The following is a 115,343-nucleotide window of genomic DNA, read 5'->3' as shown; positions in this document are numbered from 1 at the left end:
CGATCTCGACGAAAAAGAGATTCTCAGCTGGGACATGTTCGGCCGATCGGCGCGTGAGATGGCGCAGACCATCGCGGATTCCGACTACGATCCCGAGATCGTCATCGCCGTGGCACGCGGTGGGCTGTTGCCCGCCGGAGCACTCGCCTACGCGCTCGGACTCAAGCTCTCCGACGCCATCAACGTCGAGTTCTACACCGACGTCCACGAGACCCTGCCCGACCCCATCCTGCTCGCCCCGATGCTCGACGTCGAAGCGATCAAGGGCAAGAAGCTGCTCGTCGTCGATGACGTCGCCGACTCCGGCCGCACCCTGGCCCTCGTCCTCGAACTGCTGCGCAAACACGGCGCGGAAGCCCAGTCGGCCGTCATCTACGCGAAGTCCGCATCGATCATCGATCCTGACTTCGTGTGGAAGCGCACCGATCAGTGGATCGTCTTCCCATGGTCGGCCGAGCCTCCGGTCGAACCCAGCAAGTAAGCTGACCAAATGGAGGAGACACGGGACATCGCCGCCCCGTGCGGACGCGTGCGCGTCTACGTCAGCGATGACGTGATCCGCGCACGAGGTATTCGCTATGCCCGTGCAGGTCGTTTCCTCCCTCCCGTCGATGAACCTCCGGTGGACTTCATCGACGGCGGTCAACCGGGTCCGGCAAGCCCGCAGCTGCGCCGCGACCCGAATGCCGGAATGACCTTCGACCAGCTCGGCGGGCTGCCCATCAGCGAAGACTGTCTGCGCGTGAGCGTGACCATGCCGAAGGACACCACGACTGAGGCAGGGCTTCCCGTCCTCGTCTGGATCCACGGCGGAGCCTACGTCGCCGGGGCCGGGGACGCGGAGATCTACGATCCGCATGCCCTGGCCGCCGAGCAGAACATCATCGTCGTCTCGGTGACCTACCGGCTCGGCGTCCTCGGATACCTCGGTACCGGGCGCGACGAACACCTCAACCTCGGTGTGCTCGATCAGATCTCCGCCTTGCGCTGGGTGCAGACGAACATCTCCGCCTTCGGCGGCAACCCGGACAATGTCACGATCGCCGGGCAAAGCGCCGGGGCAGACGCCTGCGCCCACCTCATGATCGCCGAAGGCACCGCAGGGCTCTTCCATCGTGTGCTCATGGCCTCAGCTCCCTTGGGACTGGCCGGCGGCACCGACGCCATGAACTGGGCGATGGGGAAAGTCGCCCAGAAGATCGACCCTGAAGCAGGCGTCGACGACATCCTCCGAGCACAGGAGGAAGTGCACAAGGCCGCCCTCGTCGGAGGATTGCATGCCGGAATGTGCTTCGGAGTCCGCTACGGCCAGTACCCGCTGCCATCACGAGCGAAGGCAGCCGAAGCCTGGGCTGCGGTCGCCCCGAAATTCGATGTGCTCATGACCCGCACGGAACGCGAGATGGCGTTCTTCGCCGGTTTCGTTCCCGCACTGCGTCGCCTCCACGACCGCACCCTGACCTCTCCGATGCTCGAATCCCTCATCTCCGGCATCACCTCAGCGGTCTACACCCGGGCCGGTCGCGAATTCTACGACCGCCACCGGATGTCCGGCGGTCAAGGCGCACGCCTGCTCATCGTCTCCCGCGGCGACGGCAGCTTCTTCGACGCCGCGCACTCGGGAGACCTGCCGCTGATCTTCCCCGGCGAGATCTGGCACGATTCCTTCCTCGACTACGGTGCGACCACCGATATCGCCGGTCCCGAGCTGCGCCGGGTCTGGGGAGAGTTCGCCTCCTCGGGCACTTTGCCGCGGGTGCGGGTGCCCGGACTCATCGACATCATGGGCTGAACAGATTCGACTGCGCGATCCTCGTCTGCGAACCCAGTGCTGTCGCCTTTTCACAACTGCCGTGTCACCGGCGTGCACTACCGTTGGACTATGGACGCACATCAGATCTCGGCAGCCCGTCTGATCTCGCAGGGGCTCGTCGGACCTCCACCCGAGTCACCGACAGGAACCGACCTCTCAAACGCCGGCGCAGTCGTCGAACATCTCGGCTGCGTCCAAGCTCAAGCCCTCGGCGGAGCACTGGTCTCCATCGCCCTGCGCCTAGGACCGGATGTCACTGACGGTATGGCCGCGGTCCGCGCCGCCATCGATGCCGGAGAGATCGTGCGTTCCTGGACCCAGCGCGGCACCATCCATCTGACCACGGCCAAGGACATCGGGTGGATCCTCGGCCTCACCGGGGCACGGACCATGAAAGCCACGGCCAAGAGGCGTGAGCATTTCGGCATCACCGACGCCATGCTCGACACTGCAGCCGAACTCGCCACAGCAGCCATCCGGGAGCGGGGACCGCTGGCACGAGAAGAGCTGCTCGAGGCGTTCGCTCCCATCGGCGCCGGAGACGAATACGGCCACGCCCGATACCTCATCACGTCCCTGGCGCTGCAGAACATCATCGTCCAAGCCCCCATGATCGAGGGCAAAGATGACATGAAATATGTGCTCACCGCAGATTGGGTGCCCACACCGACGACGCTGGACGACGAGGCGGCCGACCGCGAATGGATGAGACGCTTCGTCACCAGCCACGGACCGGTCACGGTCGATGACGCGGCACGGTGGACTGGACTGCCGAAGACGAGGATGAGAAAGGCTATCCAGGCCGGGATCGATGCCGGAGAGATCGTGAGCACCGACATCGACGGCACCGACTACGTTCACGCCCCGGATTTGGAGGACCGACTGGGCGAATGGGAGGCAGCGGCGCAGGAGACCATGCTGCTGCCGGGATTCGACGAGATCATCCTCGGGTACAAGGACCGCAGCGCCACACTCGACCCTGCGAATGAGAAACTCGTTGTGCCCGGAGGCAACGGAATGTTCAAGAACACACTGGTGGCCGGTACTCGGGCACGCGCCACGTGGAAGCGATCACCCCGCAAAACCGGTCCGCGAGTCCTCGTCGACACCTTCCCAGGGGAGAAAGTTGACCTGGCCGCCGTCGAATCGGTGAGTGCAACCCACCCGGCCTTCGTCTGAGCACGCAGAGACCACCGACGATGGACGATCGCCACATGCCACTCGAACAGGTGTCCGGCCGGGTGGATGAGGACGACCCACCAGCATCGCCCGCAGGCCGAATTGCCGTTGGGATCATCCTCAACCCCAAACATTCGGCGACCCTACGGGCGTATGCCGAGCTCGTGCCGCAGCTGCGCAAAGCCGGCGCGCACTACCGAAGCATGACCACCAGCGTCGAACGTTCCGGTCGGTGGCAAGCCGAACAGCTCGTCAGGTGGGGAGCAGATACCGTCATCGTCCTCGGTGGGGACGGCACCATCCGAGCGACAGCCCGGGTGCTCGCCGAGGCGGACATCCTGACCTTCCTCGTCCCGACCGGGACCGCGAACGTGCTCAGCCGCCATATCGGCCTACGATCCTCCCGGCACGCCATCGACCAATGCGTGCGCACGATCGCCTCGACCATCCGCGGCGCTCCGCCGACCCATCGCAGCGTCCCGATCAATACTGCGGAGTTTCAGACCGCGGACGGGATTCGACATCGCGCCGACTTCATCAGCCTCGCAGGAATCGGGGGAGACGCCCGGGCCGTCGCCCACCACCACGCCGCGCCCGGACTGCTCGGCTACGCCTGGGGAGCCGAGCGGGCCCTCTTCGCCGCGGACTTCACCGCAAGTACAGACTTCGCCGCGAGAACAGGGGAGACCTCAAGCACCGGGGGAACCGCCTCGGCGCCGGTGTGGTCGGTGATGGCATCGAAAGTGGCTCGTCCTGCAGGGCCCATCGCCGTGTTCCCCCAGGCGCACATCGATGCTCAGACCTTCTCCATGCTCACCGTCGGTCCATTCCCGCACTCGCCCATGGCGGCGTGCCGAGCGTGGGCAGGAATCGCCGCGGCATGCCTGCAGGGCAGACCAGACGCCCACCCGTTCATGAACTATCGCGTTACGACCGAGGTGACGGTCTCCGTCGAATCACCGGTACCGGCACAACTCGACGGAGACCTCATCGGCGACTGCCTGGAACTGCGGGTGAGCGCCGGTGAGACGACACTGAGGGTATCAGCGCCGGCGTCGTGAGGTGCCGAAGATTCCGCGTGCGATCTCGCGTGCCGCGGTCCTTGTGAACTGTTTGAACGCCGAGGACTTCACGACCTGGGAAAACAGGTTCTCGTCGTCCTTCTTCGCCGGCTTCTTCCCGGAGCCAGCGGACTCCTCCGGGAAATCGATCTTGTCCGCTGAGGCGTCGCGACCCTGACTCTCGGCGGGCGCATCGGCAGGTGCTGACTTCTGTTCCTCGGCGTGAGCTTCTGACCCGCCTTCGAGGCGCTTGGCGAGGATCTCGCGGGCAGATTCGTTGTCGATCGCGGTGCCGTACTTCTCATGCTGGGGCGAAGCCGCCACAGCCGCTTTGATCTCGTCCTCGCTCATCGGCCCCATCTTCGACTCCGGGGCTCGCATCCGCGTCGGCGCCACCGGGGTCGGAGCACCATCGGGGTCCATGACGGTGACCACGGCTTCGCCGATGCCGAGCGAGGTGAGCAGCTCTTCGAGGTCGTAGTCGGACTTCGGGAAGGTCTGCACGGTTGCCTTGAGCGCCTTCGCGTCGTTGGGCGTGTGTGCCCGCAGCTGGTGCTGAATGCGCGAACCCAACTGTGCGAGCACATCCTCGGGAACATCCTTCGGCGTCTGAGTGACAAAGAAGATGCCGACACCCTTCGAACGGATGAGCCGCACGGTCTGCGTCACCGACTGGAGGAAGGCCTTCGACGCGCCGGCGAAGAGCAGGTGGGCTTCGTCGAAGAAGAACACAAGCGAGGGCTTGTCCGGGTCGCCGACCTCAGGCAGGTCCTGGAACAGGTCGGCCAGCAGCCACATGAGGAACGTGGAGAACAGGGCCGGCGACTGACTGAGTTTCTGCAGTTCGAGCACCGAGACGATTCCGGCACCGTTGTCATCGGTGCGCAGCAGATCAGCGGTGTCGAACTCCGGCTCGCCGAAGAAAACGTCGCCCCCCTGGGCGGCGAGTTCGGAGATCTTGCGCAGGATGACGCCGACGGTGGCCTTCGATGCTCCGCCGATGCCTTCGAGATCGGCTTTTCCCTCGTCGGAGGTGAGGAAGGTGAGCACGGCCTTGAGATCGGAGAGGTCGAGCAGCGCCAGCCCTGCCTGATCGGCATAGTGGAAGACCAGAGAGAGGACGGATTCCTGAGTGTCGTTGAGTTCGAGCACCTTTGCCAGCAGGATCGGCCCGAACGAGGTCACGGTCGCTCGCAGGGGAGTGCCGAGTCCTGAATCGCCGAGGGTGTAGAACTCGGTCGGATTGGACCGCGACTGCCAGTCTTGACCGGCGGCATCGAGGCGCTTGCGCAGTTTGTCGGATTCGACTCCGGCAGCGCCGATGCCCGAGAGATCGCCCTTGATGTCAGAGGCGAACACCGGCACTCCGGCCCGTGACAGCTGCTCGGCGAGCACCTGCAGGGTCACGGTCTTACCGGTTCCCGTGGCCCCGGCGACGAGGCCGTGCCGATTGAGCATGGACAACGGGATGGAGATCGGAGTCTCCTTCGACGGTTCTTCTCCGTCCAGGGCGACCCCAAGATCGAGTGTCTCGCCGTCGAAGGTGTATCCGTCTTTGAGTGTCTGCAATGCCTGCTCAGTCATGAGTCAATCTTTACACAGCGGCACCGAGGTGGTGGAGGAATTCTGCATGGATTCGTCCGTCGGTGCCCAATTCCGGGTGGAAGCTGGCGCCCCAGACCGAACCCTGCCGGACGAGGACGGGCGTGTCGTCGTGACGGGCGAGCACTTCGGTGTCGGGTCCGAGATCGAGGATCTGCGGAGCCCGAATGAATGTGCCCTCGACCGGTTCGCCCAGTCCGCGTACGGTCAGCGGGGTGGTGAAGGACTCGCGCTGTCGACCGTAGGCATTGCGGGCCACGGTGACATCGAGCCCGCCGAGGCGGTCGTACCCACCCAGCGAATTGTCGCTGAGCCGGTCGGCCAGGAGGATGAGCCCGGCACAGGTGCCGAAGACCGGCAGTCCGCCGGCCATGCGTTCGCGCAGAGTCGCGAAGAGATCCGTGCCGGCGGCGATGCGCACCATGGCCGTGGACTCACCGCCGGGCAGAATGAGCGCATCGAGGTCCGTAAGGTGTTCGGACTTGGTGACCTTGAGGGTGTCGACCCCCAGGGAGCCGAGCATGAGCAGGTGCTCACGGAAGGCTCCCTGGAGGGAGAGGACGCCGACTCTCACCAGCCGCGCTCGGCCAGGCGGTGCGGTGCAGGGACGTCGGCGACGTTGATGCCGACCATCGCATCGCCGAGTCCGCGGGATGCCTCGGCCACGGCCTGCGGGTCATCGAAGTGGGTGGTCGCCTCGACGATGGCCCTCGCGCGTGCCTCCGGATTGCCCGACTTGAAGATGCCGGAGCCGACGAAGACGCCGTCGGCACCGAGCTGCATCATCATCGCTGCGTCTGCCGGGGTGGCGATGCCGCCGGCGACGAAGGTCACGACGGGCAGACGGCCGAGGCTGGCGACCTGCTTGACCAGGTGGTACGGGGCGGCGATCTCCTTGGCCGCGACGTAGAGCTCATCTTCGCTCTTCGCTCCCAGCGCACGGATCTCTGAGTTGATGGTGCGCAGGTGGCGCATCGCCTCGGAGACGTCACCGGTTCCTGCTTCGCCTTTCGAGCGGATCATCGACGCACCCTCCTGGATACGGCGCAGAGCCTCACCGAGGTTGGTTGCACCACAGACGAACGGCACCTTGAAGACGGACTTGTCGATGTGGTTGACGTAGTCGGCGGGGGAGAGGATCTCTGATTCGTCGATGTAGTCGACACCGAGGGTTTCGAGGATCTGAGCCTCGACGAAATGTCCGATGCGGGCCTTGGCCATCACCGGGATGGACACGGCGCTGATGATCGAGTCGATGAGGTCGGGGTCGCTCATCCGGGCGACTCCACCCTGTGCGCGGATGTCGGCGGGGACGCGTTCGAGGGCCATGACGGCGGAAGCACCGGCCGCCTCGGCGATGCGTGCCTGCTCTTCGTTGACGACATCCATGATGACGCCGCCCTTGAGCATCTGAGCCAGTCCGGTGTTGAGCAGGGTCTGTGTTTCGGTCATTGTGGTGTAGATCCATTCACTGTCGCGGAGTCGATCCGGGTCGACACAGGGCGCAGGACGGAGCGTTCTCTGTCTGCTGCCAGTGGGTCGGAGGGATCGTGGTTCTTCGGGTGTGAACGGCCGTTCTCGACCAGCCTAAACCGATGAGTGGCTCAACGAGAGAGCCAGGAACGTGGAAGAATTTTAGGCCAGAATCACATCGTCGCACTATTATCGACTCATGGTCACGAAGTCACAGGACGGCACTCGGGCCGAAGGCATTGCTCTGCCGGTGAACGTCGACAAGAAACTGCCGACTCCGCTGCCTGATCAGCTCACTCAGGAGCTGCGGCGCCTGATCTCGGACGGGACTCTGCGCCCGGGGGATGCGGTGCCCTCGAGCCGTCGGCTGGCCAAGCATCTCGGAATCTCTCGCGGCAGTGTGGAGACAGCGTATGCGCAGCTCGCTGTGGAGGGGTTCCTCCTCGCCGCCGAACGATCGGCCACGCGGATCAATCCCGACCTGCCCGCCGCCTCGACGACGGTGGGTCCAAAGCATCGAGTTCCGGACTCGCCGAGGCGGCGTCTGCGCAACTATGTCGACCTGCGTCCGGGGTTCGGCGGGGACGATCCTCTGCGCGAACCGGCCTTTCGGCGGGCCTGGAGGGAATCACTCGACCTCGACCCGGGTCCGATCGATCCCTTGGGCCAGCCCCGAGCCCGGTGGGCGATCGCCGACTATCTGCGGCTGACTCGTGGGATGGCCGTCGACCCCGACGAGATCATCCTCACCAGCGGGTCTCGCGATGGTCTGCGACTGCTGCTGAGCCTCGGCGTCTCCGGAGCCATCGCCGTGGAGAATCCCGGTTTCCCGGGTCTGCGCCAGGCGATGACCGACCAGCAGCTTGTGCCTCTGGACATGGTCGGCTCCTCGCCGGCGCGGGCCGATGTGGCTGCGGCCGTCGTGACACCGAATCACCAGTTCCCGCACGGAACACCGATGCCGGTCGATCAGCGTGCCCGCTTGCTGGACTGGGCGGCTCGAGGAAACGTTCTCATCGTCGAGGACGACTACGACAGTGAGGCCCGCTTCACTCGCACAGTGCTGCCGACCCTCTTCGACCTCGCAACATCGACCGACAGCAGCGCGCAAGTCGTCCACATCGGCACCTTCTCTGCCCTGCTGACCTCGGCCGTATCGACCGGATACGTCATCGCTCGTGGACCGATCTCGGAGGAGCTCATGAGCCTGCGCGCGGCTCTCGGGCCGGCGTATTCGCCGATTCTGCAGATGGCCATCGCCTCCTACCTCGGCTCCGGTGGGCTGCGTCGTCGCATCTCCCGGGGACGGCGGCGACTCCGGGCCGCCGAGGAAGTCGTGTCCGAGATCGGTCCGATCCCCGGGCTGGTCCACGAGGGACGCACACTCGTCATCGAAACGTCTCAGGCGCAGGCCTCAAGCCTGTTGAGGGATCTGGCCGAGCGCGGCATCCTCGTCGCCTCTTTGGCTCGCGGCTGGGCCGGTGGCGACGAGGTTCGACACGGTCTGGTCATCGCCCATTCGAACGTCGAGGCCCCTGTGCTGCGAGAGGCACTGGGTGAGGTGAAGACCCTGTTGAGTAGGATTCAGTCATGAGGAATTCCGGATTTGCAGTCGACGGCATCATCAAGCTGCTGCTGGCCGTGCTCGGCTTCATCTTCATCGGCGGGCTCGAGGACTTCTTCCTCGCCCCACGCTGGTTGGTCATCACTGCGCTGGTGCTGCTCTTCCTCAGCGCCGCTACCCAGATCTCCTATGCCGTGACCAAGGGGGAGAAGCGCTACCTGAAGTTCCCGATGGTCTTCGACGCACTCCTCATCGTCGCGGTCGTCGTCGGCCTCATCCTCGCCGCTGCGAGCAACCCGGCTGGCGCCTGGATCCTCTTCGGGCTGGTCGGTGTGGGCTCGTTGGGCATCGCCGTGGTCTTCACGACCGGCGAGAACGGCCCGTCGTTCAGTGAAGACGAGCCGCAGAACCCCTGACCGTTCGCAGAGCCGCAGAATCCCTGACCCTTCGAGGCCTCCTCACGGAGGCTGCCCTGACTGCTGACCTTTCGTCGTTCAAGGCGAACAGCGGATATGTGGTCGTGCGCGGTCACATATCCGCTGCAGCGCTTGAACGACACAAAACTGGCTGCGCGAAGGGTCAACAAACGCGGCAGCGCTTGAACGAGGAGGGGTCAGCAGACCGGTGCTCAGCGGTTGAAGGCGATGGCAGCGATATGGCCGTCGGGAATACCGGTCTTGAGGTCGTGGATGTCGACATCGGGATGCGGTGAGTTCGGTTCCGGCCCGGCGCCGATGTAGTCGAGACCGGGATCGCGAGCCAGGCCCGTGCTCAACGCCTTGAGAAAAGCTTCGGTGCGCGCCCATACGCGGACGAATCCGGCAGCGAAGTCGTCATCGGGAAGCTCCTCGAGCTCTGCCCGTTCCCTTTCATGGAGCAGCCGCATCGCCTCGAGGGCGACATCTCGTTCGGGGATCGCTTCGATGTCGAGTCCGACCGGGTCGTCGGAGACGGCGACGAGGACGAGGCGACGTGACCTCGACACGGAGAATTCGCTCTCGTCGTGACGTGGTTTGCCCGCCGAATCGAGGCGGATCTCGATCGCAGCGGGATCCTGACCCAGATGCGCCCCGAGCACATGGCGGAGGACGACACGGCCGGCAGACCAGGTGGCGGCCGCCTCGGCGTCGAACTCCTTCGCATAGTTGCGTTCCTGCTCGGTGAGCACGGAATCGTCATCACGCGCCCACGCCGCCTCGGCCGAGGTATCGGCGAGGACCAGGGTGACGGGAAGTTCAGTGGGCAGTTCGATGAAGCTGGGGTGGTGCGCCATCGATCAGCGGCCCAGGGCCTTGTTGATCTTCTTCAGCTTGCGGTCGAGCACGAAGATCCGCACCGAACCGATGATTCCGGCAATGAGGATGCCGCCGATCGCGGCGAAGAGCATCGCCACACCCAGAGGCAGTTCGAACTGCCAGCCGAAGTACTTGAACTCGGCCGGGACATTGTTCTGCAGAATGAAGATGAGCAGCAGGACGACGATGACGGCGCCGAGGATGAGGGAGACCCACATTCCCGCCGACATTCCGGATCCGGCCTTCGTCGACGGCAGTTCACCTGTGTGTCCCGCCGGAGGCTGCGTCTGCTCATGCCTCTCCTGCGGGGACATCTCCCGGGTCTTGTCCACCGCAGCGGTCTCGCCCGTCGCGGGAGTATCGCTGCCGAGGACTGAATCGGTTTCGGCCAGGAGCTCTTCGGGCGTCTGCGAATCGCCACGCGGGTCTTGAGTGCTCATGCGCCCATCATAACTGCTGATGGGGCGCATGAGGCGGGTTTGCAGAAAGAGTCCCGGCAACGGCTGCCGGGACTCTTTCCTCAGTGTTGTCGATCAGTTGATCAGACGGTCTTGCTCAGCGAGGAGATGATCTCATTGAGCGTGGCCGAAGGGCGCATGACGGCTTCGGTCTTCGCGTCGTTCGGGTAGTAGTAGCCACCCAGGTCGACCGGGCTGCCCTGAACCTCGAGGAGCTCGGCCACGATGGCGTCCTCCTTCTCAGCCAGTGCCTTCGCCACGGGGGAGATGGCCTCGGCCAGAGCTTCGTCCGCGGTCTGCTCGGCCAGCTGCTGCGCCCAGTAGAGGGTGAGGTAGAAGTGGCTGCCGCGGTTGTCGATCTCGCCGACCTTGCGCGACGGCGACTTGTTCTCTTCGAGGAACTTGCCGGTCGCGGCGTCGAGGGTGTCGGCCAGCACGCCGGCCCGCTCGTTTCCGTGGACGTTGAACTCGTGACGGAAGGACTCTGCCAGGGCGAGGAACTCACCGAGGGAGTCCCAGCGCAGGTGGTTCTCCTCGACGAGCTGCTCGACGTGCTTCGGAGCCGAGCCGCCGGCACCGGTCTCGAACAGTCCGCCGCCCGCGATGAGGGGAACGACGGAGAGCATCTTTGCCGAGGTGCCGAGCTCGAGGATCGGGAACAGGTCGGTGTTGTAGTCGCGGAGGACGTTGCCGGTCACCGAGATGGTGTCCTTGCCCTCACGGATGCGGTCGATGGAGAACTGAGTGGCCTCCACCGGGTTCATGATGCGGATGTCCAGGCCCTCGGTGTCGTGGTCCTTGAGGTATTCCTCGACCTTCGACACGATGTTGCGGTCATGGGCGCGGGTCTCGTCGAGCCAGAACACGGCCGGAGTCTCGGACAGGCGGGCACGGGTGACGGCGAGCTTGACCCAGTCGCGGACGGGGATGTCCTTCGTCTGGCAGGCACGCCAGATGTCACCGGCAGCGACCTCGTGGCTCATGAGCACATCGCCGGCCGAGCTGACGACCTCGACGGTTCCGGCCTCCGGGATCTCGAAGGTCTTGTCGTGGCTGCCGTACTCTTCGGCCTTCTGCGCCATGAGACCGACGTTGGGCACGGTGCCCATGGTCCGCGGGTCGAAGGCGCCCTTGGCCTGGCAGTCCTCGATGACGGTCTGGTAGACGCCGGCGTAGGAGGAATCGGGGATGACGGCCAGGGTGTCCTGGGTCTGGTCATCCTTGTTCCACATCTTGCCGCCGACGCGGATCATCGCCGGCATCGAGGCATCGACGATGACGTCGGAGGGCACGTGGAGGTTCGTGATGCCCTTGTGCGAGTTGACCATGGCCAGGTCGGGCCCGTCGGCCAGCCCCTTCTCGATTCCGGCCTTGACTCCCGCGGCTGCGTCGGCAGGCAGGGTGTCGAGCCCGGCCAGGATGGCGGCCAGTCCGTTGTCGGAGGTCAGTCCCGCCTCGGCGAGGACGTCACCGTACTCGGCGAAGACGTCGGGGAAGAAGGCTTCGATGACCTTGCCGAAGAGGATGGGGTCGGAGACCTTCATCATCGTGGCCTTGAGGTGGACGGAGAAGAGGACGCCGTCGGCCTTGGCCGCGGCGATCTGGTCCTTGACGAATTCGTCGAGGGCGGCGGCGTTCATCTTCGTCGAATCGACGATCTCACCGGCCAGAACGGGCAGGGACTCCTTGAGGACCTTCGTCTCTCCCGTGGCGGTGCGCAGGCGAATCGACAAGGTGTCATCGGCCTCGATGATCACGGACTTCTCGTTGTCGCGGAAGTCGCCTGCGCCCATGGTGGCGACGCGGGTCTTCGAGTCCTTGGACCATTCGCCCATCGAGTGCGGGTGAGCCTTGGCGAAGTTCTTCACGGCCTGCGGAGCGCGACGGTCGGAGTTGCCCTCACGCAGCACCGGATTGACGGCCGAACCCTTGACCTTGTCATAGCGTGCCCGAACATCCTTCTCCTCATCGGTCGAAGGCTCTTCCGGGTAGGCGGGCAGGTCGTAGCCCTGAGACTGCAGTTCGGCGATCGTCGCCTTCAGCTGCGGAACGGAAGCGGAGATGTTGGGCAGCTTGATGATGTTGGCATCGGGGGTCTTGGCGAGATCGCCCAGCTCCGCGAGTGCGTCGCCGACCTGCTGGTCCTCGGGCAGACGGTCGCTGAACTGGGCCAGCACGCGTGCGGCGAGAGAGATGTCTCGAGTCTCAACCTCGACACCGGCCGACGTGGCGAAGGCTTCGATGATCGGCTTGAGCGAATACGTCGCCAGAAGCGGCGCTTCATCCGTGCGCGTGTAAATGATTTTAGCCATAGTTAAGGACCACTCCGCATCTTCTTGGGGTTTATCGCCCTCCATCCTACCTTCTGGGCCATTTCGGTAGGCGGCCCCGTCCGATGATGGTGCTCACATCTCCAGGTGGCACCCGGTAGTCTTCTGTGTCGGCACGGACAACAGAAAGAGGACGACAGTGGCCAAACTCTACTTCCGGTACGGGGCGATGAATTCCGGCAAGTCGACCGCTCTTCTGCAGGCGGCCTTCAACTACGAGGAACGCGGCCAGCGCGTTTTGCTGGCCAAGCCGCTGATCGACACCAAAGGCGCCTCGCAGATCGTGTCCCGATTGGGCGTCACCCGCGAGGTCGACTTCGTCATCCCCGCCGACGGCGACGTGGAGCGGATCTACGCCGAACATGCCGACTACGTCGACCACGATGCCCTCATCGAATCCATCGACGCCCCGAAGATCCCCGTCGCGTGCCTGCTCATCGACGAAGCGCAGTTCCTCAGCCCCGTCCAAGTGGATTCGCTCATGCGCATCGCCACCACTGCCTCGGTGCCGGTGATGTGTTACGGAATCCGCACGGACTTCCAGACGAAGGCATTCCCCGGTTCGGCGCGGCTGCTCGAGATCGCCCACACCCTCGAGGAACTGAAGACGATCTGCCGCTGCGGTCGCAAAGCCATGTTCAACGGCCGCCTCGTCGACGGAGCGTTCATCTTCGACGGCGATCAGGTCGCCATCGACGGCAATTCCGTGACCTACGAGTCGCTGTGCCCGAGCTGTTATCTCGAGTACTCCGGCGGTAGGCTGTCAACGACAGACTCCTGACCGATCCCGACACAGCTTCCCCGTCGAATCCAACTCATCGACGACCGTCGTATCCAGTCGAAATCCGTTCGCACTTTCAGTTCTCAAGGAGCCTCCATGCGCATCGCCGTCCGTGCCTTCAACGACAATCCCGGTTCCCCCGTCCTCGTCTTCGGCAACGCACTGGGCACCCGGATGCCTTTGTGGACGTCCGTGGCCGCGCGTCTGGCCGATGATTTCCAGATCTACCTCACCGACCTGCCCGGACACACCCTCCCCGCCGGTGATTTCCTCGCCGAGGCGTCCGCCCCGGTGACGATCGAAGCGCTGGCTTCCGGTGTCGTCGAGTCCCTCGCCGAGCTCGGGGTGGAATCCTTCGCCTACTGCGGAGTCTCGATCTCCGGAGCGATCGGCCTGACCTTGGCCCTCAACCATCCCGAAAGACTCACCGGACTCGTCGCCTGTGCGACGGCCGAGAAGTTCGGCACCTCGGAATCCTGGGACGAGCGCATCGGCGAAGTCCGCTCCGACGGCACAGGGAGCCTCGTCGATGACACCGCCGATCGCTGGTTCGCCGCCGGATTCCTCGGCGAGGACATCGCCACCGGTCACCTCATCCTGTCCGACCTCGCACTGGTCGATGACGAAGCTTATGTGGCGGCCGCCTCGGCGCTGAAGATCTACGACGTGAGCGGGAAGCTCGGCTCGATCACCACCCCGACGCTCGTCATGGCCGGCGCCCAGGACCCCGGCTGCACCCCCGAGGCGATGTCGTCCCTGGCCGAGCAGATAAAGGACGCACGCTTCGTCACGATCCCGGACTCCGCCCACCTGCCGATGGCCGAACACCCCGAGATCGTCGTCGACCACATCCAGGAGTTCTGCGGCCAGCTGTAGGAGCCACTGCGGCGAAGGGCCGCGAAGCACCCATGCGCTCACGGAGCGCGGGCGATTCTCTCGGTAGAGAGACCACATCTGGAGTATGCTGAGCGATAGCACAGGCACACCTGCTCAATGAGGAGTGAGAATGTCCCCGCGCCCGAACTCCGCCGAGTTCACATCCACCGAGATCGATATGCGCTCTCCCGGGGAACGAGAACCCGGCATCAGCCGCACCACCCTGCGAATCCGGTGGACCGGATTCCTGCTCGGCCTCATCTTCTCGACCCTGATCTATGCGATCATGCCCGCCGGTGTCGAGCACGCTGCCAAACTGACCGCGGCGGTCGCGGTGCTCATGGCAGCCTGGTGGATGACGGAAGCGCTGCCGATCGCGGCGACGTCCCTCGTCCCGCTCGTGGCGTTCCCCGTGCTCGGCACGGACGTCGAGATGGACACCGTCGGCGCCTCCTACGGAAACCCGATCATCTTCCTCTTCCTCGGCGGCTTCCTCATCGCACTGGCCATGCAGCGATGGAATCTGCACCGTCGCATCGCACTCGTGACGCTGAGCATCATGGGCGACAAGCCGGGACCGATGATCGCCGGCTTCATGATCGCCACCGGGTTCATCTCGATGTGGGTCTCGAACACCGCGACCGCGGTGATGATGCTGCCGATCGGAATGTCGGTGCTCATGATCGTGTCGAAGGTCATGGGCACAGCCCTGAACGGGGCGGCGGGCGCCGCAGACCAGGACGGGGCTGTAACCGAAGACGTCGACGGTGCAGCCGAGAGCTCGAGCGACGGCGGCGATGACACCGGGATCGGCGCGGTTGTGAAATCCAATTTCGGCACCGCTCTCATGCTCGGAATCGCCTACTCCGCGTCGATCGGCTCGTTGGGCACGATCATCGGCACGCCTCCCAACCTCTTCCTCGTCGGCTACCTCAAAGACAACCACGACATCTCCATCGGCTTCGGTCAGTGGATGCTAGTCGGTGTTCCGCTGTCAGTGGTGATGATGGCCATCGCCTGGTTCCTGCTGGTCAAGGTGATGTTCAAACCGGAGATCGACAAGATCCCCGGCGGACGTGAACTCATCCGCGAAGAACTGGCCAAACTCGGTCCCATGTCCACCGGGGAGAAGCTTGTGCTCGCGATGTTCGTCCTCGCCGCCGTCAGCTGGATCTCGTTGCCGCTGATCTTCGAAGAACCGCCGATCAGTGACGAAGGCATCGCCATGGTCGTCGGTCTTCTGCTCTTCCTCATTCCGGGCGGGGCCAACCGCGGCGTCCGCCTCCTCGACTGGGAGACCGCAGAGAAGCTGCCCTGGGGAGTCCTCCTGCTCTTCGGCGGCGGGCTGGCTCTCTCCGCTCAGTTCTCTGAGTCGGGTCTGACCGAATGGATCGGCACGACCACGAGCGGCCTCGGAGTTCTGCCGACGGTCCTCGTCGTCGCCATCTTCGCTGCCATCATCCTTTTTCTCACGGAACTGACGTCGAACACTGCGACGGCGGCGACGTTCGTTCCCGTCGTCGGAGGAGTGGCCATGGGACTCGACCTCGACCCGCTGCTGCTGACGATTCCCGTCGCCTTGGCCGCGACGTGTGCCTTCATGCTGCCGGTCGCCACCCCGCCGAACGCGGTCGCCTTCGGTTCCGGCTATGTCACCGTGGCGCAGATGGTCAAGGGCGGGCTGTGGCTCAATGTCATCGGCATCGTGCTCGTCACTGCCACGGTATATCTGCTCGCCGTTCCGGTATTCGGTATCACTGTCTGAGCTCGGGCGGAACTGGCAGACTGATGCCATGACTAAGCTGTTCGAACCGCTGACCCTGCGCGGAACCGAGATTCCCAATCGCATCTGGCTCGCCCCGATGTGCCAGTACTCCTGCGAAGCCGAAGACGGCATGCCCGGCCCTTGGCATCTCGTCCATCTCGGTGCCCGGGCGCAGGGCGGATTCGGGCTCATCCTCACCGAAGCCTCCGCAGTCGTCCCCGAAGGTCGAATCTCACCACAGGACGCCGGAATCTGGAATGACGACCAGGCAGAGTCATGGTCGGCCGTCGTTGACTTCGTCCACTCCCAGGGCAGCATCATCGGCATTCAGCTCGCCCATGCCGGCCGCAAGGCCAGCACCTATCGTCCTTTCACCGGTGAGCCGAAGGGCAGCGTCCCCGAGTCCGAGGGCGGATGGTCGACACTCAGCGCCAGCCCCATCGCCTATCCGGAGCTGGCCGAGCCCGTGGAGATGACGAAGGACGACATCGCCGAGGTGGTCGCCGCCTTCGCTGCCGCGGCCCGTCGTTCGATCGACGCCGGGTTCGACCTCGTCGAACTCCACGCAGCCCACGGTTACCTTCTCCATTCGTTCCTGTCACCACTGTCGAACCAGCGCAGCGACGAATACGGCGGCGATCTCGCCGGCCGGTCCCGACTGCTCCATGAGGTGTATGCGGCCGTGCGCGCCGAAGTAGGTGACAAGGTGCCCGTCTTCGTGCGCATCTCGGCAAGCGAATGGACAGACGGCGGATTCGACATCGCCGAAGCCGCAGAGGTCAGCCGTGCGCTGTCGGAGGTCGGAGTCGACCTCATCGACGTCTCTTCGGGCGGCAACTATCCGGTGCGGATCCCCATCGGCCCCGGCTACCAGGTGTCCCTGGCCGCAGCGATCCGCGCCGAAGGAGCTTTGGCCGGAGCCGTCGGACTCATCACGGATCCGAAGCAGGCCGAGACCATCCTCAGCACGGGACAGGCCGATGCGATCTTCATGGCCCGAGCAGCCCTGCGTGAACCTTCCTGGCCGCAGCGGGCCGCCCATGTCCTCGGGGTCGAACCCGGACCCTACCCTCCGCAGTACACGCGCGGAGCCTGGTGACCTGTCCCTGAACCGCACGCAGCATCAGCACAGATTGAGGAGTTTGGAAATGCACACGATCGAAACCGAGCACGTCATCATCCGCTCTATCGCGGTCTCCGAGATGGCGAACAACGTCTATCTGCTCACTGCCAAAGAGACCGGTTCCCAGGTGCTCATCGACGCCGCCGACGACGCCGAGGCGATCACCGAACTCATCGACTCGGGTGCCCAGGACACCGAGGCCGACTCGAAGCTCAGGGCGATCATCACCACCCACCAGCACTGGGATCATATTCGGGCACTGCCGGCCACCTCGGCGAACTATCCGGAGGCGATGACGATCGCCGGTGCCGCGGACGCGGCCGCCATCACCGAGGCGGAAGGAGTGGAGATCGCGCATTCTGTCGACCACCTCGACGTCGGGGACTTCGGCGGATTCGTTCTCCAGGCAATCGCTCTGCGCGGGCACACTCCCGGTTCGATCGCGCTGCTCCTGCGCGACGGGGGCCAGACGATCCTGTTCTCCGGTGACTCGCTGTTTCCGGGCGGGCCGGGCAAGACCTGGTCGGCGGAGGACTTCACTTCTCTCATGGACGACCTCGAGGAGCGGGTCTTCGGCGAACTTCCGGACGAGACTCTCGTTCTGCCCGGACACGGGGACTCGACGACCCTGGGCGAGGAACGTCCGAAACTGGGGGAATGGCGCGAACGCGGCTGGTGACCGCAGTTCGGCCGTCAGCGCGGCAGTGCTGCGAAGCCGAAGAGCGCCCAGACGATGGCGAGGAGACCCATGGCGATGATGCCGATGTTCCATCTCGTCTCGATGACACGCTGCCCACCGGGGTTGGCGAGTTCTGCGTCGCTGAGCGACGAATAGCGCTCGAGCACGGTGTCGACGGCCGGGCTCGGATTCTCGACGAGCCGGCGCATACCGTGCTCGTCTTTCTCCCACTTCTTGCCCTTGCCGGCCAGCGGCCATGAGGCGAACTTCTTCTCGTGGGTGCGCACACTCAGACCGAAATGGGTCTCGAAGCCGTCGACGAGGTTCCACGGGATCGTCACGGTCTTAAGTGGATTGACCAGCACAAGCTGCTGTCTGTGCAGTTCGACGCGGGGGAACCGGTAGAAGACGAAGACCAGGGTGCCGACGGCCAGAGGGATGCCTGCGGCGGCCAGACCGCGCAGCGTGAAATCGCCGAAGAGGATTGAGAGCACGCCCAAGGCGCAGAGCCCTCCGACGATGAAGAAGAGGGCCGTCGAGCTCGTCGTCCGTACGACGGTCGGCTCGGTCTCATTGCGATCTATCTCACTGTCAGTCACCTCATCATCCTATCCATTGAGACTGGGCAAAACTTGTCCGTTCCCTTGGTTTCGAAACGGTAACGATTCAGAATTTTGCTCATTATGTGGACTCGATCACAGTCTCCGGTGAATTAACTTTGATGCATTCCATGTGAAAAACATGAACGCGGTCACATGCGCTTCGGTCTCTGCCGAACCGTCTCACGTGACCGGAATGCACTCCGGTTTTGGGGTGCAAGTACGAGGGTGACTCGCCCTAGAACAACAAGGAGAGAATGTGAACAAGCGCTTCCTCGCGGCCGGTGCCTCTGTGGCTGCCGCTGCAATGGTGCTCACCGCCTGCACACCCCCTGGCGGAGGCGATGATGACGAAGCATCGAAAGACACCGCCATCAACATCGGTTGGAACGAATCCTTCCGGTCGATGAACACGCTGACGGCCAACGGCAATGCAACCTCGAACTCCATTCTCACCTACATGATGAATGACAACTTCGGGTACTACGACGGTGACCTCGAAGTTCAGGACGGAGCCCTCGGCAAGGTCGAGCAGGTCTCGGAAGATCCGCTCAAGGTCAAGTACACATTCACCGATGATGCCAAGTGGTCCGACGGCACCCCCGTCGATGCCGCTGACCTGGCGCTGACCTGGGCCGGCACTTCGGCGAACTTCAACACCGTCGAAGCCAACAACAACGACGACGGAACGGTGAAGAAGAACGACGCGAAGACCGTCTACTTCGATTCCTCGACCGCCGGTTCGGCTCTGATCAAGAAGTTCCCGGAGATCTCGGATGACGGCAAGGAGATCACCCTCGAATACTCCAAGCCCTACGCTGACTGGCAGACCGAGTTCGGCACCGGTCCCGACGGCGTCGGCGTGCCCGCCCATATCGTGGCGAAGAAGGCACTCGGGGTCGACGATGCCGAAGAGGGTAAGCAGGCGATCCTCGATGCAATCAAGGACAAGGACACCGAGAAGCTCTCGAAGATCTCGAACACCTGGAACACCGGGTTCGATTTCACCTCGATGCCGAAGGACGAGGACCTGCTGGTCCACAACGGTCCCTACAAGATGACGAAGTTCGAAGAGGGGCAGTACGTCACCCTCGAACTTGACGATAACTACACGGGTCCGGTGAAGCCGAAGGTCAAGACCGTCACGGTCCGCTACAACGGCGATCCGATGGCGATGATCCAGGCGATCGAGAACGGCGAGGTCGACATGACTCAGCCGCAGGCGACTGCCGATGTGCTCTCGGCTGCGGAGGACCTCGACGGCGTCAACGTCGATGCGGCCGACGGTGCCACCTATGAGCACGTCGACTTCACTTTCGACAACAAGGGGCCTTTCGACCCCGAGGCGAATGGCGGTGACGAGGAGAAGGCGAAGAAGGTCCGCCAGGCCTTCCTCAAGACTCTCCCTCGGGAAGACATCGTCGAGAAGATCATCAAGCCTCTCAACGACAAGGCCGTCACTCGCGACTCATACTCGCAGGTCCCCGGTTCGCCGATGTACGACGCGATCACGAAGGAGAACGGTGTTGCCGATGCAACCAAGGTCGACATCGACGGAGCGAAGAAGCTGCTCAAGGATGCCGGAGCCGACGCTCCGACGGTCCGCGTTATGTACGACAACACGAACTCGCGTCGTCAGCAGGAGTTCCAGCTGATCAAGGAATCGGCGGAGAAGGCCGGGTTCAAGATCAAGGACGTCGGTGACGTCAATTGGGGCACGCGCCTCGGTGACGGCACCTATGACGTCTCGCTGTTCGGCTGGCAATCCGAGGGCACCGGAGTGACGGAGAACGATGCGAACTTCCGCACCGGCGCTCAGAACAACTACGGCGGCTACTCGAGCGAGAAGACGAACAAGATCCTTGACAAGCTGCTCGTGTCCGAGGAGGACCAGCAGCAGGATCTGCTCATCGACCTGGAGAAGCAGCTGAGCGAGGACGCCTTCGGTGCGCCGATCTTCCAGTTCCCCGAACTGACGATCTACCGTGACAGCGTCAAGAACGTGAAGTCGACGTCTGTATCGCCGACGATGTTCTGGAACTACTGGGAGTGGGAAGTCAACTGATCTGCGTTTGACGCGATCGGTTCTTCTCCACCCAAGCCTTCTGTGGGGATCACTGTGTGATCCCCACAGCGGCGTTTTCGGAAGATTGAAACGGAACTCTCATCATGATCAGATTCATCCTCCGACGATTGCTGTCGACGGCGCTCGTGCTCCTTATCGTCACCTTCGTCCTCTACCTGCTCCTCAATGTCGCGCTCGACTTCTTCTGGGACCTGCGCGCGAGCACCTCACCGAACATCGAGGCTCTCTACGAGTCGCGTCGACGTCTCCTCGACCTCGACACTCCCGCCGTCGTCCGCTACTTCAAGTGGCTGGCAGGCGTCGGCGGCTGCGCCATCGGCCAATGTGACTTCGGCATCGCCTGGAAATCCGGCCAAGAAGTCACCGACCAGCTGCAGGGCGCAATCGTCAATACGATCAAGCTCATCACCGCCTCGACGATCGTGGCCATCATCCTCGGCATCGCCGTCGGCATGATCTCGGCAATCCGCCAGTACTCGGGCTTCGACTACTTCATCACCTTCGTCTCGTTCCTCCTCTACTCGCTGCCCGTCTTCTGGGTGGCGGTGCTGCTCAAGCAGTACGGAGCGATCGACATCAACAACTTCATCAACGACCCGACCTTGGAATCCTGGTGGCCGATCATCATCGGCTGTGTGGCCATGGGGCTGTTCTGGATGGGTGCGCTCGGCGGCAGCGCGAAGCGTCGCGCGATCACCTTCGTCGCCGCAGCGGTCATCACCTTCGGCACGATCTACTACATCCTCGCCAGCGGCTGGATGCAGCACCCGACTATCGGCCTCCTCGGCGTGGTCGTCATCGGCGCCGGTGCGGCCATCGTCATGACGTTCCTGTCGACGGGGCTGAAGAACCGCCGCGTGCTCTATGCCACGCTCACCACAGTCGTCGTCGGCGCGCTGCTCTACTGGCCGCTCATGAACCTCTTCTACTACGTCGACATGAACTGGCTGTGGATGTTCGGGCTCTTCATCGTGGCGATCGCCGTCGCGATCGGCATCGGTCTGGCTTTCCGCGGCCCGGATCCCTGGGACACCGCACGCACAACGAGCTTCACCGCCATCATCGTGGCCGTGCTCATCTTCGCCGACAAAGTGCTTCAGGGCTGGCAGGAGTATTCCGACGACCCGGCCATCAACAATCGTCCGATCGCGACGATCGGTGCATCGGCGCCGAATATCGACGGCGACTTCTGGATCACGAACCTCGACTCGTTCACTCACCTGCTGCTGCCGTCGATCGCCCTCGTCCTCATCTCCTTCGCCTCGTACACCCGCTATACCCGCGGCTCGATGCTCGAGGTGCTGGGCCAGGACTACATCCGCACGGCACGAGCCAAAGGCCTCAACGAACGTACGGTGATCATGCGGCACGCTATGCGCAATGCGCTGCTGCCATTGGCCTCGGTCGTTCCCGTCGACATCATCACAATGATCGGCGGTGCCGTCATCACGGAGACGATCTTCGGCTGGAACGGCATGGGCAAGCTCTTCATCGACTCGCTGAGACAGGCAGAGCTCGACCCGGTCATGGCCTATATCCTCATCACCGGCCTGCTCGCCATCATCGCCAACCTGGTCGCGGACTTCCTCTACGCCGTCCTCGACCCGAGAATCCGAGTGAACGCATGAGTACCAACAACGACAAACAGAACGCTCTCGCCCTCGACGAAGTCGGGGACAATGCGATCGAGTCGAAGGAAACCGAAGGTCTCTCCCAGGGCAAGATCGTCCTGCGCAAGTTCCTTCGCCACAAAGGCGCGATGATCTCGATCGTCGTCCTCGTGCTGGTGGCGATCTTCGCCTTCAGCGCGCAGGGATTTGCGGGAATTCCCGGCTGGTGGAAGTTCAGCCATACGGCGTCCGGGCCCGTGGTCAACCCCGGCGGAGCCCCGACCTGGTCGTTCGCGAACTTCTTCTCTCTCGGAGATCACCCGTTCGGTCAGGATGAGATCGGTCGTGACAACTTCGCCCGAGTGATGAAAGGGACGCAGATCTCGCTGGTCGTCATGTTCATCATCGGCATCGTCTGCCTGATCATCGGCACGGTCATCGGCGCCGTCGCGGGCTACTACCGCGGTTGGGTCGATTCGGTGCTCATGCGCATCACCGACGGATTCGTCATCCTGCCGGTCATCGTGGTCGGATCGATCCTCGGTGTGCTCGTCGGCGGAGCGAACGGCCCGCTGCTCGGTGTGGCGCTTGGCTGCATCCTCTGGGTGGGTCTTGCCCGTCTCGTCCGCGGTGACTTCATGTCGCTGCGCGAACGGGAGTTCGTCGATTCGGCCCGCGTGGCCGGCGCCAGCGACTTCCGGATCATGTTCAAGCACATGCTGCCCAATGCCATGGGCGTCATCATCGTCAACACGACGCTGATCATGAGTCAGGCGATCGTGCTCGAAGCCTCGCTGAGCTACCTCGGCTTCGGCATCAAACCGCCAGGCATCTCGTTGGGACAGCTCATCAGCGAATACCAGACCTCCTTCGCCACTCGTCCGTGGCTGTTCTGGTGGCCCGGCCTGTTCATCATCGTCATCGCTCTGTGTGTGAACTTCATCGGCGACGGTCTGCGCGACGCGTTCGACCCGCGGATGAAGACCATCCCGAGCTGGAGGAAGATGAAGAAGGCCGAGCGCATGGCACAGAAGGAGGCGAAGTGATGGCCGAGAAGAAAGCAGACAACCAGCCGAAGAAGGGCTCTCCGATCCTCGAGGTCAATGACCTCGGAGTCCAGTTCTGGGTCAGCGACGAATGGTGGATGGCCGCCGAACACCTCGACTACACGGTCAATGCCGGCGAGGTGCTGGCGATCGTCGGCGAGTCCGGTTCGGGCAAGTCGCAGTCGAGCATGTCTCTGCTCGGGCTCCTGCCGAGCAACGGCCGTGCGACCGGCTCAGCGAAGCTCAACGGACGTGAACTCATCGGCATGCCGCCGGAGAAGATGCAGGCCGTGCGCGGCAACGACATCTCTGTGATCTTCCAGGAGCCGATGACGGCGCTCAACCCGGTCTACACCGCCGGGTACCAGATCGTGGAGACGCTGCGCGTCCACCTCGACATCGGTCCCAGCGAGGCGAAGCAACGGGCTCTCGAGCTCATGCGGCTCGTGGAGATCCCTGATCCGGAGGATCGGTTCCATTCGTTCCCGCACCAGCTCTCCGGTGGTCAGCGTCAGCGCATCATGATCGCGCAGGCACTGGCCTGTCAGCCGAAGCTGCTCATCGCCGATGAGCCGACCACCGCGCTCGACGTCACGGTGCAGGCCGAGATCCTCAAGCTCATGCGCGAACTGAAGTCGAAGCTCGACGCGGGCATCATCCTCATCACGCACGATATGGGCGTGGTGGCGGATATGGCCGACCGCATCATCGTCATGCGCGCCGGCAAGGTGGTCGAATCGGGTACTGCGGAGGAGATCTTCTACAACCCGCAGCATCCGTATACGAAGCAGCTCCTCGAGGCTGTGCCCCACCTCGGCGCGGGAACCGACAGCGAAGTATTCGGCGGCAGCATCGACGATGTCGAGGCCTCGCTGTCCGATATCACCTCCGATCAGTCTGCGCACGCCGATGACCCGGTCGGCCAGCCGGACACCGGGGCAGGCGGCGACGGTCTCTCCGAGGCCGGGGCCGCCGATATGGCCGTGGCCGAGGCACGCGCTCAGGTGACTGAGCAGGACCGCTTCGAGATCGAGATGGACTCCACGGAGACGTACTACCATCCCGGTTCGCAGGCGGACTTCTCGAAGCCCTCTGCCCTGCAGCTGCGTGACGCCGCGATCGAGTACCCCGCAATCGGACGGAAGAAGGCCTTCCGCGCCGCTCACCACATCAATCTCATGATCGCCCCCGGCGAAGTCGTGGGCCTGGTGGGGGAGTCGGGGTCGGGTAAGACCACGATCGGACGCGCCGCTCTCGGGCTGCTGCCCACGGTCGAAGGCGACATGGTCGTCAACGGCACGAGCATCAAGGGCCTGAGCAATAAGCAGATGAGGCCCCTGCGCAAGGAAGTCGGGATCGTGTTCCAGGATCCCGGTTCCTCGCTCAATCCGCGACTGCCGGTCGGGGAGTCGATCGGTGAGCCGCTCTACCTCCACGAGGGGATGAAAGGGCCGGAGCTGAGCAAGCGAGTCGAGGAGCTGCTGACCGCGGTCGAACTGCCGACCTCGATGCGCAACCGCTATCCGCATGAGCTCTCCGGCGGTCAGCGTCAGCGCATCGGCATCGCCCGCGCCCTGACCCTGCGACCGAAGCTGCTCATCGCCGATGAGCCGACCTCGGCGCTCGACGTGTCCGTGCAGGCGAAGGTCCTCGACCTGTTCGAGGGCCTGCAGAAGGAATACGGCTTCGCGTGTCTGTTCATCAGCCACGACCTCGCCGTGGTCGAACGCATCGCCGAGCGCATCGCGGTGATGCGCCACGGCTACCTCGTCGAGATCGGCAAGTCCTCGCAGGTCGTGTCGAACCCCGTCCACCCGTACACACAGCGTCTGCTGTCTGCGGTTCCGGTTCCGGATCCGAAGGAGCAGCGCAAGCGTCGGGAGGCCAGGGACGCGGTCCTCGAGGCCACGATGAACGCCTGAGTCCGCCCAAGCTGACGGCCACCTGCACGCGAGAGCGTGCGGGTGGCCGTATAATTGTCTGTTGGGTCCGGGCTGGACCGATCTCTCTATCTCAAAAAGGTTCTTGATGACTGAAGCCATCACACGACGGGAAAACCGCCGAAACGTAGCAATCGTCGCACACGTCGACCACGGCAAGACCACGCTGGTCGATGCCATGCTCCGGCAGACCGGTGTGTTCAGCGAACACGGCGACTTCGCCGAACGCGTCATGGATTCAGGCGACCTCGAACGCGAGAAGGGCATCACCATTCTCGCGAAGAACACCTCCGTCCTCTACAACGGTCCCTCGGCCGGCGAGGACCCCATCGTCATCAACGTCATCGACACCCCCGGCCACGCCGATTTCGGCGGTGAGGTCGAGCGCGGACTGTCCATGGTCGACGGCGTCGTCCTCCTCGTCGACGCATCGGAAGGTCCGCTGCCGCAGACCCGCTTCGTCCTGCGCAAGACGCTGGCCGCGAAGCTGCCCGTCATCCTCGTGATCAACAAGACCGACCGTGCCGATGCCCGCATCGACGGAGTCGTCGAGGAAGCTCAGGACCTGCTCCTGGGTCTGGCCTCCGACCTCGCCGACGAAGTCCCCGACCTCGACGTCGACTCCGTCCTCGATGTGCCCGTCGTCTTCGCCGCCGCGAAGGCAGGTGCCGCCTCCCTCGAACAGCCCGCCGATGGAGCGGTCCCGGACAACCCCGACCTCGAACCGCTGTTCAAGACCATTCTCGAGACGATCCCGGCACCGGAGATCAACTCCGACGGCATCCTCCAGGCACACGTCACGAACCTCGACGCCTCGCCGTTCCTCGGCCGTCTCGCTCTGCTGCGCATCTTCGGCGGCACGCTGAAGAAGGGCCAGCAGGTCGCCTGGGCCCGCGGTGACGAGATCAGCTCGGTGAAGATCACCGAACTGCTCGAGACCCAGGGTCTCGACCGGGTGCCCGCCACGGAGGCCTCGGCCGGCGACATCGTCGCCGTCGCCGGCATCCCCGACATCATGATCGGTGACACGCTCACCGACATCAACAATCCGAAGCCGATGCCGGCGATCGTCATCGACGATCCGGCGATCTCGATGACCGTGGGCATCAACACCTCCCCGCTGGCCGGCCGGGAGAAGAACACGAAGGTCACCGCCCGCATGGTCAAGGACCGCCTCGACCAGGAGCTCGTCGGCAACGTCTCGCTCAAGGTCGTCCCGACCGAACGCCCCGACGCCTGGGAGGTCCAGGGTCGCGGTGAGCTGGCTCTGGCCATCCTCGTCGAGCAGATGCGCCGTGAAGGATTCGAACTCACGGTCGGCAAACCTCAGGTCGTGACCAAACAGGTCGACGGCAAGGTCCACGAGCCCTTCGAAGAGCTAACGGTCGACGTGCCGGAGGACTACCTCGGGGCCGTGACCCAGCTGCTGGCTGCCCGCAAGGGCGTCATGTCGACCATGACGAACCACGGCACCGGCTGGGTGCGGATGGAGTTCAAGGTCCCCGCCCGCGGCCTCATCGGCTTCCGCACTCGGTTCCTCACCGAGACCCGCGGCACCGGAATCGCGAACACGATCTCGGCCGGATACGGACCGTGGGCCGGCAACATCGAGTTCCGCATCAACGGATCTCTCGTGGCCGACCGCGCCGGAACAGTGACCCCGTACGCGATGATCAACCTGCAGGACCGGGGAACCTTCTTCGTCGAACCGACCTCCGAGGTCTACGAAGGCCAGATCGTGGGCGAGAACTCGCGCGCCGACGATATGGACGTCAACATCACGAAGGAGAAGAAGCTGACGAACATGCGTTCGGCTTCTGCCGACAGCTTCGAGAACCTCACTCCGCCGCGCAAGCTGACCCTCGAGGAGAGCCTCGAGTTCGCTCGTGAGGACGAGTGCGTCGAGGTCACCCCGGGTGCCATCCGCATCCGCAAGGTCGAACTCGATCAGAAGGAACGCGCAAAGCTCTACGCGAAGATGCGCCGCCAGAACGCCTGAGCCGGAATCCTTGATCCGGCAGCACCGAATGACCTCGAGCACCCAGGAACCAATGACTGTTACGCCACGCGTCCTCCTCGTGCACGCTCATCCCGACGATGAGACGATCACGACGGGCGGCACGATCGCCGAATTGGTCTCCGAGGGTGCCGAGGTCATGGTGCTCACAGCCACCCGCGGTGAGGGCGGCGAGGTCATCCCCGCAGAGCTGAAGCAGCTCGAGGGCGACCGGGCCGGTCTCGCCCGGGTCCGGGAGCAGGAGATCGCCGAGGCGATGCGTGCTCTCGGTGTGCGCGTGCACACATTCCTCGGCGGGACCACGCGAACCTTCGAGGATTCGGGAATGGAATGGGGACCGGACGGTCACGCTCGACCCGCGTCATCGATGAGCGACAACGCTCTGTGCGCAGCCGACATCACGACCGTGGCCAGACACATCGCCGCCGTCATCGACGCCTTCGAACCGCACGCGATCATCACCTACGCCGCCAACGGGGGCTACGGCCACCCCGACCACGTGCGGGTGCACGAGGCCACGACCGCGGCAATCGACTTCGCCGAATGGCGGACCGGTCGACTGCTCTACGTCGACACCCCCACCGAGGTGGCCCGCCATTCGTTCGACCCGCACCAGGCAGGCTTCGCAGACACCGGATTCGCCCCCGCCGAGACGATCCCGGCCAAACCGCCGGTCGGTCAGATCGTCATCGACCAGGACGTCAGCGCGGTGCTGCCGGCGAAACGGGCAGCACTGGAAGCCCACCGCACCCAAGTGAGTGTCGCCGGCGGCTTCTTCGCCCTGTCCAACGGCGTCGGTCAGAAGATCGGCGACCGCGAATACTTCTCGATAGGGGCAGGCACTCCGATCCCATCCGAGATCCTCAACAGCGGACCGGCACCGCACGTGCTCACCGGCCTCGACATCGCAGCGCTCGAAGCTCAGGAGAACACGGCGGCTCAGCCCCTGCGACGGCGACGCGAACCGCGGAAGCCCGGAATCTTCGCTTACCTCCACTCCGCCGTACTCGGACTGCTCATCGCGTTCCTCGGCACCATGCAGCATCTCAACGTGACGGTGGTCAACCTCGGCGAGACCCCGATCATCCTGCCATGGGGACTCGTGCTGGCCCTGGCTCTGGCCGCGGCGGGGCTGTGGCACCTGAAGACGATGTATCGCAGCAGCGCCCCGATGCTGGTCGCCGCCGTGATCATCGCCGTACTGTCCTTCGTCTTCGGGCAGCCGAAGTGGCTGCCCGGCGCCGATATGATCGTCACCGGACTGCTTCGTTCAGTTGTGTGGCTGCTCGGACCGATGGTCCTGGCCGCGGTCTTCTCCTTCATCAACGTGCGCGGGCACGATCGCACTCGCTAGACTCGTGCGAACCGCACCGAATCAGTCGTTATCGACACCCTCGGGAGAATGATGCCGACCAATACCTTGTCCGATGGAACCTCGAACGCAGGCGGGCCCGACCCGTCCGGCAGCGCTGCCCGGAAGAAGTCGGTCTGGCCCTTCATCCTCGTGGCCGTCGTTGTGCTGGCCGCCATCTATGTGGTGATCGGCTTCTTCAGCGGTCGGATGCTCGCACCGGGGACGACCGTGGCCGGAATCGACGTCGGCGGCAAGTCCGCAACGGATGCCGAGAACACTCTGCGCAACGACCTGCGCGATGACGCGGAGAACGACATCGTCCTGAAGGCAGGAGAGCCGACGGCGAAGCTCGACCCGGAGAAGGCCGGGATCACCTTCGACCCGGAAGCGACAGTTGAGCGCATCACCGGCTTCAGCCTCGACCCCACCGTCATCTGGGACCGCCTGTTCGGCGAGGACGAAGTCGATCCCGTCATCGAGGTCGACGAGGAGAAGTTCGATAAGGAAACCGCGAAGGTCACGGAATCCCTGGCCGTCGATCCCAAGGACGCCGAACTCGAGTTCGACAAGACCACACCGAAGGTCAAGGACGGCAAGAAGGGCCAGACCGTCGACACCGCCGCCGTGCGCACCGCCGTCGACGATCATTGGCTGCGCACCGAGGATGCTCTCCCGGTCAGCCCGACGAACGTCGATCCCGATATCACCACGTCCGAAGCCGAGGAGATGGCCGACGGATTCGCGAAGGACGCCGTGAGCAAGGACCTCACGATCACCGCGAAGCCTGGGAAGGATGCGGACTCGAAGGTCAAGGGCGGTGACCTCACCGTGTCTCCGAAGACCGTCGCGAAGACTCTGACGTTCAGGGCCGAGGACTCGAAGCTCAAGCCTGTCTTCGATCAGGAGGCCCTGCAGAAGTCCGTGCTGGCCGCGAACAAGGACATCGGACGACCGGCCGAAGACGCGAGTTTCGAGATCAAGGACGGCAAGCCCGAGGTCGTGCCCTCCCGCGATGGAATCGGGATCAAGGCCAAGGAACTGACCGGCGCGGTCACCGATGCCATCAACGGCAAGGACGACAAGCCGACGGTCACACTGGCCTCGGTCAAACCCGAGTTCACGACGAAGGACGCGAAGAAGGCCGATGTCTCCGACACCGTGTCACACTTCTCCACCGGCTACAGCTCCGAACCCAACCGCGATACCAACCTGCGGGTGGCCGCGAAGAGGGTCTCCGGCACGGTTCTCAAGCCCGGTGAGCAGTTCTCCCTCAATGAGGCTCTGGGCCAGCGCACCGCCGCAAACGGCTACAAGCCTGCCGGCGTGATCTCCGAAGGGCAGATGAAGGAAGACTACGGCGGCGGCGTCTCACAGGTGTCGACGACTCTGTTCAACGCGGCCTTCTTCGCCGGCTTCGAACTCGACGAACACCAGGCGCATTCGCGCTATATCTCCCGCTATCCGGAGGGCCGCGAGTCGACCCTCGACTGGTCGTCGATCGATATGAAGTTCACGAACAACTCGAAGACTCCGGTCGTCCTCGACATGTACCTCAAAGACGGAGAGGTCCACGCGAAGGTCTTCGGCGTCAAGAAGTACGATGTGTCGGCCGACGCCTCGGACCGGTTCAACCACACCTCACCGGGGTCGGTCACCGAAAGCGGAGCTTCTTGTTCCCCGCAGTCGCCGAAGGGCGGCTGGTCGATCCGGATCACCCGGACAATGAAGGACATCGCTTCGGGCAAGACCACGAAGGACGGCTTCACCACGGTCTACCGGCCGGTGAACAAGGTCGAGTGCAAGGGCTGAGCCCTCCTCACTGGATTCCGTCCGGCTCACCGTTCAGCGTGCTTCGGCGTACCAGGACCGGTGACGCACTGTCGCACCGAGGGAAGTGAAGAGGCCCAGCGACGCCTCATTGCTCGACTCCACGTCGACGAGGTAGGACCTGACCCCGCGCTGAGCGAGGAGTGCCGCCGCGGCAGCGACCACCGAACGCCCGGCACCGCGTCTGCGCAGATCGGGACGAGTGATGAGGTTGGTGATGACACCCCATTTGCTGCGCTCGACCACCCTGCAGGCCGCCACCATAGTCCGGGATCCATCGGGATGCTCGGCATAGGCGGTGACGAACTCACACGGCTGATCGGCTTCGATGAGCGTCTTGAACGCCTCAGCCGAATCCGGTTCCTCACCGGGGTTTCGCTGTGACGTCCATGCGGCGAAATGCTCGGAGGTCGGCGCATCGGAGACGTCGATGATCAGCCCGGCCGCGGCCGCCTCGGCGGGGGAGGACGCACCGCCTGCTGCCTCCGCGGTGGCGCCCGTGAGCAGAAGTGTGGCCTCGGAAGGGGTGTAGCCGCGAGCCGAGAGCAGGGGAGCGAGCCCCTCACATTCGGGTGCCAGCGTCGAGGAAACGTCAGCGGAATAGATCTGGACGCGGCTCGGCTTGCCTCGGGTGCGGTACCACTCCTCGACGGCGTCGAGCCCCTGTTCCCACCCGAGTCCGGTGGCGGTCACGGGCAGGCAGGAATTGGCGCGACGGGTAGCGGATTCCGAATGCCGCAGCAGCCAGCCCTTCTGCAGCAGGCTGACCTCGGCAGCCGCCTCGGTGCCTTCGTTGCGCAGATTCTCCACGTGCAGCCAGGACACGTCGTGGGGAAGCCAGGCGGCTGCCGAGATGCGCCGCAGATCCACGGCGGAGACGATCTCATGCGTGCGCCCGGCCTTCGTCGGAGCCGGGGGCACCTCGTGGACGAGGAGGATCTGGTCGCGAGCGATGCGCAGGGGACCGCGCTTCGTATCGATCTCGAGCCCCGCCTCGTCGACGGCTGTGACGACGCCGAGGGCATCCGACGTCGAATGCGTGTCTCCGGGTGCGAGCGAATACCGCACGACCACTCGTCTGCCGGGCTGCAGATCGTCCACTTCTGGCCTTCCTCCGCGAAATTGATGCCCTCCCACCCTATGACACGCACGTCCGGGTCGGGCGCAGGCGTGGGCGGGGATGTCAGATGCAATGCGAATCACTTGAGACCGGTGGTCACGGGAATCCGGCGAAGGCGTATTGTGGGATGTATATGCGCACCATCCGTGAGTCTTCCGAGGAGTCAGCCCAGTGACGTACATCATTGCCCAGCCCTGTGTCGACCTCAAGGACAAGGCCTGCATCGACGAATGCCCCGTCGACTGCATCTACGAGGGCGAACGCAGCCTGTACATCCACCCCGACGAATGCGTCGACTGCGGTGCGTGCGAACCGGTGTGCCCCGTCGAGGCCATCTTCTATGAGGACGATGTGCCCGATGAGTGGGAAGAGTACTACAAGGCCAACGTCGAATTCTTCGACGACCTCGGTTCGCCCGGCGGTGCCGCGAAGCTCGGCAACACCGGCAAGGACCATCCGATCATCTCCGCTCTTCCGCCGCAGAACCACGACGACTGACCGATGACGAACGCCTTCGGACTCAATCTCCCGGACTACCCCTGGGACCGACTCACGGAATACCGCAACCGGGCCGCCGAGCATCCCGACGGAGTGTGCGACCTCTCCATCGGCACGCCGGTCGACCCCACCCCCGAGGTGATCCGGCGTGCGCTGTCAGACGCAGGAGATGCGCACGGCTACCCGACGACTGCCGGAACCGCACAGCTTCGTGAAGCCATCGCCTGGTGGTACGAGAACTGGCACTCGGTTCAGCTCGACCCCGCCACTGAGATCCTGCCGACTGTGGGCTCGAAGGAGCTCGTAGCCTGGCTGCCGACCCTGTTGGGACTGCGCGAGCGAGGCCTGGCCGTCGCCTGTCCGTCCGCCGCCTACCCGACCTACGAGATGGGTGCGACGATCGCTGGCGTCGAATGCCGCCGCCTCGACGCCGCGCAGATCGTCGACGGGGAGTCGTTGGACGGTGTCGGTCTGCTGTGGATCAACACACCGAGCAACCCGACCGGCGAGGTCCTCGAGGTCGACACCCTCGCCGAGGTGGTTCGCCGTGCTCGTGCCGCCGGAGTCGTCGTCGCATCGGACGAATGCTACGGACTGCTCAATTGGGAATCCGATGAGCCGGCGCCGAGTGTGCTCGCAGCCGCGGGGGAGTCGAACGCCGGTGTGCTGAGTGTGTACTCGATGTCGAAGCAGTCGAACCTCGCCGGTTACCGCGCGGCGTTCGTCGCCGGTGATGCCGAGCTCATCTCCGATCTCACCCGCTCACGCAAGCACGCGGGAATGATCGTGCCGTTCCCGATCCAGGAGGCCATGGTCGCCGGACTCCGCGACACCGAGCACGTGCTGGCGCAGAAGGAGACCTACCGGTCGCGACGCGAGCAGCTGCGAACTGGTCTCGAAGACTACGGATTCCGCATCGACCATTCGACCGCCGGTCTCTACCTGTGGTCGACGGCGGACAAGAACTGCTGGGAGTCCCTGGCTGACCTTGCCGAACTCGGCATCGTGGCGGGTCCCGGAGAGTTCTACGGAGCCGCGGCTGCCGACCATGTGCGGATCGCGCTGACCGCCACCGACGAACGCATTCGAGCCGCGGCCGAGCGTCTTCGGGCCGCCGCGAAATGATTGCGAGGGTGGGGCACGGTGTGAGGACGTCGACGGTTTCCGAGCGTCCGCTAAGTTCCTGCTCAGACTTCATGCAGGGCGAAAAACTGTTATATGCCCTGTTCAGACGTATTACCAGCCAGTATATGAAGCGTGCAGCGATTTTTTGATTCCCGCAGTTGTCGGTAGTCTTTGAAAGAACTGTGCAAAACACCTCAGGAAGTTCTTGGGGTCGGTCAACGGTGAGGAGATCGAATGACTTCGGAGGCGAACCTCAGGATCGCTGATACGGAGCTGACACTGCCCGAGGTGTCAGCAACAGCGGGCAACAACGGATACCGTATCGGTTCTCTGCTCAAAGAGACCGGCGCGGTCACATACGATCCAGGGTTTGCCAACACTGCAACCACCTCGTCGTCCATCACCTACATCGATGGTGACAACGGAGAGCTGCAGTACCGCGGTTACCCGATTGAACAGCTCGCGGAACAGTCGAACTTCGTCGAAGTCTGCTACCTCCTCATCTACGGTGAGCTGCCGACTCAGGAACAGTACGATGCCTTCGACGCTCGCCTGCGCGGACACACCATCGTCCACGAGGACCTGCGGCGCTTCTTCCGTGCGTTCCCGTACGACGCTCATCCGATGCCTATGGTTGCAGCTGCCGTCGCGGCTTTGTCGACGTTCTACCAAGATGACCTCGATGTCTTTGACGAAGACCAGATCGACACGTCGTCGTTCCGTCTGCTCGCGAAGATGCCGACCATCGCCGCGCTGGCGCATCGGAAGAACATGGGCCTGCCTGTCATCCACCCGGATAACTCGCTGAGCCTCGTGGAGAACTTCCTGCGAGTGAACTTCGGCGTTCCCGCTGAGGAATACGAGCCGGATCCGCTGGCGGTCAAGGCCATGGATCAGCTGTTCATCCTCCACGCCGATCACGAGCAGAACTGCTCGACCTCGACGGTTCGCCTCGTCGGCTCGTCGCAGGCCAACGTGTTCCAGTCGATCTCGGCCGGCGTCAACGCTCTGGCCGGACCGTTGCACGGCGGCGCGAACTCCGCGGTGCTCGAGATGCTCGAGCAGATCGCGGCCTCCGATGATGGACCGAAGAAGTTCATGGAGCGCGTGAAGAACAAGGAAGACGGCGTCCGTCTCATGGGCTTCGGTCACCGCGTGTACAAGAACTACGATCCGCGCGCGAAGATCATCAAGAAGACGGCTGACGAGGTTCTCGCCCGGTCCGGCGGCGACCCGCTGCTCGAACTGGCTCAGCAGCTCGAAGAGATCGCGCTGGCCGACGACTACTTCGTCGAGCGCAAGCTCTACCCGAACGTCGACTTCTACACGGGCCTCATCTACAAGGCTCTCGGCTTCCCGACGAATATGTTCACCGTGCTCTTCTCGGTCGGTCGGCTGCCCGGCTGGATCGCCCAGTGGCGCGAGATGATCAAGGACCCCGAGACGAAGATCGGCCGTCCCCGCCAGATCTACACGGGCGAATACAACCGGAACTACAAGGACATCAGCGAACGCTGAGTCCCGGCAATCGGCATTCCGCTTCACCGCGCACCGCCGAGGTCCGTCTGGGCACCCTCGCACTGCTGGGTGCCGCACAGGCCGGATGAGCGCTGACAGCACGATGAACGTGCTGCGGCTGACGCAACGGCGTCGGAGCAGAATCCTCTGCCCGACGCCGTTGCGCATTCACAGGCTGGTCCCGCGCCGCTGCTCTTTCGCCATCCCGCACCGGCAGTGTCACTATGCGCCGCAGGAGGCTTGTCCTACAGGTATTGACGCATCCATCACCCTTCGTTCCACAACCCCCTGCAGGAGCACGGTGGTATGCCAGTCCGGGTGGCGGATGTCAGGCGTCCTGGCGAAGAACCGTCGAAGGCACGCTGTTTCGGCAGCTGCCAGCAACCCTCACCGCCGGTGGCTGTTCAGACAGCTGCTTGAGCATCCATCACCCTTCGTGCCACAACCCCCTGCAGGAACGGGGCGTTATGGTACTCGCGAGGGGTTTTGTCACCAGCAGGGTGACTTGCCGCGACGCATGTGGGATGCCTGGCGTCGGCGAGGAGGTGAATGCGCTGAGGGCGCGCCCACGTGTAGTGAACGCGCCCTCGGCTGCTCAGCGCAGGCGATTCGGCTTCAGCCTCACCGTCAGTTCAGCGCTACAACGCAGCAACGCCGTAGCGGTACAACGCCGCGGTGCTGCGGCGCGTTGTCGCGGCGAACGGCAGGTGGGGCGATCAGACCCGTTTCGCCGGTCGCCGGCGGCTGACTCAGTGCAGGTCGGGGTTGAGCTCGATGCCCTTGGAGTCGCGGGCGATCGCCTCGACGGTGCCGGTGACCGAATTGCGGCGGAAGAGGATGTTGTTCTTCCCGCTGAGCTCGGCGGCCTTGACCACGGTGTCGTCTTCGCCGGGGACCGTCACGCGAGTGCCGGCAGTGATGTAGAGACCGGCTTCGACGATGCAGTCATCGCCGATGGAGATGCCGACACCGGCATTCGCACCCAGCAGGCTGCCCGAGCCGATGGAAATGCGGTGCGTGCCGCCGCCGGAGAGCGTGCCCATGATCGAGGCGCCGCCGCCGATGTCGGAACCGTCCCCGACGACGACGCCCTGGGAGATGCGCCCTTCGACCATGGCAGAACCGAGCGTCCCGGCGTTGAAGTTCACGAAGCCTTCGTGCATGACGGTGGTGCCGGGAGCCAGATGAGCGCCGAGGCGGACGCGGTCGGCGTCGGCGATGCGCACACCGGAGGGGATGACGAAGTCCGTCATCCGCGGGAACTTGTCGAGCCCGTACACGGCAACAGGACCGCGGGCGAGGAGCTTGGCGCGAGTGGCCTCGAAGTCCTCGGGGGAGCAGGCGCCGAAGGAGGTCCACACGACATTGGCGATATGGCCGAAGATTCCGTCGAGGTTGACGTTATTGGGGGTCACGACGCGGTGGGACAGTGCGTGCAGACGCAGGTAGGCGTCGGCCGCCGAAGCGGGACCGGCGTCGAGATCGATCGTGGTGGTGACGACCTCGGAGCGGGTGCCGCGGGCCTCATCGGTGCCCACCAGGGCGTCGAGACTGTCGTCGGCGGCGCGAGCGGTGGCGGCCGCCTCGGCGGTGTCATGGGTATCACCGGTGCTCAAGGCGGGGTACCAGACGGAGAGGACGGTGTCGGAATGGATCGTGGCGAGTCCACGTGCGGAAACGATGCGTTCTGTCATGCCTCAAGCCTAGACGGTGGCGCCGTACTAGGCTAAGAGACATGACTGTCGATCCATCTGCTGAGACTGATGCCATATTCGCGCCCGCCGGCGACCTCGGCGAGTACCTGTTCGCCGCACTGGGCGACCCGGCCGAACTCACCGGCCGACTGTGCGCCATCGAATCCGTGTCCGGGAACGAAACGGTCCTGGCCGATGCCGTCGTCGCTGTCCTGGAGAGGATCAGCGCGGGTCCGGGGCCGGACCTGGAGATCCTCCGCGACGGAGACACCGTCATCGCTCGCACCGACCTGGAGCTGGCCGAACGCATCGTCGTCGCCGGCCACCTCGACACCGTTCCCGTCGAAGACAACCTTCCGCCAGTGCGCACCCACATGTCCGGAGACGACTACCCCGAGGATGAGGTCATCTGGGGACGGGGCGCCTGCGATATGAAGGCCGGGGTGGCGATGCAGCTGTCCACGGCGGCCGCGCTGACCACACCGAACCGCGATGTCACCTGGGTCTTCTACGACCATGAAGAGGTCGATGCCTCGCTCAACGGACTCGGCCGCGTCTCCCGCAACCACCCCGATTGGCTGGCCGGCGACTTCGCGATCCTCGGCGAACCCTCGAACGCCTCCGTCGAGGGCGGGTGCAACGGAACCATCCGCGTCGACGTCACCACCACCGGAGTCCGCGCCCACTCGGCCCGTGCTTTCATGGGCGTCAACGCAATCCACGCCGCCGCCGAGATCCTCACCCGGCTCGCCGAATTCGAGACCGGCACCGTCACCGTCGACGGACTCGACTACCGCGAATCCCTCTCCGCCGTGAACATCCGCGGGGGAGTCGCCGGCAACGTCGTGCCCGAGGAGTGCGTGGTGTCCGTGAACTATCGCTTCGTTCCGAGCAAGTCAGCCGCCGAGGCGGAGTCCTTCCTGCGCGAGCTGTTCACCGGATTCGACGTCGTCGTCACCGATGCCGCCGAGGGGGCCCGCCCCGGACTCGACAGGGCGATCGCCCAGGACTTCATCGACACCCTCGGTCTGGCCCCGGCCCCGAAGCTCGGCTGGACGGATGTGTCCCGATTCAGCGCACTCGGCGTTCCGGCAGTGAATTTCGGTCCCGGCAACCCGCTGTACGCCCATAAGTCGGACGAGCATGTGAGGGTCACCGAGGTGGAACAGGCCACCGCAACTCTGCGCAGCTACCTTCAGGGCCGGTGAATGAGATGACCAGAGCGACAGACGACGTCGATGGTGAGCTTTCGAGTGCTCCCGGGCGCCTTCCTGCCGACGATCCGGCAGGCGACCGGGGAGACGACACAACACGTGACCCGGGCTTCTACAGCAAGGGCCCGCTCCGCCTGAGCGGTGACCAGGTGCCGGAGACGACGACGGACCAGCGCCTCCTCGAATCGAAGTCGGGCAGCGACTGGGTGCATGAGGACCCGTGGCGTGTCATGCGCATCCAAGCCGAATTCGTCGAGGGATTCGGCTCTCTCGCCGAGATCGGACCGGCTGTGTCGATCTTCGGCTCAGCCCGGCTGAAAGCCGGCACCCAGGCCTATGCGGACACCCGCGAGATCGCTCGCCGCATCGCGAAGAACGGCAACGCGATCATCACCGGCGGGGGACCCGGAATCATGGAGGCCGGCAACCTCGGTGCCTGTGAGGGCGGGGGAGTGTCCATCGGGCTGGGCATCGAGCTGCCGTTCGAGACCGGACTCAACAAGCACGTCGAACTCGGCGTGAACTTCCGCTACTTCTTCGTCCGCAAGACCATGTTCCTCAAATACTCGCGCGGATTCGTCGTCATGCCCGGAGGCCTGGGCACTCTGGACGAGCTGTTCGAAGCCTTCACCATGGTCCAGACCGGCAAGATCACCTCATTCCCGATCGTGCTTTTCGGGACCGACTACTGGCGCGGGCTCGTCGACTGGATGCAGAACACCCTGCTGGCCGCAGGGACGATCAGCGAAACAGACCTGAACATGTTCACCCTCACCGATGACATCGACGAAGTCGTCGCCGCGATCGGACCGGGACACGGCCAGGACTCGGCCGCGGCGAATCCTGCGAACGGTCGACCATGAGGGGCGACATCTCATCAGTGCCGGAGGGCGAACGGTTCGATCTGGCCCGGGCTCGGCCCGGAACCCCGGCGATCATGGCCGTGATCAACCGCACCACAGATTCGTTCTACGAATCCGCCGCCACCCTCGACGAGGCGATCACGGCGGTGGAGGCGGCCGCCTCGGCGGGTGCTCAGATCGTCGATATCGGGGGAGTGCGCGCCGGCCGCGGACGAGAGATCTCCGTGGCCGAGGAGATCGACCGCGTGTGCCCGACCATCGAAGCAGTCGCAAGGTCCCACCCGCACGTGCTCATCAGCGTCGACACCTGGCGCCATGAAGTGGCCGAGGCTGCCTGCAGGGCCGGTGCGGGACTGCTCAACGACACCTGGGCCGGGATCGACCCGAAGCTCGCCGAGGTGGCCGCCCGACATGATGTCGGCATCGTCTGCTCCCACACAGGGGGGTTGGATCCGCGCACCGACGCCCACCGCAACCGCTATGGCCTAAAGGCCGGTGACGTCGTCGATTCCACCTTGGCAGGCGTCATCGACCTCGCCGAGGCGGCGCTTGCAGCAGGGGTGCGCGAAGACCGGATCGTCATCGATCCCACTCCCGACTTCGGGAAGAACACGTACCACTCGCTTCGTCTGCTGCGTGAACTCGACCGATTCGCCGCCACCGGCTATCCGGTGCTGCTGGCGATCTCACGCAAGGATTTCGTGGGTGAGGCCATCGGTGAGGTCGCCCCGTCGGACCGGCTGTACGGAACGATCGCCGCGACCGCGCTGGCCGTCGAGAAGGGAGCGGCGATGATCCGCACCCACGATGTCAGGGCCACTGCCGACGCCATCGACGTGACCGTGGCGATCACCGGCGAAGCGGCGCCGAGACACACCGTGCGCGGACTGCGCTGAGCCCTCCGTGCAGGCGCCTATGCGAAAATGGGGGCATGCCTCTGTGGATTGTCATCGGTGTCGCAGCTGCGGTCTTCGTCCTCGTATTCGTCGTCGCAGCGACCTTCAACGTCTTCTCCTCCGAAACCGTCGACGAGGCCGAAGAGAGCTGGACCGGGCTGCCGGCGGAGTTCACCGTCAAGGACCTGGAATCGGTGCGGTTCCGGCCCGCCCTGCGCGGCTACCGGATGGAAGACGTCGACGCGGCCATGGCGATGCTGCGGGCACGCCTGAGCGAACTCGAAACCGCAGCCGCCCCCGCCGAGGCGGCATCGCCCACCAGACCGACAACCTCACCTGACGGACCGGAAACGGCTGCCGGACCACGATGAGCCGCCCCGCAGACCTCCCCGGAATCACCCTCGCCCCCGAAGTCTTCGACTCCTCCCGTTTCAGCCGCCTCGGCGCACTGTTCATGGCTCTGCCCGTGTGGCTGCAGGCCGTGGCAGTGTACTTCGCCTCCCGCGTCGTGAGCATGTCGATCTTCGCCGCAGTCCTCAAACGGCAGGACCCGGCGAACTGGTCGTCGTCGCCTGTGACGACGACGCTCAATGACTTCCTCAATTTCTGGGACGGCGGCTGGTACGGGCGCGTCGCCGATGAGGGCTATCCCCGCATCCTGCCCGTCGACGAATCCGGAGCGGTCGCGGAGAACCAGTGGGCGTTTTATCCGCTGCACCCCTCGATCGTGTCCACTCTGGCCGACCTCGCGGGGCTGAGCTACGAAGTCATCTCGCCGATCGTGTCCACGATCGCGGCCGGTCTGGCCTCGATCGTCATCCTCCACCTCTTCCGGAAGTACGTCGATGCCGGTCAGGCGCTGATGGGCCTAGCGCTCGTGATGTTCTTCCCACCGGCCGCGATCTTCTCCACCGGCTATGCCGAATCACTGACCCTCCTGCTGCAGGCGTCGGCGCTGTTCCTCGTCGTCGAACGCCGCTATCTCACGGCGATCCCGGTCGTCGTCTTCATGGATCTGTCGCGGCCGATCGGCGTGGCGTTCTCGTTCTTCATGCTCTTCCACCTCATCGACCGCTTCCTCCGCCGCCGCAGCGATCCGTATCCGACCGGCGAGGTGATCCGGTCCTGGGCCCTGGGTGTGCTCTCCTGCGCAGCGGCCCTCATCCACCCGGTCCATGCCTGGTGGGCAACCGGATCGCTGACGGCCTATACCGACACCGAGGCGGCCTGGCACACCGGCGAGACCACGTTCGTCGTCCAATGGGTGGCTCGGTCGATCAGCCTCATCGGTCCGCTCGGTCCGGTGCTTCTCGTCATCGTCGTCGCCGGAATGCTCGCGTTGGTCTTCTCCCCGGCGGGAGCGCATATGGGACGGACACTGCAGCTGTTCTGCCTCGGGTACGGCCTGTATCTGCTCATCTTCTTCAATCCGCAGACCTCCACCCTGCGTCTGCTGCTGCCGTTGTTCCCGCTGGCCCTGACGTTGTCGCTGGTGCGCTCACGAGGCTATCGGGCTGCGATGCTGGTGGCCTATATCCTGCTTCAGATCGTATGGGTCGCCTACCTGTGGCACTTCACTCCGCCGGCCGATCTGCCGCCGTGATCGCCTGCTGATCTGCCGCCGTGACCGTCCGTTGGGCGGGAGAGTTACCGGGAACGCGCGGATCATGGAATAATCGTAGGTACATCATTCGGTCCACCTGGTGTGAACCGTCTTTGAATGACAACGGAAGGAAGAGCCCATATGGCAGCCCAGAAACCCCGCACCGGCGACGGACCTCTGGAAGTGACCGAAGAAGGCCGAAGCATGGTGATGCGGCTTCCAGTCGAAGGCGGAGGCCGTCTGGTGATCGAACTCAGCAGAGATGAAGCCACCGGACTCCACGACACTCTCGCCCAGACGCTGGGGCTCTGAGCCGACGGCCGCAGAACACGGCCGGACGGAGACGCACGAACAGCAGAGACTTACCTGTAAGTCTCTGCTGTTGTTGCATTCACCGGGTCTTCTGCAGCAGCAGCAGCCCTTCTCCGATGGGCAGCAGAACCCGCTCGAGGTGCTCCTGTTCGGCGATGCGGTTGAGCATGCTCCGTGCTGCCTGGGTCCGGGGACTGCGATCGACGGGATCGGCGACGGCGCCCTTGAGCAGAGTCTTGTGGATAACCAGGAGGCCCTGGGCGTCGAGCAGTCGGAGAGAGGGCTGGATCATCCGCTCGAGGTTGCCCGGTTCCACGTCGATGAAGACCATGTCATAGGCCGAAGGCGCGAGGCGTTTGAGCACCTCCTCGGCTCGACCGCTCATCAGCCGCAATCGCCCCGGCCGGATGCCGGCCATGTCGACGAGGTCACGCGCTGCGCTCTGGGTCGTCGAATTCGTGTCGATCGACGTCAGTATCCCGGCGGTCGGCATCCCGCGCAGAAGCGAGAGCGTCGACGTTCCCACACCGGTGCCGACCTCGACTGCCGCGACCGGGGTGAGCAGTCGGGCCAACAGCGTCAGCGTCCTCGCCGTGGTTTGGGACACCGGTGCGATCCCGAACTCATGAGAGTGGGTGCGAGCGGCGTCGAGCAGCGGATCGGGACCGTTGTACTGTTCCGAGAAGGTGAGATCACCTGCATTTTCGCGTGCCAACCGGCCCCTCCCTTCTGGTGCTGAGTTCTCCCAAGTCTAACCGCATTCGGGGTCGATTCCGTGGCTGCGCCACAGCCCATCGAGTTCATCGACATCGAGGAATGCCGCGCGTTCGACCCGCTCATGAGAATGCGGTGTGCCCTCCTCTTCCCAGTGGATGCGGGCGCGGGCGAAGATCTCGGGCGGCAGGATCCCCGCCGCGTTGACGACTCGCCACCAAGTGACGTTCGATCCGAATTCCCGCATCACCCGTCCGACATAGCGGGGTGAGCACTCGGCAACGGCGCCGACTGTCCCGTAGGAGACGACGCGTGCGGCGGGTACGAGTTCGATGACGCGCAGCACCCGTTCGACGGCTATCTCGTCCACTGCGCCTCCCGGCAGGATCGGGATGTCGAACCTGAGCTGACCATGAGTCGATGCTACCGCCGTCCACGGTAGACTTGAGACCATGTTCGGTATCAACGGCACCGAAATGGTGATTCTGGTCGTTGTGGCGTTGGTCGTCATCGGACCCAAACGCCTGCCCGAATACGCTCAGAAGCTGCGGGACTTCGTGCGGCAGATGCGTCGCATGGCCGAAGGCGCGAAGGACAGCGTCCGACGCGATTTCGGCGACGACTTCAAGGATGTGGACTGGCAGAAGCTCGATCCGCGCCAGTACGATCCCCGCCGCATCGTACGCGAGGCACTCGTCGAAGAGGATGCGGCCATCCGCGAGTCCAAACGTCAGGAACGGGCCACTCAGGAATCGTCATCCACTGAGTCCTCCGGCGCTACCCTGTCCACTCAGACCGACACCGAGGCGGCCCCCACCCGGGTGAAGTCACCCATCGAACGATTCCAAGCTCAAGTCGGCCTGCGCGACCGTTCCGCCGCGGCGCCGTTCGACTCCGAAGCCACCTGAGCCACCCCGAAGCCACCTGAGTCACCCTCGAAGTCACCTGAGGTTGAGGCCGACGGCATCTGTTAGGCCCTGTTGCATTCCCTCATCCGTGCGGGCGTCAGTGGCTCAGTTCTTCATCACCGCGGGATGTTCGGGATTCGAGCACAGCTCATCGCGGTAGCCGCGGCAGAAATACGACCCGCCGTTCTTCCACTCGATACCGGAGAAGAGCTCGCGTACCGTCACTGCGTAGAGGCCTTTGTCCGCCACGGCCGAGAACACCTCCGGAGCCGCCTTCGCGGTCGACGGATGGATGGAATGCATGAGCACGATCGATCCGGGGCGGGTCAGTGACTGCACGCGTTCGACCGTTTTCTTCGCATCTCTGTGCTGCCAATCTCCGGTATCGACGTCCCAGATGATCGCAGGACCGCCCAGAGCGTGTGCTGCGCGTTTGTCGAGGGCACCATAGGGCGGACGGACGAGGGGCGCGTCCTTCACTCCGACCGAGCGCAGCGACCTGTCGGTCCGGTCGAGCTCTCTGCGGAGCGTCGCGGATGAGGTCTTGTCCATCTGCACGTGCGAGAACGTGTGATCGTCGACTTCATGGCCGGCGGAGACGATGCGCTCGGCCGTTTCGGGAAAGGCGTCTGTGTTCTTCCCGAGGAAGAAGTATGTCAGTCGGATGTTCGCCTCATCGGCTGCGTCGAGGATCGTCTGTTCGGTCTTCGCCTCTCCGGGACCGTCATCATAGGTCAGCGCCACACAGGGCAGCAGCGCGCAGGAGAAGTCGGGAGAGTGCAGATCGAACGGCTGCGGCAGTTCGAGATTGCTGTGCAGCTCCTTCTGGACACGGTCTCCGATGGGGGACAGGTCGGTGTCAGAGACCGCAGCATCATTGATCGTCAGCGTGCCGGTGTCATCGGCTCCGACGGCTGCCGGGTCGACGGGTGCGGCGAAGAGCCGGCGGGCATTGACTGTGCTGTCATCGGCGAGGTCGGTCAGCAGCAGCCTCGTCTGCGGATGCGGCGACTGAACATCGACTGCGGTGACGACGAAGTTCCCGCCGCTTGCCAGCACCCGGGTGCTGATGTCGATGGCATGCGGGTCGACTCGAGGCGCGGGAGCGTCATCGATGCTGGTCTGTGCTGGCGTGAAAGCCGTCGCCGGCCATCTGTGGACTGGTGCCGTCTGCACGGGGTCGAAGGCAGCGCGATCGGCGAAGCCTCCGAAATCGTCGATCAGGGAGAGCACGTGCTCTTCGATCGCCGCGTTCAGTGAGGCGGCCGTGGGCAGAGCGAAGGTGTGGACGTCGAGACGAGGTGTGCGTTCGTCCGAGACGACGGCGTAGCTGCGCAGCGCTGCGGCGAGAGCGTCCCGGTTCTCGGCGGTGATCGCTCGCTGCGCCGGCTCCACCGACCGTCCGGGCGCGGGGTCATCGCGAAGCGCAGTGACGACAGCCCCGGCCAAGAGGACGAGAGCGGTCAGAGCGCTGAGGCCGGCGAAGACAGAGTAGACGAGGGTATCGCGAGGGGAGAGAGGAGACACCGACTCAGACCGGGCTCAGTCCCAAGGATCTGCCGGACAGGCCGCGACTGCGTCGCCGCAGCGACTCCGCAAGGGTGTCGAAAGCCCTCGCCGCAGGCGAATCGGGATTTGCGAGCACGACCGGGGTACCCGCGTCCGAACCTTCCCGCAGACGAGTGTCCAAGGGGATCTGGGCGAGCAGCGGAACCTCACTATCGAGGGTGGCGGCGAGGTTCTCGGCCACGCTGGCGCCTCCGCCGGAGCCGAACACCTCCATCCGGGTGCCGTCGGGCATCTCCATCCAGGACATGTTCTCGATGACTCCCGCCAAGGTCTGCTTCGTCTGTGTGGCGATGGATCCCGCGCGTTCGGCTACCTGGGCGGCCGCCGACTGCGGTGTGGTGACGACGAGGAGTTCGGATCCGGGCAGCAGCTGCGCCACGGAGATCGCGATATCGCCCGTGCCGGGAGGCAGATCGAGCAGGAGCACGTCGAGGTCGCCCCAGAACACATCGGTGAGGAACTGCTGCAGAGCGCGATGGAGCATGGGACCGCGCCAGACGACGGCCTGGCTCGGCGGGACGAACATGCCGATGCTCATCACCTTCACGTCGTGGGCGACCTGGGGCAGGATCATCTCATCGACTCGGGTCGGCTTGCCGGAGAGACCGAGCATGCCGGGGATGGAGAAGCCGTAGATATCGGCATCGACGATGCCGACGCGCAGGCCCTTGTCCGCCAGGGACACGGCAAGGTTCGCGGTCACCGACGATTTTCCGACTCCGCCTTTTCCGGACGCGACGGCATAGACCTTCGTCAGCGACTCCGGGCGGTTGAAGGGGATATCGCGGGTGCCGGAGCCCTGCAGCTTCTCCTTCATCTCCTTGCGCTGTTCGGGGGTCATCGTGCCCAGCACGACAGCCACCTCGGCGACCCCGTCGACACCGGCCACCGCAGCCTTGGTGTCTTTGGTGATCGTGTCCTTCAGCGGGCACCCGGCGATCGTGAGGAGAACTGTGACGGTGACCTTGCCGCCTTCGATCACGATCGATTCGACCATATCGAGTTCGATGATGTTGCGGCGGATCTCAGGGTCGATGACCCCGGTCAGCGCCTCTCTCACGGCGTCCTCAGAGGGACCAGTCATGCCCACGTCCTTTCCTTCCCGGAACAGTGCTCCCGGGCCCTCAACACTACCGCTTCGACGGGCGTCTCGTCATCCGTCTCGAGGGCCGCCTCGGCGCTTTTCGGAGGCCCGGGGATCGACCTTGTCGGTCCCATTTTCGTCCTGTCTTTCCTCCTCGAGCTCTTTGAGCAGATCCTTGAGCTCGGAGCGGATGAAGTCACGAGTGGCGACCTCACGCATGGCGATGCGCAGCGCCGCCACTTCTCGTGCGAGGTACTCGGTGTCGGCCAGGTTGCGCTCGGCGCGCTGCCGATCGTGTTCGAACTCGACGCGGTCCCGGTCGGTGCTGCGGTTCTCCGCGAGCAGGATCAGCGGCGCGGCATAGGAGGCCTGAAGGGACAGGATGAGGGTCAACAGGGTGAAGTTGAGCGACCGCGGGTCGAACTGCCACGATTCCGGCAGCAGGGTGTTCCACAGGAGCCACACCGCACAGAAGACCGTCATCCCGACGAGGAACGCGGGAGTGCCCATGAACCGGGCGAAGGCTTCGGCTCCGCGTCCGAAGGTCTCGGGGGAGACGGTGAAGCTCGGCAGTCGGCGCTTGCTCGACCGCGGTATCTCGAAATCATCGACGGCCATATCTACCCCCTGCTGCGATCGTCTCGACCGGTGGTTCGCCAGTCCTCGGGCAACAGCTCGTCGAGGACGTCATCGACAGTGACCACACCGACGAGGCGATCGTTGTCGTCGGTGATCGGCACCGACACCAGATTGTACGCGGCCAGCAGCTTCGCCACCTCGCCGAGCGGAGTCTCCGGCGACAGCGGCTCGACCTCGGTGTCGAGCATGATGCCCACGGCCTCGTGCGGCGGATGACGCAGCATCTCCTGGATGTGGACGAGACCCAGATATTTGCCAGTCGGGGTCTCCACCGGCTGCCGGCAGACGAAGACCGCGGCTGCCAGCGCCGCCGGCAGGTCTTCCCGTCGGACATGGGCCAGCGCCTCGGCGACAGTGGCTTCCGGAGTGAGGATGACCGGTTCGGTCGTCATCAGACCGCCGGCGGTGTCATCGTCGTAGGCCAGAAGCGTACGCACATCTTCGGCCTCATCCGGTTCCATCAGAGTCAGGAATCGTTCGGCCTGTTCATCACTGAGCTCGCCGAGGAGGTCGGCCGCATCGTCTGGAGCCATCTCTTCGAGCACCGTCACGGCTCGTTCGGTTTCGAGTCCGGTGAGGATCTCGATCTGGGTCTCGGCCGGCAGCTCCTCGACGACATCGGCAAGGCGTTCGTCATCGAGGGCTCGGGCCACCTGGAGGCGGCGAGCGGCGTTCATCTCGAAGAGCACGTCGGCGAGGTCGGCAGGCTTCGTGTCCTGATAAGCGGCGATGAGCTGCGTGGCTTCCTGATCGACCTCGGAATCCACAGGATGGTCGGCATCCGTCCAGTCGATCTGCTTGGTCTCGCCGCGGCGGCGGAACGCGGCGAAGGCGCTGCGTTCGGGCACGCGACGCACGAACAGTCTGGTGACCTCCCAATCCTTGTTCACCTGCTGTTCGATGCCGACGTCCTCGACGAGCACCGGTGAGTTGTCCTCGCGCAGACGCAGCCGTCGGTCGAGTAGGTCATTCATCACCAGGGTCTCAGATTCACGCTGTTCGAAGCGGCGCATATTCACCAGGCCGGTCGTGATGACCTGGCCGGAGTCGATCGCGGTGACCCGGCCCATCGGCACGAATACACGGCGACGGCCCGGCACTTCGACGACGAGGCCGATGACTCGCGGGAACTGCCGCATCGTCGCACGATAGACGACGACGGCGTCGCGGACACGGCCGACCTGATCGCCGAGAGGGTCGAACACGGGGGCGGAGACGAGTCGGGCGACGAAGACTCTTTTCGGTGGACCACTCATGTTCTCAGACTACGTGGTGCATGGAGTCTTCAGTGATCGCCTCCACGAATTGAATCGAGATCACATTCGCGGGCGGTGAACGAAGTGGGCGTCGGGTTCCACTCGTCCTCTTCTCCTATTCATCAAGCCGTCCTGTCTGCGTCATTTCGCTGTCGCCTCGTCTCCCTAGGGTCATTTCTCGGCAGAACCCGCCATAGTCGAATATAGGAGAAATCCATGCAGACACGACGAATCCGCCCGCGCACCGCTGTCGCAGGCTTGGGAGCCTGTGCTGCGCTCTCGCTCTTCGCCCCGCTTCTCTCGCCGACCTCGGCGACGGCCGCGGACGCACCGGCTGAACTCTACGAAGGCCACGTCCAGGTCGACCGCGGCAAGGCCGACGATCCGAAGAAGTTCACCGGTCAGGTCTTCGACGACGTCAACGAGAACTCGAAGCTCGATGGTGATGAGAAGGGCATCTCCGGTGTTGCGGTGAGCAACGGAGTCGACGTCGTCCAGACAGACGGAGACGGACGCTACGAGCTGCCCGTGCGAGACAACATGACCGTCTCGATCACTCAGCCCTCCGGCTGGCAGGTTCCCGTCGATGAGGACAAGGTCGCACAGTTCAGCTACAACCACCTGCCCGAAGGCTCCGGTGACCTCGAATACGGAGGCATCGAACCGACCGGGGACACGCCGAAGGCCGTCAACTTCCCGATGATCGAATCGCAGGCCTCGGCGAAGGGCGAGCAGAACTGCCCGATCGCCTCCGACACCCAGGCCTACGACAAGACAGAGATGGGCTACGCCCGCGACGGAGCCGTCGGAGACCTCGCCGATCGCAACGACTACGGCGCCTGCGGAGTGCTGCTGCTCGGGGACAACGTCGGCGACGACCTCAGCCTCAACGATGAACTGCGCGATATCTACTCCCAGATGAACGGGCCCGTCCGCGTGGCGCCGGGCAACCATGACCAGGACTACGACGCGGTCGACGACGCTCACGCCCTCGACACCTTCCGTGACCAGTTCGGTCCTTCGTACTTCTCCTACGACGTGGGCAAAACCCACTTCGTCGTCCTCGACAGCATCGAATACGAGGGCAAGGCGAATAGGAAGAAGTACAAGGAGAAGATCAGTCAGGATCAGCTGACCTGGCTGGAGAACGATCTGAAGAACGTGCCGAAGAACGCGCAGGTCGTCGTCGCCACCCACGCGCCGATCCTCACGCACAAAGAGGTCGTCGTCGACAATGCGAAGGACTTCTACGACGTCATCTCCGACTACCCGAACGCCGTGACCGTCGGCGGACACACGCACACTCAGGAGAACCTCGTCGCTGGCGAGACGAGGAAGGAATGGGCTGCAGCCGGGGTCGAGAAGCTGCCGAATACCCAGATCGTCGCCGGTGCCGTCTCCGGCGACTGGTACTCCGGCGGCCTCAACGCCGACGGGCTGCCGTACTCGTTCACTCAGGACGCTTCGGAACCGGGCGTGCTCACCCTCGAATACGACGGCGCTTCGCGCAGCGAACGCTACACCGTGCGCAACGAATCCGACGACCACCAGCTGCTGCTCGGCGTGAACTCGCCCGAGTGGCGTGACTGGGCGCAGAAAGCCCAGGACTGGCAGGACGCGGACAAGGATGGCACTGCTCCGAAGGAGATCTCCGAACGCGTCGTCACCCGCGAGGACCTCAAACAGGGCGAGACCTGGCTGACCTCGAGCTTCCTCGCCGGCACCTCGGACGCACGAGTGGAGGTCAGCTTCGACGGCAAAGCACCGAAGCAGTCCGAACACACTCAGCCGGGCAAAGGCGAAGCTCTGGCCAAGGGCTGGGAGTACACCGATCCGTACACGGCATCTCAGAACCTGCGCACCTCCGGCAATGTGGGCCAGTCGAGCTCGCACCTGTGGCGGACCGAGATCCCCTCGAACCTCGACCTGGGCACCCACACCGCCGAGGTGACCGGAACCGACCGCTACGGTCGTGACTTCACCGAGTCGGTCCGGTTCACCGTGGTCGAGGATGAGGTGGCCGCGAAGACCGAATCGCAGAAGCTGCTGCGTCAGGACGGCTTCGATGCTCAGCAGAAGAAGGAAGTCCGGGATCCGTTGGGTCTCGACTCCGAAGAGGCTCAGTCGGCTCGCAATGACTGACCGCTGAAGAACGAGCTGCAGCTCCGCGCGGCTGTCGGATGACGGCGCTTGAAAGCTGTGGAGAACTGAGAGAGGCGGGGCCCGCCGAACGGCGGGCCCCGCCTCCATATTCAGAGAGCGTTGAACTCCGAGGTGAAGTCAGGTGCGATCTCGCTCAGCGTCGGCGGCTGCCCCCAAGCACCGTCGACGGGTGTCGCCGAAGCATGGGCGTCGAGGATCGCCAAGCTCAGCGCATCGGCCGCCGCCGCGGAGATCATCACGAGCTCTCGGGTGGCCGCGTCACGATCGGAGGGCAGATCCTGCGCCCCGGTTGCGATGCCGAAGACCGTGTCGCCGTCGAAGAGGGTGTGCGAGGGCTGCACGGCTCGGGAGATGCCGGCGTGCGCACTCGATGCCACCCGTGTGGTCTGCGCCGAGTCGAGGCGTGCGTCGGTTGCGACGATCGCAATCGTCGTGTTCTTAGCAGCAGTGCCTGGGACCGGCGGTGCCGAGGCGGGGAGACTCAGCACCTTCGGCAGATCGAGGCCGATCGAGCGCAGCAGCGGGTCCAACCACAGACCGCCCGACGGCGTGCCGATCGTTCCCAGCGAATTCGCCACGACGAGCGCCGCGACCGTGGTTCCGCTGGGCAGCCGGACGGCATAGGATCCGAGCCCTCCGCGCACACTCTGGAACCCGGACCGGGCTCCGATGCCTGCCCCGATGCTGCCTCGGACCTCGTCCGTCCGTCCGGACAGCGCCGCTCGTGTTGCCTCGGCGCCTTCGTCCGGTCTCGGCGGTGCCACGGAACCGTTTCCGCGGCCGAGGTCGAAGATCGCGGCGGCGGGAACGAGCGGAATGACCGCTCCGGCAAGTCCGGGCGCAGGGAATCCGAGACCCGCCTCGGCGAGGATATCGACGACTCCGGAGACGGCCCCCAGCCCGAACGCGGATCCGCCAGTGAGGACGATGGCATCGGCACCATAGGAATGTGTTCCCGGCGCGATGACATCGGTCTCACGGGTGGCGGGACCGCCCCCGCGGACATCGACGCCGATGGTCGAACCAATCGGGGGCAGCACGGTGGTGATCCCGGTCAGTCGGCTGTCGGTGAACTCACCTGCATGGCCGAGGCGGATACCGGGGATCTCGAGGACTCCGCGCCCGCGGAACGGGCCGAGCCGTGCCCCGGGGCCCGAACCGCGCGCGGTCTCCGAGGTCATCAGCGGTCCTGGGGCCGGCTCTGCACCCAGGCCTCGATCTCGGCGCGGGTGCGGGGGAAGTCGGCCGAGAGATTCTCCAGTCCGTCGGCGGTGACGAGGACGTCGTCCTCGATGCGGACACCGTTGCCGCGGAACTCCTCGGGCAGGAGCAGGTCGTCTGACTTGAAATACAGTCCGGGTTCGATGGTGAAGACCATTCCCGGTTCGATGGTTGCGTCCAAGTACATCTCCGCTCTCGCCTGCGCACAATCATGGACGTCGAGGCCGAGGTGATGACTGGTGCCGTGGACCATCCACCGCCGGTGCTGCTGTCCTTCCGGTGACAGCGAAACGGCTGCGGAGACGGGCAGCACACCGAACTCTTCGAGACGCTTCGCGATGACCTCCATGGCTGCCTCGTGGACCTCACGGAACTTCACAGGACGGTTGGGGTGCTCTGCGGCCACAGCGAACGCGGCATCGGAGGCATCGAGCACGGCATCGTAGATCTTTGCCTGCACCGGAGTGAAGGTGCCCGAAACGGGCAGGGTCCGGGTGATGTCCGCGGTGTAGAGCGAATCGGCTTCGGCTCCGGCATCGACGAGGATGAGGTCACCGTCCCGGACCTGACCGTCGTTGCGAATCCAGTGCAGGGTGCAGGCATTATTGCCCGAGGCGGCGATCGTGTCGTAGCCGACACCGTTGCCGTCGGAGCGCGCGGCGGTCTCGAACGCGGTCTCGACGACACGCTCACCACGACGGTGCCCGAGTGCCTTCGGCAGCGCTGCCACCACGTTGTCGAAACCGGCGCGGGTGATGGCGACGGCTTCGCGCAGCTGCGCGATCTCGTGGTCGTCCTTGATCAGGCGCAGCTCGGAGAGCAGCTGGGCCAGTTCGGCGTCGCCGGCCTCGGACGTCTCGAGATCGGCCTGGACCTGGGTGCGAGCCAGGTCGATGACTCCGTCGATGCGGGTGTCGGCCTGTCGGACGAGGCGCACGGAGATGGCCCCGAGATCCTTAGTGATGGCGTCATCGACCGTGGCGGAGCTCTCCGTTGCGATGCCGGTCATGGTGGACATCGCTTCGAGATCGGCGCGCGGTCCGACCCAGTACTCTCCGTAGCGGGAATCGGAGAAGAACTCCTCCGTATCGGCACCGGCGCGGGGACGGAAGTACAGAGTCACATCGTGGCCGTCGCCCTCGGGTTCGAAGACGAGCACGGCGTCGGGTTCGGAATCGGCTTCCAGGCCCGTGAGGTGGATGAACGCGGAATGAGCACGGAAGCGGTAGTCGGTGTCGTTCGAGCGGACCTTGAGTCCGCCGGCGGGAACGACGAGCCGTTCGCCGGGGAACGCCGCCGAGACCGCGTCCCGACGGGCCGGGGTGAAACCGGCGGCGGCGAGAGCCTCGGCGTTGAGGGGAGTGCGATCCCAACCGGAGGCGACGAAGTCGCGGAAGGCGGCGGAATTCGGGCGATGCGAGCGGTTGTTGACGCGGTCTGCGAGGTCCTGTGTCGAGTCTGGGGTATCTGAGTTCTGCTCTGTCATGCCGCCAGTCTAGACGGGCGGAGCGACATGGTGTGTACACGTGGAAGTCGGAACGACAGATGCAGATAGACTGTGACCATGGTCATCGATCTCCACGTGCACACCGCATTTTCGGACGGGACCCAGACCCCGTCCGAACTCATTTCAGAAGCCTCGATGGAGGGCATCGACGTCGTCGGACTCACCGATCACGACACCACTGCAGGTTGGACCCTTGCCGAAGATGCCGCCCGCGTCTACGGGCTCGGCCTGGTGAGGGGAATGGAGATCTCCTGCCGCTACGAGGGGATCAGCGTGCACCTGCTCTCCTACCTCCACGACCCGTACGACACGGGGCTGGCCGAGGTCGTGCAGGAGACCAGGCGGGCGAGACTCGATCGCACCCACCTCATCATCGAACGATTGGCCGAAGACTATCCGATCGACATGGATGCGGTGCTCTCCGTCTCGGGAGAGGACGCCACGATCGGACGTCCGCATATCGCCGATGCGCTGGTCGCGGCCGGCGTCGTCGAGTCCCGCACCGAAGCGTTCTCGTCGATTCTGTCCAGCCAGGGAAAGTATCATGTGTCCCTGCCGACGATCGATCCGATCACCGCGATCGGGCTGATTCGGGAGGCCGGGGGAGTCTCGGTCTTCGCCCATCCGCGCGCGGCCATGCGCGGTCGGGTCGTGCCCGATTCGGCGATGACCGAATTCATCGCCGCCGGTCTCGACGGACTCGAGGTCGACCATAGGGACAACCCTCCGCAGGAGCGAGAGGCGATGCGACGTCTGGCGCATGAGCACGACCTCATCGTCACCGGCTCCAGCGACTATCACGGCACGGGCAAACCCAACCGCCTCGGCGAGCACGTCACCTCCGACCATATGCTCGCGAAGCTGCTCGAACGTGCGGCATCACGGCCGGGTGGCGTCGACTACATCCAGGGCTGAGCCCGGCTCCGAGTTGCGCCGGCCTTCAACCGGGGGCTGGGATCAGCCGAGGATTCGGCGCAGATGGAGCTTTCCCCAGGCGAAGCTCAGCGCGTACGACAGCGCCGCCATGAGCGCGAGAAAACCGAAATACTGGACGACGAGCAGGATCGGTGTCGCATCGACGTCGAAGAGACGTTCGAAGAAGAGTTCGAGGAAGAACACGTGGACGAGGAATGCACCGAATGATGCCGTCGCCATCGTCGTGAAGACCTTCTTGGCCCGCTCGCCGAGGCGGATGCGCGAGACGAGGAGGATGACGCTGACAGCGAGTCCGACGATGAGCGGATTCGCATTCTCGATCGGATAGGACCGTCGCGACTCCCACCACAGCACGCCGAGCGCCGAGACTGCGAAGAGCAGACACAGCATCCAGATCGGCGGACGCAGCTCATGCGCGTGGTGGATGACGAAGGCGCCGACGGTGAAGTAGACGACCTGATATGTCGCGAAGCCCCACTTCCACGCATCCTGGTCGGAGCCGATGATCTCGAGGGCGAACGGCGCCCACACGGTCGACCCTGCAAGGACGATGGCGAGGGCCGCGAGCTTCCACGGTCGCTGTCCCTTCCAGAACAGGATGAGCGTGCCGAAGACGAGGATGAGCGGAATGTACGCGTAGAGATACCACAGGTGGAAAGCCGGGCGACCGGCCTCGAGGAGGCTGCGGACGAGGTCGTGTCGGACGTCGACCTCATCGGTGTCGAAGAGGTTGAAGCCGAGTACGAAGATGACCGACCAAGCGGCCAGCGGAACGACATGCCGGACGATGCGGTCCCACATCTTCGCTTCGGTGCGCGGAGGTGCACCGACGAGCACGGCCCAACCGGCGATCATGAAGAACATCGGCACGGCCCAGGGATTGACCGCCTCGGCGAGATGGCCGAGCCACCAGGCGTCGCTACCCTCGTCGGATCGGCCGATGAGGACGCCGCCCGAATGGCCGATCATGACGGTGAGCCCGGCGAGCACTCGCATGACATCAACGTCGTGGCGGTGCGCTTTCGGAGCTTTCGGCTTCGCAGTCGGGGCAGGTGCCGCCGTCGGCTTCTCGGCTGGGGCTGGTCCGGCCGTCGGCTCGGCGGGGGAGAGGTCGACCCGGGTGGGAGCTGCGGGGGACTCGTCGTCCAACCGGCGTGAACCGAACAATGACTCACTCTCGTTCGTACTCGATGACATGGCGTCCGAACATCATCGGTCACAGAATTGAACGGGATCGGGGGTCGAATTGAACACAGGATGAACGAAGGCCCCGACCGGGTGGTCGGGGCCTTCGCTGAGACTGTGCGGGGAATCGGTCGCGCCCGCGGAGGGGTCAGTCCTCGCTGGAGTCGGTGGCCGGGTGGCCGCCCTGACCCGTCTGGCCGCCCTGTGCGCGGTTGACCGGCTTGCCGCCCCGGGTGCGGCGACGGCTGCGCTGGCGGCGCGGTTTGCGGTCGTCGCTGCCGGAGTCGGAGGAGGAATCACGACGGTCGGATGTGCCGCCTCGGCGAGAGTCGGAACGGCCGCGGCCGGAACCGCGACGATCGGATCCACGGCCCTTGCGCTCACCGGCGGACTTTTCGTCCTCGCCTTCGGGGTGCTGGCGCGGCAGTCGGCCCTTGGTGCCCTTCGGGATGCCCAGGTCGGAGAAGAAGTGGGGCGAGGTCGAATAGGTCTCGGCTGGTTCGTCGAAATCGAGGCCGAGGGCCTTGTTGATGAGACGCCAGCGGGGCATGTCATCCCAGTCGACCAGGGTCATGGCGACACCGGAGTTGCCGGCTCGACCGGTGCGTCCGATGCGATGGACGTAGGTCTTCTCATCATCGGGGCACTGATAATTCACGACATGGGTGACATCGTCGATGTCGATTCCGCGGGCCGCGACATCCGTGGCCACGAGCACATCGACCTTTCCATCGCGGAAGGACTTCAGAGCCTTCTCCCGCTGTGACTGACCGAGGTCGCCGTGGAGAGCCTTGACCGCGAAACCGCGGTCCTCGAGTTCGGCGGCGAGCTTGTCGGCGGTGCGCTTGGTGCGGGTGAAGATGATCGTGCGACCGCGGCCCTCGGCCTGGAGCATGCGGGCGACGAGCTCGGATTTGTCCATCGAATGGGCGCGGTAGACGAACTGCGTCGTGTTCTTGCCCGTCAGCGACAGATCCTCATGATCCTGGGCGCGGATATGGGTGGGCTGATTCATATAGCGCCGGGCGAGGGTGATGACCGCACCCGGCATGGTGGCGGAGAACAGCATCGTCTGGCGGTGGGCGGGCACCGCGTTGATGATCTTCTCCACATCGGGCAGGAAGCCCAGGTCGAGCATCTCATCGGCTTCGTCGAGGACGACGGTGCGGACGCGGTGGAGCTTGAGGATCTTGCGACCGTAGAGATCGAGGAGGCGGCCGGGGGTGCCGACGACGACGTCGACGCCGGATTTGAGCCGGTTGATCTGCGGATCGAAGTCCATGCCGCCGTAGATGGTCATGATGTCGATGTCACGCTGCACCGAGGCGGTGACGAGATCGGCTGCGACCTGCTTGGCCAGCTCACGGGTGGGGACGACCACGAGGGCCTGCGGCAGTCGCGGCTCCTTGGCGTCTCCCACGCTGTCGGGAGTCGAGTCCGGGTCGGAGGTGACCGACGAGTCCTCGGTCTTGCCGACGACACGCTGGAGAAGGGGGATTCCGAATCCCAGGGTCTTTCCGGTGCCCGTCTTCGCCTGCCCGATGATGTCGGCTCCCGACAGTGCCACGGGCAGCGTCAGCGCCTGAATGGGGAAGGTGTGGGTGATTCCTGCCGAGGCCAGCGAGGCCACGATCGGTCCGGCGACTCCCAGCTCCGCGAAATCCGCTTCTGTCTCCGCCATATTCCAAACTCCTTTTAGCGCGTACGCGCTTGTCATGGTGCGAACCGGTAGTCTTGAACTATGCCCGATTCTGTCCCATTGGCCGGTAATGATGCTGCAACGCTCGCACTTCTGGCGTTCGGCGAGCTGACCGGTTTCGAACGTATGGCCACAAACGCGACGACCGCAGCGGATCTGGATGACAAGGTCATCCTGGCGCGGCTGGCCTCTCAGTCATTCGCGAACTTCGAACAGCTCTCACAGCACATCGATCAGATGGGCCAGGATGTGATCGAGCTCTGTCAGCATTTCGAACCGACCTTCAGCACTCTGGCCGAAAGGACTCGTCCTCGCGACTGGTACGAAAGCCTCATGAAGGGATTCGTCTTCGACGGAATCATGAATGATTTCTACCGCACGGCGGTGGACGAACTCGCGGAGCCCGGATACAGCCTGGCTATTGCAATTCTCGATGATACACGTGCCAGCGAATATGCGCGCAATCGTCTGACATCTGAAGTGGCCGTCGACACACAGCTGGCCTCGCGGCTGGCCCTGTGGGGCCGCAAGCTCGTCGCCGAGACTCTGGGACGGGCTCGCAGTCTGCTCACCGATCCGTTCCTCGGCCTCGACGAAGATCTCGTCGTCGAACTGATCCCGGCGGTGACGTCGAATCACTCGAAGCGGATGTCGGCGCTCGGTCTCGTCGCCTGATCTCACGAGCGACGCACGATTCCGCCGCGAACGCGGAAAGGGCCCCGGTCATTGCGACCGGGGCCCTTCCTCTCAGGCACAGTTCAGGCGCTGAAACCCACACGACGTGAAGTCTCGGCACCGATTTCGAGGTAGCCGAGCGAGGCGGAGGGAACGTAGACCTGACGGCCCTTCGTATCGGTGAAGGTCAGCAGCCCGTCGGACTGGATCTTCTCTTCGACGCGGGCGGCGAGAGCCTTCGCATCTTCGTCCGTTTCGAGGGTGATCTCGCGCTGAGTCTGCTTGACGCCGATCTTGATTTCCATGGTGCTCCTTGTGCCGATGCTCGGTGATCGATGACGGATTGGTCTGTGTTCAGCTTAACGTCCGCAGACTCGGGTTTCTTCCCCGTGGATTCCGCTGAAGGCTGATCGGTCGGTGGATCGTCAGCGATCTGCGAACGACCGCAGACCGCCCCAGCTCATCTGGGTGAGCAGCTCGACGGCCGTGTCGACGTCGACACCGCGCTGTGAGTCGATCTGCTTGACGACGACCTCGGCGGTGCCGATCAGAGCCCGGCACAGCAGCTGCGCCTCATCGTCGCTGAGGCGGGCGAAGTTCTTCAGAGCGGAGACGACCCGTGTCGCCGAACTCTCCCGCAGCGCGCGCAGCTTCTGTTCGGCCTTCGGCTCGTAGACGTCCGAATTGAAGATGATGACGAACTCTTCACGGTGTGAGACCACGAAGTCGAAATACGCGCGATAGGTCGCATGGACCTGCTCATGCGGATCGGTCGTCGATCCCAGAGCCTCGGCCAGCCGAGAGTCGAGGAGCGCCGCCGAGGAATCGATGAGCGCCAGGTAGAGATCCTGCTTGGAATCGAAGTGCTGATACAGCACGGGCTTGGACACACCGGCTGCCTCGGCGATCATGTCCATCGAGGTCGTCCGATATCCACGGGTGGCGAAAACGGAGCGTGCGACTCCCACTAATTGGTCGCGGCGCTGGTCACGGGGCAATCTCTGTTGTGGACTCGACATTCTTCAATGCTACGCGAAGTCAGGCCGTGCACCGGGCATCCACACGAGCGCATCGGCGACGCGCCGGTTCGGGGCCCGGAAGTCTCATGTCAGCGGGCCGTGATGGAATACGAGTATGGATGAGATGATGCAGCGTATGGGCAGCACCCTGCTCTCCGGCGGCTGCCTGAATATCATCGGGCGGCCGGGCACCGGGAAGACGACTCTGCTCGAGTCGCTCTATGCACAGCTGGTGTCGACGATCGACCCCGCCTCGGTTCTCGTTCTCACACCCGACCGTGATCACGCCGATGTGCTGCGCAATCGTCTTCAGCTGCCCGCCGACGCGGTCCTCTCCTCCGCCCCGGCCCGCAGTCTGGCGTCATTCGCGTACGGGATCGCCCGCGCCGCACATACGACGCGGACCGGGGAGGACCTCGAATTCATCTCGGGCGCCGATCAGGATGTCTTCCTCGCCGATCTCCTCGCCGGTCACGAACTCGGTCGTTCCCGCGGCCCGGCGTGGCCGTCGGAGATCACCGCCGAGGTGCGCTCGACCTCGGCCTTCCGAACCGAAGTCCGCGACGCGCTCAACCGAGTGATGGAGTTCGATTTCGGAATGCGCACGCCCGACACGTCGCAGGAGATCGCGGAGCACGTGTTCGACTTCGGTCGCAGCGCCCTCGATCGTGCCCTTGCCGACAACCCCGACCCTCGGTGGCAGGCCGTGGCCGAGATCCTCGACGAGTATCTGGGCATCATGTCCATGCCCGGCTACGGGGGCATCGACTCCGCGACCGTTCTTGCTCTCGCCGCGTTCGAGATCCTCCGCGAACCCGCCGAAGTGACGGCCGGACGGTCGTGGACGTTCGCCCCCGACCGTTTGCCCACAGTGGTTCTGGCCGACGGGGTCCAGGACTTCCCTGCCGCGAGTTGGGGAATCCTCGAACAGCTGCGCGCCAGGGGGAGTGGGATCGCTCTGTTCGGCTCACCCGAGACAGTGACCGGACGCTTCCACGGAGCCGACGCGTCGATCATCGATCGGGCGACGGCCGAAGACGGCTTCGAAACGGTCGTGCTCGATCGCCAATGGGATGTCGACCCTGCATTGGCGACGATCATCGACGGCTTCGGAGCCAGGATCACCACACGCTGGTCGACCGGTCATATGCCGCGCCCACGTCCCATTGAGGATGCCGCTGATTCTGCGGCTTCCGCTGAGGCGACAGCGAGCGTGCCGCAATCAGCTCCGACAGCGGCATCGGCTGAAGTGCGGTCTCCCGCGTCGTCCGAGCCTGCCGTGGAGACACACGTATTCGAGGGCAGTGCGTCCGGACACCGATATCTGGCCCGTCGGATCACGAACTTCGTCGAACAGGGGCACAACTGGTCCGATGTCGCACTCATCTGCCGCAATTCGTCGAGCGCTCGCGCGATCGCCAACGAGCTGAGAGCCTCAGGGGTCTCGATCGCCACTCTCATGCAGCCGCTCAATGTCGACCCCGCGACCGCACCGCTGTTGGACCTGCTTTCGGTCGCCCCTGACTTCGACGATGACGAGTCGATCGCCGACCTCGCTCTGTCCCTGGCAGGCAGCATCTACGTCCGCCTCGACCCCGTGCAGATCCGCCGTTTCCGACGGGCAGTGCGCAGACAGTTCCCGGCATCCAGCAGCACGGCGTCGCTGGCTCAGGCACTGCGCAGCCCGATCGACGATTCGTCCCCACAGGGACTGGCCACGATCTCGCGGATGCTCCACGCCGCTGCTGAGGTCGGCACCACCGACCCCCACCAAGCGCTCTGGAGCATCTGGGACGCGGCCGGAGTCGCTGAGAAATGGCAGACCGAAGCCCTGCGCGACCCGGAATCGGTGACCAACGGCTATCTCGATTCAGTGCTGCGACTGTTCGCCCTGGCCGAGAAGATCGCCGACCGAGGCGGTTTCACCGCCCGCTCGTTCGCCGGCATCGTCGCCGAACAGGACATCGCCCAGGACTCCCTGGCCGATACCGCAGGCTTTGCCGACCACGTGCTGGTGGGCACCCCGTCCTCACTGGCCCATGTGCGTGTGCCTCTGGTGATCATCGCCGAAGTCAACGAAGGCGTCTGGCCGAACCCGAAGCTGCGCGGCGGAATCCTCGGCCTCACCGACCTCACGGCTGTGCTCGCCACGGGTGAGACGGTCACCGGTGACCCCGGCTACCACGCGCACGCGAAACGGACGAATCTGCGTGAAGAGGGCGAGCTGTTCTTCACTGCGCTCAGCCGGGCGCAGGAACGCGTGATCGTCACCGCCGTCACGGATGCCGAGACCGAGCCGTCCCCGTTCTTCGATGTGCTCGCAGCAGGTTCCGCCAAGGGCACCGAAGCGGCCGACGGCTATGCGATCACCCACGAGGATGAGCTGCCTCCGCTGACGGTGCCGGAGATGGCAGCACATGCCCGCGCTCACCTGCTGCAGACGGCCGCTGCGGCCGATGTCGAAGCTGCGGTGCCATCGTTGGGGGCTTCGGACGCCACCACGACCGAAAGCTCGGAGGACTCTGCGGCTCCGGCCCCGGACACGCAGTCATGGGCGGCGCTGATGCGGGCGCTCTCAGCTGCCGGTGGCACAGTGGAACCACCGACGCAGTGGCGCGAGGCAGAGGACATCACCACGAATGAACCGCTCTTCACCGACTCTGATACGGTTCGCGTCTCACCCTCCCAAGTCGAAGCATTCACCGACTGCTCCCTGCGGTGGTTCCTCACCCGCAACGGCGGTGACCGCCCGATGTCGACAGCCCAGAGTCTCGGAACCATCATCCACGCCGCCGCCGAGATCTATCCGGAGGGCCCCACCTCCGCGATCCGCAGTTTCGTGGAAACTGAGTTCGCGTCCTTGGAATTCGACGCGGAATGGGAACGCGAACGGGAATTCGTCGTGGCGATGAGCATGGCCGACCGCCTCGGCGACTACATCAAGAAGACTCCGGGCCGCCTCGTCGGAGTCGAAGCACAGGTCTATGCGGTCGGTGTCGACTCGAACGGACGCGAGTGGAAGGTCACCGGACGCCTCGACCGGGTCGAGGAGGTCGAGGGCGGACTGCGCATCGTCGACTTCAAGACCGGCAGGAACGTCGTCGCCGGCAAGGAGATGGACCGGCATGCGCAGCTGGGTGTGTATCAGGAAGCCATCAATTCCGGGACCATCAGGATCGGAGAGGACCAGGATCTCGACGCACACGCTTTCGGCGCTGAACTCGTCTACCTGCGCAAGTCGGCTCGCACCGTTCGGGAGCAGTCGGCGCTCGACGTCGATGAGAATCCCGACTGGGCACGTGAACTCATCGACGACGTGTCCGGCAGGATGCGTGCCGCGAGCTTCCCTGCACGGGTGGACCCGCAGAAGTGCAAGTCGTGCCCCGTCCGATCATCGTGCCCGGCGATCGGCCCGAAGATGTTGGAGGAGAACTGATGCGCTTCACCGCCGAGCGGCTTGCCGAGCTCACGGCCGCCGACCCTGCCCAGGCCTTCCCTCCGAGCCCGGAGCAGAAGGTGATCATCGAGGCCGACCCGGCACAGTCGATGAAAGTCACCGCTGGGGCCGGATCGGGAAAGACCACAGTCATCTCGCAGCGCGTGGTGTGGCTGGTCGCCAACGAGTTCGTCTCTCCCGAAGAGATCCTCGGCCTGACCTTCACCCGCAAAGCCGTCGGAGAACTCGGCGGACGCATCCGCGTGCTTCTGTCGCGTCTGCGGCACAACCTCGGCCGGGGTCTGGACCTTTCTCTGCCCGGTCTCGACAATCCGACCGTGTCCACATACAACTCCTATGCCGCATCCATCGTCAGCGAACACGGGGTGAGCATCGGCATCGAACCCGAAACGGTCCTCCTCGATGACGCTGCGGCACACACCATCGCCGGGAATCTCATCGATTCGACGCCACCCGACGAGATCCCCGGCGATTTCTCCCGCGAGACGATTATCGCCGACGTCATCGCACTGGCGGGGCAGATGAATGATCACGGTCGTGACGTCGACGACGTCACGGACTATCTCGAGCAGTGCCTGGCTGCCCTGGTGTCCAGCAAGGGCAAGCCTGTCGATCCCAATGGACGACGGGCGAAGCTCGAGGCGAAGATCCGAACGGCCCGACTGGCCGATGCCTATATGCGCGCGAAACGGCGCAATCTGGCCATGGACTTCTCTGACCAGGTGCGTTTCGCCCAACGCATCCTCGACGAGGTGCCCGCCGCGGCCGAGGCCGAGAGAGCTAGGTGGAAGATCGTCCTCCTCGACGAGTTCCAAGACACCTCGGTGGCTCAGCTGAAGCTCCTGCGCGACCTCTTCCACTCCACCGCAGTGACCGCAGTCGGCGATCCCCGCCAGGCCATCTACGGTTGGCGCGGCGCCAGCGCCGACAACATGGTGCGTTTCTCATCGGACTTCCGCGACGTCGAATCCCTGTCTCTGAGCACAAGTTGGCGCAACGACCGCTCGATCCTGCAGGTGGCCAACCGCATCGCCGCCGGACTCGCCGACAGCAGCGAGTCCCCGCTGTCGGCCCGTGATGGTGCCGGTGAGGGTGAAGTCAGTGTCGAGATCAGCTCGGGTGCCCACGATCCCGATTTCCTCACCACCGGCCTGCGCGCACTCACGGAATGGTTCCACACGGTCCCCGCAGGTTCGTCGAAAGCCGTGCTGTGCCGCAAACGTGCTCACTTCGCGCCGGTCGCGGCGGCGCTGGAAGCAGCCGGATTCGCTGTGCACGTGCACGGTTCCTCCGGGCTGCTGACCGACCCCTTCGTCGCAGATCTGCGTGCGGTGCTCACCGCTGCGGTCGATCCGATGGCCGGCGACGAGATCATGAGGCTCGTCAGCGGACGGATGCTCGGCCTCGGCGCAGGCGACATCGCGGGGCTGCAGGCCTTCACCCGTCGTCAGTCCGAGCGGCGAGCCTCCGAGCGAGCCGAACCGGCCGCCGAGGAGGTCATCGCCGAAGCCATCGACCAGGCGACGATCGTCGAAGGCATCGATGAGCTCATCGAAGTGCAGCGCGTCCTCGACCAAGGAGCGCGAACTGCTGGCGACAGGGGACTCATCGCCGACTATCAGCAGTCCGGTCTGAGCTCGGAGGCGCTGCATCGTCTGGTCCGATTGGCTCGCGCGCTGCGGGCCACCCGGTCGGGAACGGGCACCGTGGCCTCGATCATCCGCACCGCGATGTCCGAGACCGGGATCGATTCGGACATCTGGGGCCTCAGCGATTCTCTGCGCAATCTGCACAGAGCCTCCGTCGACGCATTCCTCTCCGCGGCCAGCCAGTACTCTGCCACCGATGACAAACCCTCGATCACAGGCTTCCTGTCCTGGCTCAGTCTTATGGAAGCTCATGATGCGCTGAGCGTCGCCGAACCGACGACGGCAGCCGACGCGATCAACATCATGACCGTCCATGCCTCGAAAGGTCTGGAATTCGACGCCGTCGCTGTTCCCTCTCTGGTGGTCAAGGACTTTCCCACCGAGCCGCGGGACAAGGAAGGGTGGATGGATCGCACGGCTCTGCCGTACCCGTTGCGCGGTGACCGCGCACACCTCGTCGATTTCGACCTGCGGGAGGCCGAATTCGATACGAAGAAGGCCCTGGATGAGTGGATCGGAGACTTCATCCGTCCACGGATCGCCGATGCGCACGAGGGGGAGGAGCGACGCCTCGCCTATGTGGCGTTCACCCGTGCGAAGAGACATCTATGGCTCGGTGCGGAGCTGATGGGTGCGCGCGCGGTTCCCGACGATCCCTCGCCCTTCCTCACCGAAGCGATCGAGGCCTTGGGCCTCGAAGTGGAGATTCCGGAACCTGCCGACGAAACGGCGGAGGACCGCATCGAGACCACTGCATGGCCGGTGCCCCGAACGAAGCAGGTCGCCGCCGCACAGCGAGCCGCCGGTTGGGTCGAAGCGAGCCCGGATGTCAGCTTGGAGTCCTTGGCCGAGACTCCGGGAACGATCGGGCGCTTCGCCGCTCAGGCCCTGCGCATCGGTGACCGGCCCGAAACGGTGTCCGCTGCGGCCATGCCCGACCGTCTGTCGGCAACGGCCCTGGTCGCATGGAGGAGGGACCCGCAGAGCTTCCGTACGCAGACCCTGCGTCCGATCCCGACTCCGCCCAGCCGGGCAGCCGAGATCGGAACGACCTTCCACTCCTGGGTGGAACAGCACTTCGGCCAGTCGAGCATCGATATCGGCGAAGACGAATCGGTGAGACCGATCGACGCCGCGACGGTCGAACGGCTGCAGGCGACGTTCTCAGCCTCCGAGTTCGCGACGCGTCGGGCCGACCATGTGGAGATGTCCTTCGAACTCGTCCTCGGCAGATTTCGGGTGCCGGGGAAGATCGATGCGGTCTTCATCACAGGGGACCATGCCGAGGTTGTGGATTGGAAGACCTCGAAGAAGCCCGACGCGGCAGTGCTCGAGGTGATGAAATGGCAGCTGGCGCTCTACCGGTTCGCGATACTCAGGGTGCATCCGGAGATCGCCGAAGTGACGGGGACGTTCTACTTCGTCGGCAGTGATGACATCGTGCAGTTCACCGACCTGCCGGATGAGGGCGAATTCGTCGAATGGCTGGAAGCCAACGACGTGGGCTGAGATCAGCGGATCCGGCCGGTCTCTTCCCCGTCATCAGTCTCGTCGGCGTCCCGAGTCGGTTCGGTCCGCACCTGCGATCCAGGCTCGGAGTCGAACTCCGAATCATCAGCTGAGGGCGCCGACGGAGGCTGAGCTCCGGGAATGAACACATCGGGGGCTGCGGTCTCCGTGATCGCGGCTTCCACATCGGGAGCATCGGTCGCTGCCGGTGCAGAGGAATCCGAGGCCGCCCCACGAGTGTTCCCACCGTCGTCTGCAGGTTCGGTCGCGGTCTCAGATGTCGGTTGATCCGCCGAGGCGGCCGCATCGGCGGAGGAACCGAACAGGACCTCATTGAACGAACTGAGGAGCCCGGCGGCATCCTCGACGGCGGTCTCATCCCCGGAGTCGACCGCCTCGAGCAACCAGTCGAGCACCGCGAATTCGGCCAACAGCTCGGCGCGGGCGATGACATGCTCATCGGCGCGGGGCCGGGAATTGCGGTACTCGTCGTAGAAGGTCGGCAGGGCGGCAGGATCGATCAGCGCGGAAGCCGCCGCCAGATCGATGGCCGGATCGGCGACGCGCAGACGACCGATCTCGGCGAGTGCGAGCACTCGCTCCTGATCGGTATAGACGCTCGTCTCATCGAGCGAGCCGTGGATGGGCGTGGCGAGGAAATGCCAGAGCGCCACCTTCTCGAACTCCTCCTCCCAATGTTGCAGCAGAGACGACGGGACCCGTCCGGTGCTCGCCGCCTGATCGAGGCGCTCAAGGATGAGGAACTGTGATCGAGAGGGATCCTCCACCGGGAAACCGGCATCGGAGACGGGTTCGGGTGCAGCCGAATGCAGAGTCGCCAGAGCCTGGGCCAGCGAACTGGCCCGCGCCGTGTCGGCGATGGGCACATCGCCCAGCGGCGCTCCCGGCAGGGGATCGGCCAGTGTCACAGTCGTCGGGGACGATGTGTCGAAGTAGTCGGCGTCCACCTCGGTGATGGCCCGCAGGCGCGGCCAGACGAAGTCGGCGTGCGGATACATGGCCTCGTAGATTCGTCCCGCCTCGGCGGCTGAGCCGATGTCCGCGGTCCGATCGAGCTGGGTCTGAGCCGCTGCGACGAGCTGCTGATCGTCATCGCCGAGCAGGACTCTGACTCCGGCATCCAGCGGCGGCAGGGGTGTCCATGTCGTCGGGACGAAGCCGTCGAGCATCGTCGCCGCGATCGCAGTCAACTTGAGCGCCTTGGTATCCACCTTCCCCAATCTACCGTCTGGGTTCGGCTGAGACACGGGACTCGCCGTCGAGCGTGTCTGCCGAGGGGACTTTCGGGTCCTGTCAGGCATTCACGGCCAGGGTCTCAGTGTCAGGACGCTGAGATATCGTGGAGGGCATGAAGCCATTGCCTCCAGTGCAGCCGATCAGCCTCGCCCGACACGGAATCGATCGGGACCATCTGACTCGGGGCCACGACGGAGATCTCAGCGAGATCTGGGCCTCAGGGGCACTCGCTGTCTTCGAACATCGCGGATCGCTGCTCGTCGCCGGCGGGGGGCTCTTCCTGACCGTCCGCGAAGCGGTGCCGGAGGGCCAGACGGAGGTCTACCTCGGCCGAGACCCACAGGGCACCCGCTATATCGGAGTGTCCTTGGACGACGACGGTCGCAGCCACGTCGATTCCCGATTGGACGCCTCGCGCGCCCGGGACGCCACCGATCTGCTGACCGCTCCGGGAGAGGGGATCGACAGTTCCGAACCCGTCTGGCTGACCCTGCGTCATCTCGCCGAAGCCCTTGACGATGTGCAGGTATCCCTGGCCTGCGAGATCGTCGGTTTGGGAAACTGGCATCGTGCACACCGGTTCTCCCCGCGCACCGGCACACCGACCACTCCGATCATGGGCGGATGGGTCCGCCGCGATCCGGAGACCGGAAGCGAACACTTTCCCCGCACCGATCCGGCAGTCATCGTCGTCATCGTCAACACCGATGAGGACGGAGTCGAACGTGTCCTGTTGGGCAACAACGCCGCCTGGGAATCCGACCGGTATTCGCTCCTGGCCGGATTCGTCGAACCGGGTGAGACACTCGAACACGCGGTGATCCGCGAGATCTGGGAAGAAGCTCATCTCGAAGTCACCGAACCGCGGTATCTGGGCTCTCAGCCGTGGCCGTTTCCCTGTTCGCTCATGCTCGGCTTCTCGGCCGTCGCCCCCAGCCGCGACTTCGCCGCCGACGAGGCGGAGATCGCCTCGCTGCGCTGGTTCACCCGGGCGGAGCTGCGCGGTGCCATTGCGAACGGCGAGGTGCGCGCTCCATCGACGATCTCCATCGCCGGACAGCTCCTGTACAGCTGGTTGGACAACGCATGAACGCTTCGGCCACGGCCCTGCTCGAGGCCCTGGACGAGGAACAGCGCGCCGTCGCCACCCATTTCGACTCACCGGTGATCGTCCTCGCCGGCGCCGGCACCGGTAAGACCCGCGCCATGACGCACCGGATCGCCTTCGGAATCGCGTCCGAGGTGTTCCCTGCCAACCATGTCCTCGCGCTGACATTCACCGCCAAGGCGGCGGGGGAGATGCGCTCACGTCTGCGCGGACTCGGAGTCCCTGCGGTCCAGGCCCGCACGTTCCACTCCGCGGCGCTGCGCCAGCTGCGGTTCTTCTGGGACCGGTTCGCCGAAGGAGACTTTCCGCGGATCATCGAGAACAAGGCGGGCATCATCGGCTCGGTCATGCAGAGCCTCGGGTTGGAGACCAGTCGGGAACTGACCAGAGACGTCGCTTCGGAGATCGAGTTCGCGGCCTCGTCCCTGCTCGGCGTCGACGACTATGCGACGAAGGCCGCCGCCAGGGACCTCCCCGGACAGCTGAGCGTCGACGACATGGTGCGGATCTTCGAAGCCTACGGGGAGGCGAAGACACGAGGACGGCTGCTCGATTTCGATGATGTGCTCCTCGTACTCTCGGGAGTTCTCGCCGAGTATCCGGCGATCGCGGCCGAGATCCGCGAACAGTACAGGCATTTCGTCGTCGACGAGTTCCAAGACGTCTCGCCGCTCCAATACGATGTTCTCTCCCGGTGGCTGGGCCCCCGTGACAATCTCTGCGTCGTCGGTGATCCCGCTCAGACCATCTACACCTTCGCGGGAGCCGATGCGAGCCTGCTCGGTTCGCTCAGCACGTCGATGCCCGAGGCCAGAACGATCCGCCTGGTGCGCAACTACCGTTCGTCCCAGGCCATCGTGTCCACGGCGAACAATCTGCTGCGACACACCTCTCGGACCGCGCTGACCCTGCGGACCGACAACCCCATGGGCCGGCAGCCGCGCATGGTGGAGTATCCGACCGACGAGGCCGAGGCCACCGGGGTCGTCCAGGCCATCTCGGCAGAGATCCAGGCCGGACGTCGTCCGCGCAACATCGCAGTCCTCTTCCGCACGAACGGACAGAGTCCCTCCTACGAACAGGCGCTGGCCGCAGCCGGGATTCCCTATGTGCTGCGCGGCGGAGAGCGCTTCTTCGCACGCAAAGAGGTCAAAGAGGCCGTTCTCATGCTCAAAGCCGCACGCGCGACCTCGAGCGGACAGCGTCTGCCCGAAGCCGTGACTGAGGTTCTCGGTTCTCTCGGCTTCACTCGCGAGCCGCCCGCCGCCGGAGCAGGCAGACAGCGTTGGGAATCGCTCAAAGCCCTCGTCGACCTCGCCGAGGAGCACCAGCACGGTCAGGAGCTCCCCGTGCCGATGGAGGTCTTCCTCAGCGACCTGTCGGATCGTGCCGAGCACCAGTTCGCCCCGGACATCGAAGGAGTCACTCTGGCGTCCTTCCACGCGGCGAAGGGCCTCGAATGGGACAGCGTGCACCTGGTGGGTCTCAGCGAAGGTCTGCTGCCCATCAGCTACGCCCAGACGCCCCGAGCCATCGCCGAGGAACGCCGCCTGTTCTATGTGGCGCTGACGCGTGCAGGCACAGACCTGCGGATGAGCTGGTCGCTGGCGCGGTTCGACTCCAAACAGAAACCGCGGAGGTCGTCACGCTTCCTCGCAGAGCTCGGTCAGTCCGGGCCGACGATAGGAGATGGCCGCACAGCGTCGAACTCCGCGTCACTCAACCGCTGCCGTGGCTGCGGGAGGCCATTGGTCTCGCACATCGACCGCGCAGTCGGACGATGTTCGGACTGTCCCGCCGACATCGATCTCGAGCTGCTGGACCGTCTGCGCCGCTGGCGGGTGCGCACCGGGATGGAGCAGGGACTGCCGCCTTACCTCGTGCTCACGGACACCTCGCTGTCTGTCATCGCGGAGGTCCGTCCCCGCACCCTCGACGAACTTGCTCGGGTCCCCGGCATCGGTGCGACGAAGCTCGAACTCTACGGAACTCACCTACTGGGTCTGCTCGGCGACTGACCCGAAATCCGGGACCGGCGTGCGACACTGGCAGCGATCGTGGAACGTCATTCCACTATCCGTGACCTCGCCGGCATCCAAAGTGACCACGCGTCGCATCGGTGGTGTTTCGGGGCGCAGCAGCGCCTGACGAAGCATCTGAACAACATGCGCCGAGCCGAGGATGCGTGCGGCGGGATCACACAGGCTCTCACGCTCCGGCAGGGCACGCAGACGCGGATGCTGATCGAGCCAACCGGCATCGCTGTCCTTCCGGTGCAGGCAGGAACACACAGAGCACGGTGTCGAACCGGGCCGGATGAGTCCCGTGATCTCCACAGACTGCTCACCGAGGACGACCTGACAGTGATCGACTTCGCGATCACTGAGCCACATGGCGGAATTGAGATCCGGAACCAGGTGAGAACTCGTGACCACTACCGGTGAAGCCATGAGATCGAGCTCCTCGACACGGCGAGCCGCGGCGACGGCGAATCCGAGAGCCGCCAGCTGCCCTTCGACATGGGAGCGCAAAGGACCCGTGACCAGTACAGGCCGGGACCCGAGGACCTGAGAGACCCGATCCGGCGACAGATTGAATGTGCGCGCCGAGGCGAAGACCGGGGACCCTTTCGGCACGGTGCCGCCGTCCGTATCGGCCGGAACGAGGACACCCGCCTCCCCGAGGAGGGTGATGAGGGAACTCGCCCTGCTGAGGTCGACCCCGAGTTCCTGAGCGCGTGCATAGAACTGAGCCGAGCCGATGCCGAGACGGAGATCTTCGATGAGACTCGCGTCACCGGGCAGCAGCCCGTCGATGAGCACGGGATCATCTGCGCCGAACTGGATGCACGAGGACGAACGCCATGTGATGGGAACACTCGGAAAGATTCTGAACATCTCGGGCCCCTTCGCCTCGCCATCCTGGAGACTTCCACAGTAGTGAACGAGAGACGGAATGGCCACGTCGGGAGAGAAGTTGTGGACAACCCTGTGGAAAAACGGCTGAGGACAGGCCGGGAACGCGTCCCGACATGCCCTCAGCCGCATAGTGCCCCAGGCGCTCGCGAGGACTCGTGCGGCTTCCCCTTCCGCACGCATCCTCGGGTTTTCCGGGGTCAAGCATAGAACTTATTCCGCAAAAGCCTCCGCGTCAATGCACCGTCATGCACAGACACGTCAACAGCCTGTGGATAACCTGTGGGAATCGCCGTGGAGTCTGTGGAGGAAAGGCGCCTTGAGTGTCAATATGACTGTTGATAAACACGCTCCCGGGTCGGATCAGCTCCCGTTCTGCGGGGACTGCGATCACCGAGGCGGCTGTGGACGGGGGATTTGACCCCAACTTTTCGGCAGACTCAGGAAACTCACAAACTCCGAAGGCTGTTCGTCTTCAGAACCGCTGCAGAGACGCCGCCACGGTGCCAGTGGCACTGTCACCGTGTCAGTGCGGTTTCCTATGATGGTCCGGTGAGCAGAGCACAGCGGTGGAGTGAAGAAGAGGTGCTGCGGGCGATCGCCCGGGGTGAGATCGAAGTGCGCCGATCGGCACGGCGGAAGAAGACCGTCGCCGTCTCGAAAGAGGTCGAGACCTACGTGCTGCGCACTCCTGAGCGCTACAGCGTGGAGCGCAACATCCGTTCGCTGACGGATCTGTTCAACCGCCTCTCCGCCCGTGATCATTCGTCGGATGCCGACCTCGCCGAGCTGGCGGATGAGATGAGCCGTCGTTTCTTCGGCGGCAGGCTGCGACCGACGTCGATCCGCTGGGTGACGAATCAGAATGTCAGCAGATGGGCGTCAACGACGACGTCGACGGGTGACATCCGCGTCTCCCATCGCCTGCAGGCCGTGCCGCGCTGGGTGCTGGAGACGGTCGTCGTCCATGAACTCGTCCATCTCCAGATCGGTCCCCACTCGAAGGAATTCCATGCATTGGCCGATCGCCATCCGCGACAGACCGACGCAAAGATCTATCTCGAAGGATTCAGTGACGGGGAGCGTTTCAGGCGTGGGAGTTGAGCGCTGACACAGCGGAGCGGAAGAGGCCCGGCAGCCGGTCCGGCAGGTCGGGCATGAGGTCAGCGGGCAGTCGGTCCAGAGCGAACCAGGCGACGTCGAAGGACTCCTCCGACACATTCGGCGAATCGTCGGTCGAAGCCTGGGCTGCGAAAACGACGTCGAAGTGTCGGGTGCAGGTCCCGAACGCGGCCGAGAGGTCATGCACATGCACGTCGATGGGATCGGCAGTGACTCGCGCGAGCGGGCGCAGACCGCTTTCCTCTTCGGCCTCTCGGCGAGCGGCATCGTGCAGCGAGGTGTCGACAGATTCGAGGTGCCCTCCGAACTGACCCCACAGCCCGGCCTTCCGGTGGTGGTTGAGCAAAACCGCCTCGGTGACCGGATCGATGACCAGACAGCTGGCTGTGAGGTGGTGCTCACCGCCGGAGCGGTGCAGGGCATCGGCACCCTGCCGGTCGAAGAGCGCCGCGAAAGACGCGGAGAATGAGTTCCGCGGTCCGCGTTCGACTTCCTGCCGGGCAGTATCGAGATCAATCATTCAGCGATCGTCGGAGCTGTCGTCGTCGGGGCTGCTGTCATCGGTCGGCGCAGAGTCGTTGTGATCCGTCTCTTCGGACTCCGCTTTCGCATCGCTGCCGCCGGCTCCCTCGAGTCCCTCGGCGAGGATGCGGGACAGGGCCTCATCGATGCTCGATTCGTTGGTCCATTCGGCCTGACGTCGCTCGGAATAGCCCAGCGGGTCGTCCAGATCCTGCGTGGTCGGCAGCAGGTCCGGATGAGAGAACACGCGATCACGGGCTTCGGCGCCGCCCTGCGTCTCGAGGTACGCGAAGAGCGCGGCGGCATCGCGGAGGCGACGGGGGTTGAACTCGAGGCCCACAAGGGTTGAGAAGGTCTTCTCCGCCGGTCCCGCGGTTGCCCGCCGACGGCGCAGCGCTTCGCGGACCTGATCGCGACCGGGCAGATGCTTGCAGGCCTCATAGACGACGACGTCCACCCACCCGGCGATGACGGCGAGGAGATTCTCCAAAGACGTCAGCGCCTTCTTCTGGTCGTCGGTCGTCGGCGGGTTGAACAGCCCCTGGCGGATGTTGTCGCTGAGGTCGGAGATGTTGGAAGGATCGATGTTCGACGCCATGTCCTCGATCTGCGAGGTGTCGACCTCCAGCCCCTGCGCATAACGGGTCAGAGCGGTCTCGACCTGAGCGCTCAGCCACGGGGCGCGTTCGAACAGTGCGAGGTGGGCGAGCTCCTGAGCCGCGAGGTAGATGCGGACCTCGGAGACGTCGACGTCGATTTCGGAAGCGAACGTCTCGACGTTCTTCTCGATGACCACGGCTGTGTCATGGGGCAGCAGCGGCAGTCCCACCTCGGTGCCGGTGAGGACGCTTTCGGACAGCGCGCCGACGGCCTGTCCGATCTGCATGGCGAACATCGAATCGCTCATCGATCCGAACATCGACGATGCACCCGCGAGGATGCCCTTCATCTCGGTCGGGACCTGGGACTCGAGCGTGTCCGTCAGGGCCGAGGACATGTTCTCCTTGATAGGCAGCACGAACTTCTGCCAGCCGGGCATCGTCTCCTTGACCCAGTCGGCTCGACGCAGCGGACGGGCGGATCGGTTGGCGACGGAGAAGTCGGTGGCCTCGGCGAGCCAGAGCTCGGCCAGACGGAACGCATCGGTCGTCGCCCGCTCGGCGTCCTCGGATACAGAGGGGTCGGGAGTCGGAACGGCCTTCTGAGCGATCGACACTGCCTGGGCCTGCGAATCGGCACCCTGCCCGAAGAGCCCCTGCATCTGACTCATAATCGTGGACATCATCGCCGGATCGATCGAGAAGCCCTGCGGCATGCCCGAACTGTTCTTGTCATCTCCCTGACCGGATCCGGGACCATTGGCACCGAAGAGCATTCCGAAGATCTGCTCGAACGGATTCTGCTCGTTGTTGTTGTCATCGGTCATTGTTCTACAGCCCCCAAGAATCGGTTTGACATCAACGTTAACGGTTCCGAATGTGCGAAGCTTCCCAATTCCGAGAGGTTTCGCAGGATGTTCGCACCGGGCGAAAGGAGTCTGTGAAACGGACGCTGAGGTTTCAACTAGACTGGTGGGGCGGTGCAGCGAAAGGATTACATGACAGAGAACGCCCCTCGGGCCGTGCCGGCGTCACCGGCATCGACACGCGGCACCAAACGACGACGGACTCCACGTCTGGCCACAACCTCGGGCGTCCTCACCTACGTCTTCATCGCGCTGGCCGTGCTTCTGCCGGTTCCGTACATGCTTCAGCTGCCGGGACCGGTTTTCAACACCCTCGGCGAATACCAGGGCGACCCCATGATCAGCGTCTCCGGAGCCAAGACCTATCCGACCGCAGGACGCATCGACATGCTCACCGTCGCCGTCAGCGGCGGACCCGGCCGTGACATCTTCGCCTCTCAGGCACTCGGCGCACTCATCAACGGCGAACAGACCGTCGTCCCCACAGAGGCGTACTACCCGCTGGACACCACTCGCGAGGACGTGACCGAATCGAATGCGGTCGAGATGTCCTCGAGCCAGGATGTCGCCATCGCCGCCGCTATGGGCCAGATGGACAAGTCGTATTCCGTGCATCTGTCGGTCGATGACGTCGTCGCCGATGCTCCGGCACAGGGCAAACTGCGCAAGGGAGACCGACTCATGTCGGTCAACGGCAAGAAGCTCGATTCCGATCCCGAGGCCGCGCAGGTCATGAGCAGCACCGTGCAGGAGTCGGACTCCGTCGAGCTCGGCATCGAACGCGACGGTAAATCGAAGACGATCACCCTGACTCCCGCGAAGGTCGACGACCGCAAGGCGATCGGCATCACGATGAAGCAGGACTTCGAGTTCCCCGTCGACGTGAAGTTCAACGTCGACGGCGTCGGCGGTCCCTCAGCGGGGACGATGTTCGCGCTGGCCATCATCGATGAGCTCACTCCCGGTGCGATGACAGGCGGCAAGCATGTGGCGGGCACGGGGGAGATCACCCCTGACGGAACGGTCGGCCCGATCGGCGGTGCTCGCCAGAAGGTGGCCGCCGCCACCGAGAAGGGAGCGACGCTGTTCCTCTCGCCCGCCGATAACTGCGCGGAGGTCATGGCCGCCGCAGACCAATCCAAGATCACGGTGGCGCGCATCGACACGCTCGATGACGCGCAGAACACCGTGGAGCAGTACGCCGCCGGCAACACTTCGGATCTGCCGAAATGTCCCGCCGACGGTGCCGACAACAATGAGAAAGGGCAGTAGTGAGCACCTCGTCCTCACCCACCTCCGCACGCATGCCGGCGAATCGGCCAAGACGTTCGCCGCTGCTGCTCACCCTCGTGTCTGTGGCGATCCTGCTGATCGCCTTCATCGCCTTCACCCAGGTCTACACCGAGGTGCTGTGGTTCCGCCAGATCGACGCAGCGAACGTCTTCCGGACCATGTGGCTCACCCGCGGGCTGACATTCCTCGGCGGCTTCATCCTCATGGCCGTCCCGGTCTGGCTGAGCCTTCATCTGGCCTACCGCCATCGTCCGGTCTACGCGCCGACGACCCCGCGACAGGAGAACCTCGACCGCTATCGTGAGGCCATCGAGCCTCTGCGGCGGGTCGCGACGATCGCGATTCCCGCGGTCATGGGTGTCCTCGCCGGCATCACCGCCTCGGCGCACTGGAACACGATCCTCGAATGGATCAACTCGACGTCCTTCGGCTCGAAGGACCCTCAGTTCGGTCTCGACAAATCGTTCTTCGTCTTCGTCCTGCCCGGTCTGCGCCTCATCGGCAATCAGCTGGGTATGGCGCTGCTCTTGGCGCTCATCGCCGCCCTCGTCGCCCATTACCTCTTCGGCGGAATCCGTCCGGGGGAGCAGAAGGGCGTCATCCTGACGAAGGCCGCCCAGTGGCAGCTGGGCATCACCGTGGCGGTTCTCGTCATCGTTCAGGCCGGTCGGCTGTGGCTCTCCCGCTACGACCGGATGACCGCTGCCGGCGGGATCGTCCCCGGCGTCACCTACGTCGACGATCATGCCGCGCTGCCGGCCATGGCGATCGTCGCCATCGCCGCCGTCCTGGTCGCACTGCTGTTCGTCTATACCGCGTGGAAGGGCAATTGGCGGATCTCGATCATCGCCACGCTCACCCTCATCGTGCTCGGCGGAGTTTCGATCATCGCGTACCCGGCCCTGCTCCAGCAGTTCCAGGTCAATCCGTCGCAGCAGAGCAAGGAATCCGATTACATCCAGCACAACATCGATGCCACACGCGATGCGTTCGACTTCGATGACATCGAGGTGACTCCCTACTCGCCGAGCACCACCGGCAAGAAGGGTGACCTGCGCAAGGACGCAGAGACCGCGGCGTCGATCCGTCTGCTGGATCCGAACCTCGTTTCGGATACCTTCCGGCAGCTGCAGCAGGTGCGACCGTATTATTCGTTCCCGCAGAAGCTCGACGTCGACCGCTACAACATCGACGGGGACATGCGCGACACCGTCATCTCGGTGCGCGAACTCGCCCCGAGCTCGGTGAACAACCAGAGCTGGTTCAACCGGGCGATCGTCTACACTCACGGATTCGGTGTGGTCGCAGCCAACGGCAACCAGCGCAACCCGGACGGCGAACCGCTGTTCATGGAGTCGGATATTCCGCCGAAGGGCGAGTTCCCCGAATACGAGCCGCGTGTGTACTTCGGAGAGTCATCTCCGGACTATTCGATCGTCGGCGCCCCGAAGGGTGCGACTCCGCGTGAGCTCGACTACCCCTCCGATGAGAAAAGCGGCTCCGGTCAGGTCAACAGCACGTTCTCCGGTGACGGCGGACCGTCGGTGGGCAATGTGTTCAATCGTCTTGCCTACGCCCTGAAGTTCCAGGACGAGCAGATCCTTCTCTCGGACGCGCTCAACGAGGAGTCCCAGATCCTCTACGATCGTCACCCGCGTGAGCGTGTGGAGAAGCTCGCTCCCTTCCTCAAGGTCGACGGCGATCCGTACCCGGCAGTCGTGGACGGGAAGATCAAGTGGATCCTCGACGGCTACACCACCGCCGAGGACTACCCGTATTCGACACCTCAGCCGCTCCAGCAGGCCACTGAGGATTCGACCACGGCGTCGGCTCCGAACTCGGTGGCGACTCTGCCGGACGATGAAGTCAACTACATCAGGAACTCGGTGAAGATCACTGTCGATGCCTACGACGGTTCCGTCGACATGTACCAGTGGGACAAGGACGATCCGGTCCTGAAGACCTGGATGAAGGTGTTCCCCGGACTGATCAAGTCGTCCTCGGAGATGTCCGGTGATCTGATGAGCCACGTCCGGTACCCGGAAGACATGTTCAAGGTCCAGCGCGACCTGCTCACGAAGTACCATGTCACCTCCGCCAGTGAGTTCTACTCCGGTCAGGACTTCTGGACTCTGCCGACCGATCCGACGACGAAGGCGAGCAGCGGGCTGACGCAGCCGCCGTTCTACATGACCCTGCAGATGCCGGGCCAGCAGTCGCCGTCGTTCTCGCTGACGAGCTCGTATATCCCGGCTCGATCGTCCGAGGGGCAGTCGCGAAACAACCTCACCGGGTTCCTCTCCGCCGATGCCGATGCCGGCAACAAGAAGGGCGAGACAGCCGAGGGCTACGGCAAGCTGCGCCTGTTGCAGCTTCCGCGCAACACCACTGTGCCCGGACCTGGTCAGGCTCAGAACAACTTCAACACCGCGCCCGATGTGCAACGCAGTCTGAACCTGCTGCGTCAGGGTGAGTCCGAAGTCGAGAATGGCAATCTGCTGACTCTGCCGATCGGCGGGGGTCTGCTCTACGTCCAGCCGGTCTATGTCCGCTCCGCCGGTGAGACCTCCTATCCGCTGCTGCAGCACGTGCTCGTGGCGTTCGGTGAGGACATCGGGTTCGCTCCGACCCTCGACGAGGCGCTCGACCAGGTGTTCGGCGGAGATTCCGGAGCCTCGGCCGGTGACGCCGGAACCGAGGACAGCGGAGATGGCGAGTCGGGATCGACCTCCGGCGGAGAGGACGCGGATTCGAAGTCCGGCTCGCCGGACAAGGCTCTCAACGACGCTCTCCAAGAGGCGAAGAAGGCCATGGAGGACTCCGATGCCGCGCTGAAGGACGGCGATTTCGCGGAGTACGGAAAGGCCCAGGACCGCCTGAAGAAGGCGCTTGAGGATGCCGTCGCGGCTGACCCGTCGCTGGCAGAGGACGCGGCGGGCCAGGATTCGTCCGCGCCCGCCTCGGAGCCGGCTGACGAAGGCGGCGACTCGGGCAACTGAGTCCACGCCGATCGGTCACATCCCGATCGCCGAGTCCGGACAGAGCGCCCTCGCGATGATTCGCGAGGGCGCTCTGCTGTGCTCGTCGAACCCACACATGGGGGAGACCGCTCACCGTCTGAGGGGAATCGTGTTCGATGCCGGACCTGACACGCTCAGGTCATGGACAGTGATTCACGCACCAGGCATATCCTCCTCACCCTCGCAACGGCCGTTTCGGCACTCACAGCGGTTCTCGCTGCCGTCTGGCTGAGCGATCCGTCAGCGTCTCCGTTCGGTCGGGGACCGGAGGACCCGTTGCTGATCGGCCTGCTCGGCCCGACACCAGGCACGATTCTCCTCTTCGTGGCAGCAGGTCTTTCCGCTCTGTGCGGCGTGGGTCTGCTGATGTCGGGGCGGTGGTCGGCCGTCAGGGCGCTGCGATCGCCTGCGGGCACCGGCCCGATCGAATCGGTGACGCTCTCGCTGGGTGCGTTCTCGGCCCTCGGCCTCGGCGTGGGGTACGGAAGCATGGCGACGTTGTCGACGGTCGGCTACCTCGTCGCGGCTGTTCTGCCGATCGCTGCGATCCTGATCGTGGCTCGAACGGTGTGGACGCATCGGTCATTGCGGTGGCCCGTGGGGGGTGCCGTTCGCGATCGTCGTCGTCCTGGTTCTCCTCCTCGGGCATGAGTTGATCACGTCAGTGGTGGATCGTCTCGGCGCCGGCGCTCTTCGATACGCCCCGACTCTGCTCTCAAGCCTGCTGTTCCTGATCGTCGGTGGACTCTGGCTGTGGATTGCAGTGATCGCCTGCCGGAGCGTGGGGCCTGCTCTTCGGGTGGATGTCTGGATCACTCGCCATCGCAGACTCTTCACCGTCATTGCGGCACTTGCGTGTTTGCCCTACGCCCTCGCGCGGCTGACCTGGCTCAGTCCGTGGCCGATCCTGGGAGGCGAGGCTGCCGCCGATCCTGCGACTCGTCTACAGGGCCTGCTGATCTCCAGCGGCGGTTGGTTGGGATTCGTCCTCACTCTCGGACTCATTCGGCCGTGGGGCGAGACGTTTCCCCGTTGGGTGCCTCGTCTGGCCGGACGTCCGGTTCCTGTGGCGGCCGCGGCGGTCCCCGGGATCAGCGTGGCCGCAATGCTCTCCTTCGCCGCAGCGCCGCTCATCATCCACGGAGCGACGGAAGGGATCGACGAACTGCTCATCGTCGCCGTCGCATTTCCGTGCTGGCTCTGGGGTCCGTCTCTGGCGCTGGCGGTATGGGGCTACGTTGGGCATCGGCGTAGAGCTGCCTACGCCTAACGGCCATCCACCGATCACCGCCACCATCAAATCACTCCGTGCCGCGAAGATGGTGTGAATGAGAAGAACCCCCAGTCAGAGAACTGACTGGGGGTTCTGCCGCTATCGTGGCGGGGGAGGGATTTGAACCCCCGACCTCCGGGTTATGAGCCCGGCGAGCTACCGAACTGCTCCACCCCGCGGCGTGTTCTTAACTTTACACGAGGGGTCACCTGGCGGCCAAACCGAATACAGGTGACCTCCGCCACATGGTTACTTGCCGTTCATCTGCAGGGGTTGCATGTGGTTGAAAGTTGAACTATAGTGAATCTTGTACTTCAAATTTCAACCAAAAGGAGAAATCATGACTGCTCTGCCTCAGGGACTCACCGCCGGAACCTGGAACATCGACCCCATCCACTCGGAGTTCACCTTCACCGCTCGCCACGCGGGCGTCTCGAAGGTCCGCGGCCACTTCGAAGAGATCGCCGGCAACGTGAACGTCGGTGAGACCCTCGAAGACAGCGCCGTATCCGCCGAGGCCTCAGCGAACTCGATCAACACCCGCAACGAGCAGCGCGACGGTCACCTCAAGAGCGGCGACTTCTTCCTCGCCGAGGAACACCCGAAGCTGAGCTTCAAATCGACCGCGATCAAGGCCGACGGCGCCGACGAGTTCGAGACCGTCGGTGAGCTGACGATGCGCGGCGTGACCAAGGAAGTCGCCTTCGCCACCGAATTCGCCGGAGTCGCCACCGACCCGAACGGCAACCAGGTCGCCGGCCTCTCGGCCACCGCCACGGTCAACCGCAAGGACTTCGGAATGTCCTTCGAAGCCGTCCTCGGCGGAGGAGAGCTTCTCGTCTCCGACAAGATCAAGATCGAACTCGAACTCGAGCTCGTCAAGGCCTGACATGTCCTGAACTGAGCTGAGCTGCTGATCGGCGCGTGCGCCGAGACGGAGCCAGATTCAACGGTCAGCGTCGCTGTCCGATGCAGAAGGGGCGAACCGCCCATGCGGTTCGCCCCTTCTGGCGTCTTTCGGCGCGACGCCTCCTGTCCCTCGGCGCGGCGCCTCCTGTCCCTCGGCGCGGCGCCTCCTGTCCCTCAGCGCGGCGACTCCTGTGCCTTCCCGCGTATCAGTAACGCATTCGGCTTCGAGCACGAAAGCGGGGGATACTCAGAGCCTCCGACGCAGCGCGTCCGGGTGCTCCCGAAGATGGCCTCCGAGTGCGATGAACAGCTGTGCGCCCCTGTCGACATCGGCAACGGACTTGCAGAACGAATAGCGGATCGAAGACCTATAGGCCTCGTACGCCGGACTGCCAGGCCGGCACAGGGCCGGTACGGGAATCCCGACCAAGGAGAATTCTCTGGCCAGCAGCTCATTGAGCTCGAAGGCATCGAGATCCGTCAGTGCAGAGAAGTCCACCACTGTGAAATAGCCGGCGCGCGGAGTGGACACCTCGGCACCCGGGACCGAGCGACAGGCGGGAACGAGAACCTCGGCGCGTGCCCGCAGCGAACCTCGGTTCTCGGCGACGAACTGTGAATCGCCATCGAGCATCTCGGCCATTCCGATCTGCATCGGACCGCCGGCCGTGAACGACATAAACTGCTTGACGGTCTGAATGGCCTGGCGAACCTCGGGGGAGGCGACGACCCAGCCGATCTTCCATCCCGTCGTATTCCATGATTTGCCCGCCGAGGAGACCGTGACGACGCGTGCAGAATCCTCGATGGCGACGGCGGGAGGCACATGCCCCAGATCCGTGAGGACGAGCTGCTCGTAGACCTCATCGGAGAGCACCCAGGCATCGACCTCCTCGGCGGCTCGTCCGATCCGGCCGAGATCAGCGGCAGAGAAGATGAACCCGGTGGGATTGTGCGGAGTGTTGACGAGGATGACCTCCGGATCGACCTCGGCGATCACTCGGTCGAAAACCTCCCAGTCCGGGGCGAAATCGCCGTGGCCATCGGGCAGGATCGGCACTGTGTGCAGAGTTCCGCCGGCGGCAGCGATCGCCGCCGGATAGGAGTCGTAGAACGGTTCGAAGGCGACGAGGGAGCCGCCGCGCGGCAGCAGAGCGAGGATCGCGGCGGTCAGGCCCTCGGTGGCGCCCGCAGTGTAGAGCACCTCGTTCGGATCGACGTGCTGTCCGAAGTCGCGTCCGCGTTGAGCGGCCACGGCATCGAGCAGCTGCGGGTAACCCTGACCGGGGGCGTATTGATTGAAACCGGCCCGCATCGCCACTTCCGTCGCGGCGATCAGCTCGTCCGGAGGCTCCGTGCCCGGAGCACCCTGTCCGAGGTTGACGGCTCCGACCTCGGCGGCGAACTTCGTCATCTGCCCGTAGATCGTCTCACCGATCGACCCATCCGGATTCGTCAGCCCCGCGGATTCGGCCATCTCATGCCACAGCGGGGCTCTCATGATGTCCGGCATCAGGAGACCTCCGCGGGAGCGACCCGACCCAGCCGATCGAGTGCGGCTTCATGGAGGCGAGAATTGCTGGCCAGCGCATTGCCGCCGAAGGGCCCCGGAAGTCCGGCCGTGTTCGTGAAGGAGCCTCCCGCTTCGAGGACGATGGGTACGAGCGCGCCCATATCGTAGAGCGCGAGCTCGGGTTCGCAGGCGAGGTCGACAGCACCCTCGGCCAGCAGCATATAGGAGTAGAAGTCGCCGTATCCGCGAGTGCGCCACAGCGAATCGCAGAGATCGAGGAACTCATCGAGGATGCCGAGTTCCTTCCAACCCGACAGCGAGGAATACGACAGGGACGCATCGGCGAGAGAGTCGACCGATGACACACCGATGCGTTCGGCCGGGGACCCGAGTTCGGTCGCGTAGGCGCCCTGCCCTGCTTCCGCCCACCACCGGCGCCCGAGTGCGGGAGCGGAGACGACTCCCAGCAGCGGCTGGTCACCGTCGTAGAGCGAGATCAGCGTCGCCCACACGGGCACTCCGCGCACGAAGTTCTTCGTTCCGTCGATGGGATCGATGATCCACCGTCGCGATGACTGCCCGTGTGCACCGAATTCCTCACCGAGCACGCTGTCATCGGATCGAACCTCTGTGAGTCGATCCATGATCGCCCTCTCCACCGCACGGTCGCATTCGGTGACCGGGGTGAGGTCGGGTTTGGTTTCGACGGCGAAGTCCTGTGCCCGGAAGCGCGGGTGGCTGATGGCATCGGCGAGATCGGCGAGTTCGATCGCCAGGTCGAGGTCGTTCATGACTCCAGCCTATCCAGTCGAGGGCAGCAGCCGGCGCAGGGACTCCAGCCGTGAGACTCCTCCCGGTCCGGCCTTGCCGTCGGCCACCCACTCATCGAGTCGGCAGCCGGGAGAGTCCGCGAGGTGAGTGCATCCGCGGGGGCATTCGGCCGTGGCCTCAACGAGTTCGGGGAACGCGGAGAGCAGGGTCTCCCGGTCCACATGGGCCAGGCCGAAGCTGCGCACTCCCGGGGTGTCGATGAGCCATCCGCCGCGTTCCAACGGCAGGCACACGGCCGACGACGAGGTGTGACGTCCGCGTCCGGTCACATCATTGACATGGCCCGTCGCGCGGTCGGCGGCGGGAACGAGAACGTTGGTCAACGTGGATTTGCCCACTCCGGAATGGCCGACGAGGACGCTGATGCGTCCGCGGAGACGTTCGGCCACCTCGGCGTGGGGTACGGCCTCGTCCTGGGTCGCATCGTTCGCGGCGACTCTCGTATCGGTCGGTTCGGCGTCGGGATCGATGGAGGATTCGACGATGTCGATCCCGGACGCGGAGAAGCGTTCCTTCAGCTCCGTCGCCGGGCGCAGATCGGTCTTCGTCACGATGAGCAGGGGAGTGATCCCCGCATCGAAGGCCGCGACGAGTGCGCGATCGATGAGACCGAACGAGGGATCCGGGTCCACGGTGGCCGTGACGATGCCCATGACGTCGACGTTGGCGACGAGGACGCGCTCGGTCGGGTCGGTGTCATCGGCGCTGCGGCGCAGCAGGGTCTGCCGGTCGGTGATCTCCACGAGCCTGGCCAGGGTGCCCTCGGTCCCGGAGGTGTCGCCGACGAGGCGGACGACGTCGCCGGGAACGATTGCCTGTTTGCGCAGGTGCGAGGCGCGTACCGCAGTCACCGAGGTGGCCCCACGTGACCGCTTCCCCTTCTTCCGAATTGGGGGACTTGACGGGAAGTTCCCGTCGTCGTCAGCGAGGATGACCCGGTACCGGCCCCGATCGACCGCGGTGACCAGACCCGATACGGCGTCCTTGTGGTCGGGGCGGTTCTTCGTCCGCGGTCGTGAACCGCGTCGGTTCGGCCGGGGTCGGTAGTCCTCATCGCGAAAGATCTTCGCCATATCAGGCTCCGGGGGTGAGCATGGCTTCCCACAGCTGAGTGAAGGCAGGCAGGGTCTTGGCCACAGTGCCGGCGTTCTCGATGACCATTCCGTCATTGCGCAGGGCGAGCACGGCACCGGCCATGACCATTCGGTGGTCGTGGTAGGTATGCCACAGCGCCGGGCGCAGGTGCGTGGTGCCGGTGATCGTCAGCGCCTCGGCGTGTTCGACGACATCGACGCCGATGGCACCGTACTCTCTGGTCAGAGCCGTCAGACGGTCGGTCTCGTGCCCACGCAGATGCCCGATTCCGCGCAGCTGCGACGTTCCTTCTGCCATAGCAGCGAGAGCCGAGACCACTGGGGTGAGCTCGCCGACGGCCGACAGGTCGAGATCGACAGCGGTGAGCCGGTCCGGACCCTGCACATGCAGTCCTTCCCTATCGAGGCGCACCGTGGCTCCGAACGCCTCGGCGATCTCGCGGAAGCCGTCACCTGCCTGCGTCGTGTGCACGGGCCAGTCGGCGATGGTCACGGATCCGGCGGTGGCCACGGCCGCCGCCGCGAAGGCTGCGGCATTGGACAGGTCGGGTTCGACCTGCACGTCGAGACCGCGCGGAAGTCCTGGCTCGACGATCCAGCGCTCGGGTTCGGGCTCGCTGATGTCGACGCCCGCGTCGCGGAGGACTTCGATCGTCATATCCACGTGCGTTCGGCTGGGCACCGTGTCCGCGGTGTTGGTGAGTTCGAGACCCAGAGGCATGACGGGAGCGGCGAGCAGCAGACCAGAGACGAATTGGCTGGAGGCGCTGGCATCGATGCCGAGGTGGCCGCCGCGCAGCTGTGAGTCGGCGTGGATCGTCATCGGCAATGTGCCCGCGGCGGAGGTGATCGACGCACCGAGCTCCCGCAGAGACTCGATCGTCACCGACATCGGCCGGACTCGGGCCTGTTCGTCGCCGTCGAGGACGACGTCACGGCCGGTGAGCGCGGCAAGTGGGGGGATGAAACGCATCACAGTTCCGGCGAGACCGCAGTCGATGGTGATCGGTGCGGAGTCCTGGCCAGCAGCGTCTGTGGGTACGTGTCCGCCCGAGAAGGGAATCGGCTCGATGTGGAGCTCATCGCCGTCTTCGTCGATCACGGCGCCGAGGCGACGCAGGGCGTCGACCATGAGCAGGGTGTCGCGGCTGCGCAGCCATCCCCTGAGATCGGATCCGGAACGGGCGAGGGCCGCAAGGATGAGATAGCGGTTCGTCAGGGACTTGGAACCGGGAACGGTCACAGTGGCAGAGACGGCGGAACCGGCGACCGGCGGCTGCCAGTCGCCGGTCGCCGGGGGAGTGTGCGTGGAGATGTCAGTCAACTCCGAATGCGCTCAGAGCCTGCTTCGAGGTGTCTTCCACGCTCGACCACAGGTCTTCGGCCGCGTGCTGAGTCCGCCACCACAGGCCGGGGCGTCCTGCAGTGTCGACGGCGGCGAGCAGGGCACCGCCGAGCATCGAGGTGCGCAGAAGAGTGCGTTCGTTGCGGGTTTTCTTCTCCTCCTTCGACGTCGTCTTGTCGGCAGACAGACGCTCTCCGACGGTGTCGAGCAGGTAGGTGCCGACGAGGATCGATGCGCTCAGCCGCGGGAAGCGTCCGATGGCGAGCATCGAACCGGCAGCGACCTGTGCCACACCGGTGGCTCGGGCGAGAGTCACTGCGTCGACGGGGACGTCGACCTGTTTGCGAGCCTGGTTGAGGAGCGGGCCGACCGATGCGGCCGCTGCCTCCGGCTTGCGCAGTCGTTCGACGCCGTTGAGGATGTAGCCGGCGGCCAGCATGGGCCGTGCGATAAGACGAATGGGAGACACAGTGGTCCTTCCTACGTGGCGGTCATCTCACTGGCAAGCATAACTGCTGAGGTGGGAATAGTGGGACGTCGGTCCGATGTTGTACGGGGTGAAGCCATTCGACGGGTGCACCCGTCGCGAAGTCGACAGGCAGAAGGAGAAGTCTATGAGCGCCACTGCCGTCCTGGAGAGAACGGGCGTACCATTGACTGCGATGACCGAATCAGTCAAAGAAGCCCCCGAAACCGACGCCGAGAGGTCGGCGCGTTTCGAACGGGATGCTCTGGAATATGTCAATCAGCTCTACGCAGCTGCTCTGCGTATGACCCGCAACCCGGCAGATGCCGAAGATCTCGTCCAGGAAGCCTATGCGAAGGCGTATGCCGCCTTTCATCAGTACAAGCCCGGAACCAACCTCAAGGCGTGGCTGTACCGGATCCTGACGAACACTTTCATCAACAACTACCGCAAGAAGCAGCGCCAGCCGCAGGAGCACGGCAGCGAGGACATCGAGGACTGGCAGATCGCACAGGCGAACAGCCACTCGTCATCCGGCGGTCGTTCCGCCGAACTCGAAGCCCTCGACCACCTTCCGGACTCCGACGTCAAGGAGGCGCTCTCGGCGCTGCCCGAAGACTTCCGCATGGTCGTCTACTATGCCGATGTCGAGGGCCTGCCGTACAAGGAGATCGCCGAGATCATGGAGACGCCGATCGGCACAGTGATGTCCCGACTGCACCGCGGTCGTCGACAGCTGCGGGAGATGCTGGCCGACTATGCCGCCGAGCGCGGTTTCGTGAGTCCTGAGGGAGGTGCGAAATGAGCGACGAAGGATGCTGCGAAAGCGTCAGGACCGAGTCTCTGATGCGCATCTACCACTACCTCGACGGTGAACTGACGACGACGGAGATCCGCGAGATCTCGATCCACCTCGAACAGTGCCCGTCGTGTCATGACGAGTATGAGATCGAAGCGCTGCTCAAAGAGCTCGTGCGTCGTTCGTGCAGCCACGACCGTGCCCCGATGGGTCTGCGAGAGAAGATCCGGCAGCGGATCGCACTCGAACAGAACTCCTGACCGGCGCCCGGGAACAGCCCGGGAGCCCACGGACACAACGAAGGCGGGAAGAGATTCGAATCTCTTCCCGCCTTCGTCATTCACCGAACGTATCAGCGAATCATGCGTTTGGACGCTTGCCGTGGTTTGCTTTCTTACGGCGGCGATCGCGACGCTTACGGCCACGCTTGCTCATTGTGCCCTCCTTTGATAGACGCTCAATTGTCTCATGATCGCCCGAGCAGAGCAAAGTCGGACCAGGTCACCGGCCCTGCCGAATCGGTTCGACAAGATGATGCGGCCGTCACCGCTGATCTTATCTTCGACCGAGCACCGCGGAGAACTTCGGTCGGGCACCCAGAGTCAGGTCAACTGTCGCCGAGGCCGTCCTGGACGCCCAGCCAGTTGAACCAGCCGCGATGGAGAACCAGCCAGGCCAGCAGACCGTATCCCTCCTGCGCCGGCAGATGGTCCCGTGACGACGCGACCTCGCGCTGCCACACGGGATGGCCGAGGAGGGGCGTGAAGGTGTCGACATAGGTGATGCCGCGCCGTTTGGCCACATCGGAGAAGCTGGCATTGAGCTCAGCGATGCGACGGTTGCGGTCACCGTCGTGTTCAGGCGGTGGGCCCAGCACGAACGTCGAGACCTTTCGCGCCAACGCCTCGTCGAGGATGTTGGCGACATCGAGGCGAGCCCTGGCGACCGAACGCCCCGAATCGAGATCCCCGGAACCCAGAGCCAGCACCAGACGGTTGTCCCCGTCCCGGGTGAACCGCAGGGACGCCTCGGCGATGGTCCGCGCGTGAAGACCGGCGGAATCCTCGGTCGGCACGGCCAGGGGATACACCTTGAGTTCCGGCAGACTCGGCAGAGTCCTCGCTGTCACCCGACCGACCCATCCGAGGCCACGGCCATCGCCGTGGCCGGCGACCAAAGGGCCTCCGACCACGGCGATGGTTGTGGTGACGTCGCTGCTCACCGGCTGAAGATCCGGTCGACGAGTTCCTTCTGCTGAGCATCGTGGAAGTGCTTGAGCCCAGTCGAGGTGGCTGCAGAAGCGGCACGGGAGATGACCTTGACCTCACGGCCGCCGAGGAGCTCGGGCAGGTGCAGTGCCATGAACGGCCATGCTCCCTGGTTCTTCGGCTCTTCCTGGGCCCAGACGATCTCGGCATCGGCCGGGAAGCGGTCGAGCACAGCGGTGATGGCCGCTTCGTCGAGCGGGTAGAGCTGCTCGAGGCGGACGAGAGCCATCTTCGTGTCGTTGTCCTTCTCCCGCTTGGCTTTGAGATCCCAGTAGAGCTTGCCGGAGACGAGGACGACACGTTCGACCTGCGAGGAGTCGACGTCCGTATCGTCGATGACGGCCTGGAACTTGCCCGAGGTGAAGTCTTCCGGCGAGTTCGCCGCTGCCTTGAGGCGCAGCATCGACTTCGGGGTGAAGACGATGAGCGGACGCTTGTTCGTCGTCGAGGCGTGGCGACGAAGCAGGTGGAAGTACGAGGCACCCGAGGACGGGTAGGCCACCGTCATATTGTTCTCCGCACACAGCTGGAGGTAGCGCTCGATGCGACCCGAGGAATGGTCGGGTCCCTGTCCCTCATAGCCGTGGGGCAGGAGCATGACGACACCGGAGTTCTGCTGCCACTTCTGCTCGGAGGAGGAGATGAACTCGTCGATGACGGTCTGCGCACCCTGTGCGAAGTCACCGAACTGAGCCTCCCACGCCACGAGGGCGTCCTTGCGTTCGACGGAGTAGCCGTATTCGAAGCCGACGGCGGCGTACTCGCTGAGCAGGGAGTCGTAGACCCAGAAGCGAGCCTGCTCCTCGGTGAGGTTCTGCAGCGGCGTCCATTCGTTGCCGTTGACCGAGTCGATGAGCACCGAGTGGCGCTGGACGAACGTCCCGCGGCGGGAGTCCTGGCCTGCCAGCCGCACCGGCACGCCGTCCATGAGCAGCGATCCGAAGGCCAGCAGCTCGGCGAAGCCCCAATCGATTCCGCCCGACAGCGACATCTCCTTGCGCTTCTCGAGCAGCGCCCGCAGCTTCTTGTGAACCGTGAAGCCCTCGGGGATCTCTGTGAAGGCCTCGCCGATGCGCTGCAGAGTCTCGGGACTGATGGCCGTCTCGGCATCGTTGAAGGTCTCGATGTCGCTGGGCTCGTAGGGAGCGTTGAACGCTTCTCCGTCGTAGGAGCCGGTCTCGGCTTCCTTGGTCTCAGCGAAGGCCGATTCCAGCTTTGACTGGTAGTCCTTGAGCGCCTCGGCGGCCTCTTCGTCGGTGATGCACTTCCTGCCGACGAGGGATTCGGTGTAGAGCTTGCGCACCGAACCCTTCTTCTCGATGAGGGAGTACATCGTCGGCTGGGTCATCGACGGATCGTCGCCCTCGTTGTGGCCGCGACGGCGGTAGCACACGAGGTCGATGACGACGTCCCGGTTGAATTCCTGGCGGTATTCGAAGGCCAGGCGGGCCGCCCGGACGACGGCCTCGGGGTCATCGCCGTTGACGTGGAAGATCGGGGCGTTGATCGACTTGGCGACGTCCGTGCAGTAGAACGAGGAACGCGCCGAGGCGGGGGGAGTGGTGAACCCGACCTGGTTGTTGATGATGACGTGGACCGTTCCGCCGGTGCGGTAGCCGCGCAGCTCGGAGAGGTTGAGCGTCTCGGTGACCACACCCTGTCCGGCGAATGCGGCATCGCCGTGGACGAGGACGGGCAGCACGGTGAAGCCGGACTCGCCCTGGTCGACGAGATCCTGCTTGGCGCGCACGATGCCTTCGAGGACCGGATCGACGGTCTCGAGGTGGCTGGGGTTGGCCGCGACGTAGACTCCGGTGGTGTTGCCTGCCGGCGAGGTGAACGAACCCTTGGTGCCCAGGTGGTACTTCACGTCACCGGACCCCTGGACGCTGTCCGGGGACATGGTTCCGTCGAACTCACGGAAGATCTGCGCATAGGACTTGCCGGCGATGTTCGTGAGCACGTTGAGCCGACCGCGGTGGGCCATGCCGATGGCGACCTCGTCGAGGCCGGTGTCCGCGGACTGGTTGAGGATCTCGTCGAGGAGGACGATCGCGGATTCTCCGCCTTCGAGGCTGAAGCGCTTCTGTCCGATGTACTTCGTCTGGAGGAAGGTCTCGAATGCCTCGGCTGCGTTGAGACGGCCGAGGATGTGTCCCTGCTCCGAACGGGTGAGCTCCTGATGCGGAACCTCGATCTTCGACTGGAACCAGCGGCGCTGGACCGGGTCGGCGATGTGCATGTATTCGAAGCCGGTGGTCCGGCAGTAGCTCTCTCGCAGCAGACCGAGGATGTTGCGGAAGGGCATCATCGGCTTCGATCCGAATCCGCCGGTGGGGAACTCGCGTTCGAGATCCCACAGGGTCAGACCGTGCTGATTGATGTCGAGATCCGGGTGAGACCGCTGACGGTAGACCAGAGGATCGATATTGGCCATCAGGTGACCGCGCGTGCGGTAGGCATCGATGAGTTCGATGACGCGTGCGGTCTTGTTGACGTCGTCCTGGTCTTCGGCGGAGACGTCGGGAACCCAGCGAACCGGCTCGTAGGGCAGGCGCAGGGATTCGAAGACATCGTCGTAGAAGCCGTCTTCGCCGAGCAGGTAGCTGTGGACGAGTTTGAGGAACTCGCCCGAACCGGCCCCCTGGATCACGCGGTGATCGTAGGTCGAGGTCATGGTCAGCACCTTCGACACGGCCAGAGAGTTGATGGTCTGCTGGCTGGCGCCCTGGAACTCGGCGGGGTAGTCGAGCGCGCCGACGCCGATGATGCAGCCCTGGCCCTTGGTCAGACGCGGAACGGAGTGGACCGTGCCGATTCCGCCGGGGTTCGTCAGCGAGACGGTGGTGCCGGCGAAGTCGTCGGCGGTGAGCTTGCCCTGACGTGCCTTGTCGACGAGTCCGTCGTAGGCGTCGACGAACTGGCGGAAGGTCAGCGTCTCGGCCTTCTTGACGTTGGGCACCAGCAGGGTGCGGGATCCGTCCTTCTTCGGCACGTCGATGGCGAGTCCGAAGTTGATGTGGGCGGGGGAGATCATCACGGGCTTGCCGTCGCGGACGTCGTAGGAGACGTTCTGCGAGGGGAAGTTCTGCAGGGCGCGGATCACGGCGAAGCCGATGAGGTGGGTGAAGGAGACCTTCCCGCCACGGGTGCGCTTGAGGTGCGAGTTGATGACGATCCGGTTGTCGATGAGCGCCTTGGCAGGCAGGGCCCGGACCGAGGTGGCGGTCGGGACTTCGAGCGACTCATCCATGTTCTTGGCGATGAGCTTCGCGGGTCCGCGCAGGGGAGTGATCGTCTCCTCCGGTGCGGGCTTCGGTGCGGCTTCCTTCGCGGTGACCTTCGGCACGGACTTGGTCTCGGCCTTCAGCGTCTCGGACTCAGCCGAGGACGGGGAGACGCCGCGAGAGGTCTCGCGGGAGGTCGCCGGGGCTGCAGCTGAGGCAGGGGCCTTGCCATCCGACTTCTTCGCGGCCGGCTTCGCCTCCTGCTTGGCGGCGGGCTCGGCAGCGGACTGAGCGCCTCCGCCGTTCTTCTCGTACTTGTCGAAGAAGGGCCACCAGGACTGGTCGACCGAATTCTTATCTGACTTGTACTGCTCATACAATTCCTCGACCAGCCACTCATTCGACCCGAAGTCTTCAACGGTGCGGTTCGGAGTATTGACGGACACGGCGTTGATCGCCTACTTCCTGATTCAAGACTTGCTGCTTAACGACATCTCCAAGCCTAACGTGATGTGCCATCGAATGTGCAGTTCAGGGACAATAGTGTTATGCGTTTCATCTCAAATGACCCGAACACCGATCTCACCTACTCCGATGTCTTCCTCGTGCCGAACTCGTCGGCGCTGACTTCGCGCTTCGAAGTCGACCTCACGACGACCGATCCGACCCGGTCGACGACGCCGCTCGTCGCAGCGAATATGACCGCTGTGTCCGGTCGGCGGATGGCGGAGACGATGGCGCGTCGCGGGGGACTGGCGGTGCTGCCCCAGGACATTCCGCTGACCGCCGCGCAGGAGACCATCGCCTGGGTGAAGAGCCGCGACCGGATCTTCGAGTCTGCGCTGCGCTTCTCACCCGAGGACACAGTGCTCAATGCCCTGCATGTGCTGGCCAAGCGTCCGCACGGCTTCGGCGTCGTCGTCGACGACGCGGGAAAGCTCGAAGGCATCATCAATGCCGCAGATCTGCGCGGAGTCGATCGCTTCACCTCGGTGGCGGAGCTGTTGGACTCCTCGCCGCATGTCATCCGCGCCTCCGAGGTCGACTGGGAGGACGCCTCGCAGCTGGAGTCCCTCTTCGAGTCGATGACGGAGTCGCGAGCCGAGTTCGCCGCTGTCGTCGACGATGAGAACACCGTGCTCGGCAGCCTGACTCCGAAGTCGCTGCTGCGCTCGTCCATCTACACGCCCAACGTCGACGACCAGGGTCGGCTGAAGATCGCCGTGGCCATCGGCGTCAATGGTGCGGCGGTCGAACGTGCCGCTGCGCTGGTCGAAGCCGGCGCGGACGTCCTCGTCGTCGACACCGCCCATGGCCACCAGGTGAAGATGCTCGACACACTGTCGGCGATCGCCGATGCCGAGCTCGGGGTGCCGATCGTGGCCGGAAACGTCGTCACCGCCGAAGGTGTCCGCGACCTCGTCGCTGCCGGCGCCGACATCGTCAAGGTCGGAGTCGGCCCGGGAGCCATGTGCACGACCAGGATGATGACCGCGGTCGGTCGTCCCCAGTTCTCCGCAGTGCTCGAATGCGCCGAGGCGGCTCGCGAGCTCGGTGCCCACGTGTGGGCCGACGGCGGAGTCCGCTACCCCCGCGATGTTGCTCTGGCCCTGGCGGCCGGAGCTTCTCAGGTGATGGTCGGATCCTGGTTCGCCGGGACGCACGAGTCGCCCGGCGACCTGCTCGTCGACGGAGAGGGACGGAAGTACAAGGAGAGCTTCGGCATGGCTTCGGCTCGGGCTGTGGCCAACCGGACCAGAACGGAATCGGCCTTTGCACGGGCTCGGAAGGGACTGTTCGAAGAGGGCATCTCTTCGTCGACCATGTACATCGATCCTGAATCTCCTGGGGTCGAAGACCTGCTCGACGGCATCACTTCGGGTGTCCGCAGCTCCTGCACCTATGCCGGAGCCGGTGATCTCGGGGAATTCGCGCGTCTGGCCGCGGTCGGCGTCCAGAGCGCCGCCGGCTACGAAGAGGGCCGACCGCTGTCGGGAAGTTGGTAAGATCTCCTCATGCACAGTGACAGTCCCGGCCGGCGGGAAGCCGGCGCCCCAGATGACGACCCTCACCCCGCGAGGGTCTCACACCTCACCTGCTCTGCTGGGCAGACAGCGAACGGCGGGGACAGTCACTGATGGAATGGATACTTCTCGCCCTCGCACTGCTGCTCATCCTCGGCACCGGCGTCTTCGTCGCAGCCGAATTCTCACTGCTGACGCTCGACCGCCACACAGCCGACAAGGCGGTCGAAGACGGCGTCGTCGGCGCGAAGACGCTGCGGCGCTCGATGACCCACCTGTCCACCCAGCTCTCGGCAGCGCAGGTGGGCATCACGATCACCACTCTGCTCACCGGCTACCTCATGGAACCGTCCCTGGGCAGACTGCTGGCGCCGCTGTTCGAGGCCTGGGGCGTCGGCCCCGGCCTCGCGGCCCCGCTGGCGCTGACCATCGCCCTCATCGTCTCCACCGTGGGATCGATGATCTTCGGAGAGCTCGTACCGAAGAACCTCGCCATCGCTGTGCCGTTGGCGACCGGTCGCATCGCCGCACCGATGCAGTACGTCTTCTCGATCGCCTTCAAACCGGTCATCGCCGTCCTCAACGGCACGGCGAACAAGATCCTCATGTCGATGGGCATCGAGCCGCAGGAAGAGGGCTCGGTGGGGCGTTCCCCGGAGGAGCTGACCTCACTCGTGCGGCACTCCGCCGAAGAGGGAGTGCTCGATGAGCAGACGGCAGGTCTGCTGGAGAGGACTCTGAGCTTCTCCGAGCGCACCGCAGAAGATGTGATGACTCCGCGCACGCGCATGTCCACGGTGGACAAGGACACCACGGCCAGGCAGATCATCGAACAGGCCCGGGACACCGGATTCTCCCGGTTCCCCGTGGCCGACGAGGACAAGGACCACATCGTCGGAGTCGTTCACGTCAAACAGGCCTTCGCCGTGCCTCCGAGCAACCGCGACGACGCCTACGCAGGAGGGCTGATGACCGAGGTCCGTGAGATCCCGGAGACGCAGCGCCTCGACCCGCTGCTCTTGGAACTGCGAGCCACCGGCCTGCAGATGGCTGTGGTCGTCGATGAATTCGGCGGCACAGCCGGAGTGGTCACCCTCGAGGACGTCGTCGAGGAGCTCGTGGGCGAGGTCGCCGATGAGCACGATCGGATGCGCGTCGCGGCACGACCGGCTCGCGACGGCTCCTGGATCGTGCCCGGTCAGCTGCGGCCCGATGAGATCTCGTCGACGATCGGAGTCACCATCCCGGAGGACTCGGACTACGAGACTCTGGCCGGATTCGTCCTCAAGGAGCTCGGACGGATTCCCGAACCGGGTGACGAGGTCCGCATGGACGATGCCCGCATCGTGGTCGAACGGATGCACGGACGACGCATCGAACGCCTCCGGGTGGTGCTGCGCGCCGCCGACGCAGGAGCATTCGAAACCGGAGGTGAGACCCGATGAGCGCCGATTGGTTCGGACTGGTCTGGCTGGTCGTTCTCCTGCTGGGCAACTCCTTCTTCGTCGCCGCCGAGTTCGCGGTGGTCGCTGCCAAACGATCACAGATCGAACCACGAGCGGCCGAAGGCTCCGCGGCGGCCAAAACCGCCCTCTATGCGATGGAGCACGTGTCACTGATGCTGGCGATCTGCCAGCTCGGCATCACCGTGTGCTCTCTGCTTCTGGGCAATGTGGCCGAACCGGCCATCCACCACCTGCTCGCCGGTCCCCTCGAGGGCCTGGGCATTCCCGCCGGCCTGTCCTCGACGATCTCCTTCGTCCTGGCGCTCGGCGTCGTCACCTACCTGCACGTGGTCATCGGTGAGATGGTGCCGAAGAACCTGGCGCTGGCCGCCTCCGGCCAGGCCGTGATGCTGCTGGCGACACCGCTGGTGTTCCTGGCGCGGGTCTTCGGCTTCGTCATCCGCCCCCTCAACGGCCTGGCCAATGGGATCCTCCACCTGTTCAAGATCGAGGCCCGTGACGAGGTCAACGAGGCCTATACGATCGAGCAGGTCGAATCGATCGTGGCCGAGTCGAAGCGCGAGGGACTGCTCAGTGATGACACGGGGCTGCTCAAGGGCGCCATCGAGTTCAGCGACAAGACTGCGTCCGACATCATGGTCCCGATGTCCGAACTCATCACGATTTCGGACAAGGTGACCCCGAACGAGCTTGTGACCTTGGTCGGGAAGACAGGCTTCTCCCGATACTTCGTCGTCGGTGACGACGGGTATCCGCAGGACTACCTCCACATCAAGGATGTCCTCTACGCGGACACCGAAGAGGCCTTCGACGCTCCTGTGCAGAGCAAGCGCTTCCGACCCCTGTTCACGGTCACCGCCGATGACGAGGTCGAAGAGGCACTGGCGCAGATGCAGAAGGCGGGTATCCATGTCGCCCGCGTCATCGACTCGCAGGCGCAGGTCCTCGGCCTGCTGTTCCTCGAGGACGTGCTTGAGGAACTCGTCGGCGAAGTGCAGGATGCGATGCAGCGGGGACGATTCGACTTCCGCCGCTGAGCATTCTGCGCGGGTCGATCTGACCGGCTCATCCATTCGCCTCGACGGCGGTCTCCTGATTGGCGGGAGGCCGCCATCGAGGCGTCGCGTCCACCTCCGTCGCCGTGCCGGTGCGTGAGGCCATGCGGTCGGCAGTGGGGGCAATGCCTGCGCACGTGGGGCAGCGCCGTTCGGTGTGGAGACCCAAACGTGACCGACTGTGTAACGGTTCGTAACGAAACGCCGATTCAGGACACCTGGAGTAGGTCGCCTGTAGTGATCCATGACCAGACATCATCAGAGAATGACCTGGTCACACGCTGTGTATGAACTGAAGGTGACATTCTGTAACGATGTCGTTATAGTGTTGTGACATAAGCTTTCGGGCGCCCGGCAGAGGGCTTCCACCGCACAATCTTCACCAACAGTATGGAGCACTATGTCGAGTGAGCTCTCGACCGTCGAGGCGCCGCCGGTCCGCCGACGTGATCTGCGGAAGCAGAACGCCTCTTCGCAGGTTTCGACGATCAACTCTTCGCATCCCGTGACATCGCAGTCGCGGAACAGCGCATCCGCAGCCCTCTCACCTCGTCGCGCGGCGATGGCCGCCGAGGCCCGCGCCGCCGCGGGCTCACCGCGACGGGCAGCGATGTCCAAAGAGGCTTCGCGGCCGATGACCCCCGCGGGTCACACGTCGACACTGGCCGCGGCTCAGCTCGGCAGCCGCGGTTCCGACGGTTCTCTGCTGCGCTCGGTCCGCCGCCGTCAGGTCACCACCTTCTCCGCCCTGGCCACCGTCTCGGTCACCGGCACCGCCATCGCCGCCGTGATGGTCGCCGGCAACATGAGCGGCAACCAGGAAGTCAAGGTCGACGACACGGCCGCGCAGTCCCAGCCACGTGCGATCAACGCCGAATCGGTCTCCGCCGACATCAAGGTCGACGACGATGACAAGACCTCGATGACCATCGGCGCCCCGAGCGCCAAGCAGACCAAGGTCGACGCGGCATCTCGTGCGATCACGAAGACCGTTCTGCCCGGCTGTGACGAAGCAGCACCGAAGGGCGAGGCGAGCAACGGCGAACTGCCCGACGGATGGCTGTGCGAGATCGGCGTGGGCAACCACAAGCTGCGCTCCGATGCGGCCGTGTCGTTCGCGAAGATGAACGCTGCCTTCAAGAAGGACACCGGCAAAGACCTCGCAGTCACCGACTCCTACCGGTCACTGGAATCACAGGTCTCCGTCGCGGCACGCAAACCCGGCTTCGCAGCTCGTCCCGGAACCTCCAACCACGGTTGGGGCCTGGCGCTGGACCTGGGCGCGGGAACGCAGAACGGAACCGGTCGGCAGTACGAATGGCTCGTCGCCAACGCAGAGAAGTTCGGGTGGGAGAATCCGGACTGGGCCAAGCGCAATTCCTATGAGCTCTGGCACTGGGAATACGTGCCCGGCCGCAAGGCTATGAAGGGTGCCTGATCTGCTCGAACATCGCTGATCACAGCCCCACGACACCGCGGGCAGTCCTCGAAGGACTGCCCGCGGTGTCGTTTTGGGAGGTGGTGCCCAACGGTGATAGAGTTGCATGCGTTGCCCGCGTAGCTCAGTGGATAGAGCGTCTGCCTCCGGAGCAGAAGGTCGTAGGTTCGAATCCTGTCGCGGGCACCACGACGCCGCCCATCTCAACTTCTGAGGTGGGCGGTTCTGCATACGCGGTCCGAGTGGTCGGTGATGCAGCCAGGATCTAAGGTAGTCGGAGACGAGACCCGGACCGCGATGTGAGGCATACGATGTCGGAACCTGCTGAAGAGCCCGTCCAGACCGGCGCGGGGGACGATGAGATCGTCCTCCGAGCGCAGGGACTGCGCAAGAGCTTCGGTCGCGGTGATACGGCAGTCGACGCTCTCGACGACATCAGCGTCGACTTCGAATCGGGACGCTTCACCGCCATCATGGGACCCTCCGGATCCGGAAAATCGACGTTCATGCATGTGCTTGCCGGGCTCGACCGTGTCGATTCGGGTTCGATCATCATGCGGGGCCAGGACATCACCCGTCTCAACGACCGGCAGCTGACTCAGCTGCGGCGTGACCGCGTCGGCTTCATCTTCCAGGCCTTCAACCTCGTCCCGACGCTGAGCGCTGAACAGAACATCGAACTGCCGGTCTCGCTGGCCCGGAAGAAGATCGATCGTGAGTGGAAGGCCGAAGTCGTCGAACGCCTCGAACTCGGCGATCGTCTGCAGCATCGTCCGCACGAGCTCTCCGGCGGTCAGCAGCAGAGAGTCGCCGTGGCCCGGGCTCTGCTGACGCGGCCGGATGTCATCTTCGCCGATGAGCCCACGGGAAACCTCGACTCCCATGCCGGAGCGGAGGTCCTGTCCCTGCTCGGTCGGGCCACGACCCTGTACGGGCAGACGATCATCATGGTCACCCACGACCCCGTCGCGGCATCGCACGCCGGCCGGGTCGTTCTGCTCAAGGACGGGCGAGCCACGGGTGAAGTTCGTCAGCCGACCCGCGAGAGCGTGGTCACGGCGCTGAGTGAACTGAGCTCTCTGTGATCGCAGTCGCCCTCGCGCAGATTCGGATCCACTGGGCCCGATTCCTCGCAATCGGCCTCGGCATCGCATTGGCGGCGGGATTCGTCGCAACCACTCTGATCATCAACTCCTCGCTGCAGGACAGCCTCGAACACGCCGTCGGCCGTTCCTTCGAGAAAGCCGACCTCACCGTCGTCCCGGACAGAGACGTCTTCGTCGGGGGAGACGAGGCCTCTCCGCTGCTGCGCCCCTTAGCCGAAGTCGACGGGGTGGCTACCGCGTCGTTGTCGGCCAGCACAGTGACCACGGGCCGAGGTGCCGGATTCTCCGAAAGCTCTTTTGCGCTGTCCCCGGTGCCTGCCGATGAACGGCTCGACACGTTCGATATGGTCTCCGGTCAGCGACCGGAAGCGACGACGGACCTCGTGCTCGACACTCGCACGGCCAGCGATCTCAACGTCGGAGTCGGCGATGAGATTCGCTTCACCGTCGATGCGGTCCCAGTGGAGATCGGAAACGATGACATGCCGATCTACCGGGGTCCGAGTCAGAGCAGCGTCACCTTCTCCGTGGTGGGCATCGCCGAGATGGGGCAGGATCCGGCCCTGCCCGGCGCCACTCGAGCGCTGACGACTGCATCGGGCTATCAGGAGTATTTCGCCCAGCAGGGCGATGTCATCGCCATTCAGATCGCCCTCGAGAGCGGCGGGGACCCGGAGGCTGTGCGTACTCAGCTGCAGAGGGTCGTCGACGGTTCGGAACTGAGCGGCAGCCTCGAAGCGCTCTCCGTGGACGATGCCGTGAAAGCGAAGACCGATCGCCTCTCCGGCGGCAACGCCGTCGTGACCGGTCTCCTGCTCGCCTTCGCCGGAATCTCCGTCATCGTCGCCATCCTGGTCGTCTCCAACACCTTCTCCGTCATCGTCGCCGGACGCCGTCGGGAATTCGCACTGCTGCGCTGCCTCGGCGCCACCCGCGTGCAGATGTACGGTTCGGTCGTGGCCGAAGGACTCTTCGTCGGATTGCTCGGGTCGATCTTCGGTGTGCTCGCTGGGGTCGTCGGCAGTCGCGGACTGATGGCCGTGGCGGTGCGCTACTGGCCGCAGGAGTTCCCCTACGACACTCTCACCGTTCCCGTCTCCGCCCTGGTCAGCGGTGTCATCGTCGGTGCCCTGCTGACGATTGTGGCCACCATTCGACCGGCTCGCAGTGCCATCGCTGTGACACCGCTCGAAGCACTCCAGCCCTTCGACGCGTCCATCTCGCCGAGCACCCGCGCTCGTCCGCGCCACCTCGTGGGCTTCGGCTGCATCGGGCTGGGTGTGGTCCTCGTCATCGTCTCCGTCTATGCGGTGTCGACCTCGCAGCTCTGGATCCTCGGCGGAGCGCTGGGTGGGGGACTCGTGGTCACGGGGCTGGTCATCAGCGCGGCGAAGATCATCCCGCCCGTGGTCGCCTGGACGGGAGAGGTGCTCTTCAGCCCTTGGGGCGTTCCCGGCCAGCTGGCGACCCTGAACACATTGCGCAATCCGCGTCGCACCGCGGCCACAGCCACGGCGCTCATCATCGGTGTGACCTTGGTGGCGACGATCCTCGTGGGCGGCATGTCGACGAAGGCGACGCTCAGCCACGGACTCGACCAGCGTTATCCCGTTGACATCTCCGTGCCGCTGTCGGGCCTCGTCGACGATGACCAACTCGATGATGTGCGTGAGATTCCCGGCGTATCCACTGCGATCATCGCCCACCGCGCCGAGGCGGTCGAAGACTTCAAGGGCTCCCGCCCCGAGATCTTCGTCGTCGACCCGGACAGCGCCGAGACAGTGCTCGGAGACGCAGTCGCCGATATCGTGTCCGGACGGGTCACGGTCCCCGAAGACTATCCTTCACCGACAGTGCGGGTGAAAGGGCTCAACGAGATGAGCGTGCCCGTGCACAGGGACGGCCTCTCCAGCCTCGCTTTCTTCACCACCCCCGACGTCGGCAACGATCTCGGCATCTCGGCAACGACGACGGCCGTGCTCGTCCGCCTCGACGAGGATGTCGACGTTGATGAGATCACCCGCATCCGTCAGTCCGTGGCCGAGACACTCGACGTCTCCAGCGACGAGGTCGGCGGCTCGGCCGTCGCCCGGGGTGCCTATTCCGAACTCATCGATGTCATGCTCGCCGGGGCCGTGGCTCTGCTCTTCGTCTCCGTGGTCATCGCGCTCATCGGCGTCTCGAACACGGTCAGCCTCTCCGTCATCGAGCGCCGTCGGGAGAACGCGCTGATGCGGGCGCTGGGGCTGAGCATCGCGCAGCTGCGGACTCTTCTGGCGCTCGAGGCGGTGCTCATCTCGTCGGTGGCCGCACTGCTGGGACTCGTGCTCGGCGGCGCCCTGGGCATCGTCGGCACACGGTTGGTCACCCACGACTACTCCACCGACCTCATCGTCGACTTCTCCACCCCGTCCTTCCTCGGCATCCTCGGTGTGGCGGTCGTCGCCGGCATCCTCTCCGCTCTGGCACCGGCCAGGCGAGCGTCCCGACTCTCACCGGTCGAAGGTCTCAAACTCGACTTCTGATGGGCCCCGGCCACCGAACCGGAAATCGGTGTCTGATAGGAAAGAGCTCATGAACTCCGCGCGCATCCGCATTCTGATCGTCCTCGGAATCGTCTTCGCTGCCTTCAATCTGCGCCCGGGAGTCACCGGGCTCTCGCCTCTGCTCGATGCCATGGGCGAAGAGATCGAACTGAGCGCGGTGTTCCTGGCCGTCATCGGCATGCTGCCGCCGCTGCTCTACGGAATCAGCGGCTTCATCACCCCTCGGCTCTATGCCCGCTTCTCCGGACTCGGCCTGACCTTGGCTGCCATGGTGATGGTCATGATCGGACTGGGTGTCCGCGCGGTCATCGATTCGCCGTCGCTGTTCCTGGCGCTGAGCGTGCTGGCCCTGCTGGGAATGGGCATCGGCAACGTCGTCCTCCCGCCCCTGGTGAAATCGTATTTCCCCGACCGGGTGGCTCTCATGTCGACCGTGCACGTCGGGCTGCTCCAGTTCGGGACGTTCATTCCGCCGCTCGTGGCGGTTCCCCTCGCCTCCGGCGTCGGTTGGAGAGGCTCACTGCTCGTCTGGGCCGGATTCGCGGCTTTGGGCGCGATCGTGTGGATCGTCGTTCGCATCGTCAAGCCCGCGCCCGCCGCCGAGGTGGCCGTCGCCGTCGTCGGGGGCAGTGAGCTCTCCCGCCTTCTGCGCAGTCCTCGGGCCTGGGCGCTGATGACGATGACGGGTCTGACGTCGTTCAACAACTTCATCCTCTTCACCTGGCTGCCGGGCCTGCTCACCCGCTCCGGGTTCGATGCTGCCTTCGGCGGGGCGATGTTGGCGCTGGTCACCGCCATCCCCCTCGTCCTCGGATTCGTCCTGCCGACCCTGGCTCAGAAGATGACCTCGGCCTATCCCATCGTCGTCGGCTTCTGCCTCAGCCTGGCCGTGGGGTACCTGGGTCTGTGGCTGCTGCCGACAGCGGCTCCCGTGCTGTGGACCGTGCTGCTGGGCATCGGCATCTCCACGTTCCCACTCGCTCTGACACTCATCACCCTCCGCGCGCGAAACGCCGAGGCGGCAGCTTCCCTGTCCGGCTTTGTCCAGGGCGGCGGGTACCTCCTCGCGGCCACCGGCCCGCTGATCTTCGCCTTTCTCCTCCAGAGCTTCGACAGCATGTGGCCGGCATTCGTCGTGGTGCTCGCCTCGGTGGCCGTCAAATTCTTCGTCAGCCACGCCGCCTGCCGACCCGGCGCCATCTGAGGCCCAGCGGGCATCCGTCTCGTCATGAGAGCGAAGATGAGATCGGATTCGTCCTCGCCGTCCGGGCCCGAGTACTCTGTTCGAGTGACCCCGGAAGACTTGCAGACTGCACTCGCGCGCGCCTTGGCGACGGCCGAGGCAGGCCTCGTCGCACCGGGGTTCGCCATGCAGATCGACGTCCTGGCTCCGAACCGTTCCGAACTCGGTGACTGGACGACGCCCGTGGCGCTGCGCGCCGCCGCTGCACCCGAGCAGCGAACCCAGCTCGCCGCACATCTGTGCACCGAATTGCGTGCCCTCCCCGAGGTGGCGGACGCCGTCATCGCCGGGCCCGGCTTCGTCAACGTGACCCTCACACCCGCTGGCCGAGCACATGTGCTCAGCGACATCGTCACCGCAGCCGACGGGAACGAACCAGCCGGGGGAGCGGAACAGGACGGGTCGCCGCTGCGCACGCTGCTCGTCGCCGCGGACAGGGAATCGGCACGGGCTCTTGTCGCCGGCGAGCACAACCGTGACGTCGACCCGGTCACAGTGGACATCCTGCAGCGCGGCCATGCCGCCGCCTGCCGCGAGCAGCGGCGGGCGCACCGGGCGGGAATCCCGTCCGAGGTCGTCGATGCGGCGAGACTCGAGGATCCGAGCGAGACGCGAATGCTCAATGCCGTGGCGGGACTGCCGTCAGCGCTGGAACGCTCGCGCCGCCTCGGCGAGAACGATCCCTTCCTCTGCGCTCTCCTCGAACTCGGCGAAGCCGTCGAGGACTGGATCCGCCGCTGCCCGGTCACTCCGACGGTCGATGAGGACATCACCGTCACCCACAGCTCCCGGCTCTTCGCTCTGAGAGCCGTCACCATCGTCCTCGCCGCAGGACTACGACAATTGGGCGCTTCGGCCCCGGAGAGGATCTGATGCCCGCACATATCGCAGGGACCCTGCACGCGACACCGGCCCCGGTGTGGCTGCCCTATCCCGATGACGTCAATGCGCTGCTGCCGAGTCTGTGGTCGGACAACGTCACGAAGTCCGACGACGGAGTGCTCACGATCGCCGGTCATTCCGTGACGGACCTGGCCGAACGCTACGGAACCCCCACACTCGTCATGGACGTCGCCGACTTCCGCAGCCGCGCCGAGGCCTACCTGAGCACGTTCTCCAATGCCTTCTCCGTGCAGAAGGGACTGGCCGGAGCCGATGTGTTCTACGCCGGGAAGGCATTCCTGTGCACAGCTGTGGCCCGCTGGGTGCATGAGGCCGGGCTCGGCCTCGACACCTGCTCACTGGGCGAGATGATGATCGCCCGCGCCGCCGGTGTCCCCGGCGACCGCGTCGGGCTGCACGGTAACAACAAATCGGCGGCGGAGCTCGAATACGCCCTCGACTACGGCGTGGCCAGGATCTTCGTCGACAGCCTCGATGAGGTCGCACGTCTGGAATCCATCGCTGCGGCCAGAGGCACGGTCGCCCCGGTCATGCTGCGAGTCACGGTCGGCGTCGAAGCGCACACCCACGACTTCATCGCCACGGCCCACGAAGACCAGAAGTTCGGGCTCTCTCTCGCCGACGGCACCGCCGCCCGAGCCGCTCGTCTCGTCGCGGAATCCGAACATCTGCGTCTCGACGGTCTCCACTCCCACATCGGTTCGCAGATCTTCGACATCTCCGGTTTCCAGGTCGCCACCGCCCGCGTACTCGCCTTCCGAGCCGAGATCATGGGCGAACACGGCATCGACCTGCCCGATGTCGACCTCGGCGGCGGCTTCGGCATCCGCTACACCTCCCAGGACACCCCGATCCCGGTCGCGGAGATGGCCGCAGAGCTCGCCGCCGTCGTGGCCAAGGAATGCCGGGGTCTGGGTACGAGCGTTCCCCGGATCTCCATCGAACCCGGACGCGCCATCGTCTCCCCGGCGGTGTTCACTCTCTACGAGGTCGGCACCGTCAAACAGGTGAGCACGGACAGCGGCACTCGCACCTATGTCGCTGTCAACGGGGGAATGAGCGACAACATCCGCACGGCACTCTACGACGCGGACTATTCGTGCACCTTGGCCAACCGGAACTCGAACGCCGAGCCTGCGATCGTGCGGGTCGTCGGCAAGCACTGCGAATCCGGTGACATCATCGTCCGCGACGAATACATGGGCGCAGACGTCACCGCAGGCGATCTCGTCGCGGTCCCCACCACCGGGGCGTACTGCCGCTCGCTGGCCAACAACTACAACCATCTGCCCCGGCCGGGCGTGCTGGCCGTCGAGGCCGATAGAGTTGAGTGGATCGTGACCCCCGAAGACCACACGCAGATGTTCGCCACGGACCCGGGAATGGCCGGGGGAGTGGCGTCGAACTGATGAGTGCGAGAGACAAGAGCGGAAAAGGTGAGGAAATGCAGGCACTGAAGGTTGCCATGCTCGGATGCGGAGTCGTCGGCACGGAGGTCGCCGCCCGAATCCAGAATCGCGCGGAGGGCCTGGCCGAGCGCATCGGCGCTCCGCTGGAGCTGAGCGCCATCGTCGTCCGCGATGCTTCGAAGGCCCGTCCGGGAATCGACGAGAAGCTGCTGACGACCGACGCCGAGGCGGCCATCGCCGGAGCCGATATCGTCGTCGAGCTGATGGGCGGAATCGAACCCGCCCGCTCGCTCATCACCGCAGCGCTGCGCCAGGGTTCATCGGTCGTGACCGCGAACAAGGCTCTGCTGGCCGCCAGCTACGGCGAGCTCATGTCCGCTGCCGACGCCGCAGGTGTGCGCCTCGAGCACGAAGCGGCGGTGGCAGGGGCGATCCCGATCATCCGACCTGTCGGCGATTCGCTGGCCGGGGACCGAATCGAACGCATCATGGGCATCGTCAACGGCACGACGAACTACATCCTCGACCAGATGGACTCCGAGGGCTGGGATTTCGACCAGGCCCTCACTGCCGCCCAAGGACTCGGATACGCAGAGGCCGATCCGACCGCTGACATCGGCGGACACGATGCGGCGGCGAAGGCTGCGATCCTGTCCTCGCTGGCCTTCCATGCACCCGTGTCGATCGATGACGTCCACGTCGAAGGCATCGAAGGCGTCACCGCCGAGATGGTCGAGACCGCCCGAGACCAGGGATTCGTCATCAAACTCCTCGCCGTGTGCGAACGTGTGGCCTCATCACCGGCAGGCGCCGGACTCTCGGCGCGCGTCTACCCGGCGCTTCTCGACCGCGGCCACGCACTGGCATCCGTCCGCGGTGCCTTCAACGCCGTGTTCATCGAGGCCGAAGCCGCCGGCGAGCTGATGTTCTACGGACAGGGAGCCGGCGGAGCACCGACCGCATCCGCCGTGCTGGGAGACCTCGTGTCCGTGGCCAGGCGCAAGGTGCTCGGCGGTCGCGGACAGTACGAACGTCCCTTCCACGAGGACTACCCGATCCTGCCGATCTCGGCGATCACGACCAGGTACCACATCACCCTCGACGTGGTCGACCGTCCCGGTGTGCTCGCCGCAGTCTCCGAAGTCTTCGCCGATGAAGGGGCATCCATCGAACTGATGCGACAGACGATCGGGGACATCGACGACAACGGCGTCCAGCACGCGAAGCTCGTGCTCGCCACCCACTCGAACACCGACTCGACTCTGCAGAAGACGGTCGATCGACTCGTCGATCTGCCTGTCGTCCACACCGTCAAATCCGTGATCCGCGTAGAAGGACAGTGACTATGAACTACCCCAGACACCAGTGGCAGGGCGTCGTCGAGGAATACCGGAGCCTCCTCGACATCTCCGCTGACACCCCTGCCGTCACACTCGGTGAGGGCGGGACCCCGCTGATCAGGGCGGAGAAGCTCAGCGCACGCACCGGTGCCCAGGTATGGGTGAAGTACGAGGGCCTCAATCCGACTGCGTCGTTCAAAGACCGCGGTATGACGATGGCGATCACCAAGGCTGTGGCCCATGGTGCCAAAGCCGTCATCTGCGCCTCGACGGGCAACACCTCGGCCTCTGCCGCCGCCTATGCCACGAAGGCCGGACTGACCTGCGCTGTGCTCGTGCCCACCGGCAAGATCGCGCCGGGGAAGATGAGCCAGGCCATCGCCCACGGAGCGACCCTGCTCGAAGTCGACGGAAACTTCGATGACTGCCTGACGCTGTGCCGCAAGCTCTCGGAGTCCTACCCGGTCCACCTCGTCAACTCGGTCAATCCCGATCGCATCGAAGGTCAGAAGACCGCGGCCTTCGAGATCGTCGACGTCCTCGGCGACGCTCCCGACATCCATGTTCTGCCCGTCGGCAACGCCGGCAACATCACGGCGTACTGGAAGGGCTACAACGAATACCGCGAACACGGGATCTCCAAGCAGCTGCCTCAGATGTGGGGCTTCCAGGCCGCCGGTGCCGCACCGCTGGTGCTCGGCCACCCGGTCGACGAACCGGACACGGTGGCGACCGCCATCCGCATCGGCAACCCCGCCAGCTGGACGCAGGCCGAAGCGGCGCGTGACGACTCGGGCGGTCTCATCGATTCGGTCACCGACGACGAGATCCTCGCTGCGCACAAGATCCTGTCCAGCGAAGAGGGCATCTTCGTTGAGCCCGGGTCGGCCGCCTCGGTGGCGGGTCTGCTGAAGATGGCCGATGCGGGTCGGATCCCTGCCGATGCGACGATCGCGGTCACCGTGACCGGTCACGGACTCAAGGACCCCAGCTGGGCACTGCACACCGCCGACGGATCCGATATCGAGACCAAGCGGGTCTCCGTCGACGCCGTCAGCGCCGCACGCGCGCTGGGACTCGAGGACAGCTGAGGGTGCGCGTCCGACTCGAGGTCCCGGCCACCTCGGCGAATCTGGGACCCGGCTACGACTCGTACGGGCTGGCCCTCGACATCGTCGACACCCTCACCCTCACCGTCCACGACGCGGCAGTCGATCCTCACCGCTGCGTCGAGGTCACGGGGGAGGGCGCCGAGGTGCTGCCCCGGGACGGCTCGCACCTGATCATGCGCATCATCGGTGAGGTGCTCGACTCGGAGTTTCCCGCCGTTGCGGCGGAGCTGAGGCCGCGTCTGTCGCTGGAGTGCGACAACCGGATTCCGCATTCCCGCGGACTGGGCTCCTCGGCCGCAGCCGTCGTTGCCGGCATCGGCCTCGCAGCGGAACTCGGAGCCTGGTCGACCGGAGTCGAGCTGAGCCGGGACCGGATCCTCGAGATCGCCACCGCCGTCGAGGGGCATCCGGACAACGCCGCCCCCGCGATCTTCGGCGGACTCACCGTCTCTCTGTCGGCGCCCGTGAAGTCGTGGCAGGTGCCGGTGCGCACCGTCGAGGCGGTCACTGTGCTCGTGCCCTCGTTCCGCCTCGACACCGAGGTTGCCCGTGGACTCATTCCCGCCGGCATCGATCACGCGATCGCGGCCGACAATTCGGCTCGGGCGGGCCTGCTCGTCCACGGGATGAGCAATGACTCCCGGGTGCTCTTCGAAGCCACCCGCGACCAGCTCCATCAGGAGTTCCGCCGCGGCGCCTATCCGGAGTCGATGGCGCTGGTCGACGCACTGCGCGCCGAAGGTCTCCCGGCCGTCGTCTCCGGCGCCGGACCGACGGTGCTCGTCCTCGCCGAGGCGGTTCCCGATGCCCTCGTGCCGGACGGCTTCGTCGCTCAGCGCACCGCGATTGACCTCGGTGGTTACCGGGTGAGCCGAGAAATCTGAGGAAGCGATTCGCCAGATCGTCTCCGAACAAGTAGACTGTGGGTGTTCCGACAGGGCACGGCTTCCCGCTGTTCTTCACAGGTCCGTCGCCGATGTCATACATTCTGGAACATCTCCTGCTCATTCTTTAGCAGGTTTTCTTTCACAACGCACCGTCAATGGTGTTTCCGTCGCCGTGAGCAAACGGCACATGCCGCACGGCCGAAAGAGGGAGAAGGACCTTCGTGTCTGAAACCACCACTCAGGATTCCACCCCGCGCACAGGCAGCCTCACAGCGCTGCGACTGCCTCAGCTCCAGGAAATGGCTGCCGGGCTGGGAATCAAGGGTTACCGTCGCCTTCGCAAGAGCGAACTGATCGACGCCATCAACAGCCACTCGGGCGGATCTGCTGAGAAGAAGTCCGCCCCCACCGAGAAGAAACCCGCCGCGGATTCTGCCGCCAAGACCGAGAAGCCGGCGGAGAAACAGGACGAGAAGAAGCAGGAGTCGACGAACCGTCGCTCTTCGCGTCGCTCTGCCGCTTCCGCGTCCGAGGACGCTCCGGCGCTCATCATCGAACCGAACACCGAGTCCTCGTCGTCTTCGACGGCGAACGAGTCCGGTGCGGACCAGTCCGGGGGAGCAGCCTCCGAGGAGAACAGCGGCGATCAGGATCGTCAGCGCTCTCGCCGCAGCCGTTCTCGCTCCCGCGGCTCCGAGCCCCAGACCGAGGGCCGCGACGGCAGCGGTGAGGAATCGGCCGACCGCGGCGGCCAGGATCGCTCCGGCGACCAGGACCGCTCCGACCGTGACCACCGCGGAGGGCGCGACAACGACCGTCGCAGCCGGAACAACGACCGCTCCGACGACAACCGCGGCGGCAATGACCGCAACGGCGGCAACGGCCGGGGCAACAATGACCGGGACGGCGGCAATGACCGCGGCAATAACGACCGGGGCGGCGGCAACGATCGCGGCCACCGCAACGACCGGGGCGGCAACAACGACCGCAATGATCGTCGCAACCGCAGCAACGACGATGACGATCGCGGCAACAACCGCCGCGGACGGGGCCGGGATCGGAAGCGCCGCGGCCGCGGCAACGACGAGCCGGACATCCGCAACGACGATGTGCTCATCCCCGTCGGCGGCATCCTCGACGTCCACGACAACTACGCCTTCCTCCGCACCTCCGGCTACCTGCCGGGGCCGAACGACGTCTACCTTTCGGCATCCATGGTGCGCAAGAACGGTCTGCGCAAGGGCGACGCCGTCGCCGGCGCGATCCGTCAGCCGCGTGAGAACGAACAGCGGAACAACAAGCGCGAGAAGTTCGATGCCCTCGTCCGCCTCGATTCCGTCAACGGACTCACCGTCGACGATGCCCGCAGCCGTGTCGAGTTCTCGAAGCTGACTCCGCTCTACCCCCAGGATCGTCTGCGCCTCGAGACCACCTCGAAGCTGCACTCGACCCGTCTCATCGATCTCATCACCCCCATCGGCAAGGGCCAGCGCGGACTCATCGTCGCGCCTCCGAAGGCCGGCAAGACGACGATCATGCAGCAGATCGCCAACGCGATCACGGAGAACAACCCCGAAGCGCACCTCATGGTCGTCCTCGTCGACGAACGTCCCGAGGAAGTCACGGACATGCAGCGTGCGGTCAAGGGCGAAGTCATCGCCTCGACCTTCGACCGTCCGGCCGACGACCACACCACGATCGCCGAACTCGCCATCGAACGCGCCAAGCGCCTCGTCGAGATGGGTTCCGATGTCGTCGTGCTGCTCGACAACATCACGCGCCTGGGACGTGCCTACAACATCGCCCAGCCGGCCTCCGGTCGGATCCTCTCCGGCGGTGTCGACGCCAATGCGCTCTACCCGCCGAAGAAGTTCTTCGGTGCTGCACGCAACATCGAAGGCGGCGGCTCGCTGACCATCCTCGCCACGGCTCTCGTCGAGACCGGCTCCAAGATGGACGAAGTCATCTTCGAAGAGTTCAAGGGCACCGGCAACATGGAGCTGCGTCTGAGCCGTCAGCTTGCCGACAAGCGCATCTTCCCGGCCATCGACGTCAACTCCTCGAGCACTCGCCGCGAAGAGATGCTCATGACCAAGGAAGAGACGAAGGTCATGTGGCAGCTGCGCCGACTGCTCTCGGGCCTCGAGCAGCAGCAGGCTGTCGAACTGCTCATGTCGAAGCTCAAGGAGACCGGCTCGAACGTCGAGTTCCTCATGCAGGTGCAGAAGACGACCCCGCTGCCGAAGTCGTCGACCGACAACAGCTGAGATGGTCGACGACACCCTCACGGCCAGCGTCAGCGCACTGCTCGATGAGCACGCCCGGGTTCAGGAGGAACTCTCCGACCCCGCGGTCCACGCTGACGCCGGCCGGGCCAAGAAGCTGACCAGGCGGTACGCGGAACTCGACAAGGTCGCCGCGGCCGCCCGGCACTTCGCCCAACTCGAAGCCGACCACGCAGCCGCCGTGGAGCTGGCCGAGGACGACGCCGACTTCGCTGCGGAGGCCAAGCGTCTGTCCGCAGAGATGGAGACGGCCGAGGGTGAGCTCAAAGATCTCCTGGTACCCAGCGACCCGGATGACTCCCGAGACGCCATCATCGAGATCAAAGCCGGCGAAGGCGGAGACGAATCCGCGCTGTTCGCCGGTGACCTGCTGCGGATGTATCAGCGGTGGATCGACTCACGCGGCTGGTCGAGCCAGATCCTTGACGCCACGCATTCGGATCTCGGCGGATACAAGGACGTCACCATGGCCGTCAAGGCGAAGAACGACGGCGCCTACGGCTGGGTGAAGTTCGAAGGCGGAGTGCACCGTGTCCAAAGGGTGCCGGTCACCGAATCGCAGGGACGCATCCACACCTCCGCAGCCGGGGTGCTCGTCTTCCCCGAAGTCGATGAACCCGAAGAGATCCAGCTGGACGAACACGATCTGCGCATCGACGTCTACCGCTCGTCCGGACCCGGCGGCCAGTCCGTGAACACCACGGACTCCGCTGTGCGCATCACGCACCTGCCGACCGGAATCACAGCGAGCTGCCAGAACGAGAAGTCCCAGCTGCAGAACAAAGACGCAGCGATGCGCATGCTCCGTGCTCGGATCTTGGCCAAGCAGGCCGAAGAGGCCGCAGCGGAAGCCGCCGACATCCGTCGTTCGCAGGTGCGCACCGTCGATCGCTCGGAACGCATCCGCACCTACAATTTTCCGGAGAACCGGATCACCGATCACCGCACCGGATACAAGGCCTACAATCTCGATCAGGTGCTCGCCGGCGACCTCGATCCGGTCATCGGATCCTGCCGCGACGCCGACAAGGCCGCACGCCTCGACGCACTGGGGGACTGACCTGGACACTGTCAGGCCGACTCTCGTCTCCGACCTCCTTCGCGGGGCGACCACGCTCCTCACCGAAGCAGGCATAGCGAGTCCCGAAGCCGATGCGCTCGAACTGCTCGCCCACGCATGGTCGATCGACAGGGCATCGCTGAGCCGCCGCCGTCTCTTCGACGAACCCGTGCCGGAGTCGGTGAGCACTCGATTCGCCGAACTCTGTGACCAGCGGCGGCGGCGGAGACCGCTGCAGCATCTCACCGGCATCGCCCACTTCCGGCATCTGCAGCTGCAGGTGGGCCCCGGAGTCTTCGTGCCCCGACCGGAGACGGAGGTGCTCGCCGGAGCCGTTCTGAGCGAACTGTCCGAACTCGCCGAAACTGACTCGACGACGGAGAACGACAAGGCTCGGCGTCCCTTCGTCATCGACCTGTGCTCCGGTTCGGGAGCGATCTCCCTCTCCGTTGCCACCGAATTCGACTGCGTCGACGTCCTCGGCGTCGAACGCGAATCCGCGGCCCTGGAATGGTCACTGAAGAACCTCGAGCAGTGCCGCCTCGGCGAGTCGACGGTCGAGTTCATCTCCGGTGATGCGACGACGATCACGAAGGCTCGGCCGGATCTGTGCGGGCGTGCCGACATCGTGGTGACGAACCCGCCCTATGTTCCCGATTCCGCCGTGCCGCGAGACCCGGAGGTCGCCGAACACGATCCCGCGGCCGCGCTCTACGGCGGGGATTCGGGTTTGGAGATTCCGGGACTCATCATCAGTCAAGCCGAGCAGCTGCTGAGATCAGGCGGACTCTTCCTCATGGAACACAGTGAGGAACAGGGCGAAGGGGCACGGGAACTCCTGGAGGCCTCGGCCAGTCTGAGACATGCCGCCACATTCCAGGACTACACTGGACGCGACCGCTATACAGTGGCGCGCCGTGAGGCGTAGGGGATCTCGGAGACGAACTCCCGCCGCGTACTGCCCAGTACCGAAACCACAACCCGAACATTCGAAACGGAGAACTCGTGTCGAGACGATTCGACGTCAGCCAAGAAGAGATCCGTGAACTCGTCTTCGACGAGTGCGCGCGAGTCGTCGACACAGGCAACCTGCTCGTCATCCCCACCGATACGGTCTACGGGATCGCCGCCGATGCCTTCAGCGCATCGGCCGTTGCGGCTCTGCTCGCGGCCAAGGGCCGGGGACGGGACATGCCGCCTCCGGTTCTCGTCCCACGCGCGGAGACCATCTTCGGGCTCGTCGACGGGGTCGATGAGACCGTGCTGGCACTGACCGCGAAATTCTGGCCCGGACCGCTGACGATCATCGCGAACGCTCAGCCCTCCCTCGACTGGGACCTCGGCGATACCCACGGAACCGTGGCCGTGCGCATGCCCGACGACGAGTCGGCGCTGGCCCTGCTCGGCCGCACCGGGCCTCTGGCCGTGTCGAGTGCGAACATCTCCGGACAGCCCGCCGCCCGGACCGCCGACGAAGCGCAGGAGATGCTCGGCGACGATGTCGACATCTACGTCGACGGGGGAGTGCGGGAGTCGGGGCTGTCCTCGACGATCATCGACCTCAGCGGCGACGTGCCCCGCATCCTGCGCCGCGGTCCGATCACCGCCGAGGACCTGCGCGAAATCGTCCCCGAGCTCATCGACCTGGACGGCTGAGTGCGCGCCTACCTCTTCATCCTCGTCGTCTCCGCCCTCGTGGCGTACCTGCTGACTCCAATGGTCAAGCGGGTGGCCGAACGAGGAAAGATCTTCTCACCGCTGCGTGACCGCGACGTCCATTCCATTCCGACGCCGAGGCTGGGCGGAGTCGCGATGTTCGGCGGGCTTCTGGCCGGCCTCGTCTTCGCCTCCCAGATGCCCTTCCTCAATCGGATCTTCGTCGAACTGGGCCCGATCATCGGAATCGCCGGAGCCGCCGGCCTGCTGTGTCTGCTCGGAGTCATCGACGACATCTGGGACCTGCACTGGATGGCGAAGCTCGCCGGCCAGGCTCTCGCCGCGGGCTTCATGGCGATCAAGGGAGTGGCGCTGCTGTCGATTCCCTTCGGCGGCGTCATCATCGGCTCCCCGCGGATGTCGATCATCGTCACGGTCCTCGTCGTCCTCGTGACCATCAACGCGGTGAACTTCGTCGATGGACTCGACGGTCTCGCCGCGGGCGTCGTCGCCATCGGCGGCAGCGCCTTCTTCATCTACTCCTACTGGCTCGCTCGTGACGCTTCACCGGAGTCGTATGCGAACCTCGCCTCGCTCATCATCGCGATCCTCGTCGGCGCCTGCCTCGGTTTCCTCCCGCACAATTTCAATCCGGCGAGGATCTTCATGGGCGACTCCGGGTCGATGCTCATCGGCCTGCTGCTCGCCGCCTCGACGATCAGGGTCACCGGCCAGGTCGACCCGGCGCTGATCGGCCAAGAGCGAGCGTTCGCCACATTCATGCCGATCATCCTGCCTGTGGCCGTGATGTTCCTGCCGCTGCTCGACCTCGGACTGGCCGTGGTGCGCAGGCTGCGTGCCGGACAGTCTCCGTTCTCCGCCGATGCCAAACACCTCCACCACCGGATGCTGCGTCTGGGACATTCCCACGCGCGTGCGGTGCTCATCCTCTACACCTGGACGGCGCTCATCGCCTTCGGATCGGTGCTGCTCCTGTTCAAGGGCTGGCTGTTCTCGGCCTGCGTCATCGGCGGCCTCGCTGCCATCACCCTGATCTTCACCTTCTATCCCCTTCGCATGCGTCAGAAAGCCAGAGAGGAAATCTCGTGACCGATCCGATACCGCGCCGAGAGACCGAAGTCGAAGCAGCCTGGACCCGCGTCTGGAGGACCCTGCTCATCCGGGGCATCATCCTCGTCCTCGTCGTTGCGGCCTTCGGAATGGGCATCGGCTGGCTGGTGTCGGGGATGACGGGACTCGTCGGCGGGGCCGTCGGCGGGGGACTGGCTGCGGTCTTCATCATCATCACCCTCGTCGTCATGTACTTGGGGCGGAACATGGGACTGACCGCGATCGCCGGGTTCCTCGGCATCGGGTTCCTCTTCAAGGCCTTCATCTTCATGATCGTCATCTGGCGGATCAAGGATGCGACCTGGCTCGACGGCACGGTCGCCTTCTTCACGATCGTCGTCGCGGTGATCGGCTCCTCGCTCGTCGAGGCGATCACCGTGGTCAAGGGACGCGTTCCCTATGTCGATCCGGAGGCGAGATAGGCGAGAGGGGACCACTTGCCGCACCCATCTGAGGCACGTAGTGGGGTGAGGTACGAGACGAATGACGTGTCGTATAAAATCGTTGACAGAAATTGCACAGAGAAGCCTGATGAATTTGTCGGTCACTCTCTACAGTTGGTAGAGTAGTTCCGGTGCTTGGGCGGATCTTCGCCCTTTGTCGCTCCTGAACCTCAAGCCTCGCCATCAGTGCGGGGCCAAGGCCAGGCCATCAGGGCCCTTGACCATGGGAGAGTAGTAAAAACGTGGGAACACTCAACGCCGCGAACACAACAGTCAGTGCTGCAGAAGGCGGCTTCCACGCACCGTCGATGGCTGAGTTCTTTCCAGCCTCGTTCCTCTTTGAGGGCACACCGTTCGAAATGAACCGCGTGATGCTCATCCGCATCATCGCCACCGTCGCAGTCGTCGTTCTGCTGGCCGTCTGGGCCAAGCGCATGAAGCTCATTCCGTCCCGCTTCCAGTCGAGCATGGAGCTCGCCATGGAATTCGTGACCGTCGGCATCGCCGAGGACACGATGGGCAAGGAGAAGGCCAAGAAGTTCATGCCGCTCATCGTTGCGATCTTCTTCGGAATCCTCTTCTGGAACGTCACCAAGCTCATTCCGTTCCTCAACATGCCGGGCACCGGCGTCATCGGCATGCCGATCGTGCTGACCCTCGTGGTCTATGTGACCTACCACTGGGCCGGCATCGCAGAGAAGGGCCTCGGCCGCTACCTCAAGGATTCGCTCATCCTGCCCGGCGTCCCGCCGGCGATGCACATCCTGCTCATCCCGATCGAGTTCATCACGAAGTTCGTCACCCAGCCGTTCACTCTGGCGATCCGACTCTTCGCGAACATGATGGTCGGCCACCTCCTGCTCGTCCTCTGCTTCTCCGCCACGAGCTTCTTCCTCTTCGACGCCGCCAACGGATTCCAGTTCTTCGGCATCGTCACTTTCGCCGGCGGCATGTTCGTCTTCATCCTGGAGATGCTCATCGTCGTGCTGCAGGCCTACATCTTTGCTCTTCTGTCCTGTGTGTACATCAATGCCGCGATCTCGGACGAACACTGAGATCGCACCCCTAGATCCGTAACTCACGAGTTGCACGGTCGGGCCAACCACCCGACTTCATTATGAAAGGAAAAGCATCCTATGGATATGCTCGCCGAAGTCTCAGGTAGCGTTTCGACGATCGGTTACGGCCTCGCCGCAATCGGCCCCGGTGTCGGTGTCGGCATCGTCATCGGCAAGACCATCGAAGGAACCGCTCGTCAGCCCGAAATGGCCGGCGCCCTGCGCGGAAACATGTTCCTCGGTATCGCTCTGATCGAGGCCCTGGCCCTCATCGGTATCGCCACCCCGTTCTTCCTGCCCTGATCTCGAAGAGGACTGAAAGATGACTCCGGTAAACATCGTCGCCTCCGCGGAGAACCCGCTTCTCCCGGCGCTGTACGACATCGTCTGGAGTGCCGTCTGTCTGCTGATCGTCTTCCTGGTTGTCTGGAAGTACGTCCTTCCCGCCTTCAACAAGACCCTCGACGAGCGCGCTGAGCGCATCCAGGGTGGAATTGAGAAGGCCGAGAAGGTGCAGGCCGAAGCCGATCAGGCTCTGGCCGAGTATCAGAAGCAGCTCGCCGACGGTCGTGCCGAAGCTGCACGACTGCGCGCCGAGGCTCAGGAAGAAGGCGCCCAGATCATCGCCGACATGAAGGCCCAGGCTCACTCCGAGGCTGATCGCATCATCGCTCAGGCACAGACTCAGATCGACGCCGAACGTCAGTCCGCCATGGTGCAGCTGCGTTCCGAGGTCGGCACTCTCGCCACGGACCTGGCTTCGCGCATCGTCGGTGAATCCCTCACCGATGACCAGCGTTCGGCCAATGTGGTTGATCGCTTCATCTCCGATCTCGAGTCCAACTCGTCCGCGCAGCCGGTCAAGGGGGCGTGATGCTCCAGTCGAGCAGATTGTCCCTGCAGGCCGTCCTCGAGACCGCGAATTCCGAGATCTCCGGGGGAGACCCCCGACAGATCGGTGAGGAGACTCTGGCACTCGTCGGCGTCCTCGCCGAGAATGTCGGACTGCGCAAGGCTCTGGCAGACTCCTCCGAGTCGGCCGAGAGGAAGCAGCAGCTGCTGCGGACTCTGTTCTCGACTCGGATCACGGATGCGGTTCTGCGTATCAGCGACAGGGCCGTCGGCCATCGTTGGGCGCGGACCCAGGACCTCGTCACCAGTCTCGAAGTCGCCGGTGTGACAGCGATCGCCGCTGCTGCACAAGCGGACGGGAAGCTGGGGCAGGTCGAAGAGGAGATCTTCC

At 64.7% G+C, this 115,343-nt stretch carries 98 protein-coding genes and 2 tRNA genes (2 of these 100 running past the window's edge); 66 read left to right on the top strand and 34 right to left on the bottom strand.

Annotated features, from left to right (window positions below):
- The 4 genes from SB749_RS10135 to SB749_RS10120 form a co-directional block, all read left to right on the top strand.
- Positions 1-481, top strand: partial view of a phosphoribosyltransferase gene (locus SB749_RS10135; protein ID WP_101544866.1) — the 3' portion only. Its footprint begins 23 nt before the window's first position; the window shows 481 of its 504 coding nt (coding positions 24-504); its start codon lies beyond the left edge, outside the window; its stop codon occupies positions 479-481.
- A gap of 9 nt (positions 482-490) precedes the next feature.
- Positions 491-1,792: a carboxylesterase family protein gene (locus tag SB749_RS10130; RefSeq protein WP_410710214.1), complete on the top strand. Its 1,302-nt coding sequence runs from the start codon at positions 491-493 to the stop codon at positions 1,790-1,792.
- Positions 1,793-1,882: 90 nt separating this feature from the next.
- Positions 1,883-2,992, top strand: coding sequence for a winged helix DNA-binding domain-containing protein (locus tag SB749_RS10125; RefSeq protein ID WP_410710213.1), 1,110 nt, complete (start codon positions 1,883-1,885; stop codon positions 2,990-2,992).
- A gap of 35 nt (positions 2,993-3,027) precedes the next feature.
- Positions 3,028-4,053, top strand: a complete 1,026-nt coding sequence (locus SB749_RS10120; protein WP_410710212.1) for a diacylglycerol/lipid kinase family protein — start codon at positions 3,028-3,030, stop codon at positions 4,051-4,053.
- Here the strand turns inward: SB749_RS10120 and SB749_RS10115 are convergent.
- From SB749_RS10115 to pdxS, 3 genes are read right to left on the bottom strand one after another with little or no spacing between them, the layout of a single operon-like run.
- Complete coding sequence (locus SB749_RS10115) at positions 4,036-5,637, bottom strand: helicase HerA-like domain-containing protein (protein WP_410710211.1); 1,602 nt, start codon at positions 5,635-5,637, stop codon at positions 4,036-4,038. The two genes, SB749_RS10120 and SB749_RS10115, sit on opposite strands and share 18 nt — an antisense overlap.
- Positions 5,638-5,647: 10 nt before the next feature.
- Complete coding sequence (gene pdxT / locus SB749_RS10110; protein WP_410710210.1) at positions 5,648-6,229, bottom strand: pyridoxal 5'-phosphate synthase glutaminase subunit PdxT; 582 nt, start codon at positions 6,227-6,229, stop codon at positions 5,648-5,650.
- Complete coding sequence (gene pdxS / locus SB749_RS10105; protein WP_410710209.1) at positions 6,226-7,107, bottom strand: pyridoxal 5'-phosphate synthase lyase subunit PdxS; 882 nt, start codon at positions 7,105-7,107, stop codon at positions 6,226-6,228. Before pdxS ends, pdxT begins: the two co-directional genes overlap by 4 nt.
- Positions 7,108-7,327: 220 nt before the next feature.
- On the opposite strand from pdxS, the gene SB749_RS10100 reads away from it, so the two are divergent.
- Entirely contained in the window at positions 7,328-8,722 is a 1,395-nt protein-coding gene (locus SB749_RS10100) for a PLP-dependent aminotransferase family protein (RefSeq protein WP_410710208.1), read from the top strand.
- Positions 8,719-9,108, top strand: a complete 390-nt coding sequence (locus tag SB749_RS10095; protein WP_410710207.1) for a hypothetical protein — start codon at positions 8,719-8,721, stop codon at positions 9,106-9,108. Before SB749_RS10100 ends, SB749_RS10095 begins: the two co-directional genes overlap by 4 nt.
- A gap of 212 nt (positions 9,109-9,320) precedes the next feature.
- Here SB749_RS10095 and SB749_RS10090 read toward each other — a convergent pair whose 3' ends face one another.
- The 3 genes from SB749_RS10090 to SB749_RS10080 form a co-directional block, all read right to left on the bottom strand.
- A complete protein-coding gene (locus SB749_RS10090; RefSeq protein ID WP_410710206.1) occupies positions 9,321-9,965 on the bottom strand; it encodes a 4'-phosphopantetheinyl transferase family protein in 645 nt (214 codons plus the stop codon).
- A gap of 3 nt (positions 9,966-9,968) precedes the next feature.
- On the bottom strand, positions 9,969-10,427 hold the full coding sequence (locus SB749_RS10085; RefSeq protein ID WP_410710205.1) for a lipopolysaccharide assembly protein LapA domain-containing protein: 459 nt from the start codon (positions 10,425-10,427) through the stop codon (positions 9,969-9,971).
- Between the two features lie 101 nt (positions 10,428-10,528).
- Positions 10,529-12,757: an NADP-dependent isocitrate dehydrogenase gene (locus tag SB749_RS10080; protein WP_410710204.1), complete on the bottom strand. Its 2,229-nt coding sequence runs from the start codon at positions 12,755-12,757 to the stop codon at positions 10,529-10,531.
- A gap of 157 nt (positions 12,758-12,914) precedes the next feature.
- Here SB749_RS10080 and SB749_RS10075 point away from each other — a divergent pair, with 157 nt between their 5' ends.
- From SB749_RS10075 to SB749_RS10055, 5 genes are all read left to right on the top strand, one after another.
- Entirely contained in the window at positions 12,915-13,556 is a 642-nt protein-coding gene (locus SB749_RS10075) for a thymidine kinase (protein WP_173153758.1), read from the top strand.
- Positions 13,557-13,652: 96 nt separating this feature from the next.
- The gene (locus SB749_RS10070; RefSeq protein ID WP_410710203.1) at positions 13,653-14,432 is read left to right on the top strand and encodes an alpha/beta fold hydrolase; all 780 of its coding nucleotides are present in this window, start codon (positions 13,653-13,655) and stop codon (positions 14,430-14,432) included.
- Between the two features lie 130 nt (positions 14,433-14,562).
- Positions 14,563-16,197, top strand: a complete 1,635-nt coding sequence (locus SB749_RS10065) for an SLC13 family permease (RefSeq protein WP_410710202.1) — start codon at positions 14,563-14,565, stop codon at positions 16,195-16,197.
- A gap of 28 nt (positions 16,198-16,225) precedes the next feature.
- A complete protein-coding gene (locus tag SB749_RS10060; protein WP_410710201.1) occupies positions 16,226-17,296 on the top strand; it encodes an NADH:flavin oxidoreductase/NADH oxidase in 1,071 nt (356 codons plus the stop codon).
- A 49-nt stretch (positions 17,297-17,345) separates the two neighbouring features.
- Positions 17,346-17,999 (top strand): MBL fold metallo-hydrolase, encoded by a 654-nt coding sequence (locus SB749_RS10055; protein WP_173153767.1) that lies wholly within the window; start codon positions 17,346-17,348, stop codon positions 17,997-17,999.
- A 14-nt stretch (positions 18,000-18,013) separates the two neighbouring features.
- Here SB749_RS10055 and SB749_RS10050 read toward each other — a convergent pair whose 3' ends face one another.
- Positions 18,014-18,598 carry a hypothetical protein gene (locus tag SB749_RS10050; protein WP_410710200.1) on the bottom strand — a complete coding sequence of 195 codons (585 nt, stop codon included), beginning with the start codon at positions 18,596-18,598 and terminating at the stop codon, positions 18,014-18,016.
- Positions 18,599-18,857: 259 nt separating this feature from the next.
- On the opposite strand from SB749_RS10050, the gene SB749_RS10045 reads away from it, so the two are divergent.
- The 7 genes from SB749_RS10045 to SB749_RS10015 all read left to right on the top strand — a co-directional run bounded on the left by SB749_RS10045 (position 18,858) and on the right by SB749_RS10015 (position 30,460).
- Positions 18,858-20,663, top strand: a complete 1,806-nt coding sequence (locus tag SB749_RS10045) for an ABC transporter family substrate-binding protein (RefSeq protein ID WP_410710199.1) — start codon at positions 18,858-18,860, stop codon at positions 20,661-20,663.
- Positions 20,664-20,767: 104 nt separating this feature from the next.
- Entirely contained in the window at positions 20,768-22,312 is a 1,545-nt protein-coding gene (locus SB749_RS10040) for an ABC transporter permease (RefSeq protein WP_410710198.1), read from the top strand.
- On the top strand, positions 22,309-23,340 hold the full coding sequence (locus tag SB749_RS10035; protein WP_173153779.1) for an ABC transporter permease: 1,032 nt from the start codon (positions 22,309-22,311) through the stop codon (positions 23,338-23,340). The genes SB749_RS10040 and SB749_RS10035 overlap by 4 nt, the downstream gene beginning before the upstream one ends.
- Complete coding sequence (locus SB749_RS10030) at positions 23,340-25,262, top strand: ABC transporter ATP-binding protein (protein WP_410710197.1); 1,923 nt, start codon at positions 23,340-23,342, stop codon at positions 25,260-25,262. Before SB749_RS10035 ends, SB749_RS10030 begins: the two co-directional genes overlap by 1 nt.
- A gap of 106 nt (positions 25,263-25,368) precedes the next feature.
- On the top strand, positions 25,369-27,279 hold the full coding sequence (gene typA / locus SB749_RS10025) for a translational GTPase TypA (protein WP_139466927.1): 1,911 nt from the start codon (positions 25,369-25,371) through the stop codon (positions 27,277-27,279).
- Positions 27,280-27,331: 52 nt separating this feature from the next.
- A complete protein-coding gene (locus tag SB749_RS10020) occupies positions 27,332-28,651 on the top strand; it encodes a PIG-L family deacetylase (RefSeq protein WP_410710196.1) in 1,320 nt (439 codons plus the stop codon).
- Between the two features lie 48 nt (positions 28,652-28,699).
- The gene (locus tag SB749_RS10015) at positions 28,700-30,460 is read left to right on the top strand and encodes a VanW family protein (RefSeq protein WP_410710195.1); all 1,761 of its coding nucleotides are present in this window, start codon (positions 28,700-28,702) and stop codon (positions 30,458-30,460) included.
- A 33-nt stretch (positions 30,461-30,493) separates the two neighbouring features.
- Here SB749_RS10015 and SB749_RS10010 read toward each other — a convergent pair whose 3' ends face one another.
- Positions 30,494-31,579, bottom strand: coding sequence for a GNAT family N-acetyltransferase (locus tag SB749_RS10010; RefSeq protein WP_410710194.1), 1,086 nt, complete (start codon positions 31,577-31,579; stop codon positions 30,494-30,496).
- Between the two features lie 190 nt (positions 31,580-31,769).
- Here SB749_RS10010 and fdxA point away from each other — a divergent pair, with 190 nt between their 5' ends.
- From fdxA to SB749_RS09995, 3 genes are all read left to right on the top strand, one after another.
- Positions 31,770-32,096, top strand: a complete 327-nt coding sequence (gene fdxA, locus SB749_RS10005; RefSeq protein ID WP_025776980.1) for a ferredoxin — start codon at positions 31,770-31,772, stop codon at positions 32,094-32,096.
- A 3-nt stretch (positions 32,097-32,099) separates the two neighbouring features.
- Entirely contained in the window at positions 32,100-33,221 is a 1,122-nt protein-coding gene (gene dapC / locus SB749_RS10000; protein WP_410710193.1) for a succinyldiaminopimelate transaminase, read from the top strand.
- Between the two features lie 234 nt (positions 33,222-33,455).
- Positions 33,456-34,739: a citrate synthase gene (locus SB749_RS09995; RefSeq protein ID WP_101544913.1), complete on the top strand. Its 1,284-nt coding sequence runs from the start codon at positions 33,456-33,458 to the stop codon at positions 34,737-34,739.
- A gap of 749 nt (positions 34,740-35,488) precedes the next feature.
- On the opposite strand, the gene dapD is transcribed toward SB749_RS09995, so the two are convergent.
- Complete coding sequence (dapD, locus tag SB749_RS09990) at positions 35,489-36,433, bottom strand: 2,3,4,5-tetrahydropyridine-2,6-dicarboxylate N-succinyltransferase (protein WP_410710192.1); 945 nt, start codon at positions 36,431-36,433, stop codon at positions 35,489-35,491.
- 41 nt (positions 36,434-36,474) lie between these two features.
- On the opposite strand from dapD, the gene dapE reads away from it, so the two are divergent.
- The 6 genes from dapE (at position 36,475) to SB749_RS09960 (ending at position 41,321) form a co-directional block, all read left to right on the top strand.
- The gene (gene dapE / locus SB749_RS09985) at positions 36,475-37,641 is read left to right on the top strand and encodes a succinyl-diaminopimelate desuccinylase (RefSeq protein ID WP_410710191.1); all 1,167 of its coding nucleotides are present in this window, start codon (positions 36,475-36,477) and stop codon (positions 37,639-37,641) included.
- Positions 37,642-37,646: 5 nt separating this feature from the next.
- Complete coding sequence (locus tag SB749_RS09980) at positions 37,647-38,510, top strand: TIGR00730 family Rossman fold protein (protein WP_410710190.1); 864 nt, start codon at positions 37,647-37,649, stop codon at positions 38,508-38,510.
- Entirely contained in the window at positions 38,507-39,406 is a 900-nt protein-coding gene (folP, locus tag SB749_RS09975) for a dihydropteroate synthase (RefSeq protein WP_410710189.1), read from the top strand. The genes SB749_RS09980 and folP overlap by 4 nt, the downstream gene beginning before the upstream one ends.
- A gap of 35 nt (positions 39,407-39,441) precedes the next feature.
- A complete protein-coding gene (locus tag SB749_RS09970; protein WP_139466934.1) occupies positions 39,442-39,777 on the top strand; it encodes a DivIVA domain-containing protein in 336 nt (111 codons plus the stop codon).
- A complete protein-coding gene (locus SB749_RS09965) occupies positions 39,774-41,009 on the top strand; it encodes a hypothetical protein (protein WP_410710188.1) in 1,236 nt (411 codons plus the stop codon). The genes SB749_RS09970 and SB749_RS09965 overlap by 4 nt, the downstream gene beginning before the upstream one ends.
- Positions 41,010-41,150: 141 nt before the next feature.
- Positions 41,151-41,321: a DUF3117 domain-containing protein gene (locus SB749_RS09960; protein WP_064485784.1), complete on the top strand. Its 171-nt coding sequence runs from the start codon at positions 41,151-41,153 to the stop codon at positions 41,319-41,321.
- A 79-nt stretch (positions 41,322-41,400) separates the two neighbouring features.
- On the opposite strand, the gene SB749_RS09955 is transcribed toward SB749_RS09960, so the two are convergent.
- Both SB749_RS09955 and SB749_RS09950 read right to left on the bottom strand, forming a co-directional pair.
- Positions 41,401-42,036, bottom strand: coding sequence for an O-methyltransferase (locus SB749_RS09955; protein WP_410710187.1), 636 nt, complete (start codon positions 42,034-42,036; stop codon positions 41,401-41,403).
- 36 nt (positions 42,037-42,072) lie between these two features.
- Positions 42,073-42,405: an MGMT family protein gene (locus SB749_RS09950; protein WP_410710186.1), complete on the bottom strand. Its 333-nt coding sequence runs from the start codon at positions 42,403-42,405 to the stop codon at positions 42,073-42,075.
- Between the two features lie 82 nt (positions 42,406-42,487).
- On the opposite strand from SB749_RS09950, the gene SB749_RS09945 reads away from it, so the two are divergent.
- Positions 42,488-42,943, top strand: a complete 456-nt coding sequence (locus SB749_RS09945; protein ID WP_410710185.1) for a twin-arginine translocase TatA/TatE family subunit — start codon at positions 42,488-42,490, stop codon at positions 42,941-42,943.
- A gap of 105 nt (positions 42,944-43,048) precedes the next feature.
- Here the strand turns inward: SB749_RS09945 and SB749_RS09940 are convergent, their stop codons facing one another.
- The 4 genes from SB749_RS09940 to SB749_RS09925 all read right to left on the bottom strand — a co-directional run bounded on the left by SB749_RS09940 (position 43,049) and on the right by SB749_RS09925 (position 47,491).
- Positions 43,049-44,470 (bottom strand): polysaccharide deacetylase family protein, encoded by a 1,422-nt coding sequence (locus tag SB749_RS09940; RefSeq protein ID WP_410710184.1) that lies wholly within the window; start codon positions 44,468-44,470, stop codon positions 43,049-43,051.
- A gap of 4 nt (positions 44,471-44,474) precedes the next feature.
- Positions 44,475-45,596, bottom strand: coding sequence for an Mrp/NBP35 family ATP-binding protein (locus SB749_RS09935; RefSeq protein ID WP_410710183.1), 1,122 nt, complete (start codon positions 45,594-45,596; stop codon positions 44,475-44,477).
- A gap of 69 nt (positions 45,597-45,665) precedes the next feature.
- Positions 45,666-46,214, bottom strand: coding sequence for a DUF1003 domain-containing protein (locus SB749_RS09930; protein WP_410710182.1), 549 nt, complete (start codon positions 46,212-46,214; stop codon positions 45,666-45,668).
- A 2-nt stretch (positions 46,215-46,216) separates the two neighbouring features.
- A complete protein-coding gene (locus tag SB749_RS09925; protein ID WP_101544936.1) occupies positions 46,217-47,491 on the bottom strand; it encodes a magnesium transporter MgtE N-terminal domain-containing protein in 1,275 nt (424 codons plus the stop codon).
- A gap of 216 nt (positions 47,492-47,707) precedes the next feature.
- Here SB749_RS09925 and SB749_RS09920 point away from each other — a divergent pair, with 216 nt between their 5' ends.
- Positions 47,708-49,633: a calcineurin-like phosphoesterase C-terminal domain-containing protein gene (locus SB749_RS09920; RefSeq protein WP_410710181.1), complete on the top strand. Its 1,926-nt coding sequence runs from the start codon at positions 47,708-47,710 to the stop codon at positions 49,631-49,633.
- Positions 49,634-49,743: 110 nt separating this feature from the next.
- Here SB749_RS09920 and SB749_RS09915 read toward each other — a convergent pair whose 3' ends face one another.
- Positions 49,744-50,835 carry a P1 family peptidase gene (locus SB749_RS09915; RefSeq protein ID WP_410710180.1) on the bottom strand — a complete coding sequence of 364 codons (1,092 nt, stop codon included), beginning with the start codon at positions 50,833-50,835 and terminating at the stop codon, positions 49,744-49,746.
- The gene (locus SB749_RS09910; protein ID WP_410710179.1) at positions 50,835-52,361 is read right to left on the bottom strand and encodes an aminopeptidase P family protein; all 1,527 of its coding nucleotides are present in this window, start codon (positions 52,359-52,361) and stop codon (positions 50,835-50,837) included. Before SB749_RS09910 ends, SB749_RS09915 begins: the two co-directional genes overlap by 1 nt.
- Before the next feature lie 78 nt (positions 52,362-52,439).
- On the opposite strand from SB749_RS09910, the gene SB749_RS09905 reads away from it, so the two are divergent.
- Entirely contained in the window at positions 52,440-53,297 is an 858-nt protein-coding gene (locus SB749_RS09905) for a PHP domain-containing protein (protein WP_139466944.1), read from the top strand.
- 42 nt (positions 53,298-53,339) lie between these two features.
- Here the strand turns inward: SB749_RS09905 and SB749_RS09900 are convergent, their stop codons facing one another.
- Positions 53,340-54,485, bottom strand: a complete 1,146-nt coding sequence (locus SB749_RS09900) for an acyltransferase family protein (protein WP_410710178.1) — start codon at positions 54,483-54,485, stop codon at positions 53,340-53,342.
- A 166-nt stretch (positions 54,486-54,651) separates the two neighbouring features.
- On the bottom strand, positions 54,652-56,184 hold the full coding sequence (locus SB749_RS09895; RefSeq protein ID WP_410710177.1) for a DEAD/DEAH box helicase: 1,533 nt from the start codon (positions 56,182-56,184) through the stop codon (positions 54,652-54,654).
- A gap of 60 nt (positions 56,185-56,244) precedes the next feature.
- Between SB749_RS09895 and SB749_RS09890 the strand changes: the two genes are divergently transcribed.
- On the top strand, positions 56,245-56,877 hold the full coding sequence (locus SB749_RS09890; protein ID WP_039210607.1) for a ferritin-like fold-containing protein: 633 nt from the start codon (positions 56,245-56,247) through the stop codon (positions 56,875-56,877).
- An 83-nt stretch (positions 56,878-56,960) separates the two neighbouring features.
- On the opposite strand, the gene SB749_RS09885 is transcribed toward SB749_RS09890, so the two are convergent.
- Positions 56,961-57,182, bottom strand: coding sequence for a DUF3107 domain-containing protein (locus tag SB749_RS09885; RefSeq protein WP_139466946.1), 222 nt, complete (start codon positions 57,180-57,182; stop codon positions 56,961-56,963).
- A 120-nt stretch (positions 57,183-57,302) separates the two neighbouring features.
- Positions 57,303-57,896 carry a TetR/AcrR family transcriptional regulator gene (locus SB749_RS09880; RefSeq protein ID WP_253903686.1) on the bottom strand — a complete coding sequence of 198 codons (594 nt, stop codon included), beginning with the start codon at positions 57,894-57,896 and terminating at the stop codon, positions 57,303-57,305.
- A 115-nt stretch (positions 57,897-58,011) separates the two neighbouring features.
- Here SB749_RS09880 and SB749_RS09875 point away from each other — a divergent pair, with 115 nt between their 5' ends.
- Both SB749_RS09875 and SB749_RS09870 read left to right on the top strand, forming a co-directional pair.
- The gene (locus SB749_RS09875; RefSeq protein WP_410710176.1) at positions 58,012-61,332 is read left to right on the top strand and encodes a PD-(D/E)XK nuclease family protein; all 3,321 of its coding nucleotides are present in this window, start codon (positions 58,012-58,014) and stop codon (positions 61,330-61,332) included.
- Positions 61,332-64,511, top strand: coding sequence for an ATP-dependent helicase (locus SB749_RS09870; protein ID WP_410710175.1), 3,180 nt, complete (start codon positions 61,332-61,334; stop codon positions 64,509-64,511). Before SB749_RS09875 ends, SB749_RS09870 begins: the two co-directional genes overlap by 1 nt.
- Positions 64,512-64,513: 2 nt before the next feature.
- Here the strand turns inward: SB749_RS09870 and SB749_RS09865 are convergent, their stop codons facing one another.
- Positions 64,514-65,743, bottom strand: coding sequence for an aminoglycoside phosphotransferase (locus tag SB749_RS09865; RefSeq protein ID WP_410710174.1), 1,230 nt, complete (start codon positions 65,741-65,743; stop codon positions 64,514-64,516).
- 137 nt (positions 65,744-65,880) lie between these two features.
- Here SB749_RS09865 and nudC point away from each other — a divergent pair, with 137 nt between their 5' ends.
- Both nudC and SB749_RS09855 read left to right on the top strand, forming a co-directional pair.
- Positions 65,881-66,858, top strand: a complete 978-nt coding sequence (nudC, locus tag SB749_RS09860; protein ID WP_410710173.1) for an NAD(+) diphosphatase — start codon at positions 65,881-65,883, stop codon at positions 66,856-66,858.
- The gene (locus SB749_RS09855) at positions 66,855-68,894 is read left to right on the top strand and encodes an ATP-dependent DNA helicase UvrD2 (RefSeq protein ID WP_410710172.1); all 2,040 of its coding nucleotides are present in this window, start codon (positions 66,855-66,857) and stop codon (positions 68,892-68,894) included. Before nudC ends, SB749_RS09855 begins: the two co-directional genes overlap by 4 nt.
- On the opposite strand, the gene SB749_RS09850 is transcribed toward SB749_RS09855, so the two are convergent.
- Positions 68,871-69,773: a hypothetical protein gene (locus SB749_RS09850; protein ID WP_410710171.1), complete on the bottom strand. Its 903-nt coding sequence runs from the start codon at positions 69,771-69,773 to the stop codon at positions 68,871-68,873. The two genes, SB749_RS09855 and SB749_RS09850, sit on opposite strands and share 24 nt — an antisense overlap.
- A gap of 570 nt (positions 69,774-70,343) precedes the next feature.
- Between SB749_RS09850 and SB749_RS09845 the strand changes: the two genes are divergently transcribed.
- Complete coding sequence (locus tag SB749_RS09845) at positions 70,344-70,895, top strand: M48 family metallopeptidase (protein ID WP_410710170.1); 552 nt, start codon at positions 70,344-70,346, stop codon at positions 70,893-70,895.
- Here SB749_RS09845 and SB749_RS09840 read toward each other — a convergent pair.
- Together SB749_RS09840 and SB749_RS09835 are read right to left on the bottom strand one after the other, a co-directional pair.
- Positions 70,879-71,433, bottom strand: coding sequence for an NUDIX hydrolase (locus SB749_RS09840; RefSeq protein ID WP_410710169.1), 555 nt, complete (start codon positions 71,431-71,433; stop codon positions 70,879-70,881). The genes SB749_RS09845 and SB749_RS09840 overlap by 17 nt on opposite strands.
- Positions 71,434-72,861: a zinc-dependent metalloprotease gene (locus SB749_RS09835; protein ID WP_410710168.1), complete on the bottom strand. Its 1,428-nt coding sequence runs from the start codon at positions 72,859-72,861 to the stop codon at positions 71,434-71,436.
- Positions 72,862-73,032: 171 nt separating this feature from the next.
- Between SB749_RS09835 and SB749_RS09830 the strand changes: the two genes are divergently transcribed.
- From SB749_RS09830 to SB749_RS09815, 4 genes are all read left to right on the top strand, one after another.
- Complete coding sequence (locus SB749_RS09830; protein ID WP_410710167.1) at positions 73,033-74,172, top strand: PDZ domain-containing protein; 1,140 nt, start codon at positions 73,033-73,035, stop codon at positions 74,170-74,172.
- Positions 74,172-77,192 (top strand): UPF0182 family protein, encoded by a 3,021-nt coding sequence (locus SB749_RS09825; protein WP_410710166.1) that lies wholly within the window; start codon positions 74,172-74,174, stop codon positions 77,190-77,192. The genes SB749_RS09830 and SB749_RS09825 overlap by 1 nt, the downstream gene beginning before the upstream one ends.
- Before the next feature lie 162 nt (positions 77,193-77,354).
- The gene (locus SB749_RS09820; RefSeq protein WP_410710165.1) at positions 77,355-77,864 is read left to right on the top strand and encodes a hypothetical protein; all 510 of its coding nucleotides are present in this window, start codon (positions 77,355-77,357) and stop codon (positions 77,862-77,864) included.
- Between the two features lie 16 nt (positions 77,865-77,880).
- Entirely contained in the window at positions 77,881-78,483 is a 603-nt protein-coding gene (locus SB749_RS09815; RefSeq protein WP_410710164.1) for a hypothetical protein, read from the top strand.
- Positions 78,484-78,591: 108 nt separating this feature from the next.
- On the opposite strand, the gene SB749_RS09810 is transcribed toward SB749_RS09815, so the two are convergent.
- Positions 78,592-78,665: transfer RNA gene (locus SB749_RS09810), tRNA-Met, on the bottom strand.
- A gap of 161 nt (positions 78,666-78,826) precedes the next feature.
- On the opposite strand from SB749_RS09810, the gene SB749_RS09805 reads away from it, so the two are divergent.
- Positions 78,827-79,375, top strand: coding sequence for a YceI family protein (locus SB749_RS09805; RefSeq protein ID WP_410710163.1), 549 nt, complete (start codon positions 78,827-78,829; stop codon positions 79,373-79,375).
- Between the two features lie 267 nt (positions 79,376-79,642).
- On the opposite strand, the gene SB749_RS09800 is transcribed toward SB749_RS09805, so the two are convergent.
- From SB749_RS09800 to SB749_RS09780, 5 genes are read right to left on the bottom strand one after another with little or no spacing between them, the layout of a single operon-like run.
- Positions 79,643-80,908 (bottom strand): aminotransferase class I/II-fold pyridoxal phosphate-dependent enzyme, encoded by a 1,266-nt coding sequence (locus SB749_RS09800; protein WP_410710162.1) that lies wholly within the window; start codon positions 80,906-80,908, stop codon positions 79,643-79,645.
- Positions 80,908-81,699 (bottom strand): inositol monophosphatase family protein, encoded by a 792-nt coding sequence (locus tag SB749_RS09795; protein WP_410710161.1) that lies wholly within the window; start codon positions 81,697-81,699, stop codon positions 80,908-80,910. The genes SB749_RS09800 and SB749_RS09795 overlap by 1 nt, the downstream gene beginning before the upstream one ends.
- A 9-nt stretch (positions 81,700-81,708) precedes the next feature.
- Positions 81,709-82,812, bottom strand: a complete 1,104-nt coding sequence (gene rsgA, locus SB749_RS09790) for a ribosome small subunit-dependent GTPase A (RefSeq protein ID WP_410710160.1) — start codon at positions 82,810-82,812, stop codon at positions 81,709-81,711.
- Position 82,813: 1 nt separating this feature from the next.
- Complete coding sequence (aroA, locus tag SB749_RS09785) at positions 82,814-84,157, bottom strand: 3-phosphoshikimate 1-carboxyvinyltransferase (RefSeq protein WP_410710159.1); 1,344 nt, start codon at positions 84,155-84,157, stop codon at positions 82,814-82,816.
- The gene (locus SB749_RS09780) at positions 84,150-84,647 is read right to left on the bottom strand and encodes a DoxX family protein (RefSeq protein ID WP_410710158.1); all 498 of its coding nucleotides are present in this window, start codon (positions 84,645-84,647) and stop codon (positions 84,150-84,152) included. The genes aroA and SB749_RS09780 overlap by 8 nt, the downstream gene beginning before the upstream one ends.
- Before the next feature lie 193 nt (positions 84,648-84,840).
- Here SB749_RS09780 and SB749_RS09775 point away from each other — a divergent pair, with 193 nt between their 5' ends.
- Both SB749_RS09775 and rsrA read left to right on the top strand, forming a co-directional pair.
- Positions 84,841-85,449 carry a sigma-70 family RNA polymerase sigma factor gene (locus tag SB749_RS09775; RefSeq protein WP_139466962.1) on the top strand — a complete coding sequence of 203 codons (609 nt, stop codon included), beginning with the start codon at positions 84,841-84,843 and terminating at the stop codon, positions 85,447-85,449.
- The gene (rsrA, locus tag SB749_RS09770) at positions 85,446-85,703 is read left to right on the top strand and encodes a mycothiol system anti-sigma-R factor (RefSeq protein WP_039210641.1); all 258 of its coding nucleotides are present in this window, start codon (positions 85,446-85,448) and stop codon (positions 85,701-85,703) included. Before SB749_RS09775 ends, rsrA begins: the two co-directional genes overlap by 4 nt.
- Positions 85,704-85,803: 100 nt before the next feature.
- Here rsrA and SB749_RS09765 read toward each other — a convergent pair whose 3' ends face one another.
- The 3 genes from SB749_RS09765 to SB749_RS09755 all read right to left on the bottom strand — a co-directional run bounded on the left by SB749_RS09765 (position 85,804) and on the right by SB749_RS09755 (position 90,384).
- A complete protein-coding gene (locus SB749_RS09765; protein WP_098731028.1) occupies positions 85,804-85,878 on the bottom strand; it encodes a 50S ribosomal protein bL37 in 75 nt (24 codons plus the stop codon).
- A gap of 172 nt (positions 85,879-86,050) precedes the next feature.
- On the bottom strand, positions 86,051-86,665 hold the full coding sequence (locus tag SB749_RS09760) for a GDSL-type esterase/lipase family protein (RefSeq protein WP_410710157.1): 615 nt from the start codon (positions 86,663-86,665) through the stop codon (positions 86,051-86,053).
- Complete coding sequence (locus SB749_RS09755) at positions 86,662-90,384, bottom strand: multifunctional oxoglutarate decarboxylase/oxoglutarate dehydrogenase thiamine pyrophosphate-binding subunit/dihydrolipoyllysine-residue succinyltransferase subunit (protein WP_410710156.1); 3,723 nt, start codon at positions 90,382-90,384, stop codon at positions 86,662-86,664. The genes SB749_RS09760 and SB749_RS09755 overlap by 4 nt, the downstream gene beginning before the upstream one ends.
- A 102-nt stretch (positions 90,385-90,486) precedes the next feature.
- Here SB749_RS09755 and SB749_RS09750 point away from each other — a divergent pair, with 102 nt between their 5' ends.
- The 23 genes from SB749_RS09750 to SB749_RS09640 all read left to right on the top strand — a co-directional run.
- A complete protein-coding gene (locus SB749_RS09750; protein ID WP_410710155.1) occupies positions 90,487-91,944 on the top strand; it encodes a GuaB1 family IMP dehydrogenase-related protein in 1,458 nt (485 codons plus the stop codon).
- A 131-nt stretch (positions 91,945-92,075) separates the two neighbouring features.
- Entirely contained in the window at positions 92,076-93,407 is a 1,332-nt protein-coding gene (locus SB749_RS09745) for a hemolysin family protein (protein ID WP_410710154.1), read from the top strand.
- Positions 93,404-94,465: a hemolysin family protein gene (locus tag SB749_RS09740; protein WP_410710153.1), complete on the top strand. Its 1,062-nt coding sequence runs from the start codon at positions 93,404-93,406 to the stop codon at positions 94,463-94,465. Before SB749_RS09745 ends, SB749_RS09740 begins: the two co-directional genes overlap by 4 nt.
- Before the next feature lie 418 nt (positions 94,466-94,883).
- Complete coding sequence (locus SB749_RS09735) at positions 94,884-95,921, top strand: D-alanyl-D-alanine carboxypeptidase family protein (protein ID WP_410710152.1); 1,038 nt, start codon at positions 94,884-94,886, stop codon at positions 95,919-95,921.
- 113 nt (positions 95,922-96,034) lie between these two features.
- Positions 96,035-96,110 (top strand) — tRNA-Arg (locus tag SB749_RS09730).
- A 122-nt stretch (positions 96,111-96,232) separates the two neighbouring features.
- A complete protein-coding gene (locus SB749_RS09725) occupies positions 96,233-97,006 on the top strand; it encodes an ABC transporter ATP-binding protein (RefSeq protein WP_410710151.1) in 774 nt (257 codons plus the stop codon).
- On the top strand, positions 97,003-99,552 hold the full coding sequence (locus tag SB749_RS09720; RefSeq protein WP_410710150.1) for an ABC transporter permease: 2,550 nt from the start codon (positions 97,003-97,005) through the stop codon (positions 99,550-99,552). The genes SB749_RS09725 and SB749_RS09720 overlap by 4 nt, the downstream gene beginning before the upstream one ends.
- 49 nt (positions 99,553-99,601) lie before the next feature.
- Positions 99,602-100,777 (top strand): CynX/NimT family MFS transporter, encoded by a 1,176-nt coding sequence (locus SB749_RS09715; RefSeq protein WP_410710149.1) that lies wholly within the window; start codon positions 99,602-99,604, stop codon positions 100,775-100,777.
- A gap of 84 nt (positions 100,778-100,861) precedes the next feature.
- The gene (locus SB749_RS09710; RefSeq protein WP_410710148.1) at positions 100,862-101,689 is read left to right on the top strand and encodes a DALR anticodon-binding domain-containing protein; all 828 of its coding nucleotides are present in this window, start codon (positions 100,862-100,864) and stop codon (positions 101,687-101,689) included.
- Complete coding sequence (gene lysA / locus SB749_RS09705) at positions 101,689-103,128, top strand: diaminopimelate decarboxylase (protein WP_139466973.1); 1,440 nt, start codon at positions 101,689-101,691, stop codon at positions 103,126-103,128. The genes SB749_RS09710 and lysA overlap by 1 nt, the downstream gene beginning before the upstream one ends.
- A gap of 35 nt (positions 103,129-103,163) precedes the next feature.
- The gene (locus SB749_RS09700) at positions 103,164-104,471 is read left to right on the top strand and encodes a homoserine dehydrogenase (protein WP_410710147.1); all 1,308 of its coding nucleotides are present in this window, start codon (positions 103,164-103,166) and stop codon (positions 104,469-104,471) included.
- 2 nt (positions 104,472-104,473) lie between these two features.
- Positions 104,474-105,559 carry a threonine synthase gene (gene thrC, locus SB749_RS09695; RefSeq protein WP_410710146.1) on the top strand — a complete coding sequence of 362 codons (1,086 nt, stop codon included), beginning with the start codon at positions 104,474-104,476 and terminating at the stop codon, positions 105,557-105,559.
- A 2-nt stretch (positions 105,560-105,561) separates the two neighbouring features.
- The gene (gene thrB, locus SB749_RS09690; protein WP_410710145.1) at positions 105,562-106,464 is read left to right on the top strand and encodes a homoserine kinase; all 903 of its coding nucleotides are present in this window, start codon (positions 105,562-105,564) and stop codon (positions 106,462-106,464) included.
- Between the two features lie 224 nt (positions 106,465-106,688).
- Complete coding sequence (rho, locus tag SB749_RS09685; protein ID WP_410710144.1) at positions 106,689-108,734, top strand: transcription termination factor Rho; 2,046 nt, start codon at positions 106,689-106,691, stop codon at positions 108,732-108,734.
- A 1-nt stretch (position 108,735) separates the two neighbouring features.
- Positions 108,736-109,812 carry a peptide chain release factor 1 gene (gene prfA / locus SB749_RS09680; RefSeq protein ID WP_139466978.1) on the top strand — a complete coding sequence of 359 codons (1,077 nt, stop codon included), beginning with the start codon at positions 108,736-108,738 and terminating at the stop codon, positions 109,810-109,812.
- A 1-nt stretch (position 109,813) separates the two neighbouring features.
- Complete coding sequence (prmC, locus tag SB749_RS09675) at positions 109,814-110,740, top strand: peptide chain release factor N(5)-glutamine methyltransferase (RefSeq protein ID WP_139467415.1); 927 nt, start codon at positions 109,814-109,816, stop codon at positions 110,738-110,740.
- A 77-nt stretch (positions 110,741-110,817) separates the two neighbouring features.
- Complete coding sequence (locus tag SB749_RS09670; protein ID WP_139466979.1) at positions 110,818-111,468, top strand: L-threonylcarbamoyladenylate synthase; 651 nt, start codon at positions 110,818-110,820, stop codon at positions 111,466-111,468.
- On the top strand, positions 111,469-112,578 hold the full coding sequence (locus SB749_RS09665) for an MraY family glycosyltransferase (RefSeq protein ID WP_139466980.1): 1,110 nt from the start codon (positions 111,469-111,471) through the stop codon (positions 112,576-112,578).
- Positions 112,575-113,021, top strand: coding sequence for a hypothetical protein (locus SB749_RS09660; protein WP_410710143.1), 447 nt, complete (start codon positions 112,575-112,577; stop codon positions 113,019-113,021). The genes SB749_RS09665 and SB749_RS09660 overlap by 4 nt, the downstream gene beginning before the upstream one ends.
- Positions 113,022-113,284: 263 nt before the next feature.
- Positions 113,285-114,097: a F0F1 ATP synthase subunit A gene (gene atpB / locus SB749_RS09655; protein WP_235355140.1), complete on the top strand. Its 813-nt coding sequence runs from the start codon at positions 113,285-113,287 to the stop codon at positions 114,095-114,097.
- Positions 114,098-114,178: 81 nt separating this feature from the next.
- Positions 114,179-114,403 (top strand): F0F1 ATP synthase subunit C, encoded by a 225-nt coding sequence (gene atpE, locus SB749_RS09650; protein ID WP_025776917.1) that lies wholly within the window; start codon positions 114,179-114,181, stop codon positions 114,401-114,403.
- 19 nt (positions 114,404-114,422) lie between these two features.
- Positions 114,423-114,974: a F0F1 ATP synthase subunit B gene (locus tag SB749_RS09645; RefSeq protein ID WP_039210678.1), complete on the top strand. Its 552-nt coding sequence runs from the start codon at positions 114,423-114,425 to the stop codon at positions 114,972-114,974.
- Positions 114,974-115,343 carry the 5' end (the start) of a F0F1 ATP synthase subunit delta gene (locus SB749_RS09640; protein WP_370036408.1) on the top strand. The gene runs 437 nt beyond the window's last position, so only the first 370 of its 807 coding nucleotides appear in the window; it begins with the start codon at positions 114,974-114,976; the stop codon falls past the right edge of the window. The genes SB749_RS09645 and SB749_RS09640 overlap by 1 nt, the downstream gene beginning before the upstream one ends.

Origin of the sequence: Brevibacterium sp. SIMBA_078 (genome assembly GCF_046534565.1) — a bacterium.
GTDB lineage: Bacteria > Actinomycetota > Actinomycetes > Actinomycetales > Brevibacteriaceae > Brevibacterium.
Note: the sequence above shows the minus strand (reverse complement) of the source record. Positions and strands in the feature narration are given on the sequence as shown.

Excerpts from the sequence above, each read along its gene's own strand:
- SB749_RS10130 (WP_410710214.1), top strand. The coding sequence starts at position 491 with ATGGAGGAGACACGGGACATCGCCGCCCCGTGCGGACGCGTGCGCGTC.
- SB749_RS10125 (WP_410710213.1), top strand. The coding sequence starts at position 1,883 with ATGGACGCACATCAGATCTCGGCAGCCCGTCTGATCTCGCAGGGGCTC.
- SB749_RS10120 (WP_410710212.1), top strand. The coding sequence starts at position 3,028 with ATGCCACTCGAACAGGTGTCCGGCCGGGTGGATGAGGACGACCCACCA.
- SB749_RS10115 (WP_410710211.1), bottom strand. The coding sequence starts at position 5,637 with ATGACTGAGCAGGCATTGCAGACACTCAAAGACGGATACACCTTCGAC.
- pdxS (WP_410710209.1), bottom strand. The coding sequence starts at position 7,107 with ATGACCGAAACACAGACCCTGCTCAACACCGGACTGGCTCAGATGCTC.
- SB749_RS10100 (WP_410710208.1), top strand. The coding sequence starts at position 7,328 with ATGGTCACGAAGTCACAGGACGGCACTCGGGCCGAAGGCATTGCTCTG.
- SB749_RS10095 (WP_410710207.1), top strand. The coding sequence starts at position 8,719 with ATGAGGAATTCCGGATTTGCAGTCGACGGCATCATCAAGCTGCTGCTG.
- SB749_RS10090 (WP_410710206.1), bottom strand. The coding sequence starts at position 9,965 with ATGGCGCACCACCCCAGCTTCATCGAACTGCCCACTGAACTTCCCGTC.
- SB749_RS10085 (WP_410710205.1), bottom strand. The coding sequence starts at position 10,427 with ATGAGCACTCAAGACCCGCGTGGCGATTCGCAGACGCCCGAAGAGCTC.
- SB749_RS10080 (WP_410710204.1), bottom strand. The coding sequence starts at position 12,757 with ATGGCTAAAATCATTTACACGCGCACGGATGAAGCGCCGCTTCTGGCG.
- SB749_RS10070 (WP_410710203.1), top strand. The coding sequence starts at position 13,653 with ATGCGCATCGCCGTCCGTGCCTTCAACGACAATCCCGGTTCCCCCGTC.
- SB749_RS10065 (WP_410710202.1), top strand. The coding sequence starts at position 14,563 with ATGTCCCCGCGCCCGAACTCCGCCGAGTTCACATCCACCGAGATCGAT.
- SB749_RS10060 (WP_410710201.1), top strand. The coding sequence starts at position 16,226 with ATGACTAAGCTGTTCGAACCGCTGACCCTGCGCGGAACCGAGATTCCC.
- SB749_RS10055 (WP_173153767.1), top strand. The coding sequence starts at position 17,346 with ATGCACACGATCGAAACCGAGCACGTCATCATCCGCTCTATCGCGGTC.
- SB749_RS10040 (WP_410710198.1), top strand. The coding sequence starts at position 20,768 with ATGATCAGATTCATCCTCCGACGATTGCTGTCGACGGCGCTCGTGCTC.
- SB749_RS10035 (WP_173153779.1), top strand. The coding sequence starts at position 22,309 with ATGAGTACCAACAACGACAAACAGAACGCTCTCGCCCTCGACGAAGTC.
- SB749_RS10030 (WP_410710197.1), top strand. The coding sequence starts at position 23,340 with ATGGCCGAGAAGAAAGCAGACAACCAGCCGAAGAAGGGCTCTCCGATC.
- typA (WP_139466927.1), top strand. The coding sequence starts at position 25,369 with ATGACTGAAGCCATCACACGACGGGAAAACCGCCGAAACGTAGCAATC.
- SB749_RS10020 (WP_410710196.1), top strand. The coding sequence starts at position 27,332 with ATGACTGTTACGCCACGCGTCCTCCTCGTGCACGCTCATCCCGACGAT.
- SB749_RS10015 (WP_410710195.1), top strand. The coding sequence starts at position 28,700 with ATGATGCCGACCAATACCTTGTCCGATGGAACCTCGAACGCAGGCGGG.
- dapC (WP_410710193.1), top strand. The coding sequence starts at position 32,100 with ATGACGAACGCCTTCGGACTCAATCTCCCGGACTACCCCTGGGACCGA.
- SB749_RS09995 (WP_101544913.1), top strand. The coding sequence starts at position 33,456 with ATGACTTCGGAGGCGAACCTCAGGATCGCTGATACGGAGCTGACACTG.
- dapD (WP_410710192.1), bottom strand. The coding sequence starts at position 36,433 with ATGACAGAACGCATCGTTTCCGCACGTGGACTCGCCACGATCCATTCC.
- dapE (WP_410710191.1), top strand. The coding sequence starts at position 36,475 with ATGACTGTCGATCCATCTGCTGAGACTGATGCCATATTCGCGCCCGCC.
- SB749_RS09980 (WP_410710190.1), top strand. The coding sequence starts at position 37,647 with ATGACCAGAGCGACAGACGACGTCGATGGTGAGCTTTCGAGTGCTCCC.
- folP (WP_410710189.1), top strand. The coding sequence starts at position 38,507 with ATGAGGGGCGACATCTCATCAGTGCCGGAGGGCGAACGGTTCGATCTG.
- SB749_RS09970 (WP_139466934.1), top strand. The coding sequence starts at position 39,442 with ATGCCTCTGTGGATTGTCATCGGTGTCGCAGCTGCGGTCTTCGTCCTC.
- SB749_RS09965 (WP_410710188.1), top strand. The coding sequence starts at position 39,774 with ATGAGCCGCCCCGCAGACCTCCCCGGAATCACCCTCGCCCCCGAAGTC.
- SB749_RS09960 (WP_064485784.1), top strand. The coding sequence starts at position 41,151 with ATGGCAGCCCAGAAACCCCGCACCGGCGACGGACCTCTGGAAGTGACC.
- SB749_RS09945 (WP_410710185.1), top strand. The coding sequence starts at position 42,488 with ATGTTCGGTATCAACGGCACCGAAATGGTGATTCTGGTCGTTGTGGCG.
- SB749_RS09935 (WP_410710183.1), bottom strand. The coding sequence starts at position 45,596 with ATGACTGGTCCCTCTGAGGACGCCGTGAGAGAGGCGCTGACCGGGGTC.
- SB749_RS09930 (WP_410710182.1), bottom strand. The coding sequence starts at position 46,214 with ATGGCCGTCGATGATTTCGAGATACCGCGGTCGAGCAAGCGCCGACTG.
- SB749_RS09925 (WP_101544936.1), bottom strand. The coding sequence starts at position 47,491 with ATGAGTGGTCCACCGAAAAGAGTCTTCGTCGCCCGACTCGTCTCCGCC.
- SB749_RS09920 (WP_410710181.1), top strand. The coding sequence starts at position 47,708 with ATGCAGACACGACGAATCCGCCCGCGCACCGCTGTCGCAGGCTTGGGA.
- SB749_RS09915 (WP_410710180.1), bottom strand. The coding sequence starts at position 50,835 with ATGACCTCGGAGACCGCGCGCGGTTCGGGCCCCGGGGCACGGCTCGGC.
- SB749_RS09910 (WP_410710179.1), bottom strand. The coding sequence starts at position 52,361 with ATGACAGAGCAGAACTCAGATACCCCAGACTCGACACAGGACCTCGCA.
- SB749_RS09905 (WP_139466944.1), top strand. The coding sequence starts at position 52,440 with ATGGTCATCGATCTCCACGTGCACACCGCATTTTCGGACGGGACCCAG.
- SB749_RS09895 (WP_410710177.1), bottom strand. The coding sequence starts at position 56,184 with ATGGCGGAGACAGAAGCGGATTTCGCGGAGCTGGGAGTCGCCGGACCG.
- SB749_RS09890 (WP_039210607.1), top strand. The coding sequence starts at position 56,245 with ATGCCCGATTCTGTCCCATTGGCCGGTAATGATGCTGCAACGCTCGCA.
- SB749_RS09885 (WP_139466946.1), bottom strand. The coding sequence starts at position 57,182 with ATGGAAATCAAGATCGGCGTCAAGCAGACTCAGCGCGAGATCACCCTC.
- SB749_RS09880 (WP_253903686.1), bottom strand. The coding sequence starts at position 57,896 with ATGTCGAGTCCACAACAGAGATTGCCCCGTGACCAGCGCCGCGACCAA.
- SB749_RS09875 (WP_410710176.1), top strand. The coding sequence starts at position 58,012 with ATGGATGAGATGATGCAGCGTATGGGCAGCACCCTGCTCTCCGGCGGC.
- SB749_RS09870 (WP_410710175.1), top strand. The coding sequence starts at position 61,332 with ATGCGCTTCACCGCCGAGCGGCTTGCCGAGCTCACGGCCGCCGACCCT.
- nudC (WP_410710173.1), top strand. The coding sequence starts at position 65,881 with ATGAAGCCATTGCCTCCAGTGCAGCCGATCAGCCTCGCCCGACACGGA.
- SB749_RS09855 (WP_410710172.1), top strand. The coding sequence starts at position 66,855 with ATGAACGCTTCGGCCACGGCCCTGCTCGAGGCCCTGGACGAGGAACAG.
- SB749_RS09850 (WP_410710171.1), bottom strand. The coding sequence starts at position 69,773 with ATGTTCAGAATCTTTCCGAGTGTTCCCATCACATGGCGTTCGTCCTCG.
- SB749_RS09840 (WP_410710169.1), bottom strand. The coding sequence starts at position 71,433 with ATGATTGATCTCGATACTGCCCGGCAGGAAGTCGAACGCGGACCGCGG.
- SB749_RS09835 (WP_410710168.1), bottom strand. The coding sequence starts at position 72,861 with ATGACCGATGACAACAACAACGAGCAGAATCCGTTCGAGCAGATCTTC.
- SB749_RS09830 (WP_410710167.1), top strand. The coding sequence starts at position 73,033 with ATGACAGAGAACGCCCCTCGGGCCGTGCCGGCGTCACCGGCATCGACA.
- SB749_RS09820 (WP_410710165.1), top strand. The coding sequence starts at position 77,355 with ATGGACAGTGATTCACGCACCAGGCATATCCTCCTCACCCTCGCAACG.
- SB749_RS09805 (WP_410710163.1), top strand. The coding sequence starts at position 78,827 with ATGACTGCTCTGCCTCAGGGACTCACCGCCGGAACCTGGAACATCGAC.
- SB749_RS09800 (WP_410710162.1), bottom strand. The coding sequence starts at position 80,908 with ATGCCGGACATCATGAGAGCCCCGCTGTGGCATGAGATGGCCGAATCC.
- SB749_RS09795 (WP_410710161.1), bottom strand. The coding sequence starts at position 81,699 with ATGAACGACCTCGACCTGGCGATCGAACTCGCCGATCTCGCCGATGCC.
- rsgA (WP_410710160.1), bottom strand. The coding sequence starts at position 82,812 with ATGGCGAAGATCTTTCGCGATGAGGACTACCGACCCCGGCCGAACCGA.
- SB749_RS09775 (WP_139466962.1), top strand. The coding sequence starts at position 84,841 with ATGACCGAATCAGTCAAAGAAGCCCCCGAAACCGACGCCGAGAGGTCG.
- rsrA (WP_039210641.1), top strand. The coding sequence starts at position 85,446 with ATGAGCGACGAAGGATGCTGCGAAAGCGTCAGGACCGAGTCTCTGATG.
- SB749_RS09750 (WP_410710155.1), top strand. The coding sequence starts at position 90,487 with ATGCGTTTCATCTCAAATGACCCGAACACCGATCTCACCTACTCCGAT.
- SB749_RS09745 (WP_410710154.1), top strand. The coding sequence starts at position 92,076 with ATGGAATGGATACTTCTCGCCCTCGCACTGCTGCTCATCCTCGGCACC.
- SB749_RS09740 (WP_410710153.1), top strand. The coding sequence starts at position 93,404 with ATGAGCGCCGATTGGTTCGGACTGGTCTGGCTGGTCGTTCTCCTGCTG.
- SB749_RS09735 (WP_410710152.1), top strand. The coding sequence starts at position 94,884 with ATGTCGAGTGAGCTCTCGACCGTCGAGGCGCCGCCGGTCCGCCGACGT.
- SB749_RS09725 (WP_410710151.1), top strand. The coding sequence starts at position 96,233 with ATGTCGGAACCTGCTGAAGAGCCCGTCCAGACCGGCGCGGGGGACGAT.
- SB749_RS09715 (WP_410710149.1), top strand. The coding sequence starts at position 99,602 with ATGAACTCCGCGCGCATCCGCATTCTGATCGTCCTCGGAATCGTCTTC.
- lysA (WP_139466973.1), top strand. The coding sequence starts at position 101,689 with ATGCCCGCACATATCGCAGGGACCCTGCACGCGACACCGGCCCCGGTG.
- SB749_RS09700 (WP_410710147.1), top strand. The coding sequence starts at position 103,164 with ATGCAGGCACTGAAGGTTGCCATGCTCGGATGCGGAGTCGTCGGCACG.
- thrC (WP_410710146.1), top strand. The coding sequence starts at position 104,474 with ATGAACTACCCCAGACACCAGTGGCAGGGCGTCGTCGAGGAATACCGG.
- prfA (WP_139466978.1), top strand. The coding sequence starts at position 108,736 with ATGGTCGACGACACCCTCACGGCCAGCGTCAGCGCACTGCTCGATGAG.
- atpE (WP_025776917.1), top strand. The coding sequence starts at position 114,179 with ATGGATATGCTCGCCGAAGTCTCAGGTAGCGTTTCGACGATCGGTTAC.
- SB749_RS09645 (WP_039210678.1), top strand. The coding sequence starts at position 114,423 with ATGACTCCGGTAAACATCGTCGCCTCCGCGGAGAACCCGCTTCTCCCG.